Source organism: Janthinobacterium sp. GW456P, from assembly GCF_002127655.1.
Lineage (GTDB): Bacteria > Pseudomonadota > Gammaproteobacteria > Burkholderiales > Burkholderiaceae_D > Janthinobacterium.
This window is the reverse complement of sequence record NZ_NEHB01000010.1, coordinates 54,593-155,928: the sequence shown is the minus strand read 5'-3', so window position 1 is coordinate 155,928 and position 101,336 is coordinate 54,593. Positions and strand designations below refer to the sequence as shown.

Genomic DNA, 101,336 nt, shown 5'->3' with positions numbered 1-101,336 from the left:
TCGGCATCACCGATACCGTCAAAACGACTTGCACCGGCGTGGAAATGTTCCGCAAGCTGCTGGACCAAGGTCAAGCAGGCGACAACGTTGGTCTGCTGCTGCGCGGCACCAAGCGTGAAGACGTGCAACGTGGTCAAGTTCTGGCAAAACCAGGCTCGATCAAGCCGCACGCTCACTTCACCGGCGAGATCTATGTTCTGTCGAAAGACGAAGGCGGCCGTCATACGCCATTCTTCAACAACTATCGTCCACAGTTCTACTTCCGCACGACGGACGTGACTGGTTCGATCGAGTTGCCAGCAGACAAAGAAATGGTCATGCCAGGCGATAACGTGTCGATCACCGTCAAGCTGATCAACCCGATCGCGATGGAAGAAGGTCTGCGCTTCGCTATCCGCGAAGGCGGCCGTACCGTCGGCGCTGGTGTTGTTGCAAAAATCCTGGCTTAATTCTTAAGCCTGCATAAAAGAAGACGCGTCGTCGCCCGGCGCCCTTCTTTTTATTCAACTGCCGGGGTTGGCAAGCATTTTGGTGCTATCATGTCGACCCTGACAGTTGTTGCGTCAGAAATTCCCGTATGACCTCATTGCCGTGCAGACCGCGCGGTTCGTTCTTTTAAGGAAATATCATGTCGGCACCAAACCAAAAAATCCGTATCCGCCTGAAGGCTTTCGATTACAAGCTGATCGACCAGTCCGCTCTGGAAATCGTTGAGACCGCGAAGCGCACCGGCGCTGTCGTCAAAGGCCCAGTACCACTGCCTACCCGTATTCAGCGTTTCGATGTGCTGCGTTCCCCGCACGTCAACAAAACTTCGCGCGATCAGTTCGAGATCCGTACGCACCAACGCCTGATGGACATCGTTGACCCAACGGACAAAACCGTTGACGCGCTGATGAAGCTGGACCTGCCAGCTGGTGTTGATGTCGAAATCAAACTGCAATAATCGTTTTTAAGAAGGCCGGCGGGGTATCCCGCCGCCTGAGATGGGGCCGGGCCTGCTCACGATCGTGAGTGCGCCCGGCCCCATTGCTTTTGTGCCGTGCAAAACCACTTTACAGTGTCGCGCCCGCCCGATAAAGTTGCCGCATGCTCAACGCCCTCGATACCCACCTGCTCAATGCAACTCCCCGTCAGCGCCTGCGCGGCTGGCCGCGCTTCCTGACCGAATTTTTGTATTTCGGCATCAAGGAGGCGAGGTCATGCCTGTTTGTGGGACTGTTTTTTGCCGCCGTGTTCCTGGTGCCGCGCGCCGGCCTGTTCGGCCTGCCGCGCTATGACGTGCTGCTGCTGGTAGCGCTGGCGATCCAGGGCGCGATGGTCTGGAGCGGCCTGGAAACGTGGGATGAATTGAAAGCCATCTGCCTGTTTCATGCGGTCGGCTTCGCGCTGGAGGTGTTCAAGGTGTCGGGGACGATACAGTCGTGGAGCTATCCCGACTTTGCCTACACCAAGGTGTTTGGGGTTCCCCTGTTTTCCGGCTTCATGTATGCGGCCGTGGGCAGCTACATCATCCAGACCTGGCGCCTGCTCGACATGCGGATCCGCCACCATCCACCGTACTGGATGGCGGTGCTGATCGCGCTGCTGATCTACGCTAACTTCTTTACTCACCACTACATCGGCGACTATCGCTGGTACCTGGCCGCCTGCGCGCTGGGCTTGTATGCGCGCACCACCGTGGTGTTCCGCCCGCTCGACCGCGACCGCAGCATGCCCTTGCTGCTCGGTTTCGTGCTGGTCGGCTTCTTCATCTGGCTGGCCGAAAACATCAGCACCTTCTGGGGCGTGTGGCGCTATCCGAACCAGCTTGGCGCGTGGTCGGTGGTGCACGTCAGCAAATGGAGCTCATGGTCGCTGCTGGTGGTGATGACGTTCACCATCGTGGCCCACCTCAAGCACATCAAGGCCAGCATCCACGTGGCCCAGCCTTAGGCCCGGCTCAGGCAGTCACTTATTACAGGCTGGCCGCCACCGCCTCGAAGCGCGCGCCCAGCGCTGCTTGCGGACCGCCTTGCAGCTGTCTGGCGTACTGGCGCAGCACTTCCGCCGAATACGTGCGCGAGGCGGGCGACAGCTTCGGCAGCAGCGGCAGCACGCGTTCCAGATAGCCCGTGCCTTCCTGCCACTTGCCTTGCGCGGCCAGGGCCGACGCCAGTTCCGCCATGCGGCGGCCGACGCGCGCATCGCTGCGCGGCTGCGCCGCTTCCTCCGTGGCCAGGGCTTGCCGGTACAGTTGCTCCGCTTCCGCATTCTTGCCCTGCAAGCACTTGATGCGGCCCAGGTTGTACTGGCGCTGAGAGACGATGTCCGCGCTGGCCCCGGCCTGCTCGGCGCTGCGCAGCGCCTGTACGCAAGCCAGTTCCGCTTCGCCGAACTGGCCTTTGCGTTCGGCCGCGTTACAGGCATCTTGTTGTGCGTTGGAGGTGGCGAGTGTCGCTGGCGCGCTGCAGGCGGCCAGCAGGTTGACAGCGCATAGCAGGCTGATGGTATGGGTCTTCATAGTCTCCTCGGACGGGTGTCAAACACGGTGTATCGGCGGAGTCATGCCGTAATAAATATACTCCAAGTTTTTTGGGGCGCGTGGCTTTTCGCCGGCCGCGCGATTGACGCCGCTTGCATGCTTCAGTGATACTCCGGGCTTGTCCACTAATGCGCGCCGCCGCCATGTCCAAGACTGTCCTGATCGTGGAAGATGAACAGGCGATTGCCGACAGCATCGCCTATGCCCTGCGCACGGACGGCTTTACGCCGCGCCATGTGATGTTGGGTGAGCACGCCCTGGCCGCGCTGCGCCCCATGTCCGGCGAAGCCGCGCAGACGCCTGTTCTGGTGGTGCTCGACGTGGGCTTGCCTGACATGAGCGGGCTGGAAGTGTGCCGCCGGCTGCGCCAGTTTTCCGAGGTGCCGGTGATCTTCCTGACGGCCCGCAGCGACGAGATCGACCGCATCGTCGGCCTGGAAATCGGCGCCGACGATTACGTCACCAAACCGTTTTCGCCGCGCGAACTGGTGGCGCGCATCCGCGTCATCCTGCGCCGCGCAGGCGCCGCCCAGGCGCCGCGCGAGGCCGGCATGACGATAGCTGCGCCTGTCGTCGCGGCCGTGCCGGCGCGCTTCGAGTTGCGCGCGCTCGAGGCGCGGGTACTGTTTCACGGCCAGCCGCTGGACCTGACCCGCTATGAATACCTGTTGCTGAAAACCCTGCTCGAGCATCCGGGCCATGTGCTGTCGCGCGCGCAGCTGATGGAGCGCGTGTGGAGCGGTGCGCCCGACACGCTCGAGCGCACCGTCGATGCGCACGTCAAATCGCTGCGCGCCAAGCTGCGCGCGGTCGATGCGCAGGCCGACCCCATTCACACCCACCGTGGCCTCGGCTACAGCCTGGCGGGCGCATGAAGATCGGCCTGCGCATCCTGCTCGGCTACTTCCTGATCGTCGGGCTGGCCGCATGGTTCCTGCTGAATGTCTTCATGGAGCAGGTCAAGCCGGGCGTGCGCTCGACCCTGGAAGACACCCTGGTCGACACCTCGCAGCTGCTGGCCAGCCTGGTGGCGCCCGACGTAAAGGCGGGCACGCTGGCGCAGTCGCCCGTGGCCGAGCGCATGCAGGATTACGCGCGCCATGGCGTGGACGTCAATATCAATGGCGTGCGCAAGCGCACGCTCGATTACCGCATCACTATCACAGACCGGCGCGGCATCGTGCTGTTCGACTCCAGCGGGCGCGACGTGGGTCGCGACTATTCGCGCTGGAATGACGTGTATCTGACCTTGCAGGGCAAGTATGGCGCGCGCAGCACACGCAGCCGGCCCGACGACGAGATGTCGACCGTAATGCACGTGGCCGCGCCGATTCGCGACGGCAATGAGGTAATCGGCGTGCTGACGGTGGCCAAGCCGAACGCCAGCGTGCAGGCGTTTGTCGAGCGCAGCCAGCGCAAGATCCTGCAGCGCGGCGCCGTGCTGTTGCTGCTGTCGCTGCTGATCGGCCTGGCGTTTGCGTGGTGGCTGCACCATGCGCTGGGCAAGCTGATGACCTATATCGGCGATGTGGAAGCGGGGCGCAAGGTGGCGCTGCCGGCGCTGGGCACGAACGAGATCGGCACCCTGGGACGGGCGCTGGAGGCGATGCGCACGCGCCTGGAAGGCAAGGAGTATGTGGAGCAGCTGATGCACACTCTGGCGCATGAATTGAAAAGCCCGATCGCCGCCATCCAGGCCTCGGCCGAGCTGCTGCAGGAAGACATGCCGCCGGCCGAACGGCGCCAGTTTCTTGCCAGTATTCTCGAGCAGAATGCGCGCCAGCGGCAATTGATCGACAAGCTGCTGGCCCTGGTGCGCGTGGAGAAGCAGCAGCGCCTCGACCACCCCGAGCGCATCGCGCTGGGGCTCCTGCTGGCGCAAGTGGCGCAGGATGCGGCAGCCACCCTGGCGGCGCGCGGCGTGCGCCTGCAGCTTCAGGCGGACGAGGCGAGTGTGGCCGGTGACGCACTGCTGCTGCGCCAGGCGCTGGGCAATTTGCTCGACAACGCGGCCGGCTTTGCGCCGCCGGGCAGCTGCATCGACGTGACGGCGCGGCGCCAGGGCACGCACGTGGAAATCGCCGTGCGCGACCGCGGCGCAGGCATCCCCGCGTATGCGCTGGAGCGCGTCTTCGAGCGTTTCTACTCCCTGCCGCGCCCGGCCGCCGGCAAGAGCACGGGCCTGGGCCTGCCCTTCGTGCGCGAGGTCGCTTCCCTGCATGGCGGTACGGTCGAGGTGCTCAACCATGTGGACGGTGGCGCCTGCGCGCGCCTGTGCCTGCCGCTGGCTTAGCACACTCTTAGCGCACTTTATTTGCCCGCTTCACACAGACTGCATCGTCAGCGCATACAGCTTTTTTACACTGGCCGCCTTACTTCAAGGATGCGCCATGCAAAAAACTCTGTTAGTCAAAGCGTTGATCGTATTCGGCCTGATGCTGATAATCGGCCTGCCTTTGCTGATGATTCAGGAAACGATCAAGGAGCGGATGGAATTCCGTCAGGAAGCCGTCAACAGCATCGCCGCCGATTCGGTGCGCGAACAAACCATCATCGGTCCCATCCTGGTGATTCCCTACACGGAGCAGTATGAAGAGCGCGTGGAGGTGGCCAAGGGCGATGACAAGGAAGCGAAATCGGCGGTGCGCACGGAGTTGCTGCGCCGCACTGTGCAGCGTCGTCTGCTTGTCTACCCGAATAATTTACTGCTCAACGGTAACATCGAGACGGACCGCCGTTACCGCGGCATCCACCAGGTGCTGGTGTATAGCGGCCAGCACGCCTTCAAGGGCGACTTCACGGTGCCGGCCGGCAGCCAGCTGCCGCGCAAGTCGCCGGACTCGCGCGTGACCCTGGGGGCGCCGTTCGTGGCCCTGTCCATCGAGGACGTGCGCGGTATCCGCAACATTCCGAAAATCGACTGGGGCGGCCAGAAGATCGAGTTCGAGCAGGGCACCGACCTGTTTGCCTTCCGCAGCGGCCTGCATGCGCCGCTGGGCGCCATGTCCCTGGCCGCGCCGCAGCAGATATCGTTTGCGTTCGAGCTGGGCCTCGACGGCATCGAACGCCAGCATTTCGTGCCGGTGGCGAAAAACAGCCAGATCAGCATCAAGTCGAACTGGCCCCATCCGCAGTTTGGCGGGCGCTTCCTGCCGTCGCCGAAATTCCGCCAGATCAACGCCGATGGCTTTCAGGTCGAGTGGAGCATCTCCTCGCTGGCGACCAATGCGCAAACGCAGCTGAGCACGATCGAGGGCGAGTTCAAGGTGCCCGACAGTGCGCCGCTGGGCCAGATCGACCGCTTCAGCGTGGGCTTCATCGAGCCGGTGAATGTGTATTCGCAATCGGACCGGGCCACCAAATACGGCTTGCTGTTCGTGGCGCTGACCTTTGCCGCCTTCTTCATCTTTGAAATCCTGAAAAGCCTGCCGATCCACCCGGTGCAGTATCTGCTGGTCGGCCTGTCGCTGGCGATCTTTTTCCTGCTGCTGGTGGGGCTGGCGGAACACATCGCCTTCCTGACCGCCTATCTGATCGCCAGCGCCGCCTGTATCGCGCTGACCAGCTTTTATCTGGTGCACGTGCTGCACAACGCCTGGCGCGGCATCGGCTTCGGCGTGGGGCTGACCATGCTGTATGGCGCCCTGTATGGCTTGCTGAGTTCGGAAAACAATGCGCTGGTGATGGGCAGCATCCTGCTGTTTGCCGTGCTGGCCGCCATCATGATGGCGACGCGCAAGGTGGACTGGTATCAGGTTGGCAGAGGAGGGCAGTGATCCATTTGAACAGGAGTGGCATGCATGAAAAACATTGCTGATTTGGTAAATAAGTGGTTTTAAGTTGGTATTGTTTACGGTACTCTTTGGTATTAATTTCCGTGAAGCGCGCATGACGTGCGACGGCGTGCCGGAGTAGCAGGGCGGTGGCAGGCAGGATGGCTTGCCGCCGTTTGCAGTTCCTTCCATCCCCACTGATAAAAAACCGGAGACAGCACCATGATCAAGAAACTGGCATTTTTCCTCTTCGCCTGCAGTCTGAGTGGCAGTTATGCGTATGCCACCAGCGCTGAATTACAGCAATGCTATTACGGTTGCTGGCAAAAGATCGCCAGTTGCACGGGTGCTGGCGGCTTGGGCAGCAGCAGCCCGATCTGCCAGATGATGCTTGACACCTGCACCGCCAGTTGCGACAGGGCGCACGGCGGCTAAGGCGGCATGCCTGGCGGTGATCGCCCGGCATGCCGGCGCGGCGCTGCCTGACGGCGGCAAAGCATGAGGCGCGAGGAGGGCGGCAAGCCCGCCTCGCGCCTTTGTCTTCCTGGCGCCGACCCGCATGGATGGTCGTTCAGGGCCTGTTTTTGCCCTCGTTCCCGCTGCCGTGACAACTCCCGCAGGGGCGTCGCGCAACACTTTGACATACCTCGTGTTAACTTGTTGCGTCAAGGGTTTTTGTGCTATATACTAGCCGGCTTCGGTATGGATTCGTCTTTTTTGAGTCCTACGTTACTTTGTAGTTAAACAAGCCCCGCCCAATCGCAGGTGGGAATGGAGAAAAAATGAGCCTAGGCCTTCTCGGTCGCAAGGTTGGTATGATGCGCATTTTCACGGATGAAGGGGATTCGATTCCTGTCACCGTGTTGGACGTATCGAACAACCGTGTTGCGCAAATCAAAACCCCTGAAACAGATGGCTATTCCGCTGTTCAGGTCGCATTCGGTCAACGTCGCGCTTCCCGCGTGACCAAAGCTGTTGCTGGTCATCACGCTAAAGCTGGTGTTGAAGCCGGTACTCTGTTGAAAGAGTTCCGCGTTGACGCTGCCAAAGCCGCTGAACTGAAAGCTGGCGATGTTGTCGCTGCTTCCCTGTTCGAAGTCGGTCAAAAGATCGACGTGCAAGGCGTTACCATCGGTAAAGGCTATGCAGGCGTTATCAAACGTTACCACTTTGCTTCCGGCCGTCAAACGCACGGTAACTCGCGTTCGCATAACGTTCCAGGTTCCATCGGTATGGCACAAGATCCAGGTCGCGTTTTCCCTGGTAAGCGCATGACCGGTCATCTGGGTGACGTTAACCGTACGATCCAGAACCTCGTGATCGCCCGTATCGATGCCGACCGTCAGCTGCTGCTGGTCAAAGGCGCGATTCCAGGTGCGAAAAATGGCCAGGTAGTTGTCTCGCCAGCCATCAAAACCAAAGCCAAGAAGGGAGCTTAAACGATGGAACTCAAGCTTCTGAATGCGCAAGGTCAAGCCGCCTCGAACGTTGCTGCAGCCGATACGATTTTCGGCCGTGACTACAACGAAGCGCTGATCCACCAAGTCGTCATCGCTTATCAAGCGAATGCACGTAGTGGTAACCGCAAGCAAAAAGACCGTGAAGAAGTTCACCACACGACGAAAAAGCCATGGCGCCAAAAAGGTACCGGCCGCGCACGTGCTGGTATGTCGTCGTCGCCACTGTGGCGCGGCGGTGGTCGGATTTTCCCGAACTCGCCTGACGAAAACTTCACCCACAAAGTGAACAAAAAAATGTATCGCGCAGGTATCTGCTCGATCCTGTCGCAGCTGGCTCGCGAAGAGCGCCTGATCGTCATCGACGATCTGACGATCGACGCGCCAAAAACCAAGCTGCTGTCGCAAAAATTGAACGGCCTGGGCTTTGATTCGGTTCTGATCATCACCGACGTTCTGAACGAAAACCTGGAACTGGCATCGCGCAACCTGCCTAACGTACTCGTCGTTGAGCCACGTCACGCAGACCCGATGTCCCTGGTGTTCTACAAGAAGATCCTGGTCACCAAAGCTGCATTGGCCAAGATTGAGGAGATGCTGGCATGAGCGCGATTTTGAAACATAGCGAAGAACGCTTGATGAAGGTGCTGTTGGCGCCCGTGATTTCCGAAAAGGCCACCATGGTCGCGGAAAAGAACGAGCAAATTGTATTCCGCGTACTGCCGGATGCAACCAAGCCTGAAATCAAGGCAGCGGTCGAACTGCTGTTCAAGGTTGAAGTTCTGTCCGTGCAAACTGCAAACCGCGAAGGTAAGCAAAAGCGCACCGGCAAGTTCAACGGTCGTCGTAACCATACCAAGCGTGCTTTCGTGTGCCTGAAGCCTGGCCAGGAAATCAACTTCTCCGAGGAGGCTGCATAATGGCACTCGTTAAGATGAAACCAACCTCGCCAGGCCGTCGCGGCATGGTAAAGGTGGTGAATGCCGACCTGTACAAAGGTCGTCCGTTCGCTGCCCTGGTTGAAAAGAAATCCAAGACCGCTGGTCGTAACAACAACGGTCACATCACCACCCGTCATATCGGTGGTGGTCATAAGCAACACTACCGCTTGATCGACTTCAAGCGCACCAAAGATGGTATTCCAGCGAAAGTGGAACGTATCGAATACGATCCAAACCGCACCGCGAATATCGCTCTGCTGTGCTACGCCGACGGCGAACGTCACTACATCATCGCAACCAAAGGCATGGCCGTTGGCGACAGCGTGATGAACGGTTCGGAAGCACCGATCAAATCGGGTAACTGCTTGCCAATCCGTAACATCCCAGTCGGTACCGTGATGCATTGCGTCGAAATGCTGCCAGGTAAAGGTGCCCAAATGGCACGTACCGCCGGCGCTGGCGTCGTGCTGATGGCACGTGAAGGTACCTACGCTCAAGTGCGTCTGCGCTCGGGTGAAGTACGTCGCGTGCACATCGAGTGCCGTGCAACGGTTGGTGAAGTCGGCAATGCCGAGCACAGCCTGCGTAAAATCGGTAAAGCTGGTGCGATGCGCTGGCGCGGTGTTCGTCCTACCGTTCGCGGTGTGGTCATGAACCCGGTCGATCACCCGCACGGTGGTGGTGAAGGTAAAACAGCAGCTGGTCGTCATCCAGTTTCGCCTTGGGGCCAACAGACTAAGGGTAAGAAGACACGCAGCAACAAGCGTACTACTTCCATGATCGTCTCGCGCCGCGGCAAGAAATAAGGGGTAGCACATGACACGTTCATTGAAAAAAGGGCCGTTCTGTGACGCCCACCTGGTGAAAAAAGTTGAAGCCGCGCAAGCTGCCAAAGACAAAAAGCCAATCAAAACCTGGTCGCGTCGTTCGACAATCATGCCTGACTTCATCGGCCTGACGATCGCGGTGCATAACGGCAAGCTGCACGTGCCGGTTTATGTTTCCGAAAACATGGTTGGTCACAAGCTCGGCGAATTCGCACTGACCCGTACGTTCAAGGGCCATGCAGCTGACAAAAAGGCTAAGAAATAATGGAAACTAAAGCTATCCTCAAAGGTGTGCGCCTGTCGGACCAAAAGGGCCGCCTGGTTGCTGACCTGATCCGTGGCAAGAAAGTTGACGCTGCACTCAACATCTTGCAATTCAGCCCGAAAAAAGGTGCTGCGATCATCAAACGCGTTCTGGAATCCGCTATTGCGAATGCCGAGCACAATGATGGCGCGGACATCGACGAATTGTTCGTGAAAACGATCTACGTCGAAAAGGGCCCCGTCCTGAAGCGCTTCACCGCGCGTGCAAAAGGCCGTGGCGACCGTATTTCGAAACAATCCTGTCACGTTTACGTGACTGTCGGTAACTAAGGAGCCACGATGGGTCAGAAAATTCATCCAACCGGTTTCCGTCTGGCGGTCACCCGTAACTGGGCTTCGCGCTGGTATGCAGGCAACGGCAATTTCGCTGCCATGCTGAACGAAGACTTGAAAGCACGTGCTTACCTGAAAAAGAAACTGAAGAACGCTTCCGTTGGCCGCATCGTTATCGAGCGCCCAGCCAAGAACGCGCGCTTCACGATCTACAGCTCGCGTCCAGGCGTGGTCATTGGTAAAAAAGGCGAAGACATCGAAGTACTGAAGTCCGCGCTGACCAAGATCATGGGCGTGCCTGTTCACGTGAACATCGAAGAAATTCGCAAGCCAGAAATCGACTCGCAACTGATCGCCGATTCGATCGCTCAGCAGCTGGAAAAACGTATCATGTTCCGCCGCGCCATGAAGCGCGCAATGCAAAACGCAATGCGCCTGGGTGCTCTCGGTATCAAGATCATGTCGTCCGGCCGTCTGAACGGTATCGAAATCGCGCGTAAAGAGTGGTACCGCGAAGGCCGCGTGCCTCTGCATACCCTGCGCGCCGATATCGACTACGGTACCAGCGAAGCGTCGACCACCTACGGCATCATCGGTGTCAAGGTGTGGGTATACAAAGGTGACCGCGCGCCTAACGGCGATGCACCAGTCATCGATACCCCAGCTGACGAGAAGAAAAGCCGCGGCCCACGCCGTGACGATGGCAAGCCAGCTGGCCGTCCACGTCCAGCCGGTGCCGGTGCGAAACCATCCACAGCACCAGGTGCACGTGTGCGTACCGCCGCTAAACCGGCCGCCGCAGCAGCACCAGCTGAGAAAGCAGGAGAATAATCATGCTGCAACCAGCACGCAGAAAGTATCGTAAAGAGCAGAAAGGCCGTAATACCGGTATTTCGCACAGCCGCGGCACCGCCGTGTCGTTTGGCGAATTCGGTCTGAAGGCAGTTGCGCGCGGTCGTATCACTGCGCGTCAAATTGAAGCGGCGCGTCGTGCAATGACGCGTCACATCAAGCGCGGTGGCCGTATCTGGATCCGTATTTTCCCGGACAAACCGATTTCGAACAAACCGGCTGAAGTCCGTATGGGTAACGGTAAAGGTAATCCTGAGTACTACGTCGCTGAAATTCAGCCAGGCAAAGTACTGTACGAAATGGATGGCGTTGATGAAGCGCTGGCACGGGAAGCATTCCGTCTTGCCGCCGCTAAACTGCCACTGGCTACGACGTTTGTCGTGCGCCAAGTCGGCCAATAATTGGAGTTGTATATGAAAGCATCTGAACTCCGCGGCAAGGACCAGCCAGCTCTGCAAAAAGAGCTGAATGACCTGTTGAAGGCACAGTTCGGCCTGCGTATGCAAATCGCTACGCAGCAGCTGAGCAACACTTCGCAGCTCAAGAAGGTACGCCGCGATATCGCGCGTGTGAAGACGGTAATGAATCTGAAGGAAGCCAAATGAACGAACCAGTGAAACAGTCGCTCAAGCGCACGCTGATCGGTAAAGTGGTTTCGGACAAGATGGACAAGACCGTTACCGTTCTGATCGAGCGCCACGTAAAACATCCTTTGTATGGCAAGATCATCATGCGTTCGAACAAGTATCACGCGCATGACGAGACCAACCAAGTCAAGGCCGGTGACACGGTCGAGATCCAGGAAGGTCGCCCGATCTCCAAAACGAAGGCATGGACGGTGACACGTGTGGTTCAAGCCGCACCAACCGTTTAAATAAAAACCACCGTTTCGGCGGTGGCTTTTAATTAGTACTTGCAGGCCCGCAAATTGTATGTAATACTTGCGGGCTTCGTTCATGTAACGCCGCAAAGTGTCTGGCCACAGACAGTAGCATTCGCGGTCAGTTGATGTATGAAGGTCATGCACCCAAACAGTGAAGCCCAGCAGGGCGGCTCTGGCGGGACCAAGACTGACCGTGGGTCTACATTGTGTGGATTCTTCGGCTTAAGTTGGGAAAGAGAATACTATGATTCAAACTGAAAGCCGGCTCGAAGTGGCTGACAATACCGGTGCCAAAGAAGTAATGTGCATCAAGGTATTGGGCGGCTCCAAGCGCCGTTATGCTGGCATTGGCGATGTGATCAAGGTAACCGTTAAGGTTGCTGCGCCACGTGGTCGTGTCAAAAAAGGTGAAATTTATAACGCCGTGGTTGTGCGCACCGCTAAAGGTGTTCGCCGCCAAGACGGTTCCCTGGTGAAGTTCGACGGCAACGCCGCCGTTCTGTTGAACGCCAAGCTGGAACCGATCGGTACCCGTATTTTTGGACCTGTCACGCGCGAACTGCGCACTGAGAAGTTCATGAAAATCGTGTCCCTGGCACCGGAAGTCCTGTAAGGAGTCGTAATGGATAAGATTCGTAAAAACGACGAAGTCATCGTTCTGACCGGGAAAGACAAGGGCAAACGTGGTGTGGTACAGCAGCGTATCGATGCTGAACATATCGTGGTTGACGGCATTAACATCGCTAAAAAAGCGACTAAGCCAAACCCGATGACTGGCGTAACTGGTGGTATCGTCGATAAGACCATGCCAATTCACGTGTCCAACGTTGCATTGTTTAATGCAGCGACTGGCAAGGCAGATCGCGTGGGTTTCAAAGAAGTGGATGGCAAAAAAGTCCGCGTCTTTAAATCCTCCGGCGAAGTAGTGAAGGCTTAAGAAATCATGGCACGTCTCCAAGAATTCTATAAAGAAAAAGTCGTTGCCGACCTGACCAGCAAGTTTGGTTACAAGTCGGTAATGGAAGTTCCACGCCTGACCAAGATCACCCTGAACATGGGTGTTGGTGAGGCTATCGCGGATAAAAAAGTTCTCGAGCACGCAGTTGCTGACTTGACCAAGATCGCCGGCCAGAAGCCAGTGACCACCAAGTCCCGCAAAGCGATCGCAGGCTTCAAAATCCGTGAAGGTTACCCGATCGGTACGATGGTCACCCTGCGCGGCGCTCGCATGTACGAGTTCCTGGATCGCTTCATTACCGTGGCTCTGCCGCGCGTACGCGATTTCCGTGGCGTGAACGGCCGTGCATTTGATGGTCGTGGCAACTACAACATCGGTGTCAAGGAACAGATCATTTTCCCTGAAATCGAATACGACAAGATTGACGCGTTGCGCGGTATGAATATCAGCATCACGACAACCGCTAAGACCGATGACGAAGCCAAAGCTTTGCTCGCCGCCTTTAAATTCCCTTTCAGGAACTGATCATGGCCAAACTGTCACTGATTAATCGTGAGATCAAGCGTGCTGACCTGGTGGCGAAATTCGCCCCTAAGCGCGAAGCTCTCAAGGCCATCGTCGATGACCAATCGAAATCGGAAGAAGAGCGCTACGAAGCTCGCCTGAAACTGCAGGCGCTGCCACGTAACTCGAACCCGACGCGTCAACGTAACCGTTGCGCCATCACCGGTCGTCCGCGCGGCACATTCCGTAAATTCGGTCTGGGTCGTATCAAGCTCCGTGAATTCGCCATGCGTGGTGAAATTCCGGGTATGACAAAAGCAAGCTGGTAATAGGAGAATATGCAATGAGTATGAGCGATCCTATCGCCGATATGCTGACCCGCATTCGCAACGCACAAGGCGTGCAAAAAACGACCGTGGCCATGCCATCGTCGAAAGTCAAAATTGCGATTGCCAACGTCCTGAAGGACGAGGGTTACATTGAAGATTTCGCTGTTGCCGAAGCTGGTGGCAAGGCGGAACTGAAGATCGGTTTGAAGTATTATGTTGGCCGTCCCGTTATTGAGCGCTTGGAGCGCGTGTCCCGTCCGGGTCTGCGCGTCTACAAGGGCAAAGACGAGATCCCTGTTGTGATGAATGGCTTGGGTGTGGCGATCGTGTCGACTCCGCAAGGCGTCATGACTGACCGCAAAGCACGCGCTACCGGTGTCGGCGGCGAAGTTATTTGCTACGTGGCTTAAGGAGTTACACATGTCTCGAGTAGCTAAAATGCCTATCGTAGTGCCAGCTGGCGCCGAAGTCGCCATCTCCGCACAAGCGATCACCGTAAAAGGCCCGCTGGGCGTACTTTCCCAAGCCCTCAACGGCCTGGTCAAAGTGGAAAACAATGCAGGAACCCTGAGTTTCGACGTGGCTGACGAAAGCCGCGAAGCCAATGCCATGTCCGGCACGCTGCGCGCACTGGTCAACAACATGGTTGTTGGCGTCACCAAGGGTTTCGAGAAAAAGCTGAACCTGGTAGGCGTGGGTTACAAGGCGCAAGCGCAAGGCGACAAGCTGAATCTGTCCCTGGGTTTCTCGCACCCTGTAGTGCATGACATGCCAGCCGGCGTTACTTGCGCAACACCAACCCCGACCGAGATCCTGATCAAGGGTATCGACCGTCAACAGGTTGGCCAGGTAGCCGCTGAAGTTCGTGCTTACCGCTCCCCTGAGCCTTATAAGGGCAAGGGCGTTCGCTATGCGGACGAAGTGGTTAAGCTTAAAGAAACCAAGAAGAAGTAATTAGGGGCTGACGATGGATAAGAAAGAATCACGGCTTCGCCGCGGACGCCAAACCCGCATCAAGATTGCGGAATTGAAAGTAAATCGCTTGTCGGTGCATCGCACCAACCTGCACATTTACGCCAACCTGATCAGCCCGGACGCTAAAGTCCTGGTTTCGGCCTCGACGGCTGAAGCGGAAGTTCGCGCTGAACTGGCAGGCCAATCCGGCAAAGGCGGCAATGCCGCTGCTGCAGCCTTGATCGGCAAGCGCGTCGCTGAAAAAGCGTTGAAAGCAGGAATTACCGAAGTTGCGTTCGACCGCTCCGGTTTCCGTTACCACGGCCGTGTGAAAGCGTTGGCAGAAGCCGCACGCGAAGCCGGTCTGAAGTTCTAAGGATCAATCATGGCAAAAATGCAAGCAAAAATGCAAAGCGACAAGCCGGATGATGGCATGCGCGAAAAAATGATCGCGATCAACCGCGTGACCAAAGTGGTCAAGGGTGGTCGTATCATGGGTTTCGCCGCGCTGACCGTAGTTGGTGATGGCGATGGCCGCGTCGGCATGGGCAAGGGCAAATCGAAAGAAGTGCCAGTTGGCGTGCAGAAGGCAATGGAAGAAGCCCGTCGCAACCTGATCAAAGTACCGCTCAAAAACGGCACCTTGCATCACACGGTTGTTGGTCGTCACGGCGCCTCCAAGGTCCTGATGAACCCAGCTAAGCCTGGTACTGGCGTGATCGCTGGTGGCGCAATGCGCGCTATCTTCGAAGTGATGGGCGTGACGGACGTGGTGGCGAAATCCACCGGTTCGAACAACCCATACAACCTGGTACGCGCTACGCTGGACGGCCTGTCGAAAATGAGCACTGCTTCCGATATCGCTGCCAAGCGCGGCAAGTCGGTCGAAGACATTCTGGCTTAAGGTGGACAAAATGACAAACACAGTCAAAGTGCAATTGGTCAAGGGCTTGATCGGTACGCGCGAATCGCATCGCGCTACCGTGCGCGGTCTGGGTCTGCGTCGTGTAAATTCGGTTTCCGAATTGCAAGACACCCCATCCGTACGCGGCATGATCAATAAAGTATCGTATCTCGTTAAAGTTGTCGGGTAAGCCTTCGGGCTTACACGAACGGAGCAAATCATGGAATTGAATACTATTGCACCAGCCGAAGGCGCTAAGCACTACAAGCGTCGCGTCGGTCGCGGTATCGGCTCCGGCCTGGGTAAAACCTCGGGTCGTGGTCACAAAGGTCAGAAATCGCGTTCGGGCGGCTTTCATAAAGTCGGTTTCGAAGGCGGTCAGATGCCTCTGCAACGCCGTCTGCCTAAGCGCGGTTTCAAATCGATGCACGCCACCTTCAAAGCTGAAGTGCGCCTGTCCGATCTGAACAACCTGGCTGTTGGCGATGTCGACATTCTGGTCTTGAAGCAAGCTGGCGTTCTGGGCGTGTTGGCCCGTGACGTGCGCGTGATCTTGTCCGGCGAAATCACCAAAGCGGTGAATTTGAAGGGCTTGAAAGTGTCCGCTGGCGCGAAAGCCGCCATCGAAGCAGCCGGCGGCTCGGTAGCCTGAGTTGACCGCTAACAGCTTGATCGGAGCGAAAATTGGCGACTAATCCACAACTTGCTAAAAGTGCAGCGGCCGGTTTCCCTTGGGGACGGCTCTGGTTTTTGCTTGGCGCATTGGTGGTTTATCGTATCGGTGCTCACGTCCCGGTTCCCGGGATTGACCCGACACAATTAGCCTCGCTGTTCAAGGAGCACGAAGGCGGCGTCCTGGGCATGTTCAACATGTTCTCGGGCGGTGCCTTGTCTCGTTTTACAGTGTTTGCGCTGGGTATCATGCCTTATATCTCGGCCTCGATCATCATGCAATTGCTGTCGATCGTGTCACCGCAGATGGAAGCGTTGAAAAAAGAAGGCGAAGCAGGTCGTCGCAAGATCACCCAGTACACCCGGTATTTCACGGTTGCCCTGGCACTGTTCCAAGCGTTAGGCATTGCAGTCGCACTGGAGTCGCAAGCTGGTCTGGTGTTGGAACCTGGTCTTGCATTCCGCTTCGTGACGGTCGTCACTTTGTTGACCGGAACAATGTTTTTGATGTGGTTGGGTGAGCAAATTACCGAGCGTGGCTTGGGGAATGGCATCTCGATCATCATTTTTGCCGGGATTGCAGCAGGTCTGCCGTCGGCGTTGGGTGGCTTGTTCACTCAGGTGTCGAATGGTTCGATCGGCAGCTTCAGCGCGATTTTCATCGTGATTCTGGTAGCACTGGTAACGTACTTCGTTGTATTCGTCGAACGTGGTCAGCGCAAAATATTGGTCAATTACGCGAAGCGCCAGGTAGGCAACAAGATTTATGGCGGTCAAACCAGCCATTTGCCGTTGAAGCTGAACATGGCCGGCGTGATCCCGCCGATCTTTGCTTCTTCGATCATCTTGTTCCCGGCCACTATCGTGGACTGGTTTTCAAAGGGCGCCGACAACGCTAACCCTGCGGTGCGGTTCTTGAAAGATTTGGCAGCATCGATGGGGCCTGGTGAGCCTATCCATGCGCTGTTGTACGCAGTGGCGATCGTGTTTTTCTGTTTCTTCTATACAGCGCTGGTCTTTAACAGCAAGGAAACAGCGGATAACTTGAAGAAAAGCGGTGCGTTCATTCCCGGGATCCGTCCAGGCGAGCAGACAGCCCGTTACATCGACAAGATCCTGACACGCTTGACACTTGCCGGCGCAGTCTACATCACCCTGGTGTGTTTATTGCCGGAATTTATGCAAGCCCAGTGGAAGGTACCATTCTATTTCGGCGGTACTTCTTTATTGATTATTGTAGTTGTCACCATGGATTTCATGGCGCAAGTACAGAACTACGTGATGTCGCAGCAATATGATTCACTGCTGCGCAAAGCAAATTTCAAGGGCGGGATTCCGACGCGTTAAGCGCGGTAAACATACCGAATGGCAAAAGACGACGTCATACAGATGCAGGGCGAGATTCTTGAGAATCTCCCAAATGCAACATTTCGAGTGAAGCTGGAGAACGGACACGTGGTGCTCGGGCATATTTCAGGTAAAATGCGGATGAACTATATTCGCATTCTCCCTGGAGACAAGGTGACGGTGGAGTTGACGCCGTACGACCTGAGCCGAGCCCGCATTGTGTTCCGTACCAAGTAACACACTGAATCAAACCAAAGAAGCGAAAGAAAGAGCCCAAAAATGAAAGTTCTCGCATCAGTCAAGCGGATCTGCCGCAACTGCAAGATCATCAAGCGCAAAGGCGTAGTCCGCGTTATCTGCGTGGAACCACGTCACAAGCAGCGTCAAGGTTAATCGAGGAATAACAAATGGCACGTATTGCAGGGGTTAATATCCCAAATCATCAGCATACCGTTATCGGCCTGACGGCCATCTACGGTGTGGGCCGTCCACGCGCAGAGAAAATCTGTGCATCGACCGGTGTAGCAACCAACAAAAAGATCAAAGATCTGGATGACAGCGAACTGGAAAAACTGCGCGATGAAGTAGGTAAATTCATCGTCGAAGGCGATCTGCGTCGTGAACTGTCCATGAACATCAAGCGTTTGATGGATCTGGGTTGCTACCGCGGCATGCGTCATCGTAAGGGTCTGCCTTGCCGTGGCCAGCGTACGCGTACGAACGCACGTACCCGCAAGGGACCGCGTAAAGCCGCTCAATCGCTGAAAAAATAATCCGCTAGGGAATAATTATGGCTAAGTCGCAAAATAACGCCGCATCAGCACGCGTGCGTAAAAAAGTTAAAAAGAACGTCGCAGAAGGCATCGCACATGTCCACGCATCGTTCAATAACACCATCATTACCATCACCGACCGTCAAGGCAATGCCTTGTCGTGGGCTACCTCCGGCGGTGCAGGCTTCAAGGGTTCGCGTAAATCGACCCCATTCGCAGCGCAGGTCGCCGCGGAAGCCGCTGGTAAAGTGGCTGTTGAGTGTGGCGTGAAGAACCTGGAAGTACGTATCAAGGGCCCAGGTCCTGGTCGTGAATCCGCCGTTCGCGCGCTGAACAACCTGGGCATCAAGATCACCGAGATCCAGGACGTGACGCCGGTACCGCACAACGGTTGCCGTCCACCGAAACGTCGTCGTATCTAAGATAGTGTTGCAGAGGGCGCTTCGGCGCCAGCTGCTTTGCTGTCTGTTGTAACTCAGTACAGTTGTGTGAAAACGCTGGAGCAGGGAGCCGGAAACGGTTATACTGCCCGGCTGTTCTTGCCTGTCAAATTCTGTTTGACGGGTTTTTCGTTTTCAGCCACCGTCTGATTGAAACCAAATCAGACTAGCGCCTAACCGCATCAGTGTGTTTGATCATGCATGTGGCTGGGGCGTTATCATTTAAAAAAAGGAAGTATCGTGGCACGTTATATCGGACCTAAAGCAAAACTTTCCCGCCGTGAAGGTACAGACCTGTTCCTGAAGAGCGCCCGTCGCTCGCTGGACAGCAAGTGCAAACTGGACGTCAAGCCAGGCCAGCACGGTGTCAAATCCGGCGCCCGCACCTCGGACTACGGTAACCAACTGCGCGAAAAGCAAAAAGTCAAGCGCATGTACGGCGTGCTGGAACGTCAATTCCGCCGCTACTTCGCTGAAGCAGACCGTCGTAAAGGCAACACCGGCGAAACGCTGTTGAAGTTGCTGGAAACGCGTCTGGACAACGTTTGCTACCGCATGGGCTTTGGCTCGACCCGCGCTGAAGCGCGTCAATTGGTCAGCCACAAAGCGTTCACCGTGAACGGTATCGTTGTGAACATCGCTTCGTACGCAGTCAAGGTTGGCGACATCATCGCTGTTCGTGAAAAATCGAAAAAGCAAGTGCGTATCGTTGAAGCACTGTCGCTGGCTGAACAAGTTGGTATGCCTAGCTGGGTTTCGGTTGATGCCAAGAAAATGGAAGGTACCTTCAAGTCCCTGCCAGAGCGTAACGAAATCGCTAACGACGTCAACGAATCGCTGATCGTCGAGCTGTACTCGCGTTAATAAGTAGTCAGTAGCAAGATCTCCGCCCACTCGTTTTCTCTCGGGTGGGCGTTTTACTAATGCCATCAGCCTTATCGGCGTAACGAGCCGAGGGTATTGAAAAGGACATTTCATGCAAAACAGTTTGTTGAAGCCACGTATTATCGATGTTGAAGCTCTCGGTGCAGGTCACGCCAAGGTCGTGATGGAACCGTTCGAGCGCGGCTATGGCCACACATTGGGTAACGCGTTGCGCCGCGTTCTGCTGTCGTCGATGGTAGGCTACGCGCCGACCGAAGTGACGATCGCTGGCGTCGTCCACGAATATTCCTCCCTCGATGGCGTGCAAGAAGACGTCGTCGATCTGTTGCTGAACTTGAAGGGTGTGGTTTTCAAAGTCCACAACCGCGATTCGGTAACTCTGACCCTGAAAAAAGAAGGCGAAGGCGCCATCCTGGCCTCCGACATCGACCTGCCGCATGACGTCGAACTGATCAACCCTGACCACGTGATCGCCCACCTGACCGCTGGTGGCAAGCTGGACATGCAGATCAAGGTTGAAAAAGGCCGCGGCTACGTTCCTGGTAACGTGCGTCGCCTGTCGGAAGACACGAACAAGACCATCGGCCGCATCATCCTCGATGCATCGTTCTCGCCTGTGCGCCGCGTATCGTACTTCGTTGAATCGGCCCGCGTTGAACAACGTACCGACCTGGACAAGCTGATCATCAACATCGAAACCAACGGCGTGATCTCGCCGGAAGAAGCGATCCGCCAGTCGGCCCGCGTCCTGGTGGACCAGTTGAATGTGTTCGCTGCCCTGGAAGGCACGGAAGCTGCCGCCGAAGCGCCATCGCGCGCTCCGCTGGTCGATCCTATCCTGTTGCGTCCAGTCGACGACCTGGAGTTGACCGTGCGTTCGGCAAACTGCCTGAAAGCGGAAAACATCTACTACATCGGCGACCTGATCCAACGTTCGGAAAACGAACTGCTGAAAACGCCAAACCTGGGCCGCAAGTCCCTGAACGAAATCAAGGAAGTGCTGGCATCGCGCGGCTTGACCTTGGGCATGAAGCTGGAAAACTGGCCGCCTGCCGGCCTGGAAAAGTAATTCGTAGTTGCAGCAAACTGCCTGGGACAGGTGTCCCAGGCTTTTATTTTTGAAGTACCAAACCGGTCCGCGATGAAGCCCCAGGTTTCATTGATCGAAGAACTGGATTTAAACACTCACCGAAAGGATTTATCATGCGTCACGGTCACGGCCTCCGTAAACTGAATCGTACCTCGTCCCACCGTCTGGCAATGCTGCGCAACATGACAGTATCGCTGCTGCGTCACGAAGCGATCAAAACCACCCTGCCAAAAGCAAAAGAACTGCGCCGCGTTGTCGAGCCAATTCTGACCCTGGGCAAAACCGACTCGCTGGCAAACAAGCGTCTGGCCTTCAACCGCCTGCGCGACCGTGAAATGGTCGTCAAGCTGTTCGCTGAACTGGGCCCACGTTTTGCCAACCGTAACGGTGGTTATGTGCGTATCCTGAAAATGGGTTTCCGCGTCGGCGATAACGCTCCTATGGCGTTCGTTGAACTGATGGATCGTCCAGATACGACCGAAGCAGTTGAAGTTGCTGGCGAGTAATCCCAGTAATTGCATCTGAAAAAGCCAGGCCTAGCCTGGCTTTTTTGTTTTCTGCTGCAGCTATCCTTGCTGCGGTGTACTATTCTTCTTTCGCGCCGGCCCGGCACAAGCGCTGCCTGCTCCGCGCGTCCTCTGTCGAATGGTCGAAAAGGTAGTTCATGTCCCGTTTCTCCTCCAGCGCCACCGCGCGCGCCGCTCCACTACATCAACTGCTGATCTGGTTTGCCACCTGTCTGCTGCTGGCCATGGCCGTCTTGGGCGCCAGTCACGCCCGCGCCGACGAGGAATTCCTCGATCCGGAACTGGCCTTCAAGTTTTCCGCCCGCATGCAGGACCCGTCCACCATCGCCGTCACCTATGTGATTGCCGATGGCTACTATATGTACCACGAGCGCTTCAAGTTCGAGGCCGTGGGCGCCAAGCTGGGCACACCGGTGTATCCCGCCGGCAAGATCAAGTTTGACGACACTTTCCAGAAGAACGTGGAAACCTTCCGCAAGACCCTGACCATTACCATTCCCGTCGAGGCGGCCGGCGCGTTCACCCTGAAAGCGACGGGACAGGGCTGCTCCGACAAGGGGCTGTGCTATGCGCCGCAGGATGCGACGGCCCAGCTGGTGGGCACTGGCGGCGGCCAGAGCAAGGCACCCGGCGCGGGCCTGCCGTCGAAGTTCGCCTTGCCGGCCGCGCCCGCAGTCGACACGGCGGCCGTCAACGGCCCGCAGGCGCAAGCGTCGCCCGGCGTTTCCGTGCTGAGCATTCCCCAGGCCGATATCACCAGCTCGCCCGAGCCGGTAGCGGCGGCCCCCGTGGCGGCAAGCGCCGCGCCCGCGCAGAGCGAGATGGGCAAGATCGAAGCGGCCTTGAAGGGCGGCAAGCTGCTTGTCATCGTGCCCCTGTTCATGCTGCTGGGCCTGGGCCTCGCGTTTACGCCGTGCGTGCTGCCGATGGTGCCGATTTTGTCGTCGATCATCATCGGCGATGGCGCCAAGGTCAGCCGCTCGCGCGGCTTGCTGCTGTCGCTGACCTACGCGCTGGGCATGGCCATCGTCTATACGGCGCTGGGCGTGGCGGCCGGCCTGGCGGGCGAAGGCCTGGCGGCCCAGCTGCAAAACCCGTGGGTGCTGGGCTTTTTTGCCTTGCTGATGGCCGGCCTCGCCTTGTCGATGTTCGGTTTTTATGAGCTGCAAGTGCCGGCTTTCCTGCAAGGCAAGCTGACGAGCGTGTCGAACCAGCAAGCGTCGGGCCGCCTGGCCGGCGTGTTCGTCATGGGCGCCATTTCCGCCCTGATCGTGGGGCCCTGCGTGGCCGCGCCGCTGGCCGGCGCCTTGCTGTACATCAGCCAGACGCGCGACGTCGTCATCGGCGGCAGCGCTTTATTTGCCATGGCGGTGGGCATGAGCGTGCCCTTGCTGCTGGTCGGTGTGTCGGCAGGCACCTTGCTGCCGCGTGCCGGCGCCTGGATGGATGCCGTCAAGCGCTTCTTTGGCGTGCTGCAGCTGGGCGTGGCCTGGTGGCTGGTCTCGCCCGTGCTGCCGGGCGCCGTGCAGATGCTGGGCTGGACGGTCTTGTTCGTCGGCTACGGCATGTATTTACTGGTGGGCAAGAGAGGCGCGCAGCATGCGTGGATCGCCAAGGCCTTCGGCCTGGTGTTTGCCGTGCTGGGCGCGATGCAGCTGGTCGGCGTGGCCAGCGGTGGCCGCGACCCGCTGGCGCCGCTGGCGCATCTCGGTGGTGGCCAGGTGCACGCGCAAGCGTTTACGCGTGTCAAGACCGTGGCGCAGCTCGATGCGGCGCTGGCCCAGCTGGGTGGCAAGCCGGCCCTGCTGGATTTTTATGCGGACTGGTGCGTGTCGTGCATCGAGATGGAAAAACTCACCTTCGTCGATCCCGCCGTGCGCGCGAAGATGGGGCAAGCCGTGCTGCTGCAGGTGGACGTGACGGCCAATGATGCGGACGACAAGGCCATGCTGAAGCGTTTTCAGCTGTTCGGCCCGCCGGGCATCATCATGTTCAATCCGCAGGGACAGGAAATCGCCCAGTCGCGCGTGATCGGCTTCCAGAACGCTGCTACCTTCCTGACCTCGCTGCGCAAGCTGGACGAGTAGGCCGGGCAAGGCGGGTAGGTCGGGTTAGCCCGCCAGGGCGTAACCCGACACCACCGTACACGCCAGCAGAGTTGTCGGATTACGGTCCTGCGGACCTAATCCGACCTACCGTCTTAACCGGCTTTCGGCTGCTGCATGCCATGGTGGCCGCCGTGATGGCCACCGCGCATGCCGCCATGCTTGCCACCAGGCACGCTGTCATCCAACACTTTCTTCTGTTCCGGCGTCAGCTGGGCGTAGAAAGTCTTCAGTGCAGCCAGGCGGCTTTCCTGTTCCGCGATGCGTTCCTTCGACATCGCGATCCATTGCTCCATGCGTTCCGGCGCGGACAGCTTGGCCATCGCTTCGCGCTTGGCCTTCCAGTCGCCCATCGGTTTTTTCGGCGCGTTGGCGGCCGTGAACGTGGCCCAGGCCGGCTCCTGCGCGGCCGTCAGCTTCAGCTTGTCGTGCAGGCGGGCCTGGTATTTGGCCATGCGCTCGGCGGGATTGCCGCCGCGCTGGCCTTCATGTTGCATCTTGCTGCTGGCGGCAGGCGCGCCGGCAGCCGCTTCCTGGGCGTGGACGGTCAGCGATGCCGCGCCCATGCCGAGTACGCTCATGGCGATGATCACATTCTTGCGCAAGGTTGTCATTGAGGCGTTCATCTGGATTCCTTTGTCAAAGTGAGGGATGTACATGTTGCTGCACATGTAGCCATGTTGGACGCGCCATGTTTCCCCGAAGTGTCCGCTGCCAGACAGTTTGTATCTATATGTTTCTTCGGGTCTTCTATATACAAGACGATACAAATGCGTTGTGCAAGGCCGGGGGAAGTGGGGATAATTCGTACCATGGAACCCACTTCTACAATTCTCATCGTCGACGACGACCGCGATATCCGCAGCTTGCTGGCGGACTACCTGGAAACGAACGCCTACCGCACCCTGGGCGCGGCCGATGGCACGGCCATGTGGAAAATCCTCGATGAAACGCGGCCCGACCTGATCGTGCTGGACCTGAACCTGCCCGGCGACGACGGCCTGACCCTGTGCCGCAAGCTGCGCGCGCAGTCGACCGTGCCGGTGATCATGTTGACGGCGCGCAATGAGCCGCTGGACCGCATCCTGGGCCTGGAAATGGGCGCCGACGATTATTTGCCGAAACCGTTCGAGCCGCGTGAATTGCTGGCGCGCATACGCAGCGTGTTGCGCCGCAGCCATGCCATGCCGTCGAACGTGCCGTCGGACAAGGCGCAGCAAATCCGCTTTTCCGGCTGGACGCTGGACCTCACGGCGCGCCACCTGCTCAACCCCAGCGGCCTGGTGATCATGCTGTCGGGCGCGGAATTCCGTTTGCTGCGTGTCTTCCTGGAACACCCGAACCGCGTCCTGAACCGCGACCAGCTGCTGAACCTGACGCAGGGCCGCGACGCGGATCCGTTCGACCGCTCGATCGATATCCAGATCAGCCGCCTGCGGCAAAAGCTCGGTGAAGATGCCCGCTTGCCGCAGATCATCAAGACCGTGCGCAACGGCGGCTACGTGCTGGCCGGCCAGGTCAATGTGGAGCCGCACGCGTGAAGGCCTTCCTGGGATCGATGACGGGCCGCGTTTTCATGTTTTTGCTGATCGGCATCGTCGCTTCGGCCGCGCTGACGCAGTGGCTGGCCGTGGGCGAACGCCAGCGCGCCATCGAGCAATACCGCGACTACCATGCCGTAGAGCGGGCCGAGCAGCTGGTGATGGCGGCCGACGTGGTGCCGCTGGCCTCGCGCGCCGCCTATCTGAAGGTGGCCAACAAGGGCAGCGTACGCCTGGAATTGCGTCCCGACGTCGAGCATGTTCCGGGTAAGCCGACGGAATTTTCCTCCGCCCTGCAAGCCAAATTGGGGGAGGGTTTCAAGGTCAGCGCGCTGGCTGAACGCCCGGAAGCCTGCGTCAAGCCGCGCCAGTCACCGGGCATGTTTTCCGCCAAGCCATGGGGCGGAACCTGCGAAAACCTCGACGTGCGCATGCAGGATGGCCACGTGTTGCGCCTGATGGTCTTGCCGCCGCGTCAGCAGCCACCGTTCAATGAACATAACGACTGGATGACCCTGCTGCCTTTCCTGATCAGCATCGCCATCCTGGCCTACCTGGTCACGCGCATGACCATGCGCCCGCTCAAGCAACTGGCGCAGGCGGCGAAAGACCTCGGTAATGACATCAACCATCCGCCGCTGACCCTCTCGGGCGCCAGCGAGATCCGCCAGGCCAGCGCCGCCTTCAATGCCATGCAGGCGCGCATCCGTCAGCATATTTCCCAGCGCACGCAGATGCTGGCCGCCATCACGCACGACTTGCAGACGCCGCTGACGCGCTTGCGTTTGCGCCTGGAAAAAGTGGCCGATACGGAATTGTACGACCGCCTGGTGGGCGACTTGTCCGCCATGCAGAGCATGGTCAAGGAAGGGCTGGACCTGGCCCGTTCGATGGACAGCACGGAAGCGATGCAGGCGCTCGATCTCGATTCGTTGTTAGATAGCGTCTGCTCCGACGCGGCCGATGCGGGCCAGAATGTGACCCTGGCCGGGCAGGCCGGCATGGCCTTGATGGCGCGCCCGATCGCCATGCGGCGCTGCCTGGTGAACCTGATCGACAATGCCGTCAAATATGGCCAGTACGCGCAGGTGACCGTCGAGCGCATCGCCGGCGCGGCACGCATCCGCATCCGCGATGGCGGGCCGGGGATTGCGCCAGATCAGCTGTCCAAGGTGTTCGAACCGTTTTACCGCATCGAGACCTCGCGTTCGCGCGAATCGGGCGGCACGGGCCTGGGCCTGACCATCGCGCGCAATATCGCCGAGCAGCACGGCGCCACCGTTTTGCTGGCCAATCACGTCGACGGTGGACTGGAAGTCACCCTCATCGTGCCAGAGTATTACGCAGGAAAGTGAGCATTTCCGTGCGACAATATTGTGCTTTAGGCTCCCTGGCACCTACATTCAACCTGCAGCCCCGCGCTGCGACAGCATGACAGAACAATGAAAAAGACTAGTCTGGCAATCCTCGTGGGTGCGGCCCTGTGTATCGGTGGCGGCATCTGGTATTTCAATCATCAGCCAGGCAAAACGGCCGGTGGGCAGGATGGCAAAGGGGGCAAGGGCGGACAGGCGCCGACGACGGTGAGCGTGGTCGCGCCCGTGCGCCAGGATGTGCCGATGCTGTTGCAAGCCAATGGCAGCGTGACGCCAATCAGCAGCGTCGACTTGCATCCGCAGACGACCAGCACGATTACCAAGGTGCACATCCGCGAAGGCCAGTTCGTCAAGCAGGGCGAGCTGATGTTTACGCTGGACGCGCGCAGCGAGCATGCGAACGTCGACAAGGCGCAGGCGCAGGTCTTGCGCGACCGCGCCTCGGTAGCCGATCTCGAACGCCAGCTCAAGCGCAACCAGGATTTGTTGAGCAAGAATTTCATCGCCCAGGGTGCCGTCGACACGCTGCAAAGCCAGCTCGACGCGGCACGCGCCTTGCTGGCCGCCGACCAGGCCGCCTTGCGCGCGGCCCAGGTCGACTCCAGCTACACGGTCCTGCGCGCGCCGCAGGCGGGCAGGGTGGGCGCCATCAATGTCTATGCGGGCAGCCTGGTGCAGCCGGCCACGTCGCTGACCAGCATCACCCAGCTCGACCCGATCGATGTGGTGTTCACCTTGCCGGAAAGCAGCCTGTCGAGCTTGCTGGCGGCGCAAAAGGCGGGCGAGGTACCCGTCACGGCCCTGTTGTCGGACGCGGGCGGCAAGCAGCTCGATGGCAAATTGAGCTTTATCGACAATGCCGTCGATCCCGCCACGGGCGTCATCAAGGTCAAGGCCCGCTTCAACAATGGCGGCACCGACCTGTGGCCTGGCCAGTACGTGAATACGCAGCTGACCGTGCGTACTCTCAAGGATGCGCTGGTGATCCCGCAAAACGCCATCATCACGAGTACCGTCGGCACCTTCGTGTACTCAATGGAGGCGGACAACACGGCCAAGATGCGCAAGATTACCCGCGTGTATGCATTCGGACCGAGCGCCGTCGTTACCGGCCTGGCGGGCGATGAAAAAGTCATCGTCGATGGCAAGCAGAACTTGCGTGCGGGTAGCAAGGTGCGCCTGGCGGAAAAACACAAGGCCGCCGATGGCGCCGCCGCAGCGCAGGGCAAGCCAGCATGAATCTGTCCGAACTGAGCATCCGCCGCCCCGTCATGGTGGTGTTGCTGTCCCTCTCCATCATCCTGGCCGGCGTGCTGGCCTACCTGCAAATTCCCGTGGCGGCCTTGCCGAGCTACAACACGCCCGTCATCAACGTGAGCGCCGACCTGGCCGGCGCCAGCCCGGAAACCATGGCCTCGTCGGTGGCCTTGCCGCTGGAAAAACAGTTTTCCACCATTTCCGGCCTGAGCCTGATCACGTCCACGAGTACCTTGGGCAATACGTCGCTGACCCTGGAGTTTGACGCCAGCATCAATGTCAACGAGGCGGCCGTCGACGTGCAGGCGGCGCTGCTGCGCGCGCAGCGCCAGTTGCCGACGGAAATGACGGACTTGCCGTCTTACCGCAAGGTCAATCCGGCCGATGCGCCGGTGCTGTTCATCCAGATGACGTCGCCATCGCTGAACTTGTCGGACCTTAACGACTATGCGGAAAACCTGATCGCGCCCAGCCTGTCGACCTTGCCTGGCGTAGCCCAGGTTATCGTCAATGGCCAGAAACGCTTTGCCGTGCGCGTGCGGGCCCGTGCCGACCTGATGAATGCGCGCAACCTGACGATGGACGAACTGGCCACCGCCTTGCGCACCTCGAACACGAATTCCCCGCTGGGCATTCTTGACGGCCCGAGCCAGACCTTGACCATCCAGGGTAATCCGCAAATGATGAAAGCGGCTGATTTTGCCGAACTGATCATCGCCAGCCGCAACGGCCAGCCCGTACGCCTGAAAGACGTGGCCGAGGTGGAAGACAGCTTTCAATCGATCAAGGCCGTCGGCAGTTTCAACGGCGAGCGCTCGATCAGCCTGATGGTGCAGCGCCAGCCGGACGCCAATACCGTGCAAGTGGTCGATGGCGTGCGCCGTTTGTTGCCGGGTTTTAAGGAGCAATTGCCCCAGTCGATACAGATCAGCCTGGTCAACGACCGCTCGCTGTCGATCCGCGAAGCCATCCACGACGTCAACCTGACCCTGGCCCTGACGGTGGTGCTGGTGGTGCTGGTGATCTTTTTGTTCCTGCACCGCGCGGCCGCCACCTTCATTCCGGCCGTCACCATGCCGATCTCGCTGCTCGGCGCCCTGGCCCTGCTGTACTGGCTCGGCTACAGCCTCGACAACGTCTCCCTGCTGGGCATCACCCTGGCCGTGGGCCTCGTCGTCGATGATGCCATCGTGGTGCTGGAAAACATCGTGCGCCATATCGAGATGGGCAAGAAACCGATACGCGCGGCCCTCGAAGGGGCGAAAGAGATGGGCTTTACCATCATCTCGATTTCCGTCTCGCTGGTGGCCGTGTTCATTCCCATCTTCTTCATGCCGGGCGTGATCGGTTTGCTGTTCCACGAGTTTGCCGTCGTCGTCTCGCTGGCCGTGCTGGTGTCCGCCGTCGTCTCGCTGACCCTGGTGCCGATGCTGGCCAGCCGCTTCCTGCCGGCCGACTCGCGCGAGCACAATGACAGCGACCCCACGCATGGCGAGAAAACCTTTATCGGCCGCCATTTCGAAGCCGGTTTCACGAAATTGCGCAACGGCTATGTGCATCTGCTCGACAAGGCCCTGGCGCACCGCAATGTGGTGCTGTTCGTTGCCGTGTGCACCTTTGCGCTGACGGTGCTGCTGTACGCGACCATTCCCAAAGGTTTCTTCCCCGAGGAAGACCTGGGCCAGATCCAGGTGAATACGGAAGCGTCGGAAGACATTTCGTCCGCGGCATTGCAGGATTTGCAGGCCCGCGTGGCGGCCGTGCTCAAGGCGGACCCCAGCGTGCAGGACGTGACGTCGTTCGTCGGCGGCGGCAACACGGGGCGCATGTTCATGGTCTTGAAACCGCGCAGCGAGCGTCCGAAAATGCCCGTGGTGCTGGAAAACCTGCGCCGCGCGGCGGGCACCGTGCCTGGCATGGCCGTGTATTTCCGGCCCGTGCAAAACTTGCAGCTGGGCGGGCGCCAGAGCAAGAGCCGCTACCAGTACACCCTGCAAAGCGTCAGTCCCGATGCCTTGAATGACTGGGCGGAAAAGTTTATTGCAGGCATGCGTACCGATCCCGCCTTCCGCGACGTCACCAGCGATTCGCAGATCAAGGGCTTGCAGGCATCGCTCCGGATCGATCGCGACAAGGCCAACCTGCTGGGCGTGCAGATGTCCGACATCCGCACGGCCCTGTACAGCGCCTTTGGCGAGCGGCAAGTGTCGACCATCTATTCCTCGGCGGCCAGCTATTACGTGATCCTGGAAGCGGCCACGGCCGACCGCCAGTATGACGACGCGCTCACGCGCGTGTCCGTGCGCAGCAAGTCGGGCGAACTGGTGAAATTGTCGAGCATTGCCTATGTGGAACGCACGATCGGCCCCACCTCCGTGAATCACCAGGGGCAGTTGCAGGCGGTCACCATCGCCTTCAACCTGGCGCCGGACGTGCCGCTGGGCATCGCCACGGGCAAGATCGACGCGATGGCCAAGGACATGAGCTTGCCGGCCTCCATCATCACGCGCTACGGCGGCGACGCGGCCGTTTTCCAGAGCTCGCAATCGAGTCAGATCATCCTCATCATTGCCGCGCTGGGCGTGATCTATGTGCTGCTCGGTGTGTTGTATGAAAGCTATATCCACCCGCTCACCATCCTGGCCGGCTTGCCGTCGGCGGCCGTGGGGGCGCTGTTGACCCTGCGCCTGTTCGGCATGGACCTGACCATGATCGCCATCATCGGTATTTTGATGCTGATCGGTATCGTCAAGAAAAACGCCATCATGATGATCGACTTCGCTCTGCATGCGCAGCGCAACGAGGGGCTGGCGCCGGCAGAGGCCATCCGCCAGGCATGCATCCTGCGTTTTCGTCCCATCATGATGACGACGGCGGCGGCCCTGATGGGCGCCTTGCCGATCGCCCTGGGCCTGGGCGCCGGCGCCGAGCTGCGCCAGCCGCTGGGTCTGGCCGTGGTCGGAGGATTGCTGTTTTCGCAAGTGATTACCCTGTTCATCACCCCCGTCATCTATTTATTCCTGGACAAGTACAGCGGCACGGGGCCGATGACGGATGAGCAACTGGTGGCGCTCGATAACAAGGCTTGAGCGCATGCGTGACTGATGACCTGTGACCGGCGTCCCATTTCCGTGTGAAGGGGGCGCCGGTTTTGTATGGGCGGTGATACATACGGTAACAACCGTCAAGGGACGGCTCGGGTACTCTGGTCCGCGCTGCAAGGAATGTCGCTATCCTGTACGCTGCGGGTTGGAAAGGCCGAGGAAGTGTTCCCAAAAGCAAGGGACTCTGGCACTATGGCTGCCCTGTAATGTTATTTCTTCGCTACACAGAAAGCACGATTCATTTTGCATGACACGACCCATTTGTTGGCTGCCGATTCCGATGTTTGCCCCACCTGCGGGCAAGTGATCCAGCCACCTCCGGCCTACGGGTCCAAGACCAGCACCACGCGCAAGGTTGCGCTCGGCGTGTCCGTCTTGCTGCACGTGCTGCTGGCGGCGTATGTTCTGTTGCGCAGTGACACCATCGAAAAGATTCCGCCGCCGAAGAAGGAAAGCGCGATGGTCTACATCGCGCCGCTGAAGGATAAGCCGCAACCGAAGCCGCAACCGAAACCCACGCCCAAGCCGAAGGACACGAAAGTGGCCAAGGTGAAACCGCCGCCGGCCCCGAGCAAGCGCGTGGTCACAAAAGACGTGCCGCGCGACAAACCGAAACTGGAAACGTACACGCCGCCGCTGGTGTCGAAAGTGCCGTTGCCGCCGCCGCCCGCTGAAGACATGAGCTCAATGATCGAGCAGCGCCGCAAGCAGCGCGAGGCGCAAAATCCCGCGCCGCCGGCCGAGGAAAGCGAAAATGACCGCGCCATGCGCGTGGCGAAGGCAAATATCGCCGGTGCGCAGGGACGCAATTCCGGCAGCGACCGCGAGGATTCGGGCGGCGTGTTTTCCATCGTTAACCAGACCTCGTTCAGCGCCGAAGTCAAGTTCAAGGGCTGGAACGGCAACTTCAAGCGCAACTGGCTGAAGCAGGAAAAAGTGGAATTGGGCAATGAGCCCGATATCGAAACGGCCATTATCAAGAAGATGATCCAGCTGATCCGTGCCGAAAAACCCGGCGATTTCGTCTGGGAATCGCGGCGCCTGGGGCGTAACGTCAACCTCAGCGCCCGCGTGGAAGACACGGCCGAGCTGACTGCCTTCCTGCGCCAGGAATTCTTTTCGGAGAAACGCCCGGGGCCTGGGCGGCGCTAGGGCCTGGACTCGCTGCAATAAAAAAGGCTGCGCCGTATGAACGGGCAGCCTTTTTTTAGCAGCGCTGATCTCGATCAAGCCGGTTTGTCCGATTCCGGCTCGACGTCGTCTTCCATCTCGATCAGTTCGACCATCTGGGCCGCGCCGTCTTCGCTGATGCCGGCCAGTTCCATGATCTTGTCATTGGCTTCGTCGATGCCGACGCGCTTCAGGGCCGAGAACAGTTGCACGGTGAACGGGAAGCCGATGCCGTCTTCATCCACATAGCTGTCGAGCTTGGCTTTTGCCTGGCGCAAGGCATTCACGGATTCATTGCGGTTCAGCTTATCGACTTTCGTCAGGATGCAGTGAATTGGTTTACCCGTCGGGGCGAACCATTCCAGCATTTGAATGTCCAGGTCGGTGAACGGGCGGCGCGAATCCATGATCAGGATCAAGCCGGCCAATTGTTCGCGGCGCTGCACGTAGTCGCCCAGCAGGCGCTGCCAGTGCAATTTGGCCGAGCCCGATACTTCCGCGTAGCCGTAGCCCGGCAAGTCGACCAGCAGGCATTCGATCTCTTCGACGATGGTGGCATCCTTGCGGTGCTGCGCCACGTGGGCGCCGCCGATGGAGAAGTAGTTGATGTGCTGGGTACGGCCAGGTGTCTTGGAGGCGAACGCCAAGCCTTTCTGATTACACAAGATGTTGATGGCGGTCGATTTACCGGCATTGGAGCGGCCGGCAAAGGCGATTTCCGGCACCGTGGTATCGGGCAGGTCACGCAATTGGTTGACGGTCGTAAAGAAGCGGGCTTGCCAGAGTTTTGACATGGGAGTAGTAAAGCAACAAAAGGAAGCGATAAGGGAGCGATAACGCCAAGAAGCTATTGTACAATAAGGGGTTGTTTATTGTTGCCGGCGTAGCAGCGATGCGGCTTGCGGCCCTGAAAATAAAGCAAAAATACCCAAGGCGCGGCAATGTCCACCACTAATTTCTCACTGTCTCAGGGTGCCTGAATGAATCGTGCGTTTTCACCGTTGTTCAAATCCATGCTGCTCGCTTTGCTGGCTGTATCGGCAACTGCCTCCGCGGTCGAAGCACCGAAACCGGCCGTCAAGGCTGACGCTGCCAAGGGCGCTGCCCTGTACGCCGATGGCGATGCGGCGCGCGGCCTGCCCGCTTGCGTCTCCTGCCATGGCGCGGCCGGCAATTCGACCATCACGGTCAATCCGAAGCTGGCTGGCCAGCACGAAAGCTATATCTACAAGCAACTGGTCGACTTCACCACGCCGGAACGCAACCAGCCCGTCATGACGACGTACGCGAAGATGCTCAGCGACGCCGACAAGAAGAATATCGCCGCCTACCTGGGCGCGCAGCTGTCCAAGCCGGGCGCCGCGAAAAACAAGGATACGATTGACCTGGGCAAGAAAATCTACCGTGGTGGCATTGCTTCCAAGCAAGTTGCCGCCTGCGCCAGCTGTCATGGCGCAACGGGCAATGGCATTCCCGTCCAGTATCCGCGCATCGCCGGCCAGCACCAGGATTACACGGTGGCCCAGTTGACGATGTTCCGCAGCACCAAGGCCGATGCCCGCAAGAACAGCGCGCAAATGCACACCATCGCCGCCCGCATGTCGGATGACGAAATCGCCGCCGTTGCCGATTATATCGCCGGCCTGAAGTAAGTTTTCATAGTGGCAAGACATTGCCAGGCGCAGCAGCGCGCGTGAACAAGGGCGGCCGTTTCCACAGGCTGCCCTTTTTTCATGGCAGGGGCCAAACAGGAGTATGCTGCCGCCTTGCGCGGAGAAACTATCTGCTCCATGCCTACATTTCCTTGAAGATTGCATATCCCGTATGAGTATCCACGTATGAGCACTGGCACGACCGGAATCGAGTTAAAGACCCAACGCCGCAGCCTGGCTGAATTCGTCGAGCTGGTCTCGTCGATGCGCTTTGCCATCAGTTTGCTGACCCTGATCGCCATCGCCTCCATCATCGGCACCGTGCTCAAGCAGAACGAGCCCATGCCCAATTATGTGAACCAGTTCGGTCCGTTCTGGTTCGCCGTTTTCGACAAGCTGAGCCTGTATTCCGTGTATTCGGCCTGGTGGTTCCTCGTCATCATGGGCTTCCTCGTCGTGTCGACCTCGCTGTGCATCGTGCGCAATGCGCCGAAGATGCTCAAGGACATGCGCAGCTGGCGCGACAATGTGCGCGAGCAATCGCTGCGCAATTTCCACCACAAGCTGGAATGGCAGGCGCCGCTGCCGCGCGTCGCGCTGGCGCAACAGATGGTGATGCGCCTGAAAGACAGCGGCTATGCGGCCAAGGTGGTCGAGAAGGAGGGCGCCACCCTGGTGGCCGCCAAGCGGGGCGCGGCGAATAAATGGGGCTATATCTTTGCCCATGGCGCCATCGTCATCATCTGCGTGGGCGGCTTGCTCGATTCGGAAATGCCGATCCGCGTACAGCAATGGTTCTTTGGCAAGACGCCGTTTTCCGGCAGCGGCGTGATCGCCGACATTCCCGCCCAGCACCGTTTGAGCTTGTCGAACCCTACGTTCCGCGGCAATACCATGATCCCGGAAGGCTCGTCGAGCAACACAGCCATCATTCCCCAGGCCGATGGCGTGCTGATCCAGGATCTGCCCATCACAATTTTGTTGAAGAAATTCCACATCGATTTCTACAGCACCGGCATGCCCAAGCTGTTCGCCAGCGATGTCGTCATCACCGACCATGCAACGGGCGAGACGTTCCCGGCAACCATCAAAGTCAACCAGCCGCTGCTGTACAAGGGCCTGGCCCTGTATCAGTCCAGCTTTGAGGATGGCGGCAGCAAGCTCAAGTTGACGGGCTATCCGATGACGGGCAAGACCACCAAGCGTTTCGACATCGGCGGCGAAGTGGGCGGCAGCACGCCGCTCGAGCGCAGCGATGGCAATTCCTACACGGTGGAATGGTCGGGTTTCCGTCCCTTCAACGTGGAAAACCTCAGCGCTGGCCAGGACGTGCGCGCCGTCAGCAAGGCGGAAAGTTTTAACGATAAATTCGCCGTCGGCCTCGATAAACGCCTGGGCTCGGCCGCAAAGAACGCCAACAACAAGGATCTCAAGAACGTCGGGCCCTCGGTGCAATACAAATTGCGCGACAAGACGGGCCAGGCGCGCGAATACCAGAACTATATGCAGCCGGTCACGGTCGATGGCACGACGGTGTTCCTGGCCGGCATGCGCGTCAACCCCAGCGATCCGTTCAGCTATCTGCGCATTCCCGCCGACGACAATGTCAGCGTGAATGAGTGGATGCGTTTGCGTGCCGCGCTGCAAGATCCCGCGCTGCGTCAGCAGGCGGCGGCCCGCTATGCGGCGCGCGCCATGCCGCAGGCGAACGCGGAAGCCTTGCGCGGCCAGTTGCAGGAATCGGCGGCGAAAAGCCTGGGCATCTTTGCCGGCAATGGACAAGAGGGCGGTTTCCTCGCCATTTCGCGTTTCCTGGAGAAAATCCCTGCCGCCGAGCAAGAAAAAGCGGCCGATATCTTCATGAAAATCCTCAATGGCAGTCTGTGGGACTTGTGGCAGGCGGCACGCGCCCAGGATGGCTTGAAAGCCGTCGAGGCCGATGACAAGCATGGCCGCTTCCTGCAACTGGCCACGAATGCGCTGTCCGACAGCTTTTTCTATGGCGCGCCCGTGTACCTGCAGCTTGACGACTTTACGGAAATCAAGGCGTCCGTGTTGCAGGTGACGCGTTCGCCGGGCAAGAGCGTGGTCTACCTCGGTTGCCTGTTCCTCGTGATCGGCGTATTTTCCATGTTTTATATCCGCGAGCGCCGCCTGTGGGTGTGGATCAAGGATGGCGAAGGCGGCAGCGAGGCCTTGATGGCCATGAGCACGCAGCGCAAGACACTGGATTTTGAAAAAGAATTTGAGACTTTGAAGGCAAAGCTGCCGCAATCGGCGTAAGCTGCGCTGAGTTGGATTGGCTGAGTTTCGGCACGCTTGCGCGTCGCCGGGAATGGAGAAAATGATGGAATTGGCAAACAAGCAAATATATACGCAGGAAGCAGGATTTTTCAAGCGCCTGAGCCTGATCGATTGGCTGTATGGCGCCGGCTTGCTGGCGGCATCCCTGTTCGGCCTGATGCGCTTTGGCGCCTACATGGATATCTATGAAAAGGCCATCCTGCTGGCGGCGGCGCCCACGTTCGCGTGGCTGGGCTGGTACTGGAAGCCCGTGCGCTGGCTGATCCCGCTGGCGGCCGTGCTGTCGCTGTTCGCCATCGAGCTGTACGCGGGTCATCTGGAGATGGCCAACCAGAAATTCTTCCTGAAATACATCTTGTCGAGCCAATCCGCCATCCTGTGGATGGGCACTCTGTTCGTGCTGTCGACGCTGTTCTACTGGATCGGCCTGGTGGCGCGCTCGGCATTCGGCTCCTCCGTCGGTTCCCTGCTGTGCTGGGCCGGCGTCGTGCTGGGCCTGACGGGCATGCTGGTGCGCTGGTACGAGTCTTACCTGATCGGCGCCGATGTTGGCCATATTCCCGTGTCGAACCTGTACGAAGTGTTCATCCTGTTTTCCCTGATCACGGCCATGTTCTACCTGTATTACGAGCAGCATTATGCGACGCGCCAGCTGGGCGCCTTCGTCATGCTGGTTATTTCGGCGGCCGTCGTGTTCCTGATGTGGTACACGGTCACGCGCGACGCGGCCGAAATCCAGCCGCTGGTGCCGGCCCTGCAAAGCTGGTGGATGAAAATCCACGTGCCGGCCAACTTCATCGGCTACGGCACCTTTGCCCTGTCGGCCATGGTGGCGGCGGCCTACCTGCTCAAGTCGAGCGGCTACCTGGTCGACCGCCTGCCGTCGCTGGAAGTGCTCGACGACGTCATGTACAAGGCCATTTCCGTGGGCTTCGCTTTCTTCACTGTAGCGACCATCCTGGGCGCCCTGTGGGCGGCCGAAGCGTGGGGCGGCTACTGGTCGTGGGACCCGAAAGAAACGTGGGCGCTGATCGTCTGGCTCAACTATGCAGCCTGGCTGCACATGCGATTGATGACGGGCTTGCGCGGCAGAGTCGCCTCGTGGTGGGCGCTGGTGGGCTTGCTGGTGACGACGTTTGCCTTCCTGGGCGTGAATATGTTCCTCTCCGGCCTCCATTCTTACGGGAAATTGTAAAAGTAGGCACTTTAGTAACGTTTTTTTTGCATGACAGAAGCGTCATGAACGGCCCGGAAAAACTGGTGTAAGGTATATCCAATCACCTTTTTCCGGAGCCGCCATGTTGATCAAGCGCAGTCCCAACGGCATTGAGTTGCCGTACTCTTCCGAAATCACGCCGCGCGCCGTGTTTGAATCGCGCCGCAGCTTCATCAAGCAAGTGGCGCTGGGCTCGATGTACAGCGCGGCCTTGCTGGAAATGGCCAGCCGCGAAGCGTTCGCGCAAGGCACGAATCCCAAGCTCGCTGCCAAACTCAATCCCGCCTATTCGGCGCTGGATAAGCAGACGGCCTATAAAGACGCCACCAGCTACAACAATTTCTACGAATTCGGCACGGACAAGAGCGACCCGGCACAAAACGCGGGCACCCTGCGCCCGCGGCCGTGGACGGTCAGCATCGAAGGCGAAGTGAGAAAGCCCATGACCCTGGACCTCGACGCGCTGCTCAAGCTGGCGCCGCTGGAAGAGCGCGTCTACCGGCTGCGCTGTGTGGAAGGCTGGTCGATGGTGATTCCCTGGGTCGGTTACTCGTTCTCGGAAATCATCAAGAAGGTCGAGCCGACGGGCAATGCCAAGTACGTGGAATTCATCACCCTGGCCGACAAGAAGCAGATGCCGGGCGTGGGCAGCCGCGTGCTGCAGTGGCCCTATACGGAAGGCTTGCGCATCGATGAAGCGAACCATCCGCTGGCGTTGCTGACCCTGGGTATGTATGGCGAAACCTTGCCGAACCAGAACGGCGCGCCCGTGCGCATGGTCTTGCCGTGGAAATATGGTTTCAAATCGGCCAAATCCATCGTCAAGATCCGTTTCGTCAAGGAACAGCCGCGCACGTCCTGGAACCTGTCGGCGCCGTCCGAATACGGGTTTTACTCGAATGTGAACCCGAACGTCGATCATCCGCGCTGGTCGCAGGCGTCCGAGCGGCGTATCGGCGAAGACGGTTTTCTCGCGCGCAAGCGCAAGACCCTGATGTTCAATGGCTACAACGATGTCGCTTCCTTGTACGCGGGCATGGATCTGAAGAAGTTCTTTTAAGGAAAGAGCATGGCCCTCAACCCCACGAGCAAACAGCTGTCGCTGCTGAAAGGCCTGATTTTCCTGCTGGCGCTGCTGCCGTTCGTGCGCATGGTCTGGCTGACGTACACGGGGCAGCTGGTGGAACCGCTGGAATTCATCACGCGCGGCACGGGCGACTGGACCCTGTATTTCCTGTGCATCAGCCTGGCGGTCACGCCTTTGCGGCGCTTCACGCAATGGAATTGGCTGATCAAGCTGCGGCGCATGCTGGGTCTGTTCGCGTTTTTCTACGCGGCGCTGCATTTCACCACTTTTTTATGGTTCGATCACTTTTTCGATCTGCAGGAAATGTGGAAGGATGTGCTCAAGCGGCCGTTCATCACGGTGGGGTTTATCGCCTTTGTTTTGCTCATTCCGCTGGCCGTGACGAGCACGAACGGCATGGTGAAACGCCTGGGGGGCAAGCGCTGGCAGTGGCTGCACCGGCTGATCTACATCATCGCGCCGCTCGGCATCCTGCACTTCTGGTGGATGAAGGCGGGCAAGCATAATTTCGCGCAACCGATCCTGTTCGGCAGTATCGTCGCGCTACTGCTGTTAATCCGCGTGGTTTTCGCCTGGGACAAGCGCGTCAAGAGCGCCAGGGCGGCGACTGCCGCCACCCCGGTGCGCTCCGTTTAGGTGGCCGGCACGATGACCGGTGGCGGCGGCACGGGCGCCGGTTCGACGGGGCCTTTGGCCGGTGCGCCTTTGGCCGCTGGAGGCTTGGGCAGGTACAGGGGACCGGGCTGGCCGCAGCCGGCCAGGACGCTAGAAACCACAATGGCGGTGCCGATATAAAACGCTGAGGATGACTTCACGATTAGAATCACGGTTTGATTAAGATCTTTGGAGTGTAGCATGAGCGAATCGGAATTCCTGGCCCTGGCCGAAGCCACCCTGACCCGGATCGAGGCGGCGCTGGACCGGCTGAACGATGAAGACGTGCTCGACGTCGAATGCAGCCGCAGCGGCAATGTGCTGGAAATCGAATTCATCGACAACGGCACGAAAATCATCGTCAACAGCCAGGCCCCCATGCGCGAAATGTGGGTGGCCGCCCGTTCCGGCGGTTTTCATTACAAGCGCGTGGGCGACGAGTGGATCAACACGCGCGACGGCTCGGAACTGTTTGCGGCCTTGTCCAGCATGGCCAGCGAGCAGGCGGGTGCGCCCGTCGTGCTGAAGTAATTGTTTTAGCCGCGCGCAATAAAAAAGGGCAGCCTGCATGGGCTGCCCTTTTTTATTGCTGAAACGTAGGTCGGATTAGCGGGGCCGCCGAGGCGCGCAAGCGCGTAATCCGACCACATTGTTAGCGTCTGGGTGGTGTCGGATTACGCGGCTTCGCCGCTAATCCGACCTACCCGATCCACGAAATTGCCGTCAGAACAACTCGTTCTTCACGGCTTCTTTCGCCTTTTCTTCCTCCGGCGTGCCGCGCGCCGCGCCTTCCAGGCTGCCGACGCCCGTGCCCGGCGGATTTTCCGCATAGTAGTACTCATCGCCCACGCGGATCAGGCCTTCCGGTACGGCGCGCTCCTCGACGGGAATGCTTTTCAGGGCTTTCGCCATGTAGCTGATCCAGATCGGCAAGGCCAGGCCGCCGCCCGTTTCGCGGTTGCCCAGGTTGCGCGGCTGGTCGTAGCCGATCCAGGCGATGCCCACCAGCTTGGCCTGGTAGCCGGCGAACCACGCGTCGATGGAATCGTTGGTCGTGCCCGTCTTGCCGGCCAGGTCAGGACGCTTCAGGGCCATGGCCTTGTTCGCCGTGCCGAAGCGCACGACGTCGTTGAGCATGCTGTTCATCATGAAGGCATTGCGCTCGTCGATCACGCGGTTGGCTTCCTCGCCGGCCAGGTCAGGCTTGGCTTGCGACAGGACGTTGCCGTCGCTATCGGTCACCTTGGCGATCAGATACGGGTTGATCTTGTAGCCGCCGTTGGCGAACACGGCGTATGCCCCCGCCATCTGCAGCGGCGTGACGTTGCCGGCGCCCAGGGCCAGCGTCAGGTAGGGCGGATTCTTGTCCGCGTCAAAGCCGAAGCGCGTCGCGTATTCCTGGCCATACTTGGCGCCGATCTTGTGCAGGATGCGGATGGAAATCATGTTCTTCGATTTCATCAGGCCCTTGCGCATGGTCATCGGACCATCGTATTTGCTGTCGTAGTTCTTCGGTTCCCACGCCTGGCCGCCCGTCTGGCCCGCGTCGAACGAGATCGGCGCATCGTTGATGATGGTGGCCGGCGACAGGCCTCGTTCCAGCGAAGCGGAATAGATGAAGGGCTTGAAGGCCGAACCGGGCTGGCGCCACGCCTGCGTGACGTGGTTGAACTTGTTGCGGTTGTAATCGAAGCCGCCCACCATGGCGCGGATGGCGCCGTCCGTGGTGCTGGCCGAGACGAACGCCGATTGCACTTCCGGCATCTGCGTCAAGACCCAGGCGTTGTTTTCCTGCATGACACGGATCACGGCGCCGCGCTTGATGCGGCGGTTTGGCGCCGCTTTTTCCGACAGCCAGGCCGCGCCGAAGGTCAGGCCGGGGCCGGTAATGGTGATTTCCTCGCCGGACGAGGTGACTGCCTGGATGGACCTGGGCGAGGCTTGCAGCACCATGGCGGCGATGATGTCGTCGCTGTCCGGGTGGTCGGCCAGCTCCGTCTCGATCGCGTCATCGGCTTCGGCCTTGGTCTTCGGAATCTCGATATACGCTTCCGGGCCACGGTAGCCGTGGCGTTTTTCGTAATCCATGACACCCTTGCGCAAGGCGATGTAGGCGGCGTCCTGGTCGGCCTTGGTGATGGTGGTGTAGACGTTCAGGCCGCGCGTATAGGTGTCTTCCTTGAATTGCTCGTAGACCAGCTGGCGCGCCATTTCCGACACATATTCCGCGTGCACGCCGAAGGCGCTGCTGTCGGTTTTGACTTTCAGCGCTTCATTTTTCGCTTCTTCGTACTGCGCCGGCGTGATGTAGCCCAGCTGCGCCATGCGCTGCAGGATGTATTGCTGGCGCATGCGCGCGCGTTTCGGATTGACGACGGGATTGTAGGCCGATGGCGCCTTTGGCAAGCCGGCCAGCATGGCCGCTTCGGCCACGGTGAGATCCTGAATATTCTTGCCGAAATAGATTTGCGCGGCCGAGGCGAAACCGTAGGCGCGCTGTCCCAGATAAATCTGGTTCATATACACTTCGAGGATCTGGTCCTTGCTGAGGTTTTTCTCGATCTTCCAAGCCAGCAAGACTTCATATGCTTTGCGTTTCAAGGTCTGTTCGCTGGACAGGAAGAAATTGCGCGCCACCTGCTGCGTGATGGTCGAGGCGCCTTGCTTGGCGCCGCCCGTCAGGTTGTGCAGGGCCGCGCGGGTGATACCCAGGTAATCGACGCCGCCATGTTCATAGAAGCGGTCATCTTCGATGGCTAGCACGGCTTTCTTCATGACATCGGGAATATCCTTGATGTGTACCATGTTGCGCCGCTCCTCGCCGAACTCGCCGATCAGGACGCTGTCGGACGTGAAAATCCTCAGCGGCATCTTCGGCTTGTAATCGGTCAGGGTATCGAGCGCCGGCAGGTTCGGATAAGCCATGGCCAGGCCGAAGACCACCAGCAGCACGCCGACCACGGCCAGGCCCAGCAGCGATGCCAGGGCCATCAGCAGGAAACGTTTGGGTTTGCTGCCCTTCTGGGGCGGCTTCGAGCCAGCGGGGCCAGCGGATTTTGAAGATGTCATGCGTCGTATGTCTTTCGGTTAATTATGCCGGCCAATTATAAGCGAGCTTGCCGGGGTGGCAGCGCGCCGTGGCGCTTGCCGGAGGCGTGTTGAAACTTGCCGATACTCTATATAAGCGTGTATTGGCCCGCTGGCAACCAGGATTTGGTAACAATTATCCTGCGCCAGATCACGGCCCCGCCAGATAGGCGCCGCGCGCCGCAGACACCAGCGTGAAATCCGTTTACAAGCCAGCGCTGCCAGGACTAGGCTTGCGGATGGCAGGACCTCCTTCCACGCTGACGTTTCTATATGAAAAACATGTCCATCAGCAGTTTGCTTGGCACCGGCTTGCTGGGCGTCGACATCGCGGACGATGCCGTGCGCGTGGTCGAGTTGACACGCCGGCGGGGAACACTGGCGTGCCGGCATTGCGGCAGCGCCGCGCTGGCGGCAGGAGTAATGCGTGAGGGCATCATCGACGATCTGCAGGGCCTGGCTGCCGCCGTGCGCCTGGCATGCCGCGACAGTGGCAGCGGCTGCACGCGCGTGGCGCTGGCCATGCCGGCCACGGCCCTGATCACGCATGCGATCCGCCTGCCTGCCGGATTACCGGAGGAACAACTGGAAATCCTCGTGGAACTGGAAGCGGGACAATACATGCCGTTTGCGCTGGAAGACGCCAACCTGGATTTTTTCATTCTCGGCCCTGCGCCGCCGCTTGCCGGCCAGACCGGCAGCGAGGTCGACGTGCTGCTGGTGGCGGCGCGGCGCGCCAGCGTGCAGCGCCGTCTCGATGTGGCCAAGGCGGCTGGCTTGACGCCCGTCATTATGGATAGCGAGGCGCTTGCCTTGCAGGCGGCGCTCGCGCAGGGCGGCTGGCAAGCCTTGCCCGGCGGCGGCCTGAACTATCAACTGGCCTGGGGCCTGGCCATGCACCGGTACGCCCGATGAAGGCCGTGGCGGAAGTGCCATGCATCAATCTTTTGCCGTATCGCCAGGCGGCACGCCGCAGGCGTATTCAGCGGCTGCTGTGGCAACTGGCCGGTGGGGCGCTGCTGGGTTTGCTGACGGCCTTGGCGGCGGGCGCCTGGCTGCAGCACCAGCTCGACGTGCAATGGCACCGCCAGGAGGCCTGGCGCCATGCCATGCAGCAAGTCCATACCGTCCTCGCCACTGGCAAGCGCGTGCAGGGCGAGACGGCGGCCCTGCTGCTGCGCCAGCAAGCCATTGCTAGTCTGCAAGAGCAGCGCAATGCCTGGGTACGCATGCTGGCGGCCCTGGCCCAGGCGGTGCCGGCTGGCGTCGCCTTGCACAGTGTGCGCCAGGAAATGGCGATGGTGCGCCTGCAAGGGCAGGCCGTTTCGCAGGAAAAGGTCGCGGCACTATTATTGGCGCTGGAGCAGGCCGCGCCCTGGTCTCGGCCGGAAGTGATGGAAGTGCGCGGCGCGGCCGATGGCGCCGTGGAATGGACGATACGGCTGGCTTTGGCACCCGCTGGGCAATCTTAGTCGTGGAGGTTGATCATGCTGAGCTTGAAGACCGCGTCACTGTGGCCGCTGCCGGCGCGCCTTGCTTGCGCTGCGCTGGCCGGCATGATGGTGGCTGCCCTGCTGCACGCCACATGGCTCGATGGACTGGTAGCTGCCGTGCGGTTGGCGCACAGCGAGGAAGCCCGCTTGCGCGCCGATTATCTGGCGTCGCAGGCCAGGGCAAAGCAGTTGCCGCAGTGGCGTGCAGAGCAGCGCCAGGCCGGCGCCGAGCTGGCCCTGCTGGAACAGCAACTGCCCGACCAGCAGGCGATGGCGGCGCTGTTGACGGACATTAATACCGCCGGCCAGTCGCGCGGCCTGCAATTTTCACTTTTCAAACCGGGCGCGGCGCGGCCGCAAGCGCCGTATGTCGCCTTGCCGATCACGATACAGTTGCGTGGCGGCTACCACGCCATGGGCGCGCTGCTGGCAGACCTGGCGCGCCTGCCGCGCATCGTCACGGTGCATGCGCTGGCCTTGACCCTAGGCAAGGATCGCTTGCTGACCCTTGATGCCGTGCTGCAGGCGTATCGTTTGCCAGAAGCGGGGGAGCTGGCGGCGCCAGCGGCATTGCCTTCAAAGGGCAGCGTGCCGGCATGGCGCCCGCTTGCCGCTGTCGCGCCGCATCCCTACGCGGCCGCCGACCTGGCCGATCCATTCAATGCATTGCCGCCCGTGCCCACGCCCGGGCAGCGGAGCGCTGTAGCGGGCCCCGACCCGCGCCGCGTGCGCGAGCCGCTGGAAAGCGTGGCCTTGCCTGCCATCACCATGGTCGGCAGCGTGCAACAGGACGGGCGCCTGAGCGCGCTGCTGCTGGCGGGCCAGCGCGTGTACCGGGTGGCGGTGGGCCAGTATCTGGGGCAAGACCACGGTGTGGTGACGGACATCAGTGAACAGGCCGTGCAGTACCGTGAATTGCTGCGCGCGGCGGATGGCCCCTGGCGCGAGCGGCGCGGCAGCCTGGCCTTGCAGGTGGCGGGGGCGGGGGCGAAGGCGAGCCTGCCCGAGGCGGCGCCATGAGGCCGCTCCGCATGCTCGTGGCCGCCATGCTGTGTCTGCATGCCAGCGGCCTGGCCCAGGAAGCCGTGGTGCAGGTGTCGGCGCCGCGTCTGTACGCGGGCGACAAAATCTCCGTGGATTTCCAGAACGTGGGCGTGCGCGCGGCCTTGCACATCCTGGCCGATGCGTCCGGGCAAAACATCATCGCCAGCGATAGCGTGGCGGGCAATGTGACCCTGCGCCTGCGCGACTTGCCGTGGGACCAGGCGCTCGATGTGCTGCTGCAGGCCAAGGGCCTGGACATGCGGCGCAATGGCAACGTACTGTGGATTGCGCCGCGTGAGGAAATCCTCGCGCGCGAAAAGCTCGAACTCGAAACGCGCGCGCAGATCGCGGAACTCGAACCCTTGCAGTCGGCCATCTTCCAGCTCAATTACCAGAAGGCTGAAGCGTTCCGCACCGTGTTCGGCCTGGACGCGGGGGAAGGGCGCAGCCGGCTGCTGTCGCGCCGTGGCAGCGTGCTGATCGAGCCGCGCACGAATCAGCTGTTTGTCACCGACGTGCCGGCGCGCCTGGAACAGATCCGGCAACTGATCGACAAGACGGATATTCCAACCCGACAAGTCATGATCGAGGCGCGCATCGTCGAGGCGAACGACAGCTTCAGCCGCAACCTGGGGGCGCGCCTCGGTTTTACGGACCAGCGCCTGGCGGCGGGGCAGGTGCCCGGTTTTTCGCTGGGCGGCAGCGGGCGCCGCGCGGCCATCGGCGGTACGTATCAGGGCGTGGGCGAGGCGACGGGGCAAACGGTGGCGGGCGCCGGCGCCTTCGTGCCGAACACGCAATTCGTCAACTTGCCGGCCGCCAGCATCAATGGCTTGCAGCCGGCCAGCTTCGCCCTGAGCCTGTTTTCGGCCGCCGCCAACCGCTTTCTGAACCTGGAATTGTCCGCACTGGAAGCCGATGGCAGGGGCAAGATCATTTCCAGCCCACGCGTGGTGACGGCCGACAAGGTGCTGGCGCTGATCGAGCAGGGCATCGAGCTGCCGTACCAGGTGGCCACCAGCAGCGGCGCCACATCGATCACGTTTCGCAAGGCGAACCTGCGTCTGGAAGTGACGCCGCAAATCACGCCCGACGGCAACGTGGTGCTGGAAGTGGACGTCAACAAGGACAGCGTGGGCCAGGAAACCCGCTCCGGCTTCGCCATCGACACCAAGCACGTGCGCACGCAAGTGATGGTGGAAGACGGCGGCACGGTGGTGCTGGGCGGTATTTATCAGCACTCGGAACGGGGCACGGACAGCAAGGTGCCGCTGCTGGGCGACATCCCTGTGTTTGGTGTTTTTTTCCGCAGCACGGGCCGCAGTCAAGAAAAAACGGAACTGATGGTGTTTATTACGCCGAAAATAGTGGCAGATCGGCCAGCAACACGTTAATGTCACATCTTTACGTTTAAGTAACAATGCAAACGAAAGCGGACTGATGGCGACTATGCGGAATTTTTCTTTTGGCAATACTTCTTGGAGTAGGGTATCGAATTGGCTGGTCTTGCTGGCGCTGGGCTCCTTGCTGGCCGCCTGTGGCGGCGGCGGCGGCGATCCGACCCTGGGTACGCCTGGCGGCGCGAACAGCGGCGTTGCCAGCATCTCGCTCGTGGCCAGCGCCACGACGATTGTTGCCTCGGGCGCCGATGGCACGGAAGTCACGCTGACGGCAATTGTAAAAAATGCAAACAATAACGCGCTAAGTGGCCAGACGGTTGCCTTCACGGCCAGTTCGGGCACGATCAGCAATACGACGCGCGTCACGGATGCCAACGGCACCGTGGTTGAAAAACTCAGCGTGAAAGGCGACGCGACCTTGCGCGACATCACGATCAGTGCCAGCAGCGGCGGTATCACGTCCGCTCCGGTCGTCGTCAAGGTAGTGCCGGTCACGTCCGGTATCGCAACTCTGTTGCTGACTTCTTCCAGTGGCACCCTGGCTTCATCGGGCGGTACCGCGGTCAGTGTCATCGCCTTTGTCAAGGACGCCAATAACGCGATAGTGCCCAATGCCAACGTCACCTTCAAAGCAGATTCGGGTGCGCTGGGCGCAACGGTGGTCAGTACCAATGCGCAAGGGCAGGCTATCGTCAGCCTCAACACGGGCGGCGATGCCAGTCTGCGCACGATCAAGGTCAGCGCCAGTGCCGGGGCGCAGACGGCCAATACCGAGATCAGTGTCACTGGCACGAAACTGGCCGCCAATGCCTTTTCGTCGACCAACCTGAAAACGAGTACCGACATGGTGGTCAAGCTGGTCGACTCCAGCGGCAATGCGCTGGTGGGCAAGCCGGTCACTTTCAGTGCACAGATCAATCCGCTGACGGTCAAGGGCGGCGGCGCCAGCCCGGCATTGACGGACAATAATGGGCAATTGGTTTTGAGTTACAACGCTCAATCCGGTACCAGCGATACGATCACCATCAAGGCCCAGGGCGACAGCCTGGCCCTGCCCGTGGCGATCAATGCGGCCAATTTCACGATCAACGCAGTCACCGGTGCCAATGTAGCGCTGACAACACTGGCAACGCGAACCTGCTACGCGATCAGCGTACACAGCGATGTGGCCGGCACGCCGCAAACGGGCAATGTCCGTTTCAGCACTTCCCGCGGCGCGATTTACCAGGATGCCGGCTGCGCCACGCCGTTGCTGGCGCCGCTGCCGCTCGTTGGCGGCAATGCCATCGCCTATGTGCAGGCCGCCGGCGCGGGCCGCACGTCGCTGACTGCCAGGAACGAGGGCACGGGCGTGTCGGTGCAGGCCGACGTGGAATTCGTCGCTCCGCTCACGCCACAGGCAACCATCACCTTGCAGGCCGACCCTGCGGTGATCGGCGCCAATACGGCAGGCAGCACCTCCCAGCGCAGCTCCCTTCGCGCCGTGGTGCGTGATGGCACGGCGGAAAACAACCTGGTCAAGAATGCCCAGGTCGGCTTTACCATTCTGAGCGATGCCAGCGGTGGTTCCTTGAGCTCGCCGTCGGTGGTCAATACCGATAGCGACGGCATGGCCACGGTCAGCTATATTGCCGGCCAGGCCAGTACCGGCGTCGACGGCGTGATCGTACAGGCGCAATTGCAGGGCGTATCGACGAGCAGCGCCACGGCCAAGCTGACGGTCACGAAGAAATCGCTGTTCATCAGCGCCGGCAGCGGAAACGTGCTCGATGGTACGGACAGCAGCACCTATCGCAAGACCTATACCGTGTTTGTGACGGACGCTGCGGGCAATCCGGTCCCTGACGTGATCATCACGGCCGCGGCCTGGCCCAAGTTTTATTACAAAGGCTATCTGCAGTATTCCGCGTCGGCAATCAGCTGGATCGTGGCGCAGCAAGTGGAATGCAAGAATGAGGACCAGAATCGTAACGGCATGCTCGACGCTAACGAAGATGAGAATAAAAACGGCTTCCTCGATCCTGGCATCCCGCTCAATCTGTCCACCGGAGGCAAGACCGACAGTAGCGGCACCGCCACCGTGACGCTGACTTATCCGCGCGACAGGGCCAACTGGCTCAATGTCGAATTGACGATTCGTGGCAACAGTTCCGGGACGGAGGCAACTTATGTCGGTTACACTTTGCTTCCGGGACTGTTCTCGGACTTTAACCGCCAGGATGTGTCTCCGCCGGGCGTGAATAGTCCGTACGGGCAGGCGAATGTTTGTAGTGATTCAAAATAACTGTCGCAGCACATGCAAAATCTGTTTTTAGTAGGCCTCATGGGCGCAGGCAAAACCACGATCGGGCGCATCCTGGCCCGCAAGCTGGGCTTGCGCTTTGTCGATTCCGACCACGAAATCGAGGCACGCACGGGAGCGACCATCCCGTGGATCTTCGAGATCGAGGGCGAGGCCAGCTTTCGCCGGCGCGAGGCCGAGGTCATCCGCGACCTGAGCGCCCAGGAAGGCATCGTCATGGCCACCGGCGGCGGGGCCATCCTCAACGCCGACAGCCGCGCCTACCTGAAGGAACGTGGCACGGTCGTCTATCTGCGCGCCAGCGTCAGCAACATCCTCGCGCGCACCAGCCACGACAAGAACCGCCCGCTGCTGCAGACGGCCGACCCGCGCAGGAAGCTGGAAGAATTGACGGCGCAGCGCGAGCCCCATTACATGGAAGTGGCCGACATTGTCATCGACACGGGCCGTCCTAACGTACAATCGATGGTTCAGACCATCCTGATGCAGCTGGCCAGCCTCGAATGCGAGGCCTCGCCCAACTGCGTCATTCATGCAGAGCCTTCGATGAACGAGCAATCCAAAATGTTGTTGAGCGTAGACCTCGACGAGCGCAGTTATCCGATCGCCATCGGTCCCGGCCTGCTGGCCGACGCCGACGCGCTGCTGCGCCATATCAGCGGCCACAAGGTGGCCATCGTCACCAATACCACCGTCGCCCCCCTGTACCTGGACCGCCTGCAGGCGGCGCTGGCCAGCGATGGCCGCGAGGTGAACAGCATCGTCCTGCCGGACGGCGAAGAATATAAGAACTGGGCCAGCCTGATGCAGATCTTCGACGCGCTGCTGGCCAATAAATGCGACCGCAAGACCACCCTGGTGGCCCTGGGCGGCGGCGTGATCGGCGACCTGACCGGCTACGCGGCCGCCAGCTACATGCGCGGCATCGGCTTCGTGCAGGTGCCCACCACCCTGCTGGCGCAGGTCGATTCCTCCGTCGGCGGCAAGACGGGCATCAACCACCCGCTGGGCAAGAACATGATCGGCGCCTTCTACCAGCCGCGCGCCGTGATCGCCGACACCTCGACCCTGGAAACTCTGCCGGCGCGCGAGCTGTCGGCCGGCCTGGCCGAAGTGATCAAGCATGGCGCCATCATCGACGCCGCGTTCTTCGACTGGATCGAGGCGAACATGGGCAAGCTGATGGCGCGCGACAAGGGCGCCCTCGCGTATGCGATTGCCCGCTCGTGCGAAATCAAGGCCGACGTGGTGCGCCAGGACGAGCGCGAAGGCGGCTTGCGCGCCATCCTGAACTTCGGCCACACTTTCGGCCACGCCATCGAGGCGGGCCTCGGCTACGGCCACTGGTTGCACGGCGAAGCCGTCGGCTGCGGCATGGTGATGGCGGCCGACTTGTCCTGCCGCATGGGCTATATCGACCAGGCGGCCGTGGAGCGCATGCGCAAGCTGGTCGCCGCCGCCGGCCTGCCCGTCAAGGCGCCGGACCTCGGCGTCGAGCGCTGGCTGGAATTGATGGAAGTGGACAAGAAGAACGAGGGCGGCGCCATCAAGTTCATCCTCTTGAAACCGCTGGGCAGCCCGTGCATCACGTCCGCGCCGCACGAACTGGTGCTGGCCACCCTGGCCGCCGGAGTGCAATAGCCATGACGCCTGAAGACGCCCTCGCCCAAGGATGGCTGGCCCCCTATGCGGCCCATTCGGCACAGGGGCAGGGGCGTCGCTTTGCCGAGGCGCCGCACGCCTCGCGCAGCCAGTTCCAGCGCGACCGCGACCGCATCATCCATTCCTCGGCCTTCCGCCGCCTCGAATACAAGACCCAGGTTTTCCTCAACCACGAGGGAGACCTGTTCCGCACGCGCCTGACGCACAGCCTGGAAGTGGCGCAGGTGGGCCGCTCGATCGCGCGCAACCTGCGCCTGAACGAAGACCTGGTCGAAGCCATCGCGCTCGCGCATGACCTGGGCCACACGCCGTTCGGCCACGTGGGCCAGGACGTGCTCAATGAGTGCATGCAGGCGCACGGCGGTTTCGAGCACAACCTGCAAAGCCTGCGCGTGGTCGATACGCTGGAAGAGCACTACGGCGCCTTCGATGGCTTGAACCTGATGTTCGAGACGCGCGAAGGCATATTAAAACACTGCTCGCTCGCGCATGCGCGCGAACTGGGTCCCGTGGCGCAGCGCTTCATCGACCGCACGCAACCGACCCTGGAAGCGCAATTGACCAACCTGGCCGATGAAATCGCCTACAACAGCCACGATATCGACGATGGCCTGCGCTCGGGCCTGATCACCATCGCCCAGCTGGAGGAGGTGGAATTCTTTGGCCGCCTGTGGCGCGACGTGCAGCAGGCGTTTCCCGGCCTGTCGGGCCGGCGCGCCATCTACGAAACCCTGCGCCGCCTGATCACGGCCCTGGCCGACGATCTGATCGTCACGTCGAACGCCCTGATCCTCGACGCGGCGCCGCGCGACGTCAGCGAAGTGCGCGCCAGCCCGCCATTGATCCGTTTTTCGGACGCCATGCGCAAGGATGCGACGGAACTGAAACGTTTCCTGCGCGCGAMCCTGTACCGCCACTACCAGGTCAACCGCATGCGCGTCAAAGCGAGCCGCATCGTGCGCGAACTGTACGACAGCTTCATGGCCGAACCGGCGCTGCTGCCGCCCGATTATCAGGTCAACGGCGATGATGTGACCAAGCAGGCGCGCAAGATCGCCGACTACATCGCCGGCATGACGGACCGCTACGCGATCCGCGAGCACCGCAGGCTATATTCGCTCGACGAGCTGTAACCGTTACGGTGAATCCGACATGACCGCGTGACGCTGTCGGGTTACGCCGTGCCGGCTAACCCGACCTACCAATGCAAGCGGTCATGGGGAATCTGACCTACTCCGCATTTTCGGTCCTGTCAATCGGCATGATCATCTAGCTCCCCGCACGATCCCCCCAATATCCGCGCAGCGCCTTCTTTTCTATCATGGCAGCAAGTCAACAAGGGCTTGCCGCCCATCGTCAAGGAGAGTGTCATGATCGAATCGCGCCGCAGTTTCTTGCGCGCCTTGCCCGCCGTTACCATCGGGGCGGCCATCGCGCCGCTGCCAGGCAAGGCCGCCACCAGGGGCGAAGGCGGCCAGCGCTGGGCGATGGTGGTCGATGTGCAGAAGTGCATCGGCTGCCAGGCTTGCACGGTCTCCTGCATCATGGAAAACGCCGTGCCGGAAAACAGCTTCCGCACCGTCGTCTCGACCTATGAAGTCAAGGAAGAGAACCGCTGCGGCACCTACATGCTGCCGCGCCTGTGCAATCACTGCGCCAATCCTCCCTGCATCCCCGTCTGTCCCGTGGGCGCCACCTTCCAGCGCAAGGATGGCGTCGTCGTCGTTGACGGCGACCGCTGCGTGGGCTGCGCCTACTGCGTGCAGGCCTGCCCGTACGATGCGCGCTTCATCAACCACGAGACGGGCAAGGCCGACAAATGCACGTTCTGCGCGCACCGCGTCGACGAAGGCTTGCTGCCGGCCTGCGTGGAAACCTGCGTGGGCGGCGCGCGCATCTTCGGCGACCTGAATGACCCGGAAAGCATGGTGCACCAGCTGCTGACCGAGAACAAGGTGAAGGTGCTCAAACCCGAGCAGGGCACCCAGCCCCACGTGTTTTACCTGGGACTGGACACGCGCTTCGCCGGCCACGTCGAAGGCGAAGCGACACTTTGGCAACCGAGCAAACACGGGAAATAAACCATGGACAGCCACATCACCGAAATTGTCAACGTCACGCGCGAAGCGGCATGGCTGCCGTGGGCGGTGCAGTATTTTTTCCTCATCGGCCTCAGTTACGGCAGCTTCATGCTGACCTTGCCGTATTTCGTCTTCGGCCGCAAGGCGTATGAACGCCTGGGGCGCATCGCGCTGCTCGCGTCCCTCGTGTGCGGCGTGACGGCGCCCGTGGCGCTGCTGGCGGACCTGCACGGGCCGGGCCGCTTCTACCACTTCTACCTTTACTTCCAGCCGCAGTCGTGGATGTCGTGGGGCTCGTTCTTCATTCCCCTGTACCTGGGCTGTCTGATGCTGTATGCGTGGCTGGCGCTGCGCGTCGACTTCGCCACGCGGGGGCAGGCCCAGGATCGACTCGCGTTCGCCTATCGCCTGCTGGGCCGTGGCGGCGCCGCGTCGCGCAAGGCCATCGTCACCGCCGCAGCCTTCACCTTGCTCGCCGCCTTCGTCGTGGGCCTGTACACGGGCATGGAAGTGATGGTGGTGCGCGCCCGTCCGCTGTGGTTCACGCCGTTCCTGCCGGCGCAATTTGCCGCCACGGCCTTTGTCGGGGCGGTGGGCCTGGCGCTGCTGTTCAACCGCTTCCTGCCGGGCCGCGACATGGCGCTGGAAGTGTCCCTGAACCGCGCGCTGGCCCTGTCGCTGGCGCTGGTGCTGGCACTGGGCGGCGGCTGGCTGTTCGTCAGCCTGTCCGGCGTGAGCGCCAGCCACAGCATGGCCTTCACCCAGGTGGCGGGCATGCCGCAATGGCAGTTCACGGCCGTCTGGGCGGTGCTGTCGTCCATCGTGCCGATGGCCCTGGCCATCTGGCGTCCCGCCACGAGTGGCCTCGTCAACGGCCTGATTGCGCTGCACAGCGCCTGGATGATGCGCTGGACGATCTTCATCGGCGGCCAGAACATCCCGAAAACGGGCGCCGGCCTGTACGACTACCAGCTGCCGATGGGGAACGATGGCTTGATGGGGATTATCGGTACGGCCGGTCTGTGGATCGCGCTGCTGTTGCTGATGCTGGAATTTTTGCCATGGGCCGGAAGAGCCGTCGCTGCACGCAGCCGTCCCGCCATGGCCACGCACTGAGGAGTCAAAAATGAACGATCAAATACACAACGACGCACACAACGACGTCCCTGAAGACGAAAAAGAAAAACGCCGCAAGCTGCTGCGCTACGGCGCCATCGGCGGCGGCCTGGCCGCCTTTGCCGCCAGCTTTTCCACCACGGCCGGCCGCATGGTCGACCATGCGCTGGGCAAGGACAAGCCGGTGCAGAAACTGCACGGCAATTCCCTGCAGCCCGAGTTTTCCGTCGACACGGCCACGGGCAAGCTGACGGTCAATCCCGAGCAGCAGGTCAGCTACACCATGTGCATGGGCTGCACCACATTCTGCGGCGTGCGCGTGCGCCTGGATAAAAAAAGCGGCAAGGTGCTGCGCGTGGCGGGCAATCCGTACAGCCCTTTGTCGGCCGATCCGGCGCTGCCGTACCAGACCCCGATACGCGACAGCTTCATTTCCCTGTCGCGTTTCGAGGAAAAGGGCTTGAAGGGACGTTCCACCGCTTGCGGCCGCGGCAACGGCGTGCTGGAACAGATGGAGTCGCCGTTCCGCGTGCTGGCGCCCATGAAGCGCGTGGGACCGCGCGGCGGCGGCCAGTGGGAACCGATCGCCTTCGACCAATTGGTCAAGGAAGTGACGGAAGGCGGCGACCTGTTTGGCGAAGGATACGTGCAGGGCTTGCGCGCCTTGCGCGAGCTGGAAAAACCGATCGATCCGGCGCAGCCGGAACTGGGCCCGCAAGTCAATCAGGTGGGCCTGATGTGCAGCACCGACGATGGCCGCCTGGCGTTCGGCACGCGCTTTTTCAAGCAGTCGTACGGCAGTTTGAACCTGGTCAACCACGGCTCGTATTGCGGCGGCGCCTACCGCAGCGGCTCGGGCGCCATGTTCGGCGACATGAAGAAAATGCCGCATGCGAAAGTGGACCTGGAAAACACGGAGTTCTGCATCTTTGTCGGCACGGCGCCGGGCAATGCGGGCAACCCGTTCAAGCGGCAAGGCACGCTGATTGCGAAGGCCCGCTCCGGCAAGCGCGAATTCAGCTACGTCGTCGTCGATCCCGTGCTGACGAATGCGGACAGCCTGGCCGCGGGCGACCGCAGCCGCTGGGTGCCGATCAAGCCGGGCACGGATGGCGCGCTGGCCATGGCCATGATCCGCTGGATCATCGAGCATGAACGCTATGACCGCAACTTCCTCGTGCAGCCGAACCTGAAGGTGGCGGAAGCGGCGGGCGAGGCTGCCTGGTGCAACGCCACGCATCTGATCATCAGCGAGAAGGGCCATCCGCGCGACGGCCGCTACCTGCGCGCGTCCGACATCGGCGCGGTGGAACTGGCGGAAGAAGAACGCTACAAGGATGGCGACGCCTTCTGCGTGATCGACGCCGCCACGCAAGCGATCGTGCCGCACAATGCCGCCAAGGGCGAGGCGCGCCTGTTCTTCGACGGTCCGCTGGACGTGGCCGGGGCGCCGCTGCACCTGAAGACGGCCATGACGATGCTCAACGAGGAAGCGCAGCGCCACAGCATGGATGACTATTCCAGCGCCTGCGGCATCCCCCGCGACATCATCGAAGGCCTGGCGCGGGAACTCACCAGCCATGGCAAGCGCGCGGCCGTCAATGCGCATGGCGGCATGATGTCGGGCGCCGGCTTTTACAACGCGTACGCGCTGGTCATGCTCAATACCCTGATCGGCAATTTGAACCGCAAGGGCGGCACCCTGGTCAACGGCGGCAGCTTCAAGGATGCGGGCCCCGGTCCGCGCTATAACCTCGAGAGTTTCGACGGCGAGATCAAGGCGGCCGGCATGCCGATCGGGCGCAATGTGCCGTATGAAAAAACCTCGGAATTCAAGCTGAAGAAGGAAGCGGGCAAGGCGTATCCGGCCAGGGCGCCGTGGTATCCGAACGCGCCCGCGCTGGCCACCGAATGGCTCACCAGCGCCATGAACGGCTATCCGTACACCCTGAAGGCGCTGATCCTGTGGAGCTGCAATCCCGTGTACGGCATCACGGGCTTGCGCGCGCAGATCGGCAAGGAGCTGGCCGATCCGAAGAAGATTCCCCTGATCGTCGCCATCGACCCCTTCATCAATGAAAGCTCGGCGTTTGCCGACTACCTGCTGCCCGATACCTTGCTGTATGAAAGCTGGGGCTGGGCCGGTGCCTGGGGCGGCATGCCCGTCAAGATGAGCACGGCGCGCTGGCCTGTGGTCGAGCCGCGCGTGCAAAAGACGCCGGACGGCCAGAGCATCTGCATGGAGTCGTTCTTCATCGCGCTGGCTAAAACGATGGCCTTGCCCGGCTTCGGACCGGACGCCTTGCAGGACATGGATGGCCAGCGCTTCCCATTGCAGCGCGCGGAAGACTGGTATCTGCGCGGCGGCGCCAACATCGCCTGGCAGGGAAAAACGGCCGTGCCGGAGGCCAGCGACGACGATATCGCGCTGTCCGGCGTGGCGCGCATCCGCCCCGAACTGGAACGCACGCTGAAGCCGGAAGAGTGGCGCAAGGTGGCCTTCATGCTGGCGCGGGGAGGGCGCTACCAGAGCTATGGCGAGATGTTTGGCCTGCGCCTGCCGCCGCCAGCCAATCCCAAGGCGCCGGCGGCGCCAGCCCCGGTCGTCGACGAGACGCCGTATCCGCAGGACTGGTCCACGCACCGCTATTTGAAACCGATGATGCTGTACAACGAGGGCCTGGGCGTGAGCAAGAATAGCCTGAGCGGCAAGCGGTTCCCCGGCACGCCCGCGTGGAGAGTGGCGGCGTTTGCCGACGGCACGCCTGTGCGCAAAACCTACCCGGCCAGCGAATGGCCGTTCGAGTTGATCAGCTTTAAATCGGCGCTGCAGAACTCGTACAGCATCGGCGCGCGGCGCCTGCGCGGCATCCATCCGGACAACCCGGTCGCCGTGCATCCCGACGATGCGGCGCGCCTGAAACTGGAAAATGGCGACCAGATTTATCTGGAGACGCCGGGCGGCAGGGCCAGGGCCACGGTGATGCTGCGCCATGGCGTGCAGCGCGGCGTGATCGCCGTCGAACATGGCTTCGGCCACAAGGAGCACGGCGCGCGCGCCCACCGCATCGGCAAGTCGCGCCAGCCCGATGAGCCGGCCATCGGCGCGGGCATCAACCTGAACGACCTGGGATTGACGGACCCGAGCCGCGGCGACAAGAACGTGTTCGTCGATCCCGTCTCGGGCACGTCGGTGCGGCAGGGGCTTCCTGCCCGTATCGTGCGGGCTTAAATCTCTCCGCTGGTCATCAGCAGCCGGGCCACCTCGGCTGCTGAATGCAGGCCCAGTTTTTCCATCGTGTTATGGCGGTGCACCTGCACCGTCTTGTCGCTGATGCCCAGTTCGCGGGCGATGACTTTCGAGGCTTTGCCTTCGGCCATCAGCAGCGCCACTTCGCGCTCGCGCGCGGTGAGCCTGGCCAGCGCCGTTTGCGCCGTATTCGCGCTGGCGGCGCTGCGGCTTTCTTCCACGCTGCGGGCCACGGCACGCGAGACGGCATCCAGCAATACCTGGTCCTTGCACGGCTTTTCCAGAAAATCGCAGGCGCCTGCCTTCATCGTTTGCACCGCCATGGCCAGGTCGCCATGGCCGCTGAGGAAAATCACGGGCAGCGATATGGCGTGTCCGGTTCTGTTATTCAGCTCCTGCTGCAGTTCCAGCCCGCTCATCAACGGCATGCGCACGTCGAGCAGCAGGCAGCCGGGCACATGGCCATCGTAGCGCTGCAGGAAGTCGCGCGCCGATTCGAACGTCTGCACTTGCCAGCCGGCCGAATCGAACAGATAGGCCAGCGAGCGGCGCATGGCCGCGTCGTCGTCGACGACAAAGATGATCGCATCGCTTTCGTTCATGGTGTTTCCTTATCTACTTCCATATGCGTATCTTCGGGCAGGCGGAACCAGACCGTCAAGCCTGGCGCATCGGCATTGGCATGCGCCGACAGGCTGCCGCCGAACGATTCGATGATGCTTTTGCTGAGCGACATGCCCAGGCCCAGGCCTTCGGCCTTGGTGGTAAAGAAGGGCTCGAACAGGCGCGCCATCTGCGCCGCATCGAGGCCGCAGCCGGCGTCGCGCACGGCCACCGTGCAGGCGCCGTTTTCGCGGTGCAGCAGCACGCCGATCGGGTGCTGCAGATGGTCGTTTTCCACCTGCGCGTCGAGCGCATTTTTCAATAAATTGAGCAGCACCTGCTGTACTTGCTGCGGGTCGGCCAGCACGCGCGGTGCGGCGCTGCCCGCCTCGTGACGCCAACTGATATTGGCTTGCGGATGGGCCGCGCGGAACAGCGATACCGCTTGCTCCACGGCGTCGGCCAGCGCGAAGGCCGTGCTGTGCGCGGGACGTTTTTGCGCCATCGCGCGGATGTGCCGGATGATGGCGCCCGCGCGTTCGCTTTGCGTGGCGATTTCCTGTGCGCCGTCGAGCAGCGGCGCCGCATCGAGCCGTCCCGCCGCGATGCGGCGCGCCATGCCGCGCGCGAAATTGCCGATGGCCGCCAGCGGCTGGTTCAATTCGTGCGCGATGGCGCTGGCCATCTCGCCCAGGATTGCCAGGCGCGCCGTGTGGTCGAGCGTGGCCTGGCGCTGGCGCGCCTGTTCTTCCAGCGCGCGCTGCTGGTGCTGCGCCGCGCGCAATTGCTCCGTGCGCCGGCTGACCAGGTATTCCACGCGCACGGTGTGCACGGCCCAGGCCACCAGCAAGGCCAGCACCAGCAGCATCCAGCCCCAGTAGCGGCGCAGCGCCGTCTCGAACGTCAGCTTGTTCAAATAGGCGTAGGGGCCGATGCGCAGTTCGCGGAACAGTTCGTCGACGATCTGGTAATCGCTGGGCACCGTCCAGCTGTAGCCTTCGCCGGTGCGCGGCATGGCCAGCAGGGCCTGCGCCACTTTTTTCGCCAGCGCCGGCGGCGTCTGGCGCAGGGCCACGAAGGGCCAGTCCGGATACAGCCGCGACGAGCTGGCGCAGCGAAAGCCGGGAATCGGCCGCGTGGTAATGACGCGCAGTTCGTCAAGCCGTACTTCGCCGCGCGCCACCATCTGTTCCAGCAGACAGGTACGCACGATGCCCGCATCCATGCGCCCGGCGCGCACGGCCTCGACGATCTGCTGCGAGGGAAAACCGCTGTAGCGCAGGCTGGCAAAATCATGCGTGGGATCGATACCCGCTTCCTGCAGTTCGCGCGCGGCGATCTGGTAGCCGCCAAACGCGTCGGGCGCCACGGCCATCACGTTCTTGCCCGCCAGGTCGGCCAGGTCATGCAGCGGCGACGCGCTGCGCACGACGATGGCCGAACCGATGGCCTGGCGCGGCGAGTCCGTCCACGGCGATTCCAGGGTAGCGATGCGGCTGGCGCCGTCGCTGTGCTCGAGCGCCACGTAATGGCCGCTGCTGGTGATGGCAAAGGCGATGGCCTGCGACTGCACGGCGCGCGTCAGACCCGCCTGGTCGTAGTCGGCCAGGATGAAACGGATGCCGGGAATGCTGGCCTGCAGGTGGCGCGTCACGTACGACCAGTCCTGCTGCACGGCGTCGCCGCCCTTGTAGGCGAGCACGCCGATGCGTACCTCCGGCAGCGCGTCAGCGGCTTGCGCGCCGTGCAGACACAGCGCCGTCAGCGCGAACAGTAAGAAACGCCGCACTAGAACATGCTGCGCTGCGCCGAACGCGCATCGCCGAACAGGTCCAGCAGCAGTTTCTTGATCGGTGCGGGCAGCGGCGCGTCGGCGATCTTCGCGCCGTCATACCAGACGTGCGTCGCTTCCCCGGCCAGCGCCAGGCGGCGCGCCAGGGTGATGCGGCAGGGGACGATGTGCAGCTTGTAGTGGGTAAACACGTGCACGATGGGCAGCAGCCGTTCCTGGGTCTCGATCTCGCCGAACGGCGCCACGGCGCGCGCCAGCGCCTGCTGGCTTATCTCGCGCGGTGCGTCTGCATCGGCCAGCACGTGACCATCGAGTTCGGGCAAGGACAGCAGGCCGCCCCAGATGCCCGAGCCGGGCCGCTGCTCCAGCAGCACCTGGCCGTCGTCGATGATGACGAGCATGACGGCGTGTTTTTCCGGGCTGGTTTTCTTCGGTTTGCGCACTGGCAGCTCCTTGGTGCGGCCGGTGGCGTAGGCCACGCAGCGGGGCTGCAAGGGGCAGCGGGGGCAATCGGGGCTGCTGCGCGTGCACAGGGTGGCGCCCAGGTCCATCAAGCCCTGCGTGTAGGCTTCGATGCCTGAATCTATTCCCGCTGCGGGCAGCAGCGCCTCGGCGCGGCGCCACATGGCTTCCTCGACCCGTTTTTCGCCCGGATAGGCGTCGATGCCGAAGGTGCGCGCGAACACGCGCTTGACGTTGCCGTCCATGATGGCCGCCCGCGTGCCGCTGGAAAACGCCGAGATGGCGGCGGCCGTCGAGCGGCCGATGCCGGGCAGGTCGGCCAATAGCAGCGGGTCGCTGGGGAACACGCCGTCGTATTCGGCCACCACGCGCTGCGCGCACTTGTGCAGGTTGCGCGCCCGCGTGTAGTAACCGAGGCCGCTCCACTGCGCCATCACGTCTTCGACGGGCGCGCCGGCGAGGTCGCGCAGCGTGGGGAAGCGTTCGAGGAAGCGCGCGTAGTAGCCGAGTACGGCGGTGACCTGCGTTTGCTGCAGCATGATTTCGGACAGCCAGATCAGGTAGGCGTCGCGCGTATTTTGCCACGGCAGCGCATGGCGGCCATGCTGCTGTTGCCAGTCGATGACGGTGGCGGAAAAAGTCGGATCGACATAATCTTCCAAAGGTGCCGCGCCCGTGGCGGGCGAGAGCGGATGCAGCAGACGTTTCATGCAGGGTTCCAGTATTCTGTTGTTCGATGTTGCTGATATTGGGCTCAGCTTGCGCTGGCCGCGCGCAGGGTGGCCAGCAATTGCGCCAGCTGCGCCTTGTCGCGTTCGAGCGCCGCCAGGCTCGCTTCGAAGCCGGCGATTTTCTGTTCCAGGTTGCCCGTGGCGTCGTGGATGCGCTGGATCGAGGCAAAGCGCAGTTTCAGCTGTTCCTTGTACTCGACGATCTGCGCTTCGAGGGGCGCCATGATGACTTTCAGCCAGGCGCTGGCGTCGTCGTTGGCATTGGTGAAACTGCGGCGCACGCGCGAGGCGATGGTGTCGAAGAATTTTTCCATCAGCACGACGCGGCTGGTGGTGAGCAGGGTGGCCGTGCCGAACTGTTTATGGTAGACGGCCTCGATGTCGGCGATCTCCTGGCGGTAGCGCGCCAGCGAAAACGGCATCGGCAAGGCCAAGGCGAGACCATGTTCGGAAGCGAATTTGCGGTACATCACGTTCATCATTTCCGTGATCTCGGCCGTCTTGCCTTCCGAGCGGTCGAGGTTCTGGCCGATGCGTTCGAAATACTGGCGCACTGCTTCGCGCAAGCCCGTGAAAAAGCGGCTGCGCTGCATGGCGGCGCGCACGCCGTCGATATCGTCGCGCACGATGTCCATGCCCAGGCTCGTGTACAGCTCCGTCGACAGCCGGGTAAACACGGCGCGCGTCGCCTGCAGCTTGAACAGGCTGCTGTCGAATTCCTTTTTCTCGATGTCGATGCGCCGCATCATGTGGGCGATCACGCTCTGGTTCTTGCCGCGCAGGCTGTGCAGCTCGTGCAGCTGTTCCGCGATGCCGCGCGCGCGGGCCGCCGCCTGCACCTGCTGCGCCGCTTCGATGGCGTCCAGGTCGAACGCCAGCTGGCGCCGGATGATGTCCTTGCGCGCGGGGATCAGCTCCTCGAACAGGGCCGTCTCCAGCGCCTGCAGGCGGCTCTTTTCCAGCAGCGCCGCATCGTGGTTGATCTTGCCCACCAAGGCCTTTTGCGCCGAGACGGGGAACACCTGGCCCGCGTCCAGCGTCAGGAGGTGCGCCACGCTGGCCTGCTGGCGTTCGATCGCCTGCGCCACCTCGGCGTCGCCGCGCAATTCATCCCACATGCTGTCGATCTTGTTGAGCACCACCAGGCGTCCCGCGCCGGCGCCGATATGGTTGCGCCATACTTCGATGTCGCTGCGCGTGACGCCCGTGTCGGCCGCCAGGATGAACAGCACCGCGTGCGCATTCGGGATCAGGTTCAGGGTCAGTTCCGGCTCCGTGCCGATGGCGTTCAAGCCCGGCGTGTCGAGGATGACCAGGCCCTGTTTCAGCAGCGGATGGGGGAAGTTGATGATGGCGTGGCGCCACATGGAAATTTCCACCTGGCCGTCCTCGTCGAGCATGGCGGGAGCGTCCGCGTCGCCGGCGTCGTACAGGCCGTAGCGCGCCGCTTCTTCCACGCTGACTTTTTTCGTCAGGCTGACCTGGCGGATGGCTTCCTGCATGTCGCCGCCCGCTTCGATATTCAGGGGCAGGACGGTCCAGGCGGCGGGCAGCTCGCGGTAGTCGCTGGTCGACAGATTCTGCGCGCGCGTCTCGATGGGCAGCAGCCGGATCGATGGCGGCCAGGCCGCGTCGTACAGCAGCTCGGTGGGGCACATGGTGGTGCGGCCCGCGCCCGAGGGCAGGATGCGCTGGCCATAGCCGGCAAAGAAGATGGCGTTGATCAGTTCGGATTTGCCGCGCGAGAATTCCGCCACGAAGGCAACGGACAGACGGTCATCGAGCAGGCGGGAGCCACAGCGCGCCAGGCGCAGCGCGGAGGCGCCGTCGACCAGGCCCGCCGCGCTGGCGGCTTGCCGGTATGCCTGCAAGGCGGCCTGCACGTCCTGCCGCCATGCGCTGTATTGTTCCAGGTCTCTGACCATCTGGCTCCCTCTGTGAGTGTGCTTACTTTTGACAATTCACGCAGTAAAACGTGGAACGCTGTCCCTGCACGATTTGCCGGATCGGCGCGCCGCAGACGCGGCAGGGCTTGCCCGCGCGGTTGTAGGTGAAATACGTCTGCTGGAAGTAGCCGGACTGGCCGTTCACGCCGATGAAGTCGCGCAGGGTGCTGCCGCCTTGCACGATGGCTTCGGCCAGCACGTCGCGGATCGCCTGCGCCAGTTTCTCATAGCGGGCCAGGCCGATGCGCCGGGCCGGCGTCTTCGGATTGATCCCCGCGCGGAACAGGCTTTCGGAACAATAGATATTGCCCACGCCGACGACGATGTCGCCCGCCATCAGCACCTGCTTGATGTTGGTGCCCTTGTTGCGCGTTTTTTCGAACAGCAGCTGGCCCGTGAAGCCGCCTTCCAGCGGTTCCGTGCCCAGGCCGCGCAGCAGCGCGTGGCCGTCCAGCGGGCCGTCCGCCTCGTCGTGCCACAGCACGGCGCCGAAGCGGCGCGGGTCCGTCATGCGCAGCACCTGGCTGCCGCCGTCCGCGTCTTCCACGACGAGGTCGAAATGGTCGTGCTTTTGCGCCTGCGTCCCCGTCGGCAGCACGCGCAAATGGCCGGACATGCCCAGGTGGATAATCAGGGTGCCGTGGCGGAAGTGGATCAGCAGGTATTTGCCGCGCCGCCCCGTCAGGCCGATGGTTTGCCCCGATAATTGTTCGCCCAGGGCAGGGGGGAAGGGCCAGCGCAGGCCGTCGCGGCGCAGCACGACGGAGCGCACGGCGCGCCCTTCGAGGTGAGGCGCGACACCGCGCCGTGTGACTTCGACTTCTGGCAATTCTGGCATAGGGCTCGAATGGTTGAAAACCGGGTAAAAAACAGGCGGCTTGCCGGCCGAGGGCTGGCTCTGGCAGGCTACGCCGCCGCGACGCATATATTTCGTTACATACGTGAAGTACGCGATAGCCGCGTTGGGCGTAGAATCAAACTTTGCCGTTTAGCCAGGATCCGCCTTTGAAAAACGCTTTCGCCATTGTAACCTTGTCCGCCCTGATGGCCACGCATGCCATGGCACAGACGCCTGTCGCCCCCGCCGATGCCGCGGCCAGCCCCCCTGCGTCTGCGCCAGCCGCGCCGCAGGAGCCGGACGCCACCTCCAAGGAGGGGGCCGGCGGCGGCGAGCTGCCGAAGGTTGAATTGAGCAGCGACTTGCTGTACAAGCTGACCCGCGCCGAGATGGAATTCAAGAGTGGCCAGTGGCAAGGGCCGTACGTGACGATGATGGTGGCGGCGCAGCAGACGCGCGATCCGCGCCTGGCGCGCCGGGCTTCCGAAATGGCGCTGGCCGCCAAGCAGGGCAGCGAGGCGCTGGCGGCCATCCGGCTGTGGCGCGAGCTGGCGCCCGGCTCGGACGAGGCGACGCAGTTCTTCCTCGGCTTTGTCGTGTTGACGGACAAGATCGAAGAAGCGGAACCGATTTTCGCCGAACGCCTGGCCAATGCGCCGCAAGGCGCACGGGGCGTGGCCCTGTTCCAGATGCAGCAGATTTTGTCGCGCTCGAATGACAAGCTGTATGCCTATTCAATGGTGACGCGCCTGGTGCAGCCTTACCTGGACATGTTTGAAGCGCACCTGGTGCTGGCCCAGGGCGCCCTGTCGATCGGCGAGCGTGACCGCGCCATCGGCGAAGCGAACAAGGCGCTGGCCATCAAGCCCAATTCCGAACTGGCCGTGCTGACCCTGGCGCAGGTGACGGGCGAACCCGGGGCGGCGGGCAAGGTGCTGGCCGCTTTCCTGCAAAAGAATCCCGACGCCGTCGAAGTGCGCGGCGCCTACGCGCGCCTGCTGGTCGAACAGAAGCAGCTGGAACCGGCGCGCGACCAATTCCTGCTGCTGCTGAAAAGCGCGCCCGATAACGTGGGCGCCCTGTATGCGCTCGGCATCGTGGCGCTGCAGCTGGAAGACACCAAGGGCGCGGAGCAGTACTTCAAGCGCTTCCTGGCCGTGCTCGAGAAATCTCCCGGCGACACGCGCGATCCGTTCAAGGCCCTGATGATACTGTCGCAGATCGCCGAGACGCGCGGCGACACGGCGGGCGCCATCGCCTGGCTGGACAAGGTCGATAACAGCGCGTCGGCCGGCTATGTCGAGGCGCGCTTGCGCCGCGCCCAGCTGATCGCCCGCGGCGGCAATCTCGATGCGGCGCGCAAGGCGCTGACGGAAATCGACACGGACGATCCGGCGAGCCGGGCGCAGGTGCTGCTGGTCGACGCGCAATTCCTGCGCGACGCCGGCTATGTGCAAAGCGCGTACACGGTGCTGGAAAACGCCTTGCTGCGCTTCCCCGACAATCCGGAACTGCTGTACGACTACGCCTTGCTGGCCGAGCGCCTGGACAAATTCGAGCTGATGGAGGCCAGCCTGCGCCGCGTGATGGCGCTGGCGCCCGACAACCAGCATGCGTACAACGCGCTCGGTTATTCGCTGGCCGAACGGGGCGTGCGCCTGGAAGAAGCCCACGCGCTGATCGAAAAAGCGCTGCAGATGGCGCCGGGTGATCCGTTCATCATGGACAGCATGGGCTGGGTGCAGTTCCGCATGGGTAACCTGGCCGCCGCGGAAAACGCGCTGCGCCGCGCCTATGCCGTGCGCAGCGATCCGGAAATCGCCGTCCACCTGGGCGAAGTGCTGTGGCAGAAGGGCGACAAGGACGAAGCGCAAAAACTGTGGCGCGAGGCGCAAGGCAAGGATCCGAAAAACGAGGCGCTGAAAAGTACGCTGGCGCGCCTGAATGTCAGTTTGTGATTGAATCGATTAACTCAACTATAAAAAACCAGCGCCATGGCGCTGGTTTTTCCTTGTACCCATGTTAAAAAAACTGCTTCCCCTCACACTCGTCTGCCTGTCCCTCTCGGCCTGCTCGACCCTGAGTTCCCCGTTCTCGTCCGGCGCCGCGCCATCGGGCGAGGCAGTCGCGCCCTACCGCGAACAGGTGGAGCTGACGGGCCGCCTCAACGTCGTGTACCAGAAAGATGACAAGCCCGAATCGGCCACCGTCAATTTCAACTGGCAGCAGACGGCGCAGCGCACGGACGTGACCCTGTATTCGCCCGTCGGCAGCACGCTGGCGACGATCGCCGTCACGCCGCGCGAGGCCGTGCTGACGCAAAGCGGCAAGGCGCCGCGCAGCGCGCCCGATGTCGACACCCTGAGCGCGCAGATGCTGGGCTGGTCCTTGCCTGTATCGGGCTTGCGCGACTGGCTGCAAGGGTATGCCGTGGGCGCCGACGGCAAGCGCTTCGTCGCGTCGCCGGCCAACGACAGCGTGACGACGAAAGACGGCTGGCGCTTGCGCTATGTGTCGTGGCAAGAAGTAGGGCAAAATGCGGCCGACAATACCCCGGGCGCCTTGCCCCAACCGCGGCGTATCGATGCCGAACGCAATGCCAGCGCGCAGGCCGATGCCGTGTCGCTGCGCATCGTGCTCGATCCCGCCCCATCCGCACCAGCGCCATGACATTGACGACTCTGAATAACTGCCCGGCCCCCGCCAAGCTGAACCTCTTTTTGCATGTCAACGGCCGCCGCGCCGATGGCTACCATCTGCTGCAGACGGTGTTTCAATTGCTCGACCATGGCGACACCCTGTACTTCGCGCTGCGCGACGACACGGCGATTGTCCGCGTGACGGAACTGGCCGGCGTGCCGCAAGAGCAGGACTTGATCATCCGCGCCGCCAGGCTGCTGCAGGCCGAAGTGCTGCGCCGTACGGGCGCCTTGCCGCGCGGCGTCGATATCGCCATCGACAAGGTGCTGCCCATGGGCGGCGGCTTGGGCGGCGGCTCGTCCGACGCGGCCACGGCCTTGATGGCGCTCAATCGCCTGTGGCAGGCCGGTTTGACGCGCGAGGAATTGATGGCGCTGGGCTTGCCGCTGGGCGCCGATATTCCGTTTTTCATCTTTGGCGAAAACGCCTTTGCCGAAGGCGTGGGCGAGGCCCTGCAGCCCGTCGCCACGCCTGACTGCTGGTATGTGGTGATCGAGCCGGGCGTGCAAGTGCCGACCGCCGCAATTTTTTGCGCGGAAGGCTTGACGAGAAATACCGAACCCGTCACAATAGCGGACTTTTCCAGGTACCTCGCAGAAGGAAACGATGCGGGCGGGTTTGGAAAGAATGATTTACAGCAAGTAGCATGCAGTCTTTTCAAGCCGGTAGCAGATGCGGTAGAATGGCTGGGTGCTTACGGTGAGGCCAGGATGACTGGTTCCGGTGCTTGTGTGTTTAGTGCGTTTGGCAGTCAGGAAGAAGCGGATGCGGTGCTCAGCAATGTGCCACCAGTCTGGACCGCCTGGAAGGCAAAAGCGCTGAATCGCCACCCGATGCTCACCATGTTGTAGAGAGCAAAAAAAGATTTTGCTTAGCGTCAAATAGTCGGTATAATACTGGCCAACATGACGGCAAGCAGTCAGTAACGTAGGGGAATCGCCAAGCTGGTTAAGGCACTGGATTTTGATTCCAGCATGCGAAGGTTCGAATCCTTCTTCCCCTGCCACCCTTTCACCGTAGTCTGTCGATGCGAAGTTGGCGTCCAGTACGGGAAAAAGCAGATGTGCCGCCACGCGGCATATTCTAAACAATGACTGACCGGGCCTATGCCCGGTTAGTGCTTTTCAAGACTTCTTTATCACCTCTTGGGACTCCCATGGCTTACGAAAACCTGATGGTTTTTACCGGCAACGCGAATCCAGCGTTGGCAGAGGGGGTCGCAAAAAACCTCGGCATTCCTCTCGGTAAAGCAAACGTTTCGAAATTCTCCGACGGCGAAGTAATGGTCGAGATTAACGAAAACGTGCGCGGCAAGGATGTTTTTGTTTTGCAATCCACCTGTGCTCCAACCAACGACAGCTTGATGGAAATCATGCTGATGGTTGATGCCTTGAAACGTGCTTCCGCTGGCCGCATCACCGCCGCGATTCCTTACTTCGGCTACGCCCGCCAAGACCGCCGTCCACGCTCCGCGCGTGTGGCGATTTCGGCCAAGGTGGTGGCGAACATGCTGGAAGAAGCCGGTGTCGAGCGCGTCCTGATCATGGACTTGCACGCTGACCAGATTCAAGGTTTCTTCGATATCCCAGTCGACAATATTTACGCTTCGCCAATTTTGCTGGGCGACCTGCAAAAGAAAAACTACCAGGATCTGCTGGTGGTGTCGCCGGACGTCGGCGGTGTGGTACGTGCGCGCGCCCTGGCAAAACGCCTGGGCTGCGACCTGGCCATCATCGACAAGCGTCGTCCAAAAGCGAACGTGTCCGAAGTGATGAACATCATCGGTGAAGTCGAAGGCCGCAACTGCGTGATCATGGATGACATGGTCGACACGGCAGGCACCCTGACCAAGGCTGCCGAAGTGCTCAAAGAGCGCGGCGCGAAAAAAGTCGTGGCGTATTGCACGCACGCGGTGCTGTCGGGCCCGGCGATCGACCGTATTTCGGCCTCGCCGCTCGATGAGCTGGTCGTGACCGACACGATCCCCCTGTCCGAAGCGGCCCTGGCCTGCGGCAAGATCCGTCAATTGACGTGCGCGCCGCTGCTGGCCGAGACGTTCAAGCGCATCATCAAGGGCGATTCGGTGATTTCCCTGTTTATCGACTGATTCGATAAATAGAAACAGACGTCATGCCTGCGGCGCGACCGGCTTTTGCCTGTTGCGCCGCAGTGTTTTCATTTTCGGGGTGTTTTTCACCCCATTTTCGAAGATTCCTGGTCGCGGGAGTCTTCATAACACAAGGCGCAAGCCTTGTTCTTCTTGGAGTTTCACATGAAAGTTATCGCATTTAAACGCGAATTGCAAGGTTCCGGAGCGAGCCGCCGCCTGCGCACTTCCGGCCAAACCCCTGGTATCGTCTACGGTGGCGCTGAAGCCCCTGTGCTGATCTCGCTGGATCACAACGCCCTGTACCACGCGTTGAAAAAAGAAGTGTTCCACTCGTCGATTCTGGATCTGGAAATCGACGGCGTTTCCCAGCAAGTTCTGTTGCGCGACTTCCAAGTCCACGCATACAAACAACTGGTTCTGCACGCTGACTTCCAGCGCGTTGACGCTAAGCAAGCTATCCACGTGAAAGTGGCGCTGCACTTCGTAAACGCTGACGTTTCCCCAGCAGTCAAACTGCACGGCGCGACCATCAGCCACGTAGCCAACGAAATCGAAGTTTCGTGCCTGCCAGGCCAACTGCCAGAATTCATCAACGTTGACCTGTCGAACATCGACGTCGGTCACTCGCTGCACGTTGGCGATCTGGTCCTGCCAGCTGGCGTGACCGCTGTCACCCACGGCGCCAACCTGACCATCGCTACCGCTTCGGTACCGGCTGGCCACGTTGCTGCTGAAGCCGCTGCTGCTGAAGTTGCTGCTGACAAGAAGTAATTTTGCCGCCGCAGCAATGCGGTAGTTGCAAGGAAAAACCCGTTCGGTTCGCTCCGAACGGGTTTTTTTCCGCCTGTTTTCACCGATAATGCTTTCTTTTACATTGCAGACACAGCCATGCCCATACGCCTGATCGTCGGCCTCGGCAACCCGGGACCCGAATACGAACAAACCCGCCACAATGCCGGCTTCTGGCTGGTGGACAATCTTGCCAACAGCTTGCCCGGCACGCGCCTGCAGCGCGATTCGCGCTACAACGCCATGCTGGCGAAAACGTCGATAGGCGGCAACGAAGTGTGGCTGCTCGAACCGCTGACCTTCATGAACCGCTCGGGCCAGTCCGTGGGCGCACTGGCGCGCTTCTTCAAGATCGCCGCCGATGAAGTGCTCGTCGTGCACGACGAACTGGACTTGATGCCCGGCATCGCGCGCCTGAAGAAGGGCGGCTCGGCCGGCGGTCACAATGGCTTGAAAGACATCACGGCCGCGCTGGGCACGCAGGATTACTGGCGCTTGCGCCTTGGCATCGGCCATCCGCGCACCCTGAGCCTGCAGCAGCAGGTAGCCGATTTCGTGCTGCACCGCCCGCGCCGCGAAGACCAGGAGCTGATCGAGCAGGCGATAGAAAAATCCTTGCAGGTGATGCCGCAGATCGTCGACGGCAAGTTCGAGGCGGCCACCATGAAATTGCATACCGCGTAATTATTTCCCCGTCTTGCCGAAGCTGGCCATGATGGTCTTTGCCATCTGCTGCTGGCTCGCCTGGGCACTGCTGCCTTCGCCCGCATTGGCGGCGATCAGCAGGCCGTCGCCGCTGCCGGGCGCCAGAGCGATCAGCGCGTGCCAATAGCCGTTCGAGCCCAGGTGCGTGAGCACGCGCTGCGGCGCCTGCGGCGGAAAGTGCATCAAGCCCCAGCCCAGCGCGGCATTCGTCTCGCCCTGCGCCGTGTGCAGGAAAACATAGGTTTCCTTCTTGAGCAGCTTGCCCTTGCCTTGTTCGCCGTGCAATTGATCGAGCGCAAACTTGGCCCAGTCCTGCATGCTCAGGTGAATTTCGCCGTCGGGCGCCATCATCAGCGGATTGCTGGCCATCAAGCCTGCGATCGGCTTGCCTTCCTTGTGCCCCAGGTTCTGCCCCCGCACGGTGGGGCCGAACGCGGCCCGCATGCCCAGCGGGCCGAACACTTCCTCCTGCATCAGCGTTTCATAGGTCTTGCCCGTGACGCGTTCGGCGATGGCGGCGGCGATCATGGCGCCGCTGTTCGAGTAGTGCGATGCGCCGCGCGGCGCGGCCACCGGGGCATCGGCCAGCGCGCGCTGCGCGTATTCCAGGCGCAGCAGCGGCAGCGGGCGCGTATCCGTGTAGGTGGAATTGATCCATGCCTCGTCCGGATTCGGCGGCAGGCCGGCGCGGTGCGACAGCAAGTCCGCCAGGTTGACGTCGCGGTACTCGGCGCGCATGCCGGCACTGAGCGCGGGCAGCATGCCCGACAGCGGCGCATCCCACGACAGCACGCCCCGTTCCACCAGCCGCGCGATCAGGGTCACCGTCATGGCCTTGCCGTCGGAACCGATATTCCACACGTCGTCGGCGCGCACGGCATCGTTGCCGTCATTGGCGCGCACGCCAGCCTGCGCCTGCGCCTCGATCTTGCCGTCGCGAATGACAAGGATCGCCATGGCCGGCACGCTCTTGTCGACCAGTGCCTGCTGCAGCATGGCGTTCAAGTCATGGGCGTGGGCGGCGCCGCTCAGTAACAAGGCGGTGCTGCAAACGAAGGCGGCAAGCAGGGTTTTCATGGTGTCTCCAGTCGATATGGTCAGTGGAAGATGCTAGAATAGTCGCAAAACATGATTTAGTTATTGTTTTACGATAATTTATTCTAACAACACTTTTCCCATCCGTATACTTTTACATATGAAAAAACATCAGGCGGGGCCGGCGGCGCTGAGCCGGCGCGTGCGCTACGGCGTCTCGGGATTTTTCGTGCTGTACCTGTTATTGACGGTACTGGGCTGGCTGGCGCCCGCGCCGGCCGTGCAGGGGGCGGTCGGCGGCGCCGGCATGTATGAACTGTTGCTGCAATTGCAGAGCCAGCCCTTTGCACGCCTGGCGGCCATGCCTGCCTGGCAACGGGGACTGGGCCTGGCGCTGGCCTTGCCGGCCCTGTGCGTGCTGGGCGACGCCGTGCGGCAACTGGCAGCCGTGCTGCGCCAGTTCGAGCAGGGCGTGTATTTCACGCCGCAGGTGGCGCGCCAGTTTCGCCGCTTTGCCGGCGGTTTGCTGCTGGGAACGGTGCTGACCTTGCTGGAGCCGACCGTGCGCGGCATGCTGTTCGGCTTGCTGGAAGAGGGCCGGAGCCAGTTGCGCCTGGCCATCGATATCACGGGCGGCGACCTGTGGACCTTGTTGCTGTGCACGGTGTTCCTGGCGCTGGCGCAAATCCTCCATGAAGGCCAGAGATTGGCCGATGAAAATAGCGAGTTCATCTGATGGGCATCGTCGTGCGCCTCGACCTGGTACTGGCCAGGAAAAAAGTGAAATCGAAGGAACTGGCTGCCTTTGTCGGCATCACGGAGCAGAATTTGTCCCTCTTAAAATCGGGCAAGGTGCGCGGCGTGCGTTTCGATACCCTGTCGAAAATCTGCGAGATGCTCGAATGCCAGCCCGGCGACATCCTGGAATTCGATGCATCGCGGCCGGATGACGGGGATGGCGACAGTTAAGGTCAACGAGGGTGGTTTTTTTGAAGAGTAGGGTGCATAGAGGTACAATTGACCCTTAGAGCAGTAATACAGCAAGATTATCCAGAAAACGCCCGCAACGGCCGTTTTGCACCAGCCGCTTGCCGGCAATATTGATTATTTAAAGGTTTTCCATGAGTCTCCAATGCGGTATCGTCGGCTTGCCGAACGTCGGCAAGTCCACCCTGTTCAATGCACTGACGAAAGCCGGCATCCCGGCTGAAAACTATCCGTTCTGCACCATCGAGCCGAACGTCGGCGTCGTCGAAGTGCCGGATCCGCGCATGGCCGCGCTGGCCGGGATCGTCAAGCCGGAACGCATGGTCAACGCCATCGTGGAATTCGTCGACATCGCCGGCCTGGTGGCCGGTGCATCGAAGGGCGAGGGCCTGGGCAACCAGTTCCTGTCTCACATCCGCGAAACGGACGCCATCGTCAACGTCGTGCGCTGCTTCGAAGATGACAACGTCATCCACGTGGCCGGCAAGATCAACCCGCTCGACGATATCGAAGTCATCCAGACCGAACTGGCGCTGGCCGACATGGGCACCGTGGAAAAAGCCATCCACCGCGAAAACAAGAAAGCCCGCTCGGGCGACAAGGACGCGGCCAAGCTGCTGGCCATCATGGAACGCATGATGCCGTACCTGAACGATGCCAAGCCGGTGCGCGCCATGGGCCTGGACAAGGACGAAATGGAACTGATCAAGCCCTTGTGCCTGATTACGGCCAAGCCGGCCATGTTCGTGGCCAACGTGTCCGATTCGGGCTTCACGGACAATCCGCTGCTGGACCAGCTGACCGAATACGCGAAATCGCAGAACGCCCCCATCGTCGCCATCTGCGCCGCGCTGGAAGCGGAAATCGCCGACCTGGACGATGCCGACAAGGGCGCTTTCCTGGCCGACATGGGCATGGAAGAGCCAGGCCTGGACCGTCTGATCCGCGCCGGCTACAAGCTGCTGGGCCTGCAAACCTACTTCACGGCAGGCGTGAAGGAAGTGCGCGCGTGGACCGTTCCCGTGGGTGCCACGGCGCCGCAGGCGGCGGGCGTGATCCACACCGACTTCGAACGCGGCTTCATCCGCGCGCAAACCATCGCCTATGACGACTTCATCGCCTACAAGGGCGAGGCGGGCGCCAAGGAAGCGGGCAAGATGCGCGCCGAAGGCAAGGAATACGTGGTCAAGGATGGCGACGTGCTGAACTTCCTGTTCAACGTCTGATTCCCGGCGCGGCCCCCATGCCGGGGCACGGTGTGTCAGAAACCCTGCACGTCATGGATTTGCAGGGTTTTTTATTGCCCGGATGGTCAGCATGCCTGGCATCGGGCGGCGTCTAGTCCTCGCGGCCCCGCGCCAGGCTGTCCGAGCGCTGCCACGTCCACAGCAGCCCGATGCCGGCCGAGGTTCCGCTGTTCTGGCGCAGCAAAGGGCTGGCGCGATTGGCGGCGCCTGTGTAATTGTCGTAGCGCAAAAATGCAAAGGCGCGCCAGTCCTGGTGCAGCCGGTACGAGCCGCCCAGGCCCAGGCGCGTGAGCATCAGTCCGCTTTTGGCGGCATACGCGGGGCGCCCATCGGTGGCAAACGCGGGGCTGACGCCATACAAGTAATCGTTGATGGCGGCATTGCCCAGCACGGCGCCGACGCTGGCATCGGCATGCCATGCCTGCTGCCCGCCTTGCAGCGCGTACACGAGGCGCGGCTCGAACGTGGCGCCCTGGCGGCGCAGGCCGCCGCGCGCTTCGATGACGGCGCGCAAGGGCAGTTCCAGGCCCAGGCGGCTGTGCTGCGTCGGCTCGGCCAGCTTGATTTTCAGGCGCGGGCCAAATTCCACCAAGGTGCCAAGGTCGGGCATGCCGCGCCGGGCCGGCACGTCGCTGGAGCGGGCCGGCAAGGACAGGGCAAAACCGATATCGAAGTCGTGCCGGTCCGTATCGAGCAGGCGCGCACCCACGCCGGAGCGGTCGGCGCGCAGCACCTTTCCGCGATAAATCAGATAGGGCAGGGCCAGGCTGCGCGTCGAGCGCTCGCTGGCGCCCGGATAGGCGGGCGTGACGGCCGTGCCGCCAAACACGCCCGCTTCCCATAAGGGTAACGCCGGCTCGGCGGCGCACGCGGGCGCCATGGCGGCGAAGGCGGTGGATGCTGCCAGCAAGGTGCGCGCGACGTTCATGGGGGCACTGCGCAAGGTTTGCCGGCCTGTAGCGATTCCAGCGCCTTGTCGCTGAGGGCGCTCGAGGTACGGGCCTGCTTTGCCAGCGCGATAGCCTGGCGGAAATGAAATGCGGTCGCGTCGTAGCGGCAGGCGGCGCTGGCGGCGCGTCCCGCTTCGTGGTGCAGTCTCGCCTGCCAAGCAAGATCGCCATGGCCCAGCTCGGCATTGTCGGCCGCGGCCGCGTAGTTGCGCATGGCTTGCGTCCAGTCGCCGTGGCTGGCCGCCTCGCGTCCGAACTGCTCCTGCTGCGCCGCCATGCGCAGTTCCATCTGCGTGGAGCAGGCGCCCAGCGCCATCAGGACGAAGGGCAGGACGAGACAGGAGCGGAAGGACAGGAGTGTGGACATGGCGCCACTGTAGCGCATGGGAAGGCGCGCACGTTTGCGCAGAACGCGTCAATCGGGGCTTTTTTGTAGCACTGATGACATATAATTTGCACACGACTTTGTTATCTTTGACACATCACCGAACGGGAGCACCATGTTTTCACGTAAATTCCATTCCTGCGCACAGCTGATGCTGGCTACCTTGCTGATGGGCTTTGTCGCCGCCTCGCCTGCGCGCGCGCAGGAAGCGGCCGTCAAATTGCCGAATGTGGTGATCCTGGCCACGGGCGGCACCATCGCCGGCAGCGGCGCCGACAGCACCACCACCGTCGGCTATACCTCGGCCACCGTGGGCGTCGAGCGCCTGATCGCGGCCGTGCCGGAACTGAAAAAAGTAGCGAACGTGAAAGGCGAGCAAGTGTTCCAGATCGCCAGCGAAAGCATGGGCAACAGCCACTGGCTGACCTTGGCCAAGCGCATCAACGTGCTGCTGGCCTCGAACGATGTCGATGGCGTGGTCGTCACGCACGGCACCGACACCATCGAGGAAACGGCGTATTTCCTGAACCTGACGGTGAAAAGCCACAAGCCGGTCGTGGTGGTGGGCGCCATGCGTCCGTCGACGGCCATCTCGGCTGACGGCCCCATCAACCTGTACAACGCCGTGTTGCTGGCCGGTAGCAAGGAAGCCGTGGGCAAGGGCGTGCTGGTGGCCTTGAACGACCAGATCAACGCCGCGCGCGAAGTGAGCAAGACGAACACCTCGACGACCGACACCTTCAAGTCGCCGGAACTGGGCATGCTCGGCTACATTCAGGGCAGCAAGCCTTTCTTCTATCGCCAGTCGACGCGCAAGCACACCCTGGAATCGGAATTTGACATCGGCAAGCTCGACGCCCTGCCGCAAGTGGACATCGTCTACGGCTACGCCAACATGAACCGTGTCGGCATGGATGCTTTCATTGCCGCTGGCGCCAAGGGCATCATCCACGCGGGCGTGGGCGATGGCAGCGTGGCTGCGCAAATGAAGCCGGCCCTGGTGGAAGCGCGCCAGAAGGGCGTGCTGATCGTGCGTTCGAGCCGCGTCGGCCAGGGCATCGTGGCGCGCAATGGCGAAGCCAACGACGATGAACTCGACAGTGTCGTATCCGATACCCTGAACCCGCAAAAAGCCCGCATCCTGCTGATGCTGGCCTTGACCAAAACCAACAGCACGCAAGAAATCCAGCGTATTTTCTACACATATTGATCCTTGTCGCGCCAGGCCAGCCTCATCGGCTGAGCCTGGCTGATTTACGCTTGCCCGCTTTGCTGCCATACTTCGCTTCTGAATAATTTCCTGGCAGAAGCAGCAACACTGTTCCTTCTCCACCTGGCCATGGCTATCCTGTCCGACATCATCCTGTATCCGATCAAATCGTGCGCCGGCATCCATTTGCGCGAGGCGGTCCTGACGCGTTCAGGGCTGATGAGCGAGCACGTGTTCGACCGCGAATGGATGGTGGTGGACGAGCAGGGCCGCTTCCTGACCCAGCGCGAGCATCCGCGCATGGCGCTGATCGTGCCGTCCATCAAGGCCAGCACGCTGGAATTGCGCGCGCCGGGCATGCTGCGCCTGGAAATCGAACTGGGCTTGCCGCATCCGCAACTGGCACCGGTGCTGGAGGTGCAGGTGTGGGACGACAGCGTGCGCGCCTACGATTGCGACGAGGTGACGGCGACATGGTTTTCCAAGGCCATCGGCGTGCCCTGCCGCCTCGTGCGCTTTCACCCGGACGCGGTGCGCGCCACGAGCACCACATGGACGGATGGCGTGGCCGCCTCGACCATGTTTGCCGACGGCTACCCGGTGCTGATCGCGGGTGCCGCCTCGCTAGCCGATGTCAATGACAAGCTGCGCGCCGCCGGCCGTGAAGCGCTGCCGATGAACCGCTTCCGCCCCAACCTCGTCATCGGCGACATCGGCGCCTTCGAGGAAGACTATGCCGAATTCCTGCAATTGGGCGCGACGACCTTGAAACCCGTCAAGCCGTGTTCGCGCTGCCCGATCCCGTCGGTGGACCAGGCCACGGGCGTGCCCGGACCGGATCCGCTCGACGTCATGCATGGCTATCGCGCCAAGCCCGAGCTCGACGGCGCCATCTGCTTCGGCATGAACGCCATCGTCACCGAAGGCGGCGATGAGCGTATCGTGGTGGGACAGGACATCGGTTTCGAACTGGCATTTTAAGCATGGCGCCCGTATACAAGGGTTTAAGGTTTCTATGAATCAAGCAATACCGCCGGACCCGCGCATTGCCAGCCTGGAAGCCGAAAACCAGGCCTTGCGCGCGCGCATGGCTTTCCTGCTGGAACAGGTCGAGCGCAACCACGACATCATGTGCCGCCATCAGGCGTTCGACCTGGAAATCGTCAGCGCGTCCACGTTTCCCGAGTTGATCGGCACCATTTTCCGCACCTTGCCCGTGATTTCCGACCTTGACGGCGTCACCTTGAGCCTGCTCGACGAGGATGACGATATCGTGCTGGTGATGGAAAAGCTGGGCGTCGATTTCAGTGCCTTCCCGCAGTTGCTGTTCGTGCATGCCGTGGCGGAGCTGGGGTTTACGTCGCCGGTGCCGGCGGCCGAGGGCGAAGCGGCCTTGCCGCCATCGCCGTTGCTCGGTGCCTTCGACGCGGCCGTGCATGGCCCGCGTTTTCCGCAGATCGCATCTCTGCGCAGCGTGGCGCTGGTGCCCTTGTTGCGCAACAAGCGCCTGATCGGCAGCCTGAACCTGGCCAGCAGCGATGTGACGCGCTTTACGCCCGCGCTGGGCACGGATTTCATCAAGCACATGGCGTCCATCATCGCCATTTGCCTGGAAAACGTGATCAGTAATGAAATGCTCAAATACATCGGCTTGACCGATTCCCTGACGGGCGTCTACAACCGCCGCTATATCGACCGCCGCCTGCTGGAAGAAATCGCCCGCGCGCGGCGCCAGAATTATTGCATCTCATGCATGTATATCGATATCGACCATTTCAAGCTGTTCAATGACAAGCATGGCCACCAGGGCGGCGACGAGGTGCTGCGCGAAGTGGCCACACGCATCCGCACGGAATTGCGCCGCTCCGATGCACTGGGCCGCTTCGGCGGCGAAGAATTCGTCGTGCTGCTGATCGACGCCGACCTCGACAGCGCGACCTTCGTGGCCGAACGCATCCGCGCCAGCATCGCCGGCACCATGTTCGACTTGCCGGGCAGTGCGCAAGCGTGGGTCAGCGTGTCGATCGGCGTGGCCAGTCTGGAAGCGGACGCGGCGCTGCTCCCGATCGAAACGGTGGCGCAGCAACTGGTGGCGCACGCCGACCAGGCCCTCTACCAGGCCAAGGCCGAAGGCCGCAACAAGGTTGTCAGCTGGCGGCCGCAGAGCAGCTGAGCAAGGTCGGCTGATTATTTCAATAGCAAGGTTTCGGCCTTGGCCACGGCGTCGGCCGTGCCGCGCAGCACCACCACGTCGCCGCTGGCCAGCTGCGTTTCGGGGCTGACATCGAGGCTGCCGCGGCCGCGGCGGATGGCCGTCACAAACGCGCCGCAGCCGGCCACGTCGATCGCACTCAAGGGCAAGTCCACGCAGTGCGCGCCTTCGCTGACGGTGACCGTATGCAGGCGTTCCAGTTCGGCATCGTCGCCGGCGTCGCTGGAACCATGAAAATAGCCGCGCAGGGACGCATAGCGTTCCTCGCGCGCCGCCTGTACCCGGTGCACCACGCGGCGCAGGGGCACGCCCATCATGATCAAGGCGTGCGAAGCGAGCATCAGGCTGCCTTCCATCAATTCCGGCACGACTTCGGCCGCACCCGCACTTTTCAGCTGGTCGAGGTCGGTGTCGTCGTGGCTGCGCACGATGACGGGCAAGGTCGGCGCCATTTCTTTGAGTAAATGCAATAACTTCAGTGCCGAGGGGGTGTTGGCGTAGGTGATCACCACCGCGCTGGCCCGGTAGATGCCGGCGGCCACCAGGCTTTCGCGCCGGCCCGCGTCGCCATACGAGACGTGGGCGCCGGCCAGCTGCGCTTCCTGCACCCGTTCCGGGTCCAGGTCCAGCGCGTGGTATTCGATCTTTTCTTCCGCAAGCAGGGTGGCCAGGCTTTGCCCGCTGCGCCCGAAGCCGGCGATCAGCACGTGTTTCTGCGAAGCCATCGTGCGCGTGGCGATCCTGGTCAGCGCCAGCGACTGCATCATCCAGTCGTTGGCGGCCAGTTTCATGACGATGGCGTCGGACTTGGCGATGAGAAAGGGCGCCACCAGCATCGACAGCACCATCGAGGCCAGCACCACCTGCACGACGAACGGGTCCATCAACTTGATGCCGCCAGCCAGATTCAGCAGCACGAAGCCGAACTCGCCCGCCTGCGCCAGCGCCAGGCCCGTGCGCAATGACACGCCCGTCGATGAGCCGAACAGCCGGGCCAGGCCCGCGATCAGGGCGAATTTCAGCAGCACGGGGCCGCACAGCAGGAGCAGGACGAGCCACCAGTTGTCGAGCACCACGCGGATATTGAGCAGCATGCCGACGGTGATGAAGAACAGGCCCAGCAGCACGTCGCGGAACGGTTTGATGTCTTCTTCCACCTGGTGCTTGAATTCCGTCTCGGAAATGAGCATGCCGGCGACAAACGCGCCCAGGGCCAGCGACAGCCCGGCCCGCTCCGTGATCCAGGCCGCGCCCAGGGTGATCAGCAGCAGATTGAGCATGAACAATTCCTGCGAGCGGCGCTTGGCGACGATGGTCAGCCAGCCGCGCACCATCTTCTGGCCGAGGAACAGCAGCAAGATCAGCACGACGAGGGCCTTGCCGCCGGCCCAGGCCAGGGTTTCGGCCAGGTTGTCCGAATCGCGCGTGAGGGCGGGAATCAGGATCAGCAGGGGCACGACGGCCAGGTCCTGGAACAGCAGGATGCCGATGATCTTGCGGCCGTGTTCGCTTTCCAGTTCCAGCCGCTCCGTGAGCATTTTCGAGACGATGGCCGTTGACGACATGGCCAGCGCGCCGCCCAGGGCGAACGCGGCTTGCCAGCTCAGGTGGATGTAGGCGGACAGGTAGCGCCCGACGCACCAGCCGAAGACGACGGTGGCGATGATGGTGGTGACCACCTGCGCCATGCCAAGGCCGAAGACGATGCGCCGCATGGCGAGAAACTTGGGCAGAGAAAACTCAAGCCCGATGGAAAACATCAGGAAGACGACGCCGAATTCGGCAAGGGTGTGGCTGGCTTCGTTTTCCGCCGCCAGGCCCAGCGCGTGGGGGCCGATAACGATGCCGACGGCCAGATAGCCGAGCATGGGCGGCAAATGCAACATTCTGAAAGCGACCACGCCCAGCACGGCGCTGCCGAGTAACATCAGGGTCAGTTCAAGCGAGGAAAACATGGGTTGCCCGGTGCGGTCAATGGAAATCGTTGTTTGTTGTGACTGGCAAGTTTTTTGCTTTCCTAATTCGTTTATACTTTGGGCATGAGTGTAACCCATGAAAAAACAATGCTGAAAGCTTTTGATCGAATTGACATGCAAGCGACGACCGAGCGCGCCGTCGCGCTGGCCCGCACCACCTTGCAGATCGAGTCCGATGCCATCAATGCGCTGCATGCGCGCCTGGCCACGGACGACAGCGTGGGCCGCGCCGTGGCGCTGTTGCTGCAATGCAAAGGAAGAGTCGTCGTCTCGGGCATCGGCAAGTCCGGCCATATCGCGCGCAAGATTGCCGCCACCCTCGCTTCCACCGGCACGCCGGCCCTGTTCGTGCATCCGGCCGAAGCAGCTCATGGCGACCTGGGCATGGTCACCTCGGACGATGCTTTTATTGCCATCTCGTACTCGGGCGAGTCGTCCGAACTGATGGCCATCATGCCCGTCGTCAAGCGCATGGGCGGCGTACTGATTTCCATGACGGGTAAACCGAATTCCAGCCTGGCCCAGTTGGCCGACGTGCACCTGGATATTTCTGTTGAAAAAGAAGCCTGCCCGCTGAATCTGGCGCCGACGGCCAGCACCACCGTCACCCTGGCCCTGGGCGACGCGATCGCCGTGGCCTTGCTCGACTTGCGCGGCTTCAAGGAAGAAGATTTCGCCCGCTCGCACCCGGGCGGCGCGCTGGGCCGTCGCCTGCTGACGCACGTGCATGACGTCATGCGCAGCGGCGAACGGGTGCCGAAAGTACCCGTGGACGCCTCGCTGCTGCAGGCGCTGGAAGAAATGACGAAGAAGGGCATGGGCATGACGGCCGTCGTCGATGCGGACGACCGCCCCGTGGGCGTGTTTACGGATGGCGACCTGCGCCGCATGTTCGAGCGCGTGCAGGATTTCACGCAAGTGGCGATCCGCGACGTCATGCATGCGCAGCCGCGCAGCATCGCGCCCGAACGCCTGGCTGTCGACGCCGTGGCCGTGATGGAGCAGTTCCGCATCAACCAGATGCTGGTCGTCGATGCCGACGGCAAGCTGGTGGGGGCGCTGCATATCCATGATCTGACGCAAGCGAAGGTGATCTGATGGAGAGCGTAGCGGACAACCTGGCGCGCGCGGCCAAGGTCAAACTGATGATCTTTGACGTCGACGGCGTGCTCACCGACGGCAGCCTGCATTTCGGCCCCGATGGCGAAATGATGAAAACGTTTAATGTGTATGATGGCCTGGGCATCAAGCTGCTGCAGGAATCGGGCGTGCAGACGGCCATCATCAGCGCGCGCCGCTCGGCCATCACGGCGCGCCGCGCGCAAGACCTGGGCATTACCCATGTGCACCAGGGCGGTCACGACAAGCTGACGCCGTTTCGCGAACTGCTGGCGCTGACGGGCTTGACGGAAGAGCAATGCGGCTACATCGGCGACGACGTCATCGATGCGCCCATCCTGCGTCGCGTGGGCTTTGCCGTCAGCGTGCCGGGCGGGCGTCCGGAAGCGCAGGGCCTGGCGCACCATGTGACGCAGGCCGGCGGCGGCCGCGGCGCGGTGCGCGAAATCTGCGAATTCCTGCTGCGCGCCCAGGACAACTATGCGCGCGTCATGGCGCCGTTCCTGGAGTGAGGTGCGCCTTGCCGCCAGTGACCTATGAAAGAGTGAAACCCTATGCGTAAGCCAGGAGGCGCCCATCGCTGGCGCATGATTTTTACCCTGCTGGGCGCGGTCGTCGTCGCGCTGGCCAGCTTTTGGCTGCTTGAAGTGATGAACAAGAATGGCCAGGACATCAAGGCCAGCAAGCATCTGGATGAGCCCGATTATTTCATTACCAATTTCAGCCTGGTGCGCATGGACTTGACGGGTAAGCCCAGCTATATCGTGTCGGGCAACAAGCTCACGCATTATCCGGCCGACGATTCGTCCGATATCGACCAGCCCTTCGTGCGCAAGCTTACGCCCGGCATGCCGCCGCTGAACATGAATGCGGAACTGGCGCATATCGACCAGGACAATACCCGGCTGCAACTGCACCGCAAGGTCGTGATCGACCGCGTGGCCAGTCCGAAGGCGCAGAACCTGACGGTCAGGACGGAAGCGCTGACGGTGTTTCCGGACGAAGAAAGAATGGAAACGGACGTGCCTGTCGATATCCTGACGGGCGCCTCGCGCATCAATGGTATCGGCATGAAGGCCAATAACGCCACCGGCGAAGTGGAAGTGCAGAATGCGTTGCGCATGGTCCTCCCGCCGAAACCGCGCCCGGCCGCGGCGGCAAAATGACAGAATGAAACAAGGAAACCATACTATGAAGAACATCTTGCTGTTGAGCGTATTTTCGCTGGCCCTCATGGGCGTGGCGCATGCCGAGAAGGCCGATTCCGAGAAGGAAGCCGTCATCACGGCACGCAGCGGCCACGTCGATGACGTCAAGCAGATTCGTACCCTGACGGGCGACGTCGTGCTGGTCAAGGGCACGCTGACCATGAAGGCGGGCCGGGCCCTGATCACGGAAGACCCGCAAGGCTACCAGTTCATCACCTTCTGGGCCGATCCCGGCAAGCTGGCCACGTTCCGCCAGAAGCGCGATGGCGCGGGCGACCTGTGGGTCGAAGGCGAAGCGGAGCGCGTGGAATACGACAACAAGACGGAAGTGGTGAAACTGTTTTCCAAGGCCAAGCTGACGCGCCTGGAAGGCACGAAAGTGACCGACGTGGCCAATGGCGCCTTCATCTCGTATGACAGCCGCAAGGAAGTATTCAAGATGGAAAATTCCGACAGCGGCACCAGCACCTCCGATGGCGGCAGCGTGCGCATGGTGATCCAGCCGAAGACCAAGGCGCCCGCGGCGGAGAAAGCGCCGGCCACGCCTGTGCCAGGAACGAAATAATGGACAATACCCGTTGCGGCAGCACCCTGATCGTTCGCGGACTGCAGAAAACCTATGGCAAGCGACAAGTCGTGCATGATGTCTCGCTGCAAGTCGAATGCGGCGAAGTCGTGGGGTTGCTGGGCCCGAACGGCGCCGGCAAGACCACGTCGTTCTACATGATCGTCGGCCTGGTGCCGTCGGACGGCGGCAGCATCGACATCAGCGGCGTGGACATTTCCAGCCTGCCGATCCACCGCCGCGCACAGATGGGCCTGTCGTATCTGCCGCAGGAGGCGTCCGTGTTCCGCAAGCTGACGGTGGAAGACAATATCCGCGCCGTGCTGGAAATCCAGACCGTCGAAGGCCGTCCTTTGAAGAAGGCCGAGATCGAAGAGCGCCTGGATAAACTGCTGGCCGACTTGCAGATTGAAAAGTTGCGCGAGAACCAGGCGCTGTCCCTGTCGGGCGGCGAGCGCCGCCGCGTGGAAATCGCCCGCGCCCTGGCTACCGATCCCCGTTTCGTGCTGCTCGACGAACCGTTCGCCGGCGTCGATCCGATCGCCGTGATCGAGATCCAGCGCATCGTGCGCTTCTTGAAGGAGCGCAATATCGGCGTGCTGATCACCGATCATAATGTGCGCGAGACGCTGGGTATTTGCGACCGTGCCTACATCATCAACCAGGGCTCGGTACTGGCGTCGGGACGCCCCGACGACATCATCGCGAACGAGTCGGTACGCCGGGTCTATCTGGGCGAACACTTCCGCATGTAAGCCAATGAAACAATCATTGCAGCTGCGCACTTCGCAGCACCTGGCACTGACGCCGCAGTTGCAGCAATCGATACGCCTGTTGCAATTGTCTACTCTGGAATTGCACCAGGAACTGGAGCAATTGCTGACGGACAATCCCTTGCTCGAGCGTCTCGACGATCCGCTCGACCGTTCGCTGCGCTTGCTGTCCGACGGGGCCTTGAGCTCCACGTCCGCGCCGGCCGAGGCGCCGCCCCAGCCGCCCGGCCAGGAAGCGCCCGCGGCGCCGGCCGAAGCGGAAACTTTTGACGGCGAGGCGGGCGAGGGCCCGGCCGCCGCGGATGGCGGCGACAGCGACTGGAGCGAAGCGAGCCGGGGCAAGGCGCCCGACGATGAAGACTCGCGTCCGCAACTGGAGGCCCATCACTGCACCCTGCGCGAACACCTGATGGAGCAGATGCGCGTGACGGTGCTCGAATTGCGCGACCGCGCGCTGGTCGAGCTGATCATCGACGCGCTCGACGACAACGGCTACCTGGAAGAGTCGCTCGACGACATCCTGGCGCGCCTGCCGGAAGAGCTGGAAATCGATGCCGACGAGATGCGCACGGCCTTGTCGCTGCTGCAAAGTTTCGATCCGCCCGGCGTGGGCGCGCGCAATGCGTCCGAATGCCTGGCGCTGCAAATCAAGCGCTTGCCGCACATCGCCATGGTGACGCGGCGCATGGCCCTCGTCATCGTGGAAAAGCATCTGGCCTGGTTTGCCCAGCGCGATTTCAACAAGCTGAAAAAAGCCCTCGATTGCGACGATGAAGACTTGCGTGAAGCGCAGACGGTAATTCGCCAGTGCAACCCGCATCCGGGCGCTGTGTTCGCTGCGGACGTGTCCGATTACGTGGTGCCCGACGTCGTCGTCAAGCGCGCGCGCAATGGCTGGCAAGTGACCCTGAACAACGACGTCATGCCGCGCCTGCGCGTCAACGCCATGTACGCCAACTTGCTCAAGCAGGGCAAGGGCGAGGGCGCCATGGGTGCACAGTTGCAGGAAGCCAAGTGGCTGATCAAGAATATGCGCCAGCGCTTCGACACGATTCTGCGCGTGGCGCAGGCGATAGTAGAAAGACAAAAGAACTTTTTCTCGCATGGGGCCGTTGCCATGCGCCCCCTTGTGCTCCGTGAAATAGCTGATACACTAGGTTTACACGAGAGTACTATCTCGCGGGTAACAACTCAAAAGTACATGCTGACCCCGCACGGCATGTTCGAGTTGAAATATTTCTTTGGTAGCCACGTCGCCACCGAAGCGGGGGGCGAAGCGTCATCGACGGCGATACGGGCATTGATCGTGCAACTGACAGGAGCAGAAGACCCTAAAAATCCTTTATCCGACAGTAAGATTGCGGACATGCTGGGGGAACAAGGCATGGTGATTGCGCGACGTACTGTTGCCAAATACCGGGAAGCATTAAAAATTCCGCCAGTGAGCCTGCGTAAGTGTTTGTAAGTTTTTTTCGGTTCCTCTGCGGGCCGGATACGATGGACCGCACGAACCCGATCATCTTTAGGAGTGTGTATGAATCTCACCATCAGCGGACATCATCTCGAAGTGACACCAGCCATCCGTGAATACGTACAAACGAAGCTGGAACGCGTGAAACGTCATTTCGATCAAGTCATCGATATCGCCGTGATTCTGACCGTGGATAACCTCAAAGAGAAAGAAAAACGTCAAAAGGCCGAAGTCAACCTGCGTCTCAGTGGCAAGACCGTCTATGTGGAAAGCCTGGCGCAAGACCTGTATGCCGCGATCGATGCCTTGATCGACAAGCTCGATAGGCAAGTGATGAAATACAAAACCAAAGTGCAAGGGCACGGTAAAGAGGCGATCAAGCATCTGCCAGACAGTTCGGAAGAAGAATTCGCCCCCGCCTAAGCGGCCCGCGACTTTCAACCGGCTGTGATCAATTAAGGGCGCACATTGCGCCCTTTTTTGCGCCCGTACCTGGCGAGCGCAATGTTCCCCGCGCAGGCGCTAAAATGTTGGCACTTTCACTTCTTTCCTGCCTGCCATGAGCGACTTCGTCCAGATTTCCATCCGTCACCGCACGGGGCACATCGTGCTCGACCGTCCGAAAGCCTTGAATTCCCTGTCGCTGGAGATGGTGCGCGCCCTGAGCGCGGCTTTGCTGGCCTGGCGCGACGATCCGCAGGTGGACGCCGTGGTGATACGCTCGAGCAGCGAAAAAGCCCTGTGCGCCGGCGGCGACATCCGTTTCTTTTACGACGCTGGCCTGGCCACGCCGCAGGGCGGCAGCGCCTTGCTGGAAGATTTCTTTACGGAAGAATACGCTTTAAATCATCTGATCCATTTTTATCCGAAACCGTATATTGCCGTGATGGATGGGGTGGTGATGGGCGGCGGCATGGGCGTGGCGCAAGCGGGGCCCGGCAACCGCCTGCGCATCGTCACGGGCCGCACGCGCATGGCCATGCCGGAGGTCAATATCGGCCTGTTCCCCGACGTGGGCGGCAGTTACTTTTTGTCCCGCCTGGCCGGCCAGCTGGGCCTGTACCTGGGCTTGACGGGTTTGACGATCAACGCGGCCGACGCCCTGTACACGGGCCTGGCCGATGTCTACCTGCCCGAGGCGCAGATGGGGGCGTTGCTGGCCCTGTTCGAGTCCACGCCGGGCGAAGGCTTGCCGGTCGCCATCAAGGCGCTGGCGGCGCCTTTCCAGGCCGAGGCGGGCGCTTCTTCCCTGGCCACGGCGCGCGCGGCGCTGGACCGCCATTTCGCCGCCGGCTCCGTCGCGGCCATCATGGCCTCGCTGGCGCAGGACGACGGCGCGTTCGCCGCCAAGGCCCTGGCGGCCATGCGCCTGCGCTCGCCCTTGATGATGTGCGTGACCCTGGAGTTGCTGCAGCGGGGCGCCCACCTGGGCGTGGCCGATTGCCTGCGCATGGAGCGCACGGTGGTGCGCCACAATTTCGAGCATGGTGAAGTGCTCGAGGGCGTGCGCGCGCTGGTGGTCGACAAGGACAATGCGCCGCGCTGGAATCCGTCAAGCCTGGAGCAGGTCGACGCGGCCATGGTGGCGCGCTTCTTCGCCCCCGCCTGGCCGGTGGAGGCGCATCCGCTGCGCTGCCTGCATTAGGGCGCTAGGCGCGCTCGCGGTGGCGCAGCACGACTCTTTCTTTGGGGCCGAAATACTGCGCCAGCCGCTCCGCCATGTACACGGAGCGGTGCTGGCCGCCCGTGCAACCGAGGGCCACCGTCAGGTAGCTGCGGTTGTCGGACTTAAATGACGGCAGCCATTTCTCGATGAAGGCGCGGATGTCGGCCAGCAGTTCCAGCGCGCTCGGCTGCGCGTCGAGAAAGGCGATCACGGGCGCGTCGCGGCCGTCGAGCGGGCGCAGCGCCAGGTCGTAATAGGGATTGGGCAAGGCCCGCACGTCGAAGACGAAATCGGCATCGAGCGGCACGCCCAGCTTGAAGGCGAACGATTCGAAGAACAGGGTCAGCGGCGCGCGTTCGGCGGCGACGATATCCTTGATCCAGGCGCGCAATTTGTTGGCGCTCAGTTCCGAGGTGTCGATCACATGGCCCAGCTGCTCGATGGCCGACAGGCGTTCGCGCTCTTCCGAGATACACTCGATCAGGGTGCGGCGGCTGGCCGGATTCTGGTTCGGCCGCAACTCATGCGACAGCGGATGGCTGCGCCGCGTTTCCGAGAAGCGCGCCACCAGCGAATGCGTGGTGGCTGTCAGGAACATGACCTTGACGTCATGCCCCTGGTCGCGCAGCAGCGCGACATTGTGCGGCAAGCTGACGAGCGATTCGGCGCTGCGCGCATCGACAGCGACGGCCAGTTGGGGTGTGCCTTCGTCAAGCAAGGTTTGCACCAGGCTGGGCAGCAAGGCCGGCGGCAGGTTGTCGACGCAATAGTAGCCGGTATCTTCCAGCACATTGAGCGCGACGGATTTGCCGGAGCCGGATATTCCGGTGATAAGGACGATATGCATAGCCCGATCATACAATAAAGACCGGCACTGCGCTCCCAAGGCAATCATCTTTACAAATTATTGCAATTTTGACCGTAGTATTGGTTCACAAAAAGCGGGAGATTGGCATGGTAGGTCGGCTTGGCGCAAAGCGGTGGAGCAGGGAATTCACGCAGCATGGCTGCGTGCCTGCGCAACGGTTCGCCCTTGCAAGGGCGAACTCCTTGCAGACTAATCCCCGCTCATTGCCAAACGTTGCCGCTCCATGAACTCCTGCAAGGTATCGATGCCGCGCAGCTGCAGAATCGTGTTGCGCACGGCCGCTTCCAGCAGGACGGCGATGTTGCGGCCGGCGGCGACGGGGATGACGACCTTGCGCACGGGCAGCCCCAGCACGTCTTCCGTGGGGAACAGGAAGGGCAGGCGCTCGACTTCTTCTTCCAGCGCGTTGCGGCGCACCAGGTGGACGATCAGTTTCAAGCGCATCTTGCGGCGCACGGCCGTTTCGCCAAAGATGGCCTTGATGTCGAGCAAGCCCAGGCCCCGCACTTCCAGCAGGTTTTGCAGCAGGGGCGGGCAGCGGCCTTCGATCATGTTCGGCGCGATGCGCGAGAATTCGACGGCGTCGTCGGCCACCAGGCCGTGGCTGCGCGAGATCAGCTCCAGCCCCAGCTCGCTCTTGCCCAGGCCCGAGTCGCCCGTGATCAGCACGCCCACGCCCAGCACGTCCATGAACACGCCATGCATGATGATGCGCTGCGCCAGCTTTTTCGACAGGTAGACGCGCAGGAAATCGATCACTTGCGCGGCCGGCAGCGGGGTCGAGAACAGGGGAATATTTTGCTCGTCGCAGATGGCGAGGATGTCGGGCGGCGTTTCCAGTCCTTGCGCGATGATCAGCGCGGGCGGACCGCCGGCGATCAGCTCGCCGATCACGTGGGTGCGTGTATTGACCTTCAGGCGCTGGTAGTAATTGATTTCCTGGTGACCAAAGACCTGGATGCGGCCCGGATGGATCAGGTTCAAGTGGCCCACCTGGTCGGCGGCCGACGAGACATCGCCCGAGATCAGGCGCTCGCCGCCGGGGAAGCCGGCGAACCAGCCCAGTTGCAGACTTTCACGATTATCGTCGTACAGGCGTTGTATCGTCAGCGGCGTTTGCAACATGGCAGTCTTCTTCAGGAGTGGAGGAATACCTGAAGTTTAACCCGCCGCTTGCAGGCTGGGTTGCCAATTGACGATGCGCGAATGCACGGATTTCGGTTCCGGATCCGTGGCCAATGCCGTGCGGAAGGCGTCATCGGAAAACATTTCGGCGATTTCCGACAGGATTTCCAGATGTTGCTGGGTGACATGATCGGGAATCAGCAGGAAAAACAGCAGATTGACGGGCTTGCCGTCGGGCGACTCGAACGGAATCGGTTCGGCCAGGCGCACGAAGGCGCCCAGCGGCGATTTCAAGGTCTTGCTGCCCTTGACCCTGCCATGCGGCACGGCCACGCCATGGCCCAGACCAGTCGAGCCCAGCCGTTCGCGGGCAAACAGATTGTCCGAGACGGTAGAGCGGGCGATGCCGTAATTGTTTTCGAAGATCAGGCCGGCTTGCTCGAAAGCGCGCTTCTTGCTGGAAACTTCCAGGTCCAGCAGGACGTTTTCGAGGGATAAGATTTTGCTAAGATTAGTCATGACACTCAATGAAATGGTGCAATGCGCAGAGGGCTTGCGAGCCGAATTATAGGCCTGTTTTCGCGGCCTGTAACGCCAATTCTCAACAGTATACGCCCGCTGCGGGCGCAGTGGGCGCTACAGCCCATGTGGCCATCATTTTAGCAAAAAAATAACATCGGCGCGTATCGGCTATTTCTTGATTAAAAACACGCGGCGCGCCGGTTTTTCCGCCGCTGAATGGCGATTTTCCGATTTTTCAGCGTCTTTGACTTGCACTGCGGCACGGCTACAACGTTGTTTTAAAACACAGCCAACATTCCTGTTGGCATGGTTTTGGGTTGTTGCTTGGTATTACTGGCGCGCGTTGCGCAGATTGCCCGGCATCACTCCCGTGCTGAAGTTGCTGCGCCAGGGATTGATATCGAGGCCGCCGCGGCGCGTATAGCGCGCATACACGGACAGCTTTTGCGGCTTGCACTGGCGCAAGATATCAACAAAGATGCGCTCCACGCATTGCTCGTGGAACTCATTGTGCTCGCGGAAACCGATCAGGTAGCGCAACAGGCTTTCCTGGTCGATCTGCGGTCCCGCATACTCGATCTGCACGCTGCCCCAGTCGGGCTGGCCCGTCACCAGGCAATTCGATTTGAGCAAGTGCGAAACGAGTTTTTCTTCCACCGGCGCTTCGGCGAGCGCCGCCTTCAACAGCAGCGGCGAGGGCGTGTATTGCGTGATCTCCAGGTCCAGGCGGTCCAGCAGCACGCCATCGAACTCGCCCATTTTGAGCTTGGCGAAATCTTCCTGCAAGGTCAGTTCCACTTGCACGGGCGCGCCAAAACCGTTCGATAGATCCTGCTTGAGCAGGGCCAACAGCGCATCCGGGCTGTCCAGTTTGGTCTGGTTGAACGAGTTCAGGTACAGCTTGAACGATTTCGATTCGATGATGTTGGGCGAGTCGGCCGGTGCGCTGACCTTGGCAACGGCCACCTGCGGCTTGCCGCGCTGGTTCAGCCACGACAGTTCGTAGGCGTTCCAGATATCGAGGCCGAAGAACGGGAGTGTACCGTGCAGCTCCAGCTCGTCGCGCTTGCCCTGGCGCGGAATCGGAAACAGCAATTCCGGCGCGTAATCGGTGCGGTAGGCGGAGCTTTTGCCCAAGGGAGATTGTTCGGCGAGGTCGTTGGTGGTGGTCATGGTGATGGCGTGAATTCAGTCAAGCACGCATGGTAGCTTATTTTGGGGTCAGACCCGTCGGCTCTGACCCCAGCTTGTTCGCCTGGCTTGGAACTAACCCAAAAACAGCTTATACACAGGATTGCTGCTCTCATCCCAGTAACGGTAACCGAGGGTATCGAGGAAGCGGGCGAATTCTCCCATTTCATCGGGCGGCACTTGCAGGCCAATCAGGATGCGGCCCACGTCGCCGCCCTGGCTGCGGTAATGGCACAGGGAAATATTCCAGTTCGGTGCCATGCTGTCGAGAAAGCGCATCAGTGCGCCCGGGCGTTCGGGGAATTCGAAGCGGTACAGCAGCTCGTCTTGCGCCAGCCGGCTCTTGCCGCCCACCAGGTGGCGGATGTGCGACTTGGCCAGCTCGTCGTGGGTCAGGTCGAGGGTCTTGAATTCGTGTTCCTCGAAGGTCTTCGCCAGCACGCTTGATTCATGCCGGTCAGCAATCTGGATGCCGACGAACACGTGCGCGGCTTTTTCATCGCTGATGCGGTAGTTAAATTCCGTCACGTTGCGCGCGCCGATGAGCGAGCAGAAACGCTTGAAGCTGCCCCGCTGTTCGCGCATGGTGACGGCGAACACGGCTTCGCGGAATTCGCCCAGCTCGGCCCGTTCCGCGACGAAGCGCAGCCGGTCGAAATTCATGTTCGCGCCGCTGGCGATGGTGACCAGGGTTTCATTGTTGACGGGGCGCTTGGTCAGGCTGGCCCGTTCCACATAGGCCTTGGCGCCGGCGATGGCCAGCGCGCCGGACGGCTCCAGAATGCTGCGCGTATCCGTAAACACATCCTTGATGGCGGCGCAGATGGCGTCCGTGTCGACCGTGATGATTTCATCGACATACGCCTGCACCAGGCGGAAGGTTTCCTCGCCGGCCAGGCGCACGGCCGTGCCGTCGGCAAACAGGCCCACGTCGTTCAGTGTCACGCGCTCGCCGGCCTTCAGCGAACGGGCCATGGCGTTCGAGTCGACGCTTTGCACACCGATGATCTTGATGTCGGGGCGAATTTGTTTCACGTAGGCGGCAATGCCGGCGATCAGGCCGCCGCCGCCGATGGGCGCGAAGATGGCGTGGATGGGTCCGGCGTGCTGGCGCAGGATTTCCATGCCGATCGTGCCCTGGCCGGCGATCACGTCAGGGTCGTCGAACGGGTGCACGAAGGTCAGCTTCTGTTCCTTTTCCAGCGTCAACGCATGGTTGTAGGCATCCGTGTACGACTCGCCGTGCAGCACCACTTCCACGTTCACGCCGCCGCGCCCCTTGACCGCCTCGACCTTCACCAGCGGCGTGGTGGTCGGCATGACGATGACGGCGCGGCAGCCCATGCGGGCGGCAGACAGGGCCACGCCCTGGGCATGGTTGCCGGCCGAGGCGCAAATCACGCCGCGCTTGCGTTCCGCTTCGCTGAGCTTGGACATCTTGTTGTAGGCGCCGCGAATCTTGAAGCTGAACACGCTTTGCATGTCTTCGCGCTTGAAGTAAATCTGGTTGTTCAGGCGCTGCGACAGGGCTGGGGCCAGTTCCAGCGGCGTTTCGGAAGCGACGTCATAGACGCGGGCGGTCAGGATTTTCTTGAGGTAGTCGATGTTCATAGTCTGCAAGCAAGTGATTCTGGGCCAGAAAGGGTCTGGAGCGTGTCTGTCGATAGCGGCGGCGCGGCGGCGGATAGCCTGGCGACAATAATGCTCTGTGGAACTGCGGGCGGGTCTGCCTTTGCCAGCCGGCGCGATGTGTGCGGCGCCCAGGCTGCTCTTCATTATAATGGAGAGCCTTACCGCATCGCGAAGTGTTCCATGATCGAATCCGCAATCGCCTGGCTGCTGCAGCTGATCGCCGCACCGGAAGTCGGGCTGACATCGGTCTTTCTGATCAGCTTTATTTCCGCCACCTTGCTGCCGCTCGGCTCGGAGCCGGCCGTGTTTGCCGTCATCAAGGCCAATCCCGCGCTGTTCTGGGCCGCCATCGGCGTCGCTACCCTGGGCAATACCCTGGGCGGCATCGTCGACTACTGGATGGGCTACCGGGCCAAGCAGGCGTTCGCCAAGGAACGCGACACGCGCTGGTTCCGCTGGCTGGCCCGCTATGGCGCCAAGACCATGCTGCTGGCCTGGCTGCCCGTGGTGGGCGATCCCCTGTGCACCCTGGCGGGCTGGCTCAAGCTGCCGTTCTGGCCCAGCGTGGCCTACATGGCCGTCGGCAAGTGCGCGCGCTACCTGACCATGACGGCCTTGCTGCTGTACGTGCCCGATGGTTTCTGGCACTGGGTGGGCAAGATGCTGGCCTGAATGGGGTACTCTGCAACGTCCGTTCTTTCCATTTTTGGGCAGTTTGATAGTTTGCAGCGGGGCCTGATTCTTGGCATTTTTGCGCGAAAATGGCAAGCAAGATGATTTTTTATTCTATAAAAATGCGCATTGGCCATATTTGCTATGGCTGCGCATGCCGCGCTTAAACCTTGGGCGGCATAAGGCTGTTCCCGCATGGTGCGGCGCAATAAGATAAAATGGGTCTTTAGGGTCCAGTCCACACCGTCACCACACTCCATGAACGCTCCCGCACAAATCCAAGCTTTACTGGCAGAAACGCCGAATGGTCCCGCAGCAAGCCGCCTGCGCGAAATCCCGTATAACTACACGTCGTTTTCCGATCGCGAGATCGTCATACGCCTGTTGGGGGAGGACTCCTGGCGCCTGCTCGACGAGCTGCGCGGCGCCCGCCAGACGGGCCGTTCGGCCCGCATGCTGTACGAGGTGCTGGGCGATATCTGGGTGGTGCGCCGCAACCCGTATCTGCAGGATGACTTGCTCGACAATCCGAAGCGCCGCCAGGGCTTGATCGATGCCTTGCATCACCGCCTGGCCGAAGTCGACAAGCGCCGCCTGTCCATCGATGCGGCCGGCGGCGACGTAGCCGCCAGTGGCGAAGCGCCGGAAGTGGCGCAGGCGCGCAGCCATAACGTCGAACTGCTGCTCAAGGCAGCCAGCAAGGCCGTGGCCGATTTTGGCGATGAATTCCGCAAGACCTATGACTTGCGCAAGCGCACAGTCAAGGTGCTGGGCCGCTACACGGAAAAACATAACGTGCGCTTCGACGGCATGACGCGCGTCTCGCACGTGACGGATGCCACCGACTGGCGCGTGGAGTATCCGTTCGTCGTGCTCACGCCCGACACGGAAGAGGAAATGGCCGGCCTGGTCAAGGGCTGTATCGAGCTGGGGCTGACCATCATCCCGCGCGGCGGCGGCACCGGCTATACGGGCGGCGCGATTCCATTGACGCCGATGTCGGCCGTCATCAACACGGAAAAACTCATCACCCTGGGCGCCGTGGAAATGACGGTCTTGCCAGGCCTCACGCATGAATACGCGACCATCCATTCGGGCGCCGGCGTGATCACGAACAAGGTGTCGGAAGCGGCGGAGAAGGCCGGCTTCGTGTTTGCCGTCGACCCGACCTCGGCCCACGCTTCTTGCATCGGCGGCAACGTCGCCATGAATGCGGGCGGCAAGAAAGCCGTGCTGTGGGGCACGGCGCTCGATAACCTGGCCTCGTGGCGCATGGTCGACCCGAACGGCGATTGGCTCGACGTCACGCGCCTCGACCATAACCTGGGCAAGATCCACGATATCGCGCTGGCACGTTTCCAGCTGGAATGGCGCCACCCGAGCACGCGCGACGCGACAAAACCGAACGCGCCGTTCAAGACGGAAATCCTGGAAATTCCTGGTCGCAAGTTCCGCAAGGAGGGCCTGGGCAAGGACGTCACCGATAAATTCCTCGCTGGCTTGCCGGGTATCCAGAAAGAAGGCTGCGACGGCCTGATTACATCGGCGCGCTGGATCTTGCACAAGATGCCGAAGTTCGCCCGTACCGTCTGCCTGGAATTCTTCGGCCAGGCGCGCGACGCGATTCCGTCCATCGTGGAAATCAAGGATTACCTCGACGGCTTGCCGGCCAAGGGCGAGCAATACACGAGCATCCGCCTGGCGGGCCTCGAGCACCTGGACGAGCGCTACCTGCGCGCCGTCGGCTACGCCACCAAGTCGAAACGGGGCGTACTGCCGAAGATGGCCCTGTTTGGCGACATCGTCGGCGACGATGAAAACGCCGTCGCGCAAGCGGCGTCGGAAGTGGTGCGCATCGCCAATACCCGCGTGGGCGAAGGCTTTGTGGCCGTCAGCCCGGAAGCGCGCAAGAAATTCTGGCTTGACCGCGCCCGCACGGCCGCGATCGCCAAGCATACCAATGCGTTCAAGATCAATGAAGACGTCGTCATTCCCCTGAACCGCATGGGCGAATACACGGATGGCATCGAGCGCATCAATATCGAGCTGTCGATCAAGAACAAGCTGCAACTGGCCGAGGCCCTCAGCGATTTCTTTGGCAAAGGCAATTTGCCAGTCGGTAAGAGCGACGACGCATCGGACGACAGGGTCGACGATGCTGAAATGCTGGGCGACCGCGCAGAGCAGGCGCAGCAGTTGCTGGCGCAAGTGACGGCACGCTGGACCTATCTGCTGGCCCAGCTCGACCGTCCGCTGGCGGACGTGAAGGGCGAACTGGCCGAACTGGGCCTGGAGCGCTTGCTGCCCGTGTTCGATGCACGCCTGGAAACGCAGCCGGCCGCCACCCTGTTCGACGTGGTGCAGGACCGCACCGTGCGCATTACTTGGAAGCAGGAAATCCGCGCCCAGCTGCGCCAGATCTTCAACGGTGCCGCCTTCAAACTGATCCTCGACGAGGCGACGGCCATCCACGCGCGCATTTTGCGTAGCCGCGTGTTTGTCGCGCTGCATATGCATGCGGGCGATGGCAACGTGCACACGAACTTGCCCGTCAACTCGGACAATTACGCCATGCTGCAAGACGCCCACGAAGCCGTGGGCCGCATCATGATCCTGGCCCGCTCGCTCAATGGCGTCATTTCTGGCGAGCACGGTATCGGTATCACCAAGCTGGAATTCCTGACGGAAGAAGAAATCGGTGACTTCCGCAGCTACAAGCAGCGCATTGATCCGGAAGGCCGTTTCAACAAGGGTAAATTGCTGAACCTGCCGGGCATGGGCGCCGACTTGCGCAATGCCTACACGCCATCGTTCGGCCTGATGGGTCACGAATCGCTGATCATGCAGCAAAGCGATATCGGCGCCATCGCCGACAGCGTCAAGGACTGCTTGCGTTGCGGCAAGTGCAAACCCGTGTGCTCGACCCACGTGCCGCGCGCGAACTTGCTGTACTCGCCGCGCGACAAGATTTTGGCCACCTCGTCCCTGATCGAAGCCTTTTTGTACGAAGAGCAGACGCGCCGCGGTATTTCCATCAAGCATTGGGAAGAGTTCGAGGACGTGGCCGACCACTGCACGGTCTGTCACAAATGCGTGACGCCTTGCCCCGTGAATATCGACTTCGGCGACGTGTCGATGAACATGCGCAACTTGTTGCGCAAGATGGACAAGAAGAGCTTCAATCCGGGCACCAAGGCCACGATGATGTTCCTCAACGCCACCGATCCCGTGACCATCAACGCCACGCGCCAGGTCATGATCGGCTGGGGTTACAAGGCGCAGCGCCTGGGCCACGATTTGCTGAAGAAATTTGCCAAGAAGCAAACCAAGGCGCCGCCGCCATCGACGGGCAAGCCGCCCGTCAAGGCGCAGGTGATCCATTTCATCAACAAGAAAATGCCGGGCAACCTGCCGAAGAAATCGGCGCGCGCGCTGCTCGACATCGAAGACGACAAGGTCATCCCGATCATCCGCAATCCGAAGACGACGACGGCCGATACGGAAGCCGTGTTCTACTTCCCCGGCTGCGGTTCGGAGCGTTTGTTCTCGCAAGTGGGCCTGGCCACGCAAGCGATGCTGTGGGAAGTGGGCGTGCAGACGGTCTTGCCGCCTGGCTACCTGTGCTGCGGTTATCCGCAACGGGGCGCGGGCGAGTTCGACAAGGCCGAAAAGATGATGACGGATAACCGCGTGCTGTTCCACCGCATGGCCAACACGCTCAATTACCTCGACATCAAGACGGTGCTCGTATCGTGCGGCACTTGCTACGACCAGCTGGCCACGTACCAGTTCGAGAAGATTTTCCCCGGCTGCCGCATCATGGATATCCATGAATATTTGCTGGAAAAACAGGTGAAACTGGAAGGCGTCAACGGCACGCGCTATATGTACCATGAGCCATGCCACAATCCCATGAAGTTGCAGGAATCGGGCAAGACCATCAATTCCCTGATCAGCACGGTAGACAACGTGAAGATCGAGAAGAACGACCGTTGCTGCGGCGAATCGGGCTCCCTGGCCGTCACGCGCCCGGACATTTCCACGCAAGTGCGTTTCCGCAAGGAAGAAGAGATGGTCAAGGGCGCCGACAAGCTGCGCGGCGACGGTTTCACGGGCGACGTCAAGATCCTCACCAGCTGCCCGTCGTGCCTGCAAGGCTTGTCGCGCTACAATGACGATTCGGGCACGACGGCCGATTACATCGTCGTCGAGATCGCCAAACACTTGCTGGGAGAGAACTGGATGCCGGATTACGTGAAACGCGCCAATGACGGCGGCATCGAACGGGTGCTCGTGTAATGTCCACGCATTGCGATCTGTGTCAGTTGCTGGACGGCTACGCCCACAAGCAGGGTCTGGAAACCTTGCTGTGGCGCAGCGAGCGCCTGTCCGTGGTGGCCGTCGACGACCCAAGCTACCCCGGCTTTTGCCGCGTGATCTGGAACAGGCACGTGAAGGAAATGACGGATTTGACGCCCGGCGAGCGCAATTACGTGATGGAAGTCGTATGGCAGGTCGAGCTTGCCGTGCGCGAAGTGATGCAGCCGGAAAAGGTCAACGTGGCCAGCTTCGGCAACATGACGCCGCATGTGCACTGGCACGTGATTCCCCGCTACCGCGACGACGCGCATTTCCCGAACCCCAGCTGGGCTGTCGTGCAGCGCGAGACGGCGCCCGAGGTGCTGGCCGCGCGCCGCGCCCTGTTGCCAGCCTTGCGCGAGGCTATCATTCAACGTTTATCCGCATAAAGTATCGTCATGACCGAAAAAACAGCAACACCCCAACCGACCGGCTTGACCGTGCACAACCAGTCGCGCGTGCTCGACGTGGCTTTCGACGATGGCAGCACATTTGCGCTGCCGTTCGAATACCTGCGCGTGTATTCGCCGTCGGCCGAAGTGCAGGGCCATGGCAAGGGCCAGGAAACCTTGCAGTTAGGTAAGCGCCTGGTGGGCATCACGGGCATCGAGCCGGTCGGCAACTACGCCGTGCAGCCGACCTTCAGCGATGGCCACAATTCCGGCCTGTACACCTGGGCCTATCTGTACAAGCTGGGCGCGGAACAAGCGACCTTGTGGCAAGCCTACCTGGACCAGCTGGCGGCAGCCGGCTACCCGGGTGACAGCGGCCGCGATGCCAAGGCCGACATGACGGTCAAGCAGTCTTCCGGCGGCGGCTGCGGTAGTGGCGGCAACGGCGGCGGCTGCGGTCATCAACATTGAACTAAAAATAATGCGGTAATCTTGTCGGATTGCCGCCGCCCCGTTCGTCGTATGAATGCCCGCGCTTGCGGGCATTTTTCTTTTGGAGAAGAGACTATGGAATACATGATCCTGATCTACGCCGACGAGGCGCGCTATGAAGTCATGCAAGAGGGCCAGATGGCCAGCCTGATGGCGGAGTTTGCCAGCTACACGCAGGCGCTGGAGGCGGCCGGCGTGCTGCGCGGCGGCGCCGAGCTGGCGCCCGTGCGCAGCGCCACCAGCGTGCGCGTGCGCAATGGCAAGCCCGTCATCACGGACGGGCCGTTCGCGGAAACCAAGGAGCAGCTGGGCGGCTATTATCTGCTCGCCTGCGCCGACCTGGACGAGGCGCTGGCCTGGGCCGGGCGTTGTCCGGCGGCTGCGCTGGGCACCATCGAGGTGCGGCCCGTCACGTCATAATGACAAGCGCCGACGCCATCGCGGCCGTCGAGCGCGTCTTCCGCCAGGAAAAGGGCAGGGTGCTGGCCGGCCTGATGCGGCGTTTCGGCGACCTTGGCCTGGTGGAAGATGTGCTGCAGGAAGCGTGCCGCAAGGCGCTGGAGCTGTGGCCGCAGGCGGGCATGCCCGATCATCCCGCCGCCTGGCTCAGCGCCGTGGCGCGCAATGCGGCCCTCGACCATGTGCGCCGCGCAGGCAAGAGCGTCAGCGAGGCCGAGGCGGTGCTGGCGCGCCTGCCGGCGGCCATGCTGGAAGAAACGCAGGCCATCGAGGACGACCGTTTGCGCCTGCTGTTCATCTGCTGCCACCCCGCGCTGGCGCCCGAGGCGCAGGTGGCGCTGGCTTTGCGTACCCTGTGTGGCCTGTCGACGGGCGAGATCGCGCGCGCCTTCGGCGTGCCGGAAGCGACCCTGTCGCAGCGCCTGTTGCGCGCCAAACGCAAGATCGCCGAGGCGCGCATCCCGTTCGAGTTGCCGCCGGCGCAAGACTGGCCGCGGCGGCTGGCGCAAGTGCTGCACGTGATTTACCTGGTGTTCAGCGAAGGTTATTGCGCCAGCGGCGGTGATGTCTTGCTGCGCGCCGACTTGTGCGCGGAAGCGCTGCGCCTGGGCCGGCTGCTCGACAGCCTGCAGCCCGGCCAGCCGGAAGTGCAGGGGCTATTGGCGCTGATGCTGCTGCAGGCGTCGCGCGGCCCGGCGCGTTTGTCGCCCGAGGGTTTTCTGCTGACCCTGGAAGAGCAGGACCGGCGCCTGTGGGATGGCGCCCAGATTGCCGAAGGACTGGCGTTGCTGGCGCTGGCCTTGCCCGCGCGTTCGCCCGGGCCGTATCAGTTGCAGGCGGCGATTGCCGCCTTGCACGCCAGGGCAGCCACTGCCAGCCAGACGGACTGGCGCCAGATCAGCGCCCTGTATGGCGCCTTGTTGCGGCACAAGCCGGAACCGTTAATTTTGCTCAATGCCGTGATCGCGTGCGCCATGGCGCATGGCGCCGCACACGGGCTGGCCTGGCTCGATCGCCTGGAAGCCGTGCCCAGCCTTGTCAACTCGCACTATCTGCACGCGGCCCGGGCCGACTTGCTGCGCCGCCAGGGCGACCGGCCGGGGGCGCTGGCGGCGTATGCGCGGGCGGCAATGCTGGCGTCGAATGCGGTGGAAAGGCAATACCTTCTCCGGCGTCACGGGGAAATGCGCCTGCCGCTTGTATAATGATGCGAAATAATGCACCCAAGTTCAAACAGACTGCCTACCATGACCAATACGACCCATTTCGGATACAAAACAGTTGCAGAAGACGACAAAGTGCGCGAAGTCGCCAAGGTGTTCCATTCCGTCGCTGCCAAATACGATGTGATGAACGACTTGATGTCGGGCGGGCTGCACCGTCTGTGGAAGACGTTCACGATTGCCAACGCGGGCGTGCGCCCCGGTTTCAAGGTGCTCGACATCGCCGGCGGCACGGGCGACCTGTCGAAGGCGTTCGCCAAGCAGGCGGGCCCGACCGGCGAAGTGTGGCTGACCGATATCAACGAGTCGATGTTGCGCGTGGGCCGCGACCGCCTCTTGAATCGCGGCTTGCTCACCCCCACCATGTTGTGTGACGCGGAAAAGCTGCCCTTCCCCGATAATTATTTTGACCGTGTCAGCGTGGCCTTTGGCCTGCGCAACATGACGCACAAGGACGTGGCGCTGGCGGAAATGCGCCGCGTGCTGAAACCGGGCGGCAAGCTGCTGGTGCTGGAGTTTTCCAAGGTGGCGGCACCGCTGCAAAAGCCGTACGACCTGTATTCGTTCTCGGTGTTGCCGTGGTTCGGGCAGAAAATCGCCGGCGACGCGGAAAGTTATCGCTACCTGGCCGAATCGATCCGCATGCACCCGGACCAGGAAACCTTGAAGACCATGATGGAAACGGCGGGCCTGGAGCGCGTGCAGTACTACAATTTGACGGCAGGCATTGCCGCTTTGCACACCGGCATCAAGATGTAATGCATCAACGTTGGTGATTTTAGGAGATGGAATGAAATTGAAGAAATTTATGGTCGGCATGATGCTGGCCGCGACCACGGTATCCATGCTGGGCGAGGCGCTGGCCCGTCCCATGGGCGGTGGCCGTTCGTTTGGCCGCCAGTCGCAAAACGTGGGCCGCCAGGCGCCCGCACCTGCGCCGACCCCGGCGCCGGCTGCCGCGCCACGCCAGGCGCAACCAGCGCCGGCCCCTGCACCGGCACCCGCCGCCAAGGCGCCGAGCCGCTGGAAGGGTATATTGGGTGGCGCCTTGCTGGGCCTGGGCCTGGGCGCGCTGCTGTCGCATTTCGGCCTGGGCGGCGCCCTGGCCAGCATGATCAGCACCCTGCTGATGGTGGCTTTGCTCGCTGGCGTGGCCTTCTTCATCTACCGCATGGTGCGTGGCAAGCGCGATACTAACGCCGGCAATGCGCCGTTCGCCGGCTTCGGCAACCAGCCTGCGCCGGCCGGCAACGTGCCCGACATCGGTTCGTCCATTCCACCGCTGCCGCCGCTGCAACCCGTTTCGTCCGGCGTCGGACTGGACAAGCCGGCTCCGGCCGCGGCGCCATGGGGCGTGCCAAGCGACTTCGACAAGGAATCCTTCCTGCGCCACGCGAAAAGCAACTTCATTCGCCTGCAAGCGGCCTGGGACAAGGCCGACGTCAACGATATCCGCGAATTCACGTCGCCGGAAGTGTATGCGGAACTGCGCATGCAAATCCAGGAGCGGGGCGCGCAGCCGGACTTTACCGATGTCGTCACCATCGATGCCGAACTGCTGGGGATCGAGACGAGCGTCCACGATTATCTGGCCAGCGTGAAGTTTACGGGCCTGATCCGTTCGGCGCCGGGCGCCGCGGCCGAACCGTTCGCGGAAGTGTGGAATATGTCGAAACCCGTCAGCGGCAACAGCGGCTGGGTACTGGCCGGCATCCAGCAATTGAATTAATTGTAAAAACTTGCTGAATAATGGCTTAAGTCCATGCGGAATGCATGATGCTTAACAGATATTTCCTGCTGAACTGGTAAGATCGAAACCGCCCGCGTTGTTGTACGGGCGGTTTTTCATTTTTAGGGGCGCGTTTGGCGCGCAGGCACACGATGGCACCACTTTCCGATCTCTCCCTGATGACGCCCGTCATCGCGACTATCAACCACTTGCTGGCGCAGGAGCCGTGGGCGCGCCAGCAGCTGGCCGTGCACGCCGGCAAGCTGGCCTGCATCGACACGGGCGCCGTGGCCTTGCGCCTGCGCGTCGACAGCGCCGGCATGCTGGTGGCGGCGCCGGCCGACATGCCGGCCAGCGTCACCATCCGCGTCAAATTGTCCGATGTGCCGCTGATCCTGCAAAACCGCGAGCGGGCGTTTTCCTACGTCAAGATTGAAGGCGATGCCGAGTTTGCCAATGCGATTTCGCAATTGAGCAAGGGCTTGCGCTGGGAAGCCGAGCACGACCTGGAAAAGGTCGTCGGCCCCATGCTGGCCACGCGCCTCGTTTCCGGTGCGAAAGATGCCGCCGCCTTTGTGCGCACGGGCCAGCAAAAGCTGGCGGAAAACGTGGCCGAATATTTTCTCGACGAACAGCCCATGCTGATCCGTCCTTCCACCCTGCAAGAGTATTCCGCTGGCGTGACGCGCGTGCGCGATGACGTCGAACGCCTGGCCAAGCGCCTTGCCCGGCTGGAAAAGGCGGCCGCCGCCGTCCAGCCGCAGTCCTCCTCACCGGATTTGTCTACATGATATTGAAATTCCTGCGCCTGTTTAAAATCATCCGTGTTTCCATCAAGTACGGTCTGGATGAGATAGCGATTTCTGGTCTGCAAGTTCCCCGCACCGCCAAATTGATCGACACCCTGATTTTCTGGCGCGACCTGTCGTCGCCACGCGGCTTGCGCCTGCGCCTGGCGCTGGAAGAGCTGGGCCCGATTTTCGTCAAGTTCGGCCAGGTGCTATCGACCCGGCGCGACCTGATGCCGCCCGACATCGCCGAAGAACTGGCGCGC

At 61.5% G+C, this 101,336-nt stretch carries 105 protein-coding genes, 1 tRNA gene and 1 pseudogene (1 of these 107 cut by a window edge); 88 read left to right on the top strand and 19 right to left on the bottom strand.

Annotated features, from left to right (window positions below; translation table 11 throughout):
• The 3 genes from CBW66_RS11695 to CBW66_RS11685 form a co-directional block, all read left to right on the top strand.
• A partial coding sequence (locus CBW66_RS11695) for an EF-Tu/IF-2/RF-3 family GTPase (protein WP_086140056.1) occupies window positions 1-449 on the top strand: 449 nt, incomplete at its 5' end.
• A 179-nt stretch (window positions 450-628) separates the two neighbouring features.
• Window positions 629-946 carry a 30S ribosomal protein S10 gene (rpsJ, locus tag CBW66_RS11690; protein WP_010394389.1) on the top strand — a complete coding sequence of 106 codons (318 nt, stop codon included), beginning with the start codon at window positions 629-631 and terminating at the stop codon, window positions 944-946.
• Window positions 947-1,089: 143 nt separating this feature from the next.
• Window positions 1,090-1,935 (top strand): DUF817 domain-containing protein, encoded by an 846-nt coding sequence (locus CBW66_RS11685; protein ID WP_070221709.1) that lies wholly within the window; start codon window positions 1,090-1,092, stop codon window positions 1,933-1,935.
• Window positions 1,936-1,957: 22 nt separating this feature from the next.
• Here the strand turns inward: CBW66_RS11685 and CBW66_RS11680 are convergent, their stop codons facing one another.
• Window positions 1,958-2,503 (bottom strand): tetratricopeptide repeat protein, encoded by a 546-nt coding sequence (locus tag CBW66_RS11680; RefSeq protein ID WP_086139051.1) that lies wholly within the window; start codon window positions 2,501-2,503, stop codon window positions 1,958-1,960.
• A 164-nt stretch (window positions 2,504-2,667) separates the two neighbouring features.
• On the opposite strand from CBW66_RS11680, the gene creB reads away from it, so the two are divergent.
• From creB to dsbD, 33 genes are all read left to right on the top strand, one after another.
• Window positions 2,668-3,399, top strand: coding sequence for a two-component system response regulator CreB (gene creB / locus CBW66_RS11675; RefSeq protein WP_086139056.1), 732 nt, complete (start codon window positions 2,668-2,670; stop codon window positions 3,397-3,399).
• On the top strand, window positions 3,396-4,817 hold the full coding sequence (gene creC / locus CBW66_RS11670; protein ID WP_086139050.1) for a two-component system sensor histidine kinase CreC: 1,422 nt from the start codon (window positions 3,396-3,398) through the stop codon (window positions 4,815-4,817). Before creB ends, creC begins: the two co-directional genes overlap by 4 nt.
• A gap of 97 nt (window positions 4,818-4,914) precedes the next feature.
• Window positions 4,915-6,300, top strand: coding sequence for a cell envelope integrity protein CreD (gene creD, locus CBW66_RS11665; protein ID WP_086139049.1), 1,386 nt, complete (start codon window positions 4,915-4,917; stop codon window positions 6,298-6,300).
• Window positions 6,301-6,519: 219 nt separating this feature from the next.
• Window positions 6,520-6,732 carry a hypothetical protein gene (locus tag CBW66_RS11660; protein WP_086139048.1) on the top strand — a complete coding sequence of 71 codons (213 nt, stop codon included), beginning with the start codon at window positions 6,520-6,522 and terminating at the stop codon, window positions 6,730-6,732.
• Between the two features lie 347 nt (window positions 6,733-7,079).
• Complete coding sequence (gene rplC, locus CBW66_RS11655) at window positions 7,080-7,736, top strand: 50S ribosomal protein L3 (RefSeq protein WP_076565200.1); 657 nt, start codon at window positions 7,080-7,082, stop codon at window positions 7,734-7,736.
• 3 nt (window positions 7,737-7,739) lie between these two features.
• Window positions 7,740-8,360 carry a 50S ribosomal protein L4 gene (gene rplD, locus CBW66_RS11650; RefSeq protein ID WP_034753197.1) on the top strand — a complete coding sequence of 207 codons (621 nt, stop codon included), beginning with the start codon at window positions 7,740-7,742 and terminating at the stop codon, window positions 8,358-8,360.
• Window positions 8,357-8,674: a 50S ribosomal protein L23 gene (rplW, locus tag CBW66_RS11645; protein WP_010394398.1), complete on the top strand. Its 318-nt coding sequence runs from the start codon at window positions 8,357-8,359 to the stop codon at window positions 8,672-8,674. The genes rplD and rplW overlap by 4 nt, the downstream gene beginning before the upstream one ends.
• Window positions 8,674-9,501, top strand: coding sequence for a 50S ribosomal protein L2 (gene rplB, locus CBW66_RS11640; RefSeq protein WP_034753198.1), 828 nt, complete (start codon window positions 8,674-8,676; stop codon window positions 9,499-9,501). The genes rplW and rplB overlap by 1 nt, the downstream gene beginning before the upstream one ends.
• A gap of 10 nt (window positions 9,502-9,511) precedes the next feature.
• Window positions 9,512-9,787 carry a 30S ribosomal protein S19 gene (gene rpsS, locus CBW66_RS11635; protein ID WP_008444295.1) on the top strand — a complete coding sequence of 92 codons (276 nt, stop codon included), beginning with the start codon at window positions 9,512-9,514 and terminating at the stop codon, window positions 9,785-9,787.
• A complete protein-coding gene (gene rplV, locus CBW66_RS11630; protein WP_170840583.1) occupies window positions 9,784-10,116 on the top strand; it encodes a 50S ribosomal protein L22 in 333 nt (110 codons plus the stop codon). Before rpsS ends, rplV begins: the two co-directional genes overlap by 4 nt.
• Before the next feature lie 9 nt (window positions 10,117-10,125).
• On the top strand, window positions 10,126-10,950 hold the full coding sequence (gene rpsC / locus CBW66_RS11625; protein WP_034753199.1) for a 30S ribosomal protein S3: 825 nt from the start codon (window positions 10,126-10,128) through the stop codon (window positions 10,948-10,950).
• A 2-nt stretch (window positions 10,951-10,952) separates the two neighbouring features.
• Window positions 10,953-11,372 (top strand): 50S ribosomal protein L16, encoded by a 420-nt coding sequence (gene rplP / locus CBW66_RS11620; RefSeq protein ID WP_038497037.1) that lies wholly within the window; start codon window positions 10,953-10,955, stop codon window positions 11,370-11,372.
• Between the two features lie 12 nt (window positions 11,373-11,384).
• The gene (gene rpmC, locus CBW66_RS11615; protein WP_010394412.1) at window positions 11,385-11,576 is read left to right on the top strand and encodes a 50S ribosomal protein L29; all 192 of its coding nucleotides are present in this window, start codon (window positions 11,385-11,387) and stop codon (window positions 11,574-11,576) included.
• Window positions 11,573-11,845: a 30S ribosomal protein S17 gene (rpsQ, locus tag CBW66_RS11610; protein WP_010394415.1), complete on the top strand. Its 273-nt coding sequence runs from the start codon at window positions 11,573-11,575 to the stop codon at window positions 11,843-11,845. The genes rpmC and rpsQ overlap by 4 nt, the downstream gene beginning before the upstream one ends.
• Window positions 11,846-12,098: 253 nt before the next feature.
• The gene (gene rplN / locus CBW66_RS11605; protein WP_008444317.1) at window positions 12,099-12,467 is read left to right on the top strand and encodes a 50S ribosomal protein L14; all 369 of its coding nucleotides are present in this window, start codon (window positions 12,099-12,101) and stop codon (window positions 12,465-12,467) included.
• Window positions 12,468-12,476: 9 nt separating this feature from the next.
• Window positions 12,477-12,791 carry a 50S ribosomal protein L24 gene (rplX, locus tag CBW66_RS11600; RefSeq protein ID WP_010394419.1) on the top strand — a complete coding sequence of 105 codons (315 nt, stop codon included), beginning with the start codon at window positions 12,477-12,479 and terminating at the stop codon, window positions 12,789-12,791.
• Between the two features lie 6 nt (window positions 12,792-12,797).
• The gene (gene rplE, locus CBW66_RS11595) at window positions 12,798-13,337 is read left to right on the top strand and encodes a 50S ribosomal protein L5 (RefSeq protein ID WP_010394421.1); all 540 of its coding nucleotides are present in this window, start codon (window positions 12,798-12,800) and stop codon (window positions 13,335-13,337) included.
• Between the two features lie 2 nt (window positions 13,338-13,339).
• On the top strand, window positions 13,340-13,645 hold the full coding sequence (rpsN, locus tag CBW66_RS11590; RefSeq protein WP_010394423.1) for a 30S ribosomal protein S14: 306 nt from the start codon (window positions 13,340-13,342) through the stop codon (window positions 13,643-13,645).
• Between the two features lie 14 nt (window positions 13,646-13,659).
• Window positions 13,660-14,055, top strand: a complete 396-nt coding sequence (rpsH, locus tag CBW66_RS11585; protein ID WP_071325662.1) for a 30S ribosomal protein S8 — start codon at window positions 13,660-13,662, stop codon at window positions 14,053-14,055.
• 10 nt (window positions 14,056-14,065) lie between these two features.
• Complete coding sequence (rplF, locus tag CBW66_RS11580; protein ID WP_086139047.1) at window positions 14,066-14,599, top strand: 50S ribosomal protein L6; 534 nt, start codon at window positions 14,066-14,068, stop codon at window positions 14,597-14,599.
• A gap of 13 nt (window positions 14,600-14,612) precedes the next feature.
• Entirely contained in the window at window positions 14,613-14,975 is a 363-nt protein-coding gene (gene rplR / locus CBW66_RS11575) for a 50S ribosomal protein L18 (RefSeq protein WP_010394431.1), read from the top strand.
• Between the two features lie 9 nt (window positions 14,976-14,984).
• Complete coding sequence (rpsE, locus tag CBW66_RS11570; protein ID WP_010394433.1) at window positions 14,985-15,503, top strand: 30S ribosomal protein S5; 519 nt, start codon at window positions 14,985-14,987, stop codon at window positions 15,501-15,503.
• A 10-nt stretch (window positions 15,504-15,513) separates the two neighbouring features.
• A complete protein-coding gene (gene rpmD / locus CBW66_RS11565; RefSeq protein ID WP_010394435.1) occupies window positions 15,514-15,693 on the top strand; it encodes a 50S ribosomal protein L30 in 180 nt (59 codons plus the stop codon).
• Window positions 15,694-15,723: 30 nt separating this feature from the next.
• Window positions 15,724-16,155 carry a 50S ribosomal protein L15 gene (rplO, locus tag CBW66_RS11560; RefSeq protein WP_034753211.1) on the top strand — a complete coding sequence of 144 codons (432 nt, stop codon included), beginning with the start codon at window positions 15,724-15,726 and terminating at the stop codon, window positions 16,153-16,155.
• A 32-nt stretch (window positions 16,156-16,187) separates the two neighbouring features.
• Complete coding sequence (gene secY / locus CBW66_RS11555) at window positions 16,188-17,522, top strand: preprotein translocase subunit SecY (RefSeq protein ID WP_010394438.1); 1,335 nt, start codon at window positions 16,188-16,190, stop codon at window positions 17,520-17,522.
• Window positions 17,523-17,540: 18 nt separating this feature from the next.
• A complete protein-coding gene (infA, locus tag CBW66_RS11550; RefSeq protein WP_005663428.1) occupies window positions 17,541-17,759 on the top strand; it encodes a translation initiation factor IF-1 in 219 nt (72 codons plus the stop codon).
• A gap of 42 nt (window positions 17,760-17,801) precedes the next feature.
• Window positions 17,802-17,915 (top strand): 50S ribosomal protein L36, encoded by a 114-nt coding sequence (gene rpmJ / locus CBW66_RS11545; protein WP_010394471.1) that lies wholly within the window; start codon window positions 17,802-17,804, stop codon window positions 17,913-17,915.
• Between the two features lie 14 nt (window positions 17,916-17,929).
• On the top strand, window positions 17,930-18,295 hold the full coding sequence (gene rpsM / locus CBW66_RS11540; RefSeq protein ID WP_046681666.1) for a 30S ribosomal protein S13: 366 nt from the start codon (window positions 17,930-17,932) through the stop codon (window positions 18,293-18,295).
• A 17-nt stretch (window positions 18,296-18,312) separates the two neighbouring features.
• A complete protein-coding gene (rpsK, locus tag CBW66_RS11535; protein WP_010394475.1) occupies window positions 18,313-18,717 on the top strand; it encodes a 30S ribosomal protein S11 in 405 nt (134 codons plus the stop codon).
• 258 nt (window positions 18,718-18,975) lie between these two features.
• Complete coding sequence (gene rpsD / locus CBW66_RS11530; RefSeq protein ID WP_071325659.1) at window positions 18,976-19,599, top strand: 30S ribosomal protein S4; 624 nt, start codon at window positions 18,976-18,978, stop codon at window positions 19,597-19,599.
• Window positions 19,600-19,711: 112 nt separating this feature from the next.
• Window positions 19,712-20,689 carry a DNA-directed RNA polymerase subunit alpha gene (gene rpoA / locus CBW66_RS11525; RefSeq protein ID WP_008444343.1) on the top strand — a complete coding sequence of 326 codons (978 nt, stop codon included), beginning with the start codon at window positions 19,712-19,714 and terminating at the stop codon, window positions 20,687-20,689.
• 134 nt (window positions 20,690-20,823) lie between these two features.
• On the top strand, window positions 20,824-21,216 hold the full coding sequence (gene rplQ / locus CBW66_RS11520; protein ID WP_034753219.1) for a 50S ribosomal protein L17: 393 nt from the start codon (window positions 20,824-20,826) through the stop codon (window positions 21,214-21,216).
• Between the two features lie 158 nt (window positions 21,217-21,374).
• Window positions 21,375-23,324: a protein-disulfide reductase DsbD gene (gene dsbD / locus CBW66_RS11515; RefSeq protein WP_086139046.1), complete on the top strand. Its 1,950-nt coding sequence runs from the start codon at window positions 21,375-21,377 to the stop codon at window positions 23,322-23,324.
• Between the two features lie 113 nt (window positions 23,325-23,437).
• Here the strand turns inward: dsbD and CBW66_RS11510 are convergent, their stop codons facing one another.
• On the bottom strand, window positions 23,438-23,968 hold the full coding sequence (locus CBW66_RS11510) for a Spy/CpxP family protein refolding chaperone (RefSeq protein ID WP_170932912.1): 531 nt from the start codon (window positions 23,966-23,968) through the stop codon (window positions 23,438-23,440).
• A 186-nt stretch (window positions 23,969-24,154) separates the two neighbouring features.
• On the opposite strand from CBW66_RS11510, the gene CBW66_RS11505 reads away from it, so the two are divergent.
• From CBW66_RS11505 to CBW66_RS11485, 5 genes are all read left to right on the top strand, one after another.
• Complete coding sequence (locus tag CBW66_RS11505; RefSeq protein WP_034753223.1) at window positions 24,155-24,883, top strand: response regulator; 729 nt, start codon at window positions 24,155-24,157, stop codon at window positions 24,881-24,883.
• The gene (locus tag CBW66_RS11500; RefSeq protein ID WP_086139044.1) at window positions 24,880-26,238 is read left to right on the top strand and encodes an ATP-binding protein; all 1,359 of its coding nucleotides are present in this window, start codon (window positions 24,880-24,882) and stop codon (window positions 26,236-26,238) included. The genes CBW66_RS11505 and CBW66_RS11500 overlap by 4 nt, the downstream gene beginning before the upstream one ends.
• An 87-nt stretch (window positions 26,239-26,325) precedes the next feature.
• Entirely contained in the window at window positions 26,326-27,498 is a 1,173-nt protein-coding gene (locus CBW66_RS11495; RefSeq protein ID WP_086139043.1) for an efflux RND transporter periplasmic adaptor subunit, read from the top strand.
• Window positions 27,495-30,605: an efflux RND transporter permease subunit gene (locus tag CBW66_RS11490; RefSeq protein ID WP_086139042.1), complete on the top strand. Its 3,111-nt coding sequence runs from the start codon at window positions 27,495-27,497 to the stop codon at window positions 30,603-30,605. The genes CBW66_RS11495 and CBW66_RS11490 overlap by 4 nt, the downstream gene beginning before the upstream one ends.
• Window positions 30,606-30,923: 318 nt before the next feature.
• Entirely contained in the window at window positions 30,924-31,772 is an 849-nt protein-coding gene (locus tag CBW66_RS11485) for a hypothetical protein (RefSeq protein WP_086139055.1), read from the top strand.
• Window positions 31,773-31,846: 74 nt separating this feature from the next.
• Here CBW66_RS11485 and yihA read toward each other — a convergent pair whose 3' ends face one another.
• On the bottom strand, window positions 31,847-32,584 hold the full coding sequence (gene yihA / locus CBW66_RS11480) for a ribosome biogenesis GTP-binding protein YihA/YsxC (protein WP_086139041.1): 738 nt from the start codon (window positions 32,582-32,584) through the stop codon (window positions 31,847-31,849).
• 186 nt (window positions 32,585-32,770) lie between these two features.
• On the opposite strand from yihA, the gene CBW66_RS11475 reads away from it, so the two are divergent.
• The 5 genes from CBW66_RS11475 (at window position 32,771) to CBW66_RS11455 (ending at window position 38,685) form a co-directional block, all read left to right on the top strand.
• Window positions 32,771-33,442: a cytochrome c gene (locus CBW66_RS11475; protein WP_086139040.1), complete on the top strand. Its 672-nt coding sequence runs from the start codon at window positions 32,771-32,773 to the stop codon at window positions 33,440-33,442.
• Between the two features lie 186 nt (window positions 33,443-33,628).
• A complete protein-coding gene (locus tag CBW66_RS11470) occupies window positions 33,629-35,725 on the top strand; it encodes a cytochrome c biogenesis protein ResB (RefSeq protein WP_086139039.1) in 2,097 nt (698 codons plus the stop codon).
• Between the two features lie 64 nt (window positions 35,726-35,789).
• Complete coding sequence (gene ccsB, locus CBW66_RS11465; protein ID WP_086139038.1) at window positions 35,790-36,941, top strand: c-type cytochrome biogenesis protein CcsB; 1,152 nt, start codon at window positions 35,790-35,792, stop codon at window positions 36,939-36,941.
• Window positions 36,942-37,044: 103 nt separating this feature from the next.
• Window positions 37,045-38,022 (top strand): protein-methionine-sulfoxide reductase catalytic subunit MsrP, encoded by a 978-nt coding sequence (gene msrP, locus CBW66_RS11460; protein ID WP_086139037.1) that lies wholly within the window; start codon window positions 37,045-37,047, stop codon window positions 38,020-38,022.
• 9 nt (window positions 38,023-38,031) lie between these two features.
• A complete protein-coding gene (locus tag CBW66_RS11455) occupies window positions 38,032-38,685 on the top strand; it encodes a sulfite oxidase heme-binding subunit YedZ (RefSeq protein WP_086139036.1) in 654 nt (217 codons plus the stop codon).
• Here the strand turns inward: CBW66_RS11455 and CBW66_RS11450 are convergent.
• The gene (locus CBW66_RS11450; protein ID WP_034778304.1) at window positions 38,682-38,864 is read right to left on the bottom strand and encodes a lipoprotein; all 183 of its coding nucleotides are present in this window, start codon (window positions 38,862-38,864) and stop codon (window positions 38,682-38,684) included. The two genes, CBW66_RS11455 and CBW66_RS11450, sit on opposite strands and share 4 nt — an antisense overlap.
• Before the next feature lie 40 nt (window positions 38,865-38,904).
• Here CBW66_RS11450 and cyaY point away from each other — a divergent pair, with 40 nt between their 5' ends.
• Window positions 38,905-39,234: an iron donor protein CyaY gene (cyaY, locus tag CBW66_RS11445; protein ID WP_086139035.1), complete on the top strand. Its 330-nt coding sequence runs from the start codon at window positions 38,905-38,907 to the stop codon at window positions 39,232-39,234.
• 192 nt (window positions 39,235-39,426) lie between these two features.
• Here cyaY and CBW66_RS11440 read toward each other — a convergent pair whose 3' ends face one another.
• On the bottom strand, window positions 39,427-41,772 hold the full coding sequence (locus CBW66_RS11440; RefSeq protein WP_086139034.1) for a penicillin-binding protein 1A: 2,346 nt from the start codon (window positions 41,770-41,772) through the stop codon (window positions 39,427-39,429).
• Between the two features lie 300 nt (window positions 41,773-42,072).
• Here CBW66_RS11440 and pilM point away from each other — a divergent pair, with 300 nt between their 5' ends.
• The 10 genes and pseudogenes from pilM (at window position 42,073) to CBW66_RS11390 (ending at window position 56,120) form a co-directional block, all read left to right on the top strand.
• The gene (pilM, locus tag CBW66_RS11435) at window positions 42,073-42,705 is read left to right on the top strand and encodes a pilus assembly protein PilM (protein ID WP_170932911.1); all 633 of its coding nucleotides are present in this window, start codon (window positions 42,073-42,075) and stop codon (window positions 42,703-42,705) included.
• Between the two features lie 5 nt (window positions 42,706-42,710).
• A complete protein-coding gene (locus CBW66_RS11430) occupies window positions 42,711-43,262 on the top strand; it encodes a PilN domain-containing protein (protein ID WP_170932910.1) in 552 nt (183 codons plus the stop codon).
• A 15-nt stretch (window positions 43,263-43,277) separates the two neighbouring features.
• Entirely contained in the window at window positions 43,278-44,303 is a 1,026-nt protein-coding gene (locus CBW66_RS11425; RefSeq protein ID WP_139841686.1) for a pilus assembly protein PilP, read from the top strand.
• A gap of 86 nt (window positions 44,304-44,389) precedes the next feature.
• Window positions 44,390-45,721 (top strand): annotated as a pseudogene (locus CBW66_RS11420) (type IV pilus secretin PilQ); the annotation flags it as partial.
• A gap of 112 nt (window positions 45,722-45,833) precedes the next feature.
• Window positions 45,834-48,011 carry an Ig-like domain-containing protein gene (locus CBW66_RS11415; protein ID WP_230492227.1) on the top strand — a complete coding sequence of 726 codons (2,178 nt, stop codon included), beginning with the start codon at window positions 45,834-45,836 and terminating at the stop codon, window positions 48,009-48,011.
• Between the two features lie 12 nt (window positions 48,012-48,023).
• Window positions 48,024-49,670, top strand: a complete 1,647-nt coding sequence (aroKB, locus tag CBW66_RS11410; protein WP_086139028.1) for a bifunctional shikimate kinase/3-dehydroquinate synthase AroKB — start codon at window positions 48,024-48,026, stop codon at window positions 49,668-49,670.
• Between the two features lie 2 nt (window positions 49,671-49,672).
• Complete coding sequence (locus CBW66_RS11405; RefSeq protein ID WP_086153630.1) at window positions 49,673-50,824, top strand: deoxyguanosinetriphosphate triphosphohydrolase; 1,152 nt, start codon at window positions 49,673-49,675, stop codon at window positions 50,822-50,824.
• A gap of 237 nt (window positions 50,825-51,061) precedes the next feature.
• Entirely contained in the window at window positions 51,062-51,772 is a 711-nt protein-coding gene (gene dsrO / locus CBW66_RS11400; protein WP_086139026.1) for a sulfate reduction electron transfer complex DsrMKJOP subunit DsrO, read from the top strand.
• 3 nt (window positions 51,773-51,775) lie between these two features.
• Window positions 51,776-52,888, top strand: a complete 1,113-nt coding sequence (gene nrfD / locus CBW66_RS11395; RefSeq protein ID WP_086139025.1) for an NrfD/PsrC family molybdoenzyme membrane anchor subunit — start codon at window positions 51,776-51,778, stop codon at window positions 52,886-52,888.
• A 10-nt stretch (window positions 52,889-52,898) separates the two neighbouring features.
• Window positions 52,899-56,120, top strand: coding sequence for a molybdopterin dinucleotide binding domain-containing protein (locus CBW66_RS11390; RefSeq protein ID WP_086139024.1), 3,222 nt, complete (start codon window positions 52,899-52,901; stop codon window positions 56,118-56,120).
• Here the strand turns inward: CBW66_RS11390 and CBW66_RS11385 are convergent.
• From CBW66_RS11385 to mutM, 5 genes are read right to left on the bottom strand one after another with little or no spacing between them, the layout of a single operon-like run.
• Window positions 56,117-56,740, bottom strand: a complete 624-nt coding sequence (locus CBW66_RS11385) for a response regulator transcription factor (protein ID WP_086139023.1) — start codon at window positions 56,738-56,740, stop codon at window positions 56,117-56,119. The genes CBW66_RS11390 and CBW66_RS11385 overlap by 4 nt on opposite strands.
• A complete protein-coding gene (locus CBW66_RS11380) occupies window positions 56,737-58,530 on the bottom strand; it encodes a sensor histidine kinase (RefSeq protein ID WP_086139022.1) in 1,794 nt (597 codons plus the stop codon). Before CBW66_RS11380 ends, CBW66_RS11385 begins: the two co-directional genes overlap by 4 nt.
• On the bottom strand, window positions 58,530-59,705 hold the full coding sequence (mutY, locus tag CBW66_RS11375; RefSeq protein WP_086139021.1) for an A/G-specific adenine glycosylase: 1,176 nt from the start codon (window positions 59,703-59,705) through the stop codon (window positions 58,530-58,532). The genes CBW66_RS11380 and mutY overlap by 1 nt, the downstream gene beginning before the upstream one ends.
• 44 nt (window positions 59,706-59,749) lie before the next feature.
• Window positions 59,750-61,651, bottom strand: a complete 1,902-nt coding sequence (locus CBW66_RS11370; RefSeq protein WP_086139020.1) for a dynamin family protein — start codon at window positions 61,649-61,651, stop codon at window positions 59,750-59,752.
• Between the two features lie 22 nt (window positions 61,652-61,673).
• Window positions 61,674-62,510, bottom strand: coding sequence for a bifunctional DNA-formamidopyrimidine glycosylase/DNA-(apurinic or apyrimidinic site) lyase (gene mutM / locus CBW66_RS11365; protein ID WP_070221676.1), 837 nt, complete (start codon window positions 62,508-62,510; stop codon window positions 61,674-61,676).
• A 167-nt stretch (window positions 62,511-62,677) separates the two neighbouring features.
• On the opposite strand from mutM, the gene CBW66_RS11360 reads away from it, so the two are divergent.
• From CBW66_RS11360 to pth, 7 genes are all read left to right on the top strand, one after another.
• Window positions 62,678-64,468, top strand: coding sequence for a tetratricopeptide repeat protein (locus tag CBW66_RS11360; RefSeq protein ID WP_086139019.1), 1,791 nt, complete (start codon window positions 62,678-62,680; stop codon window positions 64,466-64,468).
• A gap of 61 nt (window positions 64,469-64,529) precedes the next feature.
• Entirely contained in the window at window positions 64,530-65,180 is a 651-nt protein-coding gene (locus CBW66_RS11355; protein WP_086139018.1) for an outer membrane lipoprotein LolB, read from the top strand.
• Entirely contained in the window at window positions 65,177-66,061 is an 885-nt protein-coding gene (ispE, locus tag CBW66_RS11350) for a 4-(cytidine 5'-diphospho)-2-C-methyl-D-erythritol kinase (RefSeq protein WP_086139017.1), read from the top strand. Before CBW66_RS11355 ends, ispE begins: the two co-directional genes overlap by 4 nt.
• 78 nt (window positions 66,062-66,139) lie before the next feature.
• Window positions 66,140-66,216: transfer RNA gene (locus CBW66_RS11345), tRNA-Gln, on the top strand.
• A 150-nt stretch (window positions 66,217-66,366) separates the two neighbouring features.
• Window positions 66,367-67,317 (top strand): ribose-phosphate pyrophosphokinase, encoded by a 951-nt coding sequence (locus CBW66_RS11340; RefSeq protein ID WP_034753270.1) that lies wholly within the window; start codon window positions 66,367-66,369, stop codon window positions 67,315-67,317.
• Between the two features lie 165 nt (window positions 67,318-67,482).
• Window positions 67,483-68,091 (top strand): 50S ribosomal protein L25/general stress protein Ctc, encoded by a 609-nt coding sequence (locus CBW66_RS11335; protein ID WP_086139054.1) that lies wholly within the window; start codon window positions 67,483-67,485, stop codon window positions 68,089-68,091.
• 117 nt (window positions 68,092-68,208) lie between these two features.
• Window positions 68,209-68,793 carry an aminoacyl-tRNA hydrolase gene (gene pth / locus CBW66_RS11330; RefSeq protein ID WP_086139016.1) on the top strand — a complete coding sequence of 195 codons (585 nt, stop codon included), beginning with the start codon at window positions 68,209-68,211 and terminating at the stop codon, window positions 68,791-68,793.
• On the opposite strand, the gene CBW66_RS11325 is transcribed toward pth, so the two are convergent.
• Window positions 68,794-69,891, bottom strand: coding sequence for a serine hydrolase (locus CBW66_RS11325; RefSeq protein ID WP_086139015.1), 1,098 nt, complete (start codon window positions 69,889-69,891; stop codon window positions 68,794-68,796).
• A gap of 118 nt (window positions 69,892-70,009) precedes the next feature.
• Here CBW66_RS11325 and CBW66_RS11320 point away from each other — a divergent pair, with 118 nt between their 5' ends.
• From CBW66_RS11320 to ychF, 3 genes are all read left to right on the top strand, one after another.
• Complete coding sequence (locus tag CBW66_RS11320) at window positions 70,010-70,585, top strand: DUF2975 domain-containing protein (protein WP_086139014.1); 576 nt, start codon at window positions 70,010-70,012, stop codon at window positions 70,583-70,585.
• The gene (locus tag CBW66_RS11315; protein ID WP_086139013.1) at window positions 70,585-70,818 is read left to right on the top strand and encodes a helix-turn-helix transcriptional regulator; all 234 of its coding nucleotides are present in this window, start codon (window positions 70,585-70,587) and stop codon (window positions 70,816-70,818) included. The genes CBW66_RS11320 and CBW66_RS11315 overlap by 1 nt, the downstream gene beginning before the upstream one ends.
• A 152-nt stretch (window positions 70,819-70,970) precedes the next feature.
• Window positions 70,971-72,062 carry a redox-regulated ATPase YchF gene (ychF, locus tag CBW66_RS11310; RefSeq protein ID WP_086139012.1) on the top strand — a complete coding sequence of 364 codons (1,092 nt, stop codon included), beginning with the start codon at window positions 70,971-70,973 and terminating at the stop codon, window positions 72,060-72,062.
• 112 nt (window positions 72,063-72,174) lie between these two features.
• Here the strand turns inward: ychF and CBW66_RS11305 are convergent, their stop codons facing one another.
• Window positions 72,175-73,011, bottom strand: coding sequence for a MipA/OmpV family protein (locus CBW66_RS11305; protein WP_086139011.1), 837 nt, complete (start codon window positions 73,009-73,011; stop codon window positions 72,175-72,177).
• On the bottom strand, window positions 73,008-73,400 hold the full coding sequence (locus CBW66_RS11300) for a hypothetical protein (RefSeq protein WP_139841685.1): 393 nt from the start codon (window positions 73,398-73,400) through the stop codon (window positions 73,008-73,010). Before CBW66_RS11300 ends, CBW66_RS11305 begins: the two co-directional genes overlap by 4 nt.
• Window positions 73,401-73,533: 133 nt before the next feature.
• Between CBW66_RS11300 and CBW66_RS11295 the strand changes: the two genes are divergently transcribed.
• From CBW66_RS11295 to CBW66_RS11285, 3 genes are all read left to right on the top strand, one after another.
• The gene (locus CBW66_RS11295; RefSeq protein ID WP_139841684.1) at window positions 73,534-74,628 is read left to right on the top strand and encodes a type II asparaginase; all 1,095 of its coding nucleotides are present in this window, start codon (window positions 73,534-73,536) and stop codon (window positions 74,626-74,628) included.
• 129 nt (window positions 74,629-74,757) lie between these two features.
• The gene (locus CBW66_RS11290; protein WP_086139009.1) at window positions 74,758-75,609 is read left to right on the top strand and encodes an MOSC domain-containing protein; all 852 of its coding nucleotides are present in this window, start codon (window positions 74,758-74,760) and stop codon (window positions 75,607-75,609) included.
• A gap of 34 nt (window positions 75,610-75,643) precedes the next feature.
• On the top strand, window positions 75,644-76,801 hold the full coding sequence (locus tag CBW66_RS11285; RefSeq protein ID WP_086139008.1) for a diguanylate cyclase: 1,158 nt from the start codon (window positions 75,644-75,646) through the stop codon (window positions 76,799-76,801).
• A 14-nt stretch (window positions 76,802-76,815) separates the two neighbouring features.
• Here the strand turns inward: CBW66_RS11285 and CBW66_RS11280 are convergent, their stop codons facing one another.
• Window positions 76,816-78,795: a monovalent cation:proton antiporter family protein gene (locus CBW66_RS11280; RefSeq protein WP_086139007.1), complete on the bottom strand. Its 1,980-nt coding sequence runs from the start codon at window positions 78,793-78,795 to the stop codon at window positions 76,816-76,818.
• Window positions 78,796-78,903: 108 nt separating this feature from the next.
• On the opposite strand from CBW66_RS11280, the gene CBW66_RS11275 reads away from it, so the two are divergent.
• The 8 genes from CBW66_RS11275 (at window position 78,904) to CBW66_RS11240 (ending at window position 85,597) form a co-directional block, all read left to right on the top strand.
• On the top strand, window positions 78,904-79,914 hold the full coding sequence (locus CBW66_RS11275) for an SIS domain-containing protein (RefSeq protein WP_086139006.1): 1,011 nt from the start codon (window positions 78,904-78,906) through the stop codon (window positions 79,912-79,914).
• The gene (locus tag CBW66_RS11270; RefSeq protein WP_070221654.1) at window positions 79,914-80,447 is read left to right on the top strand and encodes an HAD family hydrolase; all 534 of its coding nucleotides are present in this window, start codon (window positions 79,914-79,916) and stop codon (window positions 80,445-80,447) included. Before CBW66_RS11275 ends, CBW66_RS11270 begins: the two co-directional genes overlap by 1 nt.
• Before the next feature lie 42 nt (window positions 80,448-80,489).
• Window positions 80,490-81,101, top strand: a complete 612-nt coding sequence (gene lptC, locus CBW66_RS11265) for an LPS export ABC transporter periplasmic protein LptC (protein WP_230492228.1) — start codon at window positions 80,490-80,492, stop codon at window positions 81,099-81,101.
• A gap of 25 nt (window positions 81,102-81,126) precedes the next feature.
• Window positions 81,127-81,708: a lipopolysaccharide transport periplasmic protein LptA gene (gene lptA / locus CBW66_RS11260; RefSeq protein WP_070221652.1), complete on the top strand. Its 582-nt coding sequence runs from the start codon at window positions 81,127-81,129 to the stop codon at window positions 81,706-81,708.
• Window positions 81,708-82,463, top strand: coding sequence for an LPS export ABC transporter ATP-binding protein (gene lptB, locus CBW66_RS11255; protein ID WP_034753325.1), 756 nt, complete (start codon window positions 81,708-81,710; stop codon window positions 82,461-82,463). Before lptA ends, lptB begins: the two co-directional genes overlap by 1 nt.
• A 4-nt stretch (window positions 82,464-82,467) precedes the next feature.
• Window positions 82,468-83,946 carry an RNA polymerase factor sigma-54 gene (locus CBW66_RS11250; protein ID WP_086139004.1) on the top strand — a complete coding sequence of 493 codons (1,479 nt, stop codon included), beginning with the start codon at window positions 82,468-82,470 and terminating at the stop codon, window positions 83,944-83,946.
• A gap of 69 nt (window positions 83,947-84,015) precedes the next feature.
• Window positions 84,016-84,375 (top strand): ribosome-associated translation inhibitor RaiA, encoded by a 360-nt coding sequence (gene raiA / locus CBW66_RS11245; RefSeq protein WP_086139003.1) that lies wholly within the window; start codon window positions 84,016-84,018, stop codon window positions 84,373-84,375.
• Window positions 84,376-84,511: 136 nt separating this feature from the next.
• Window positions 84,512-85,597, top strand: coding sequence for an enoyl-CoA hydratase/isomerase family protein (locus CBW66_RS11240; protein WP_086139002.1), 1,086 nt, complete (start codon window positions 84,512-84,514; stop codon window positions 85,595-85,597).
• A gap of 4 nt (window positions 85,598-85,601) precedes the next feature.
• On the opposite strand, the gene rapZ is transcribed toward CBW66_RS11240, so the two are convergent.
• The 5 genes from rapZ to ilvA all read right to left on the bottom strand — a co-directional run bounded on the left by rapZ (window position 85,602) and on the right by ilvA (window position 90,935).
• Window positions 85,602-86,465: an RNase adapter RapZ gene (gene rapZ, locus CBW66_RS11235; RefSeq protein WP_086139001.1), complete on the bottom strand. Its 864-nt coding sequence runs from the start codon at window positions 86,463-86,465 to the stop codon at window positions 85,602-85,604.
• Between the two features lie 210 nt (window positions 86,466-86,675).
• A complete protein-coding gene (gene hprK / locus CBW66_RS11230; protein ID WP_034753337.1) occupies window positions 86,676-87,611 on the bottom strand; it encodes an HPr(Ser) kinase/phosphatase in 936 nt (311 codons plus the stop codon).
• A gap of 36 nt (window positions 87,612-87,647) precedes the next feature.
• Entirely contained in the window at window positions 87,648-88,130 is a 483-nt protein-coding gene (locus CBW66_RS11225) for a PTS sugar transporter subunit IIA (RefSeq protein ID WP_034753339.1), read from the bottom strand.
• A 333-nt stretch (window positions 88,131-88,463) separates the two neighbouring features.
• On the bottom strand, window positions 88,464-89,306 hold the full coding sequence (gene queF / locus CBW66_RS11220) for an NADPH-dependent 7-cyano-7-deazaguanine reductase QueF (protein WP_086139000.1): 843 nt from the start codon (window positions 89,304-89,306) through the stop codon (window positions 88,464-88,466).
• Between the two features lie 93 nt (window positions 89,307-89,399).
• On the bottom strand, window positions 89,400-90,935 hold the full coding sequence (ilvA, locus tag CBW66_RS11215) for a threonine ammonia-lyase, biosynthetic (RefSeq protein ID WP_086138999.1): 1,536 nt from the start codon (window positions 90,933-90,935) through the stop codon (window positions 89,400-89,402).
• Between the two features lie 201 nt (window positions 90,936-91,136).
• Between ilvA and CBW66_RS11210 the strand changes: the two genes are divergently transcribed.
• The 10 genes from CBW66_RS11210 to ubiB form a co-directional block, all read left to right on the top strand.
• Window positions 91,137-91,628: a YqaA family protein gene (locus CBW66_RS11210; protein WP_086138998.1), complete on the top strand. Its 492-nt coding sequence runs from the start codon at window positions 91,137-91,139 to the stop codon at window positions 91,626-91,628.
• 258 nt (window positions 91,629-91,886) lie between these two features.
• Complete coding sequence (locus tag CBW66_RS11205; protein WP_086138997.1) at window positions 91,887-95,927, top strand: DUF3683 domain-containing protein; 4,041 nt, start codon at window positions 91,887-91,889, stop codon at window positions 95,925-95,927.
• Window positions 95,927-96,376 carry an HIT family protein gene (locus CBW66_RS11200; protein ID WP_086138996.1) on the top strand — a complete coding sequence of 150 codons (450 nt, stop codon included), beginning with the start codon at window positions 95,927-95,929 and terminating at the stop codon, window positions 96,374-96,376. Before CBW66_RS11205 ends, CBW66_RS11200 begins: the two co-directional genes overlap by 1 nt.
• Window positions 96,377-96,385: 9 nt before the next feature.
• On the top strand, window positions 96,386-96,850 hold the full coding sequence (locus CBW66_RS11195; RefSeq protein WP_086138995.1) for a gamma-butyrobetaine hydroxylase-like domain-containing protein: 465 nt from the start codon (window positions 96,386-96,388) through the stop codon (window positions 96,848-96,850).
• 96 nt (window positions 96,851-96,946) lie between these two features.
• Window positions 96,947-97,291, top strand: coding sequence for a YciI family protein (locus tag CBW66_RS11190; RefSeq protein WP_086138994.1), 345 nt, complete (start codon window positions 96,947-96,949; stop codon window positions 97,289-97,291).
• On the top strand, window positions 97,291-98,535 hold the full coding sequence (locus tag CBW66_RS11185) for an RNA polymerase sigma factor (RefSeq protein ID WP_086138993.1): 1,245 nt from the start codon (window positions 97,291-97,293) through the stop codon (window positions 98,533-98,535). Before CBW66_RS11190 ends, CBW66_RS11185 begins: the two co-directional genes overlap by 1 nt.
• A gap of 42 nt (window positions 98,536-98,577) precedes the next feature.
• The gene (gene ubiE, locus CBW66_RS11180; protein WP_034778407.1) at window positions 98,578-99,312 is read left to right on the top strand and encodes a bifunctional demethylmenaquinone methyltransferase/2-methoxy-6-polyprenyl-1,4-benzoquinol methylase UbiE; all 735 of its coding nucleotides are present in this window, start codon (window positions 98,578-98,580) and stop codon (window positions 99,310-99,312) included.
• Between the two features lie 31 nt (window positions 99,313-99,343).
• Window positions 99,344-100,282, top strand: a complete 939-nt coding sequence (locus tag CBW66_RS11175) for a Tim44 domain-containing protein (protein WP_086153629.1) — start codon at window positions 99,344-99,346, stop codon at window positions 100,280-100,282.
• 152 nt (window positions 100,283-100,434) lie between these two features.
• Window positions 100,435-101,073: an SCP2 domain-containing protein gene (locus CBW66_RS11170; protein WP_230492229.1), complete on the top strand. Its 639-nt coding sequence runs from the start codon at window positions 100,435-100,437 to the stop codon at window positions 101,071-101,073.
• On the top strand, window positions 101,070-101,336 hold the 5' portion of the coding sequence (gene ubiB / locus CBW66_RS11165; RefSeq protein WP_086140290.1) for a ubiquinone biosynthesis regulatory protein kinase UbiB. The gene runs 1,305 nt beyond the window's last position; only the first 267 of its 1,572 coding nucleotides appear in the window; it begins with the start codon at window positions 101,070-101,072; its stop codon lies off the right edge, out of view. Before CBW66_RS11170 ends, ubiB begins: the two co-directional genes overlap by 4 nt.

Bases quoted from the DNA above. Each gene is read 5' to 3' on its own strand.
- rpsJ (WP_010394389.1), top strand. From the start codon at position 629: ATGTCGGCACCAAACCAAAAAATCCGTATCCGCCTGAAGGCTTTCGAT.
- CBW66_RS11685 (WP_070221709.1), top strand. From the start codon at position 1,090: ATGCTCAACGCCCTCGATACCCACCTGCTCAATGCAACTCCCCGTCAG.
- CBW66_RS11680 (WP_086139051.1), bottom strand. From the start codon at position 2,503: ATGAAGACCCATACCATCAGCCTGCTATGCGCTGTCAACCTGCTGGCC.
- creB (WP_086139056.1), top strand. From the start codon at position 2,668: ATGTCCAAGACTGTCCTGATCGTGGAAGATGAACAGGCGATTGCCGAC.
- creC (WP_086139050.1), top strand. From the start codon at position 3,396: ATGAAGATCGGCCTGCGCATCCTGCTCGGCTACTTCCTGATCGTCGGG.
- creD (WP_086139049.1), top strand. From the start codon at position 4,915: ATGCAAAAAACTCTGTTAGTCAAAGCGTTGATCGTATTCGGCCTGATG.
- CBW66_RS11660 (WP_086139048.1), top strand. From the start codon at position 6,520: ATGATCAAGAAACTGGCATTTTTCCTCTTCGCCTGCAGTCTGAGTGGC.
- rplC (WP_076565200.1), top strand. From the start codon at position 7,080: ATGAGCCTAGGCCTTCTCGGTCGCAAGGTTGGTATGATGCGCATTTTC.
- rplD (WP_034753197.1), top strand. From the start codon at position 7,740: ATGGAACTCAAGCTTCTGAATGCGCAAGGTCAAGCCGCCTCGAACGTT.
- rplW (WP_010394398.1), top strand. From the start codon at position 8,357: ATGAGCGCGATTTTGAAACATAGCGAAGAACGCTTGATGAAGGTGCTG.
- rplB (WP_034753198.1), top strand. From the start codon at position 8,674: ATGGCACTCGTTAAGATGAAACCAACCTCGCCAGGCCGTCGCGGCATG.
- rpsS (WP_008444295.1), top strand. From the start codon at position 9,512: ATGACACGTTCATTGAAAAAAGGGCCGTTCTGTGACGCCCACCTGGTG.
- rpsC (WP_034753199.1), top strand. From the start codon at position 10,126: ATGGGTCAGAAAATTCATCCAACCGGTTTCCGTCTGGCGGTCACCCGT.
- rplP (WP_038497037.1), top strand. From the start codon at position 10,953: ATGCTGCAACCAGCACGCAGAAAGTATCGTAAAGAGCAGAAAGGCCGT.
- rpmC (WP_010394412.1), top strand. From the start codon at position 11,385: ATGAAAGCATCTGAACTCCGCGGCAAGGACCAGCCAGCTCTGCAAAAA.
- rpsQ (WP_010394415.1), top strand. From the start codon at position 11,573: ATGAACGAACCAGTGAAACAGTCGCTCAAGCGCACGCTGATCGGTAAA.
- rplN (WP_008444317.1), top strand. From the start codon at position 12,099: ATGATTCAAACTGAAAGCCGGCTCGAAGTGGCTGACAATACCGGTGCC.
- rplX (WP_010394419.1), top strand. From the start codon at position 12,477: ATGGATAAGATTCGTAAAAACGACGAAGTCATCGTTCTGACCGGGAAA.
- rplE (WP_010394421.1), top strand. From the start codon at position 12,798: ATGGCACGTCTCCAAGAATTCTATAAAGAAAAAGTCGTTGCCGACCTG.
- rpsN (WP_010394423.1), top strand. From the start codon at position 13,340: ATGGCCAAACTGTCACTGATTAATCGTGAGATCAAGCGTGCTGACCTG.
- rpsH (WP_071325662.1), top strand. From the start codon at position 13,660: ATGAGTATGAGCGATCCTATCGCCGATATGCTGACCCGCATTCGCAAC.
- rplF (WP_086139047.1), top strand. From the start codon at position 14,066: ATGTCTCGAGTAGCTAAAATGCCTATCGTAGTGCCAGCTGGCGCCGAA.
- rplR (WP_010394431.1), top strand. From the start codon at position 14,613: ATGGATAAGAAAGAATCACGGCTTCGCCGCGGACGCCAAACCCGCATC.
- rpsE (WP_010394433.1), top strand. From the start codon at position 14,985: ATGGCAAAAATGCAAGCAAAAATGCAAAGCGACAAGCCGGATGATGGC.
- rpmD (WP_010394435.1), top strand. From the start codon at position 15,514: ATGACAAACACAGTCAAAGTGCAATTGGTCAAGGGCTTGATCGGTACG.
- rplO (WP_034753211.1), top strand. From the start codon at position 15,724: ATGGAATTGAATACTATTGCACCAGCCGAAGGCGCTAAGCACTACAAG.
- infA (WP_005663428.1), top strand. From the start codon at position 17,541: ATGGCAAAAGACGACGTCATACAGATGCAGGGCGAGATTCTTGAGAAT.
- rpmJ (WP_010394471.1), top strand. From the start codon at position 17,802: ATGAAAGTTCTCGCATCAGTCAAGCGGATCTGCCGCAACTGCAAGATC.
- rpsM (WP_046681666.1), top strand. From the start codon at position 17,930: ATGGCACGTATTGCAGGGGTTAATATCCCAAATCATCAGCATACCGTT.
- rpsK (WP_010394475.1), top strand. From the start codon at position 18,313: ATGGCTAAGTCGCAAAATAACGCCGCATCAGCACGCGTGCGTAAAAAA.
- rpoA (WP_008444343.1), top strand. From the start codon at position 19,712: ATGCAAAACAGTTTGTTGAAGCCACGTATTATCGATGTTGAAGCTCTC.
- rplQ (WP_034753219.1), top strand. From the start codon at position 20,824: ATGCGTCACGGTCACGGCCTCCGTAAACTGAATCGTACCTCGTCCCAC.
- dsbD (WP_086139046.1), top strand. From the start codon at position 21,375: ATGTCCCGTTTCTCCTCCAGCGCCACCGCGCGCGCCGCTCCACTACAT.
- CBW66_RS11510 (WP_170932912.1), bottom strand. From the start codon at position 23,968: ATGAACGCCTCAATGACAACCTTGCGCAAGAATGTGATCATCGCCATG.
- CBW66_RS11505 (WP_034753223.1), top strand. From the start codon at position 24,155: ATGGAACCCACTTCTACAATTCTCATCGTCGACGACGACCGCGATATC.
- CBW66_RS11495 (WP_086139043.1), top strand. From the start codon at position 26,326: ATGAAAAAGACTAGTCTGGCAATCCTCGTGGGTGCGGCCCTGTGTATC.
- CBW66_RS11490 (WP_086139042.1), top strand. From the start codon at position 27,495: ATGAATCTGTCCGAACTGAGCATCCGCCGCCCCGTCATGGTGGTGTTG.
- yihA (WP_086139041.1), bottom strand. From the start codon at position 32,584: ATGTCAAAACTCTGGCAAGCCCGCTTCTTTACGACCGTCAACCAATTG.
- CBW66_RS11475 (WP_086139040.1), top strand. From the start codon at position 32,771: ATGAATCGTGCGTTTTCACCGTTGTTCAAATCCATGCTGCTCGCTTTG.
- CBW66_RS11470 (WP_086139039.1), top strand. From the start codon at position 33,629: ATGAGCACTGGCACGACCGGAATCGAGTTAAAGACCCAACGCCGCAGC.
- ccsB (WP_086139038.1), top strand. From the start codon at position 35,790: ATGGAATTGGCAAACAAGCAAATATATACGCAGGAAGCAGGATTTTTC.
- msrP (WP_086139037.1), top strand. From the start codon at position 37,045: ATGTTGATCAAGCGCAGTCCCAACGGCATTGAGTTGCCGTACTCTTCC.
- CBW66_RS11455 (WP_086139036.1), top strand. From the start codon at position 38,032: ATGGCCCTCAACCCCACGAGCAAACAGCTGTCGCTGCTGAAAGGCCTG.
- cyaY (WP_086139035.1), top strand. From the start codon at position 38,905: ATGAGCGAATCGGAATTCCTGGCCCTGGCCGAAGCCACCCTGACCCGG.
- CBW66_RS11440 (WP_086139034.1), bottom strand. From the start codon at position 41,772: ATGACATCTTCAAAATCCGCTGGCCCCGCTGGCTCGAAGCCGCCCCAG.
- pilM (WP_170932911.1), top strand. From the start codon at position 42,073: ATGTCCATCAGCAGTTTGCTTGGCACCGGCTTGCTGGGCGTCGACATC.
- CBW66_RS11425 (WP_139841686.1), top strand. From the start codon at position 43,278: ATGCTGAGCTTGAAGACCGCGTCACTGTGGCCGCTGCCGGCGCGCCTT.
- aroKB (WP_086139028.1), top strand. From the start codon at position 48,024: ATGCAAAATCTGTTTTTAGTAGGCCTCATGGGCGCAGGCAAAACCACG.
- dsrO (WP_086139026.1), top strand. From the start codon at position 51,062: ATGATCGAATCGCGCCGCAGTTTCTTGCGCGCCTTGCCCGCCGTTACC.
- nrfD (WP_086139025.1), top strand. From the start codon at position 51,776: ATGGACAGCCACATCACCGAAATTGTCAACGTCACGCGCGAAGCGGCA.
- CBW66_RS11390 (WP_086139024.1), top strand. From the start codon at position 52,899: ATGAACGATCAAATACACAACGACGCACACAACGACGTCCCTGAAGAC.
- CBW66_RS11385 (WP_086139023.1), bottom strand. From the start codon at position 56,740: ATGAACGAAAGCGATGCGATCATCTTTGTCGTCGACGACGACGCGGCC.
- mutY (WP_086139021.1), bottom strand. From the start codon at position 59,705: ATGAAACGTCTGCTGCATCCGCTCTCGCCCGCCACGGGCGCGGCACCT.
- CBW66_RS11370 (WP_086139020.1), bottom strand. From the start codon at position 61,651: ATGGTCAGAGACCTGGAACAATACAGCGCATGGCGGCAGGACGTGCAG.
- mutM (WP_070221676.1), bottom strand. From the start codon at position 62,510: ATGCCAGAATTGCCAGAAGTCGAAGTCACACGGCGCGGTGTCGCGCCT.
- CBW66_RS11355 (WP_086139018.1), top strand. From the start codon at position 64,530: ATGTTAAAAAAACTGCTTCCCCTCACACTCGTCTGCCTGTCCCTCTCG.
- ispE (WP_086139017.1), top strand. From the start codon at position 65,177: ATGACATTGACGACTCTGAATAACTGCCCGGCCCCCGCCAAGCTGAAC.
- CBW66_RS11340 (WP_034753270.1), top strand. From the start codon at position 66,367: ATGGCTTACGAAAACCTGATGGTTTTTACCGGCAACGCGAATCCAGCG.
- CBW66_RS11335 (WP_086139054.1), top strand. From the start codon at position 67,483: ATGAAAGTTATCGCATTTAAACGCGAATTGCAAGGTTCCGGAGCGAGC.
- pth (WP_086139016.1), top strand. From the start codon at position 68,209: ATGCCCATACGCCTGATCGTCGGCCTCGGCAACCCGGGACCCGAATAC.
- CBW66_RS11325 (WP_086139015.1), bottom strand. From the start codon at position 69,891: ATGAAAACCCTGCTTGCCGCCTTCGTTTGCAGCACCGCCTTGTTACTG.
- CBW66_RS11320 (WP_086139014.1), top strand. From the start codon at position 70,010: ATGAAAAAACATCAGGCGGGGCCGGCGGCGCTGAGCCGGCGCGTGCGC.
- CBW66_RS11315 (WP_086139013.1), top strand. From the start codon at position 70,585: ATGGGCATCGTCGTGCGCCTCGACCTGGTACTGGCCAGGAAAAAAGTG.
- ychF (WP_086139012.1), top strand. From the start codon at position 70,971: ATGAGTCTCCAATGCGGTATCGTCGGCTTGCCGAACGTCGGCAAGTCC.
- CBW66_RS11305 (WP_086139011.1), bottom strand. From the start codon at position 73,011: ATGAACGTCGCGCGCACCTTGCTGGCAGCATCCACCGCCTTCGCCGCC.
- CBW66_RS11300 (WP_139841685.1), bottom strand. From the start codon at position 73,400: ATGTCCACACTCCTGTCCTTCCGCTCCTGTCTCGTCCTGCCCTTCGTC.
- CBW66_RS11295 (WP_139841684.1), top strand. From the start codon at position 73,534: ATGTTTTCACGTAAATTCCATTCCTGCGCACAGCTGATGCTGGCTACC.
- CBW66_RS11290 (WP_086139009.1), top strand. From the start codon at position 74,758: ATGGCTATCCTGTCCGACATCATCCTGTATCCGATCAAATCGTGCGCC.
- CBW66_RS11285 (WP_086139008.1), top strand. From the start codon at position 75,644: ATGAATCAAGCAATACCGCCGGACCCGCGCATTGCCAGCCTGGAAGCC.
- CBW66_RS11280 (WP_086139007.1), bottom strand. From the start codon at position 78,795: ATGTTTTCCTCGCTTGAACTGACCCTGATGTTACTCGGCAGCGCCGTG.
- CBW66_RS11275 (WP_086139006.1), top strand. From the start codon at position 78,904: ATGCTGAAAGCTTTTGATCGAATTGACATGCAAGCGACGACCGAGCGC.
- CBW66_RS11270 (WP_070221654.1), top strand. From the start codon at position 79,914: ATGGAGAGCGTAGCGGACAACCTGGCGCGCGCGGCCAAGGTCAAACTG.
- lptC (WP_230492228.1), top strand. From the start codon at position 80,490: ATGCGTAAGCCAGGAGGCGCCCATCGCTGGCGCATGATTTTTACCCTG.
- lptA (WP_070221652.1), top strand. From the start codon at position 81,127: ATGAAGAACATCTTGCTGTTGAGCGTATTTTCGCTGGCCCTCATGGGC.
- lptB (WP_034753325.1), top strand. From the start codon at position 81,708: ATGGACAATACCCGTTGCGGCAGCACCCTGATCGTTCGCGGACTGCAG.
- CBW66_RS11250 (WP_086139004.1), top strand. From the start codon at position 82,468: ATGAAACAATCATTGCAGCTGCGCACTTCGCAGCACCTGGCACTGACG.
- raiA (WP_086139003.1), top strand. From the start codon at position 84,016: ATGAATCTCACCATCAGCGGACATCATCTCGAAGTGACACCAGCCATC.
- CBW66_RS11240 (WP_086139002.1), top strand. From the start codon at position 84,512: ATGAGCGACTTCGTCCAGATTTCCATCCGTCACCGCACGGGGCACATC.
- rapZ (WP_086139001.1), bottom strand. From the start codon at position 86,465: ATGCATATCGTCCTTATCACCGGAATATCCGGCTCCGGCAAATCCGTC.
- hprK (WP_034753337.1), bottom strand. From the start codon at position 87,611: ATGTTGCAAACGCCGCTGACGATACAACGCCTGTACGACGATAATCGT.
- CBW66_RS11225 (WP_034753339.1), bottom strand. From the start codon at position 88,130: ATGACTAATCTTAGCAAAATCTTATCCCTCGAAAACGTCCTGCTGGAC.
- queF (WP_086139000.1), bottom strand. From the start codon at position 89,306: ATGACCACCACCAACGACCTCGCCGAACAATCTCCCTTGGGCAAAAGC.
- ilvA (WP_086138999.1), bottom strand. From the start codon at position 90,935: ATGAACATCGACTACCTCAAGAAAATCCTGACCGCCCGCGTCTATGAC.
- CBW66_RS11210 (WP_086138998.1), top strand. From the start codon at position 91,137: ATGATCGAATCCGCAATCGCCTGGCTGCTGCAGCTGATCGCCGCACCG.
- CBW66_RS11205 (WP_086138997.1), top strand. From the start codon at position 91,887: ATGAACGCTCCCGCACAAATCCAAGCTTTACTGGCAGAAACGCCGAAT.
- CBW66_RS11200 (WP_086138996.1), top strand. From the start codon at position 95,927: ATGTCCACGCATTGCGATCTGTGTCAGTTGCTGGACGGCTACGCCCAC.
- CBW66_RS11195 (WP_086138995.1), top strand. From the start codon at position 96,386: ATGACCGAAAAAACAGCAACACCCCAACCGACCGGCTTGACCGTGCAC.
- CBW66_RS11190 (WP_086138994.1), top strand. From the start codon at position 96,947: ATGGAATACATGATCCTGATCTACGCCGACGAGGCGCGCTATGAAGTC.
- CBW66_RS11185 (WP_086138993.1), top strand. From the start codon at position 97,291: ATGACAAGCGCCGACGCCATCGCGGCCGTCGAGCGCGTCTTCCGCCAG.
- ubiE (WP_034778407.1), top strand. From the start codon at position 98,578: ATGACCAATACGACCCATTTCGGATACAAAACAGTTGCAGAAGACGAC.
- CBW66_RS11175 (WP_086153629.1), top strand. From the start codon at position 99,344: ATGAAATTGAAGAAATTTATGGTCGGCATGATGCTGGCCGCGACCACG.
- CBW66_RS11170 (WP_230492229.1), top strand. From the start codon at position 100,435: ATGGCACCACTTTCCGATCTCTCCCTGATGACGCCCGTCATCGCGACT.